General features: G+C 57.7%; 122 protein-coding genes (2 of these 122 only partly in view). 63 read left to right on the top strand and 59 right to left on the bottom strand.

What is annotated here, in order from left to right; all coding sequences use genetic code 11:
* From tsaB to AC2FJ5_RS06055, 8 genes are all read left to right on the top strand, one after another.
* A protein-coding gene (gene tsaB, locus AC2FJ5_RS06020) for a tRNA (adenosine(37)-N6)-threonylcarbamoyltransferase complex dimerization subunit type 1 TsaB (RefSeq protein WP_496785940.1) crosses the window boundary here: on the top strand, nucleotides 1-277 show its 3' portion. 311 nt of this gene lie to the left of the window's left edge; only the last 277 of its 588 coding nucleotides appear in the window; its start codon lies off the left edge, out of view; the stop codon is at nucleotides 275-277.
* A complete protein-coding gene (locus AC2FJ5_RS06025) occupies nucleotides 274-687 on the top strand; it encodes a GNAT family N-acetyltransferase (RefSeq protein ID WP_496792794.1) in 414 nt (137 codons plus the stop codon). Before tsaB ends, AC2FJ5_RS06025 begins: the two co-directional genes overlap by 4 nt.
* Nucleotides 688-847: 160 nt before the next feature.
* Entirely contained in the window at nucleotides 848-1,846 is a 999-nt protein-coding gene (locus tag AC2FJ5_RS06030; protein WP_142635539.1) for a BMP family lipoprotein, read from the top strand.
* A 92-nt stretch (nucleotides 1,847-1,938) separates the two neighbouring features.
* On the top strand, nucleotides 1,939-3,468 hold the full coding sequence (locus AC2FJ5_RS06035) for an ABC transporter ATP-binding protein (protein ID WP_496792795.1): 1,530 nt from the start codon (nucleotides 1,939-1,941) through the stop codon (nucleotides 3,466-3,468).
* Between the two features lies 1 nt (nucleotide 3,469).
* The gene (locus AC2FJ5_RS06040) at nucleotides 3,470-4,561 is read left to right on the top strand and encodes an ABC transporter permease (RefSeq protein WP_142635535.1); all 1,092 of its coding nucleotides are present in this window, start codon (nucleotides 3,470-3,472) and stop codon (nucleotides 4,559-4,561) included.
* 3 nt (nucleotides 4,562-4,564) lie between these two features.
* Nucleotides 4,565-5,533, top strand: coding sequence for an ABC transporter permease (locus AC2FJ5_RS06045; protein WP_142635533.1), 969 nt, complete (start codon nucleotides 4,565-4,567; stop codon nucleotides 5,531-5,533).
* Between the two features lie 356 nt (nucleotides 5,534-5,889).
* Nucleotides 5,890-6,810 (top strand): sulfite exporter TauE/SafE family protein, encoded by a 921-nt coding sequence (locus AC2FJ5_RS06050; protein WP_142635531.1) that lies wholly within the window; start codon nucleotides 5,890-5,892, stop codon nucleotides 6,808-6,810.
* 2 nt (nucleotides 6,811-6,812) lie between these two features.
* On the top strand, nucleotides 6,813-7,580 hold the full coding sequence (locus AC2FJ5_RS06055) for a TIGR02186 family protein (protein WP_142635529.1): 768 nt from the start codon (nucleotides 6,813-6,815) through the stop codon (nucleotides 7,578-7,580).
* Between the two features lie 4 nt (nucleotides 7,581-7,584).
* Here the strand turns inward: AC2FJ5_RS06055 and AC2FJ5_RS06060 are convergent, their stop codons facing one another.
* The 6 genes from AC2FJ5_RS06060 to AC2FJ5_RS06085 form a co-directional block, all read right to left on the bottom strand.
* The gene (locus AC2FJ5_RS06060; RefSeq protein WP_282021633.1) at nucleotides 7,585-8,313 is read right to left on the bottom strand and encodes an SDR family oxidoreductase; all 729 of its coding nucleotides are present in this window, start codon (nucleotides 8,311-8,313) and stop codon (nucleotides 7,585-7,587) included.
* The gene (locus AC2FJ5_RS06065; protein WP_496706225.1) at nucleotides 8,310-9,842 is read right to left on the bottom strand and encodes an ATP-dependent DNA helicase; all 1,533 of its coding nucleotides are present in this window, start codon (nucleotides 9,840-9,842) and stop codon (nucleotides 8,310-8,312) included. Before AC2FJ5_RS06065 ends, AC2FJ5_RS06060 begins: the two co-directional genes overlap by 4 nt.
* 61 nt (nucleotides 9,843-9,903) lie before the next feature.
* Complete coding sequence (locus AC2FJ5_RS06070; RefSeq protein WP_282021634.1) at nucleotides 9,904-10,542, bottom strand: acyl-homoserine-lactone synthase; 639 nt, start codon at nucleotides 10,540-10,542, stop codon at nucleotides 9,904-9,906.
* A gap of 82 nt (nucleotides 10,543-10,624) precedes the next feature.
* Nucleotides 10,625-11,344, bottom strand: coding sequence for a helix-turn-helix transcriptional regulator (locus tag AC2FJ5_RS06075; protein ID WP_496691781.1), 720 nt, complete (start codon nucleotides 11,342-11,344; stop codon nucleotides 10,625-10,627).
* 364 nt (nucleotides 11,345-11,708) lie between these two features.
* Nucleotides 11,709-12,995 carry a crotonyl-CoA carboxylase/reductase gene (gene ccrA / locus AC2FJ5_RS06080; protein ID WP_142635517.1) on the bottom strand — a complete coding sequence of 429 codons (1,287 nt, stop codon included), beginning with the start codon at nucleotides 12,993-12,995 and terminating at the stop codon, nucleotides 11,709-11,711.
* Between the two features lie 115 nt (nucleotides 12,996-13,110).
* Nucleotides 13,111-14,496 carry a 1-acyl-sn-glycerol-3-phosphate acyltransferase gene (locus AC2FJ5_RS06085; RefSeq protein WP_496696416.1) on the bottom strand — a complete coding sequence of 462 codons (1,386 nt, stop codon included), beginning with the start codon at nucleotides 14,494-14,496 and terminating at the stop codon, nucleotides 13,111-13,113.
* 129 nt (nucleotides 14,497-14,625) lie between these two features.
* Between AC2FJ5_RS06085 and AC2FJ5_RS06090 the strand changes: the two genes are divergently transcribed.
* The 3 genes from AC2FJ5_RS06090 to deoD all read left to right on the top strand — a co-directional run bounded on the left by AC2FJ5_RS06090 (nucleotide 14,626) and on the right by deoD (nucleotide 17,779).
* Nucleotides 14,626-16,608, top strand: a complete 1,983-nt coding sequence (locus AC2FJ5_RS06090; RefSeq protein ID WP_496750128.1) for a protein meaA — start codon at nucleotides 14,626-14,628, stop codon at nucleotides 16,606-16,608.
* A 125-nt stretch (nucleotides 16,609-16,733) separates the two neighbouring features.
* Nucleotides 16,734-17,051 (top strand): H-NS histone family protein, encoded by a 318-nt coding sequence (locus tag AC2FJ5_RS06095; RefSeq protein ID WP_281995213.1) that lies wholly within the window; start codon nucleotides 16,734-16,736, stop codon nucleotides 17,049-17,051.
* A 17-nt stretch (nucleotides 17,052-17,068) separates the two neighbouring features.
* Nucleotides 17,069-17,779 carry a purine-nucleoside phosphorylase gene (gene deoD, locus AC2FJ5_RS06100; RefSeq protein ID WP_496691783.1) on the top strand — a complete coding sequence of 237 codons (711 nt, stop codon included), beginning with the start codon at nucleotides 17,069-17,071 and terminating at the stop codon, nucleotides 17,777-17,779.
* Nucleotides 17,780-18,066: 287 nt separating this feature from the next.
* Here deoD and AC2FJ5_RS06105 read toward each other — a convergent pair whose 3' ends face one another.
* Complete coding sequence (locus AC2FJ5_RS06105) at nucleotides 18,067-18,207, bottom strand: hypothetical protein (protein ID WP_185956642.1); 141 nt, start codon at nucleotides 18,205-18,207, stop codon at nucleotides 18,067-18,069.
* A gap of 136 nt (nucleotides 18,208-18,343) precedes the next feature.
* Nucleotides 18,344-19,123 carry a succinate dehydrogenase iron-sulfur subunit gene (locus tag AC2FJ5_RS06110; protein WP_142635506.1) on the bottom strand — a complete coding sequence of 260 codons (780 nt, stop codon included), beginning with the start codon at nucleotides 19,121-19,123 and terminating at the stop codon, nucleotides 18,344-18,346.
* A 255-nt stretch (nucleotides 19,124-19,378) separates the two neighbouring features.
* On the opposite strand from AC2FJ5_RS06110, the gene AC2FJ5_RS06115 reads away from it, so the two are divergent.
* Both AC2FJ5_RS06115 and AC2FJ5_RS06120 read left to right on the top strand, forming a co-directional pair.
* Nucleotides 19,379-20,350: a glycosyltransferase family 4 protein gene (locus tag AC2FJ5_RS06115; RefSeq protein ID WP_496792796.1), complete on the top strand. Its 972-nt coding sequence runs from the start codon at nucleotides 19,379-19,381 to the stop codon at nucleotides 20,348-20,350.
* Nucleotides 20,343-21,209 (top strand): FkbM family methyltransferase, encoded by an 867-nt coding sequence (locus tag AC2FJ5_RS06120; RefSeq protein ID WP_496792797.1) that lies wholly within the window; start codon nucleotides 20,343-20,345, stop codon nucleotides 21,207-21,209. The genes AC2FJ5_RS06115 and AC2FJ5_RS06120 overlap by 8 nt, the downstream gene beginning before the upstream one ends.
* A gap of 78 nt (nucleotides 21,210-21,287) precedes the next feature.
* Here AC2FJ5_RS06120 and sdhA read toward each other — a convergent pair whose 3' ends face one another.
* The 8 genes from sdhA to AC2FJ5_RS06160 all read right to left on the bottom strand — a co-directional run bounded on the left by sdhA (nucleotide 21,288) and on the right by AC2FJ5_RS06160 (nucleotide 27,466).
* The gene (gene sdhA, locus AC2FJ5_RS06125; protein WP_496706213.1) at nucleotides 21,288-23,096 is read right to left on the bottom strand and encodes a succinate dehydrogenase flavoprotein subunit; all 1,809 of its coding nucleotides are present in this window, start codon (nucleotides 23,094-23,096) and stop codon (nucleotides 21,288-21,290) included.
* A gap of 25 nt (nucleotides 23,097-23,121) precedes the next feature.
* Nucleotides 23,122-23,493, bottom strand: coding sequence for a succinate dehydrogenase, hydrophobic membrane anchor protein (locus AC2FJ5_RS06130; RefSeq protein WP_496792798.1), 372 nt, complete (start codon nucleotides 23,491-23,493; stop codon nucleotides 23,122-23,124).
* Between the two features lie 11 nt (nucleotides 23,494-23,504).
* Nucleotides 23,505-23,888, bottom strand: coding sequence for a succinate dehydrogenase, cytochrome b556 subunit (sdhC, locus tag AC2FJ5_RS06135; RefSeq protein ID WP_142635496.1), 384 nt, complete (start codon nucleotides 23,886-23,888; stop codon nucleotides 23,505-23,507).
* Between the two features lie 199 nt (nucleotides 23,889-24,087).
* Nucleotides 24,088-24,750 (bottom strand): DUF1194 domain-containing protein, encoded by a 663-nt coding sequence (locus AC2FJ5_RS06140; RefSeq protein WP_496750014.1) that lies wholly within the window; start codon nucleotides 24,748-24,750, stop codon nucleotides 24,088-24,090.
* A gap of 50 nt (nucleotides 24,751-24,800) precedes the next feature.
* The gene (locus AC2FJ5_RS06145; RefSeq protein WP_496792800.1) at nucleotides 24,801-25,829 is read right to left on the bottom strand and encodes a MaoC family dehydratase; all 1,029 of its coding nucleotides are present in this window, start codon (nucleotides 25,827-25,829) and stop codon (nucleotides 24,801-24,803) included.
* Entirely contained in the window at nucleotides 25,829-26,035 is a 207-nt protein-coding gene (locus tag AC2FJ5_RS06150; RefSeq protein ID WP_142635490.1) for a DUF1737 domain-containing protein, read from the bottom strand. The genes AC2FJ5_RS06145 and AC2FJ5_RS06150 overlap by 1 nt, the downstream gene beginning before the upstream one ends.
* A 12-nt stretch (nucleotides 26,036-26,047) precedes the next feature.
* On the bottom strand, nucleotides 26,048-26,602 hold the full coding sequence (locus tag AC2FJ5_RS06155) for an NnrU family protein (RefSeq protein WP_496688977.1): 555 nt from the start codon (nucleotides 26,600-26,602) through the stop codon (nucleotides 26,048-26,050).
* A 6-nt stretch (nucleotides 26,603-26,608) separates the two neighbouring features.
* Entirely contained in the window at nucleotides 26,609-27,466 is an 858-nt protein-coding gene (locus AC2FJ5_RS06160) for an HpcH/HpaI aldolase/citrate lyase family protein (protein WP_496789409.1), read from the bottom strand.
* Nucleotides 27,467-27,637: 171 nt separating this feature from the next.
* On the opposite strand from AC2FJ5_RS06160, the gene AC2FJ5_RS06165 reads away from it, so the two are divergent.
* Nucleotides 27,638-27,937, top strand: coding sequence for a hypothetical protein (locus AC2FJ5_RS06165; RefSeq protein WP_271948426.1), 300 nt, complete (start codon nucleotides 27,638-27,640; stop codon nucleotides 27,935-27,937).
* Here the strand turns inward: AC2FJ5_RS06165 and AC2FJ5_RS06170 are convergent.
* Nucleotides 27,934-28,689, bottom strand: coding sequence for a sulfite exporter TauE/SafE family protein (locus AC2FJ5_RS06170; protein WP_496700902.1), 756 nt, complete (start codon nucleotides 28,687-28,689; stop codon nucleotides 27,934-27,936). The two genes, AC2FJ5_RS06165 and AC2FJ5_RS06170, sit on opposite strands and share 4 nt — an antisense overlap.
* Nucleotides 28,690-28,850: 161 nt before the next feature.
* Here AC2FJ5_RS06170 and mdh point away from each other — a divergent pair, with 161 nt between their 5' ends.
* The 12 genes from mdh (at nucleotide 28,851) to lpdA (ending at nucleotide 41,881) form a co-directional block, all read left to right on the top strand.
* Complete coding sequence (gene mdh / locus AC2FJ5_RS06175; protein ID WP_142635480.1) at nucleotides 28,851-29,813, top strand: malate dehydrogenase; 963 nt, start codon at nucleotides 28,851-28,853, stop codon at nucleotides 29,811-29,813.
* A gap of 69 nt (nucleotides 29,814-29,882) precedes the next feature.
* Entirely contained in the window at nucleotides 29,883-30,731 is an 849-nt protein-coding gene (locus AC2FJ5_RS06180; protein WP_496691796.1) for a putative nucleotide-diphospho-sugar transferase, read from the top strand.
* A 216-nt stretch (nucleotides 30,732-30,947) separates the two neighbouring features.
* Complete coding sequence (sucC, locus tag AC2FJ5_RS06185) at nucleotides 30,948-32,141, top strand: ADP-forming succinate--CoA ligase subunit beta (protein ID WP_496696438.1); 1,194 nt, start codon at nucleotides 30,948-30,950, stop codon at nucleotides 32,139-32,141.
* A 5-nt stretch (nucleotides 32,142-32,146) separates the two neighbouring features.
* Nucleotides 32,147-32,557, top strand: a complete 411-nt coding sequence (locus tag AC2FJ5_RS06190; protein ID WP_496792801.1) for a hypothetical protein — start codon at nucleotides 32,147-32,149, stop codon at nucleotides 32,555-32,557.
* Between the two features lie 14 nt (nucleotides 32,558-32,571).
* The gene (sucD, locus tag AC2FJ5_RS06195) at nucleotides 32,572-33,453 is read left to right on the top strand and encodes a succinate--CoA ligase subunit alpha (RefSeq protein WP_496691799.1); all 882 of its coding nucleotides are present in this window, start codon (nucleotides 32,572-32,574) and stop codon (nucleotides 33,451-33,453) included.
* 451 nt (nucleotides 33,454-33,904) lie between these two features.
* Nucleotides 33,905-34,447, top strand: coding sequence for a DUF805 domain-containing protein (locus AC2FJ5_RS06200; protein ID WP_142635955.1), 543 nt, complete (start codon nucleotides 33,905-33,907; stop codon nucleotides 34,445-34,447).
* Nucleotides 34,448-34,504: 57 nt separating this feature from the next.
* Entirely contained in the window at nucleotides 34,505-35,203 is a 699-nt protein-coding gene (locus AC2FJ5_RS06205) for a sulfotransferase family 2 domain-containing protein (RefSeq protein WP_496792802.1), read from the top strand.
* A 37-nt stretch (nucleotides 35,204-35,240) separates the two neighbouring features.
* Nucleotides 35,241-38,198 carry a 2-oxoglutarate dehydrogenase E1 component gene (locus tag AC2FJ5_RS06210; RefSeq protein WP_496700908.1) on the top strand — a complete coding sequence of 986 codons (2,958 nt, stop codon included), beginning with the start codon at nucleotides 35,241-35,243 and terminating at the stop codon, nucleotides 38,196-38,198.
* Nucleotides 38,199-38,200: 2 nt separating this feature from the next.
* A complete protein-coding gene (odhB, locus tag AC2FJ5_RS06215) occupies nucleotides 38,201-39,703 on the top strand; it encodes a 2-oxoglutarate dehydrogenase complex dihydrolipoyllysine-residue succinyltransferase (RefSeq protein WP_496696446.1) in 1,503 nt (500 codons plus the stop codon).
* 2 nt (nucleotides 39,704-39,705) lie between these two features.
* Nucleotides 39,706-39,975 (top strand): hypothetical protein, encoded by a 270-nt coding sequence (locus tag AC2FJ5_RS06220; RefSeq protein WP_142635953.1) that lies wholly within the window; start codon nucleotides 39,706-39,708, stop codon nucleotides 39,973-39,975.
* Nucleotides 39,976-40,018: 43 nt separating this feature from the next.
* On the top strand, nucleotides 40,019-40,408 hold the full coding sequence (locus AC2FJ5_RS06225; RefSeq protein ID WP_496691803.1) for an MAPEG family protein: 390 nt from the start codon (nucleotides 40,019-40,021) through the stop codon (nucleotides 40,406-40,408).
* 84 nt (nucleotides 40,409-40,492) lie between these two features.
* The gene (gene lpdA, locus AC2FJ5_RS06230) at nucleotides 40,493-41,881 is read left to right on the top strand and encodes a dihydrolipoyl dehydrogenase (RefSeq protein ID WP_496691804.1); all 1,389 of its coding nucleotides are present in this window, start codon (nucleotides 40,493-40,495) and stop codon (nucleotides 41,879-41,881) included.
* 17 nt (nucleotides 41,882-41,898) lie between these two features.
* Here lpdA and AC2FJ5_RS06235 read toward each other — a convergent pair whose 3' ends face one another.
* A complete protein-coding gene (locus tag AC2FJ5_RS06235) occupies nucleotides 41,899-42,477 on the bottom strand; it encodes a TetR/AcrR family transcriptional regulator (RefSeq protein WP_142635458.1) in 579 nt (192 codons plus the stop codon).
* Nucleotides 42,478-42,576: 99 nt separating this feature from the next.
* Between AC2FJ5_RS06235 and AC2FJ5_RS06240 the strand changes: the two genes are divergently transcribed.
* Nucleotides 42,577-43,170 carry an NAD(P)H-dependent oxidoreductase gene (locus tag AC2FJ5_RS06240; RefSeq protein WP_142635456.1) on the top strand — a complete coding sequence of 198 codons (594 nt, stop codon included), beginning with the start codon at nucleotides 42,577-42,579 and terminating at the stop codon, nucleotides 43,168-43,170.
* Between the two features lie 102 nt (nucleotides 43,171-43,272).
* On the opposite strand, the gene AC2FJ5_RS06245 is transcribed toward AC2FJ5_RS06240, so the two are convergent.
* The 5 genes from AC2FJ5_RS06245 to AC2FJ5_RS06265 form a co-directional block, all read right to left on the bottom strand.
* Entirely contained in the window at nucleotides 43,273-44,325 is a 1,053-nt protein-coding gene (locus AC2FJ5_RS06245; protein WP_496792804.1) for a sterol desaturase family protein, read from the bottom strand.
* A 91-nt stretch (nucleotides 44,326-44,416) separates the two neighbouring features.
* Nucleotides 44,417-45,022, bottom strand: coding sequence for a pyridoxamine 5'-phosphate oxidase family protein (locus AC2FJ5_RS06250; RefSeq protein ID WP_496792805.1), 606 nt, complete (start codon nucleotides 45,020-45,022; stop codon nucleotides 44,417-44,419).
* Nucleotides 45,009-45,749, bottom strand: a complete 741-nt coding sequence (locus tag AC2FJ5_RS06255) for a lysophospholipid acyltransferase family protein (protein ID WP_496700918.1) — start codon at nucleotides 45,747-45,749, stop codon at nucleotides 45,009-45,011. The genes AC2FJ5_RS06250 and AC2FJ5_RS06255 overlap by 14 nt, the downstream gene beginning before the upstream one ends.
* Entirely contained in the window at nucleotides 45,749-46,651 is a 903-nt protein-coding gene (locus AC2FJ5_RS06260; protein WP_496792806.1) for a cell division protein FtsX, read from the bottom strand. Before AC2FJ5_RS06260 ends, AC2FJ5_RS06255 begins: the two co-directional genes overlap by 1 nt.
* Nucleotides 46,648-47,325, bottom strand: a complete 678-nt coding sequence (locus AC2FJ5_RS06265) for a cell division ATP-binding protein FtsE (protein WP_496696455.1) — start codon at nucleotides 47,323-47,325, stop codon at nucleotides 46,648-46,650. Before AC2FJ5_RS06265 ends, AC2FJ5_RS06260 begins: the two co-directional genes overlap by 4 nt.
* A 182-nt stretch (nucleotides 47,326-47,507) precedes the next feature.
* Between AC2FJ5_RS06265 and AC2FJ5_RS06270 the strand changes: the two genes are divergently transcribed.
* Complete coding sequence (locus AC2FJ5_RS06270; RefSeq protein ID WP_496792808.1) at nucleotides 47,508-48,242, top strand: zinc-ribbon domain-containing protein; 735 nt, start codon at nucleotides 47,508-47,510, stop codon at nucleotides 48,240-48,242.
* Here the strand turns inward: AC2FJ5_RS06270 and AC2FJ5_RS06275 are convergent, their stop codons facing one another.
* The 5 genes from AC2FJ5_RS06275 to argH form a co-directional block, all read right to left on the bottom strand.
* Entirely contained in the window at nucleotides 48,243-50,780 is a 2,538-nt protein-coding gene (locus tag AC2FJ5_RS06275; protein WP_496750594.1) for a TIGR02302 family protein, read from the bottom strand.
* A gap of 37 nt (nucleotides 50,781-50,817) precedes the next feature.
* Entirely contained in the window at nucleotides 50,818-52,083 is a 1,266-nt protein-coding gene (lysA, locus tag AC2FJ5_RS06280) for a diaminopimelate decarboxylase (RefSeq protein WP_496689007.1), read from the bottom strand.
* Nucleotides 52,084-52,148: 65 nt separating this feature from the next.
* Nucleotides 52,149-52,298: a hypothetical protein gene (locus AC2FJ5_RS06285; protein WP_496710398.1), complete on the bottom strand. Its 150-nt coding sequence runs from the start codon at nucleotides 52,296-52,298 to the stop codon at nucleotides 52,149-52,151.
* Between the two features lie 88 nt (nucleotides 52,299-52,386).
* Entirely contained in the window at nucleotides 52,387-52,569 is a 183-nt protein-coding gene (locus AC2FJ5_RS06290; protein WP_496700927.1) for an argininosuccinate lyase, read from the bottom strand.
* Nucleotides 52,569-53,957, bottom strand: a complete 1,389-nt coding sequence (argH, locus tag AC2FJ5_RS06295) for an argininosuccinate lyase (RefSeq protein WP_496792809.1) — start codon at nucleotides 53,955-53,957, stop codon at nucleotides 52,569-52,571. The genes AC2FJ5_RS06290 and argH overlap by 1 nt, the downstream gene beginning before the upstream one ends.
* A gap of 21 nt (nucleotides 53,958-53,978) precedes the next feature.
* Between argH and AC2FJ5_RS06300 the strand changes: the two genes are divergently transcribed.
* The 11 genes from AC2FJ5_RS06300 to yddG all read left to right on the top strand — a co-directional run bounded on the left by AC2FJ5_RS06300 (nucleotide 53,979) and on the right by yddG (nucleotide 62,341).
* Nucleotides 53,979-54,545 carry a TlpA disulfide reductase family protein gene (locus tag AC2FJ5_RS06300; RefSeq protein WP_271948463.1) on the top strand — a complete coding sequence of 189 codons (567 nt, stop codon included), beginning with the start codon at nucleotides 53,979-53,981 and terminating at the stop codon, nucleotides 54,543-54,545.
* A 66-nt stretch (nucleotides 54,546-54,611) separates the two neighbouring features.
* A complete protein-coding gene (locus AC2FJ5_RS06305; protein ID WP_496792810.1) occupies nucleotides 54,612-54,977 on the top strand; it encodes a hypothetical protein in 366 nt (121 codons plus the stop codon).
* A gap of 117 nt (nucleotides 54,978-55,094) precedes the next feature.
* The gene (locus tag AC2FJ5_RS06310; RefSeq protein ID WP_496792811.1) at nucleotides 55,095-55,481 is read left to right on the top strand and encodes a hypothetical protein; all 387 of its coding nucleotides are present in this window, start codon (nucleotides 55,095-55,097) and stop codon (nucleotides 55,479-55,481) included.
* Nucleotides 55,478-56,449: a sterol desaturase family protein gene (locus tag AC2FJ5_RS06315; protein WP_271948469.1), complete on the top strand. Its 972-nt coding sequence runs from the start codon at nucleotides 55,478-55,480 to the stop codon at nucleotides 56,447-56,449. Before AC2FJ5_RS06310 ends, AC2FJ5_RS06315 begins: the two co-directional genes overlap by 4 nt.
* Nucleotides 56,450-56,537: 88 nt before the next feature.
* Nucleotides 56,538-56,726, top strand: coding sequence for a hypothetical protein (locus AC2FJ5_RS06320; RefSeq protein ID WP_496691815.1), 189 nt, complete (start codon nucleotides 56,538-56,540; stop codon nucleotides 56,724-56,726).
* 85 nt (nucleotides 56,727-56,811) lie between these two features.
* Nucleotides 56,812-57,645 carry an EAL domain-containing protein gene (locus tag AC2FJ5_RS06325; RefSeq protein WP_496792813.1) on the top strand — a complete coding sequence of 278 codons (834 nt, stop codon included), beginning with the start codon at nucleotides 56,812-56,814 and terminating at the stop codon, nucleotides 57,643-57,645.
* A 179-nt stretch (nucleotides 57,646-57,824) separates the two neighbouring features.
* Entirely contained in the window at nucleotides 57,825-59,000 is a 1,176-nt protein-coding gene (locus AC2FJ5_RS06330; protein ID WP_142635424.1) for an acetyl-CoA C-acetyltransferase, read from the top strand.
* 7 nt (nucleotides 59,001-59,007) lie between these two features.
* Nucleotides 59,008-59,394 (top strand): hypothetical protein, encoded by a 387-nt coding sequence (locus AC2FJ5_RS06335; RefSeq protein WP_496792814.1) that lies wholly within the window; start codon nucleotides 59,008-59,010, stop codon nucleotides 59,392-59,394.
* A gap of 113 nt (nucleotides 59,395-59,507) precedes the next feature.
* On the top strand, nucleotides 59,508-60,230 hold the full coding sequence (gene phbB / locus AC2FJ5_RS06340; protein ID WP_271948478.1) for an acetoacetyl-CoA reductase: 723 nt from the start codon (nucleotides 59,508-59,510) through the stop codon (nucleotides 60,228-60,230).
* Between the two features lie 301 nt (nucleotides 60,231-60,531).
* The gene (locus AC2FJ5_RS06345; protein WP_496792815.1) at nucleotides 60,532-61,482 is read left to right on the top strand and encodes a transcriptional regulator GcvA; all 951 of its coding nucleotides are present in this window, start codon (nucleotides 60,532-60,534) and stop codon (nucleotides 61,480-61,482) included.
* The gene (yddG, locus tag AC2FJ5_RS06350; protein WP_496792816.1) at nucleotides 61,475-62,341 is read left to right on the top strand and encodes an aromatic amino acid exporter YddG; all 867 of its coding nucleotides are present in this window, start codon (nucleotides 61,475-61,477) and stop codon (nucleotides 62,339-62,341) included. The genes AC2FJ5_RS06345 and yddG overlap by 8 nt, the downstream gene beginning before the upstream one ends.
* Here yddG and AC2FJ5_RS06355 read toward each other — a convergent pair.
* The 3 genes from AC2FJ5_RS06355 to AC2FJ5_RS06365 form a co-directional block, all read right to left on the bottom strand.
* On the bottom strand, nucleotides 62,338-62,502 hold the full coding sequence (locus AC2FJ5_RS06355; RefSeq protein ID WP_142635414.1) for a YdcH family protein: 165 nt from the start codon (nucleotides 62,500-62,502) through the stop codon (nucleotides 62,338-62,340). The genes yddG and AC2FJ5_RS06355 overlap by 4 nt on opposite strands.
* Nucleotides 62,503-62,623: 121 nt before the next feature.
* Nucleotides 62,624-63,397, bottom strand: coding sequence for a tRNA1(Val) (adenine(37)-N6)-methyltransferase (locus AC2FJ5_RS06360; protein ID WP_496676620.1), 774 nt, complete (start codon nucleotides 63,395-63,397; stop codon nucleotides 62,624-62,626).
* A complete protein-coding gene (locus AC2FJ5_RS06365; protein ID WP_496676622.1) occupies nucleotides 63,394-63,609 on the bottom strand; it encodes a putative signal transducing protein in 216 nt (71 codons plus the stop codon). The genes AC2FJ5_RS06360 and AC2FJ5_RS06365 overlap by 4 nt, the downstream gene beginning before the upstream one ends.
* A gap of 56 nt (nucleotides 63,610-63,665) precedes the next feature.
* Here AC2FJ5_RS06365 and AC2FJ5_RS06370 point away from each other — a divergent pair, with 56 nt between their 5' ends.
* The gene (locus AC2FJ5_RS06370) at nucleotides 63,666-64,664 is read left to right on the top strand and encodes a polyprenyl synthetase family protein (RefSeq protein WP_496792817.1); all 999 of its coding nucleotides are present in this window, start codon (nucleotides 63,666-63,668) and stop codon (nucleotides 64,662-64,664) included.
* On the opposite strand, the gene AC2FJ5_RS06375 is transcribed toward AC2FJ5_RS06370, so the two are convergent.
* The 4 genes from AC2FJ5_RS06375 to soxR form a co-directional block, all read right to left on the bottom strand.
* On the bottom strand, nucleotides 64,657-65,478 hold the full coding sequence (locus tag AC2FJ5_RS06375; protein ID WP_496792819.1) for a 4-(cytidine 5'-diphospho)-2-C-methyl-D-erythritol kinase: 822 nt from the start codon (nucleotides 65,476-65,478) through the stop codon (nucleotides 64,657-64,659). The two genes, AC2FJ5_RS06370 and AC2FJ5_RS06375, sit on opposite strands and share 8 nt — an antisense overlap.
* Complete coding sequence (locus AC2FJ5_RS06380) at nucleotides 65,468-67,276, bottom strand: tetratricopeptide repeat protein (RefSeq protein WP_496792820.1); 1,809 nt, start codon at nucleotides 67,274-67,276, stop codon at nucleotides 65,468-65,470. The genes AC2FJ5_RS06375 and AC2FJ5_RS06380 overlap by 11 nt, the downstream gene beginning before the upstream one ends.
* 7 nt (nucleotides 67,277-67,283) lie before the next feature.
* On the bottom strand, nucleotides 67,284-68,930 hold the full coding sequence (locus AC2FJ5_RS06385) for an electron transfer flavoprotein-ubiquinone oxidoreductase (RefSeq protein ID WP_271948491.1): 1,647 nt from the start codon (nucleotides 68,928-68,930) through the stop codon (nucleotides 67,284-67,286).
* A 136-nt stretch (nucleotides 68,931-69,066) separates the two neighbouring features.
* Nucleotides 69,067-69,522 carry a redox-sensitive transcriptional activator SoxR gene (soxR, locus tag AC2FJ5_RS06390; RefSeq protein WP_142635400.1) on the bottom strand — a complete coding sequence of 152 codons (456 nt, stop codon included), beginning with the start codon at nucleotides 69,520-69,522 and terminating at the stop codon, nucleotides 69,067-69,069.
* Between the two features lie 86 nt (nucleotides 69,523-69,608).
* Between soxR and AC2FJ5_RS06395 the strand changes: the two genes are divergently transcribed.
* From AC2FJ5_RS06395 to AC2FJ5_RS06405, 3 genes are all read left to right on the top strand, one after another.
* Complete coding sequence (locus AC2FJ5_RS06395; RefSeq protein ID WP_496709220.1) at nucleotides 69,609-69,989, top strand: VOC family protein; 381 nt, start codon at nucleotides 69,609-69,611, stop codon at nucleotides 69,987-69,989.
* Nucleotides 69,990-70,227: 238 nt separating this feature from the next.
* Nucleotides 70,228-70,698, top strand: coding sequence for a transcription elongation factor GreA (gene greA, locus AC2FJ5_RS06400; RefSeq protein ID WP_142635396.1), 471 nt, complete (start codon nucleotides 70,228-70,230; stop codon nucleotides 70,696-70,698).
* Nucleotides 70,699-70,715: 17 nt separating this feature from the next.
* Nucleotides 70,716-71,708: a hypothetical protein gene (locus tag AC2FJ5_RS06405; protein WP_142635394.1), complete on the top strand. Its 993-nt coding sequence runs from the start codon at nucleotides 70,716-70,718 to the stop codon at nucleotides 71,706-71,708.
* Here AC2FJ5_RS06405 and AC2FJ5_RS06410 read toward each other — a convergent pair.
* Genes AC2FJ5_RS06410 through AC2FJ5_RS06430 form a run of 5 tightly spaced genes read right to left on the bottom strand, consistent with a single transcriptional unit; the run spans nucleotide 71,705 to nucleotide 75,516 of the window.
* Complete coding sequence (locus tag AC2FJ5_RS06410; protein WP_496701782.1) at nucleotides 71,705-72,970, bottom strand: molybdenum cofactor synthesis domain-containing protein; 1,266 nt, start codon at nucleotides 72,968-72,970, stop codon at nucleotides 71,705-71,707. The two genes, AC2FJ5_RS06405 and AC2FJ5_RS06410, sit on opposite strands and share 4 nt — an antisense overlap.
* The gene (gene mobB, locus AC2FJ5_RS06415; RefSeq protein ID WP_142635390.1) at nucleotides 72,967-73,458 is read right to left on the bottom strand and encodes a molybdopterin-guanine dinucleotide biosynthesis protein B; all 492 of its coding nucleotides are present in this window, start codon (nucleotides 73,456-73,458) and stop codon (nucleotides 72,967-72,969) included. The genes AC2FJ5_RS06410 and mobB overlap by 4 nt, the downstream gene beginning before the upstream one ends.
* Nucleotides 73,455-74,099, bottom strand: coding sequence for a molybdenum cofactor guanylyltransferase MobA (gene mobA, locus AC2FJ5_RS06420; RefSeq protein WP_496706179.1), 645 nt, complete (start codon nucleotides 74,097-74,099; stop codon nucleotides 73,455-73,457). Before mobA ends, mobB begins: the two co-directional genes overlap by 4 nt.
* On the bottom strand, nucleotides 74,096-74,632 hold the full coding sequence (locus AC2FJ5_RS06425) for a hypothetical protein (RefSeq protein WP_496792821.1): 537 nt from the start codon (nucleotides 74,630-74,632) through the stop codon (nucleotides 74,096-74,098). Before AC2FJ5_RS06425 ends, mobA begins: the two co-directional genes overlap by 4 nt.
* The gene (locus tag AC2FJ5_RS06430; RefSeq protein ID WP_496792877.1) at nucleotides 74,629-75,516 is read right to left on the bottom strand and encodes a formate dehydrogenase accessory sulfurtransferase FdhD; all 888 of its coding nucleotides are present in this window, start codon (nucleotides 75,514-75,516) and stop codon (nucleotides 74,629-74,631) included. The genes AC2FJ5_RS06425 and AC2FJ5_RS06430 overlap by 4 nt, the downstream gene beginning before the upstream one ends.
* Before the next feature lie 49 nt (nucleotides 75,517-75,565).
* Here AC2FJ5_RS06430 and AC2FJ5_RS06435 point away from each other — a divergent pair, with 49 nt between their 5' ends.
* A complete protein-coding gene (locus tag AC2FJ5_RS06435) occupies nucleotides 75,566-76,276 on the top strand; it encodes an AzlC family ABC transporter permease (protein WP_496792822.1) in 711 nt (236 codons plus the stop codon).
* Entirely contained in the window at nucleotides 76,273-76,605 is a 333-nt protein-coding gene (locus tag AC2FJ5_RS06440) for an AzlD domain-containing protein (RefSeq protein WP_142635382.1), read from the top strand. The genes AC2FJ5_RS06435 and AC2FJ5_RS06440 overlap by 4 nt, the downstream gene beginning before the upstream one ends.
* On the opposite strand, the gene AC2FJ5_RS06445 is transcribed toward AC2FJ5_RS06440, so the two are convergent.
* From AC2FJ5_RS06445 to AC2FJ5_RS06475, 7 genes are all read right to left on the bottom strand, one after another.
* Entirely contained in the window at nucleotides 76,594-77,226 is a 633-nt protein-coding gene (locus AC2FJ5_RS06445) for a hypothetical protein (protein ID WP_271948503.1), read from the bottom strand. The two genes, AC2FJ5_RS06440 and AC2FJ5_RS06445, sit on opposite strands and share 12 nt — an antisense overlap.
* Before the next feature lie 21 nt (nucleotides 77,227-77,247).
* Nucleotides 77,248-77,382 carry an aa3-type cytochrome c oxidase subunit IV gene (locus AC2FJ5_RS06450; protein WP_142635378.1) on the bottom strand — a complete coding sequence of 45 codons (135 nt, stop codon included), beginning with the start codon at nucleotides 77,380-77,382 and terminating at the stop codon, nucleotides 77,248-77,250.
* 68 nt (nucleotides 77,383-77,450) lie between these two features.
* Nucleotides 77,451-78,011, bottom strand: coding sequence for a hypothetical protein (locus AC2FJ5_RS06455; protein WP_496792823.1), 561 nt, complete (start codon nucleotides 78,009-78,011; stop codon nucleotides 77,451-77,453).
* Nucleotides 77,998-79,836, bottom strand: a complete 1,839-nt coding sequence (locus AC2FJ5_RS06460) for a glycerophosphodiester phosphodiesterase family protein (protein ID WP_496792824.1) — start codon at nucleotides 79,834-79,836, stop codon at nucleotides 77,998-78,000. Before AC2FJ5_RS06460 ends, AC2FJ5_RS06455 begins: the two co-directional genes overlap by 14 nt.
* Before the next feature lie 63 nt (nucleotides 79,837-79,899).
* Nucleotides 79,900-80,349: a DUF6173 family protein gene (locus AC2FJ5_RS06465; RefSeq protein WP_142635374.1), complete on the bottom strand. Its 450-nt coding sequence runs from the start codon at nucleotides 80,347-80,349 to the stop codon at nucleotides 79,900-79,902.
* Nucleotides 80,350-80,354: 5 nt separating this feature from the next.
* Nucleotides 80,355-81,401: an MBL fold metallo-hydrolase gene (locus AC2FJ5_RS06470; RefSeq protein ID WP_496792825.1), complete on the bottom strand. Its 1,047-nt coding sequence runs from the start codon at nucleotides 81,399-81,401 to the stop codon at nucleotides 80,355-80,357.
* Complete coding sequence (locus tag AC2FJ5_RS06475) at nucleotides 81,401-83,107, bottom strand: acyl-CoA dehydrogenase (protein ID WP_496792826.1); 1,707 nt, start codon at nucleotides 83,105-83,107, stop codon at nucleotides 81,401-81,403. Before AC2FJ5_RS06475 ends, AC2FJ5_RS06470 begins: the two co-directional genes overlap by 1 nt.
* Before the next feature lie 138 nt (nucleotides 83,108-83,245).
* Here AC2FJ5_RS06475 and AC2FJ5_RS06480 point away from each other — a divergent pair, with 138 nt between their 5' ends.
* Nucleotides 83,246-84,196 carry an L-threonylcarbamoyladenylate synthase gene (locus tag AC2FJ5_RS06480; protein WP_496701792.1) on the top strand — a complete coding sequence of 317 codons (951 nt, stop codon included), beginning with the start codon at nucleotides 83,246-83,248 and terminating at the stop codon, nucleotides 84,194-84,196.
* Here AC2FJ5_RS06480 and AC2FJ5_RS06485 read toward each other — a convergent pair whose 3' ends face one another.
* Nucleotides 84,197-84,751: a YqgE/AlgH family protein gene (locus AC2FJ5_RS06485; protein WP_142635367.1), complete on the bottom strand. Its 555-nt coding sequence runs from the start codon at nucleotides 84,749-84,751 to the stop codon at nucleotides 84,197-84,199. It abuts the gene before it with no gap.
* 145 nt (nucleotides 84,752-84,896) lie between these two features.
* Here AC2FJ5_RS06485 and AC2FJ5_RS06490 point away from each other — a divergent pair, with 145 nt between their 5' ends.
* Both AC2FJ5_RS06490 and AC2FJ5_RS06495 read left to right on the top strand, forming a co-directional pair.
* On the top strand, nucleotides 84,897-85,709 hold the full coding sequence (locus AC2FJ5_RS06490; protein ID WP_281972581.1) for a protein-disulfide reductase DsbD domain-containing protein: 813 nt from the start codon (nucleotides 84,897-84,899) through the stop codon (nucleotides 85,707-85,709).
* A 7-nt stretch (nucleotides 85,710-85,716) separates the two neighbouring features.
* Nucleotides 85,717-86,133, top strand: coding sequence for an NUDIX hydrolase (locus tag AC2FJ5_RS06495; RefSeq protein ID WP_496689045.1), 417 nt, complete (start codon nucleotides 85,717-85,719; stop codon nucleotides 86,131-86,133).
* Here the strand turns inward: AC2FJ5_RS06495 and AC2FJ5_RS06500 are convergent.
* From AC2FJ5_RS06500 to AC2FJ5_RS06525, 6 genes are all read right to left on the bottom strand, one after another.
* Entirely contained in the window at nucleotides 86,130-89,528 is a 3,399-nt protein-coding gene (locus AC2FJ5_RS06500) for an efflux RND transporter permease subunit (protein WP_496792827.1), read from the bottom strand. The two genes, AC2FJ5_RS06495 and AC2FJ5_RS06500, sit on opposite strands and share 4 nt — an antisense overlap.
* Nucleotides 89,529-89,533: 5 nt before the next feature.
* On the bottom strand, nucleotides 89,534-90,988 hold the full coding sequence (locus AC2FJ5_RS06505) for an efflux RND transporter periplasmic adaptor subunit (RefSeq protein WP_496792828.1): 1,455 nt from the start codon (nucleotides 90,986-90,988) through the stop codon (nucleotides 89,534-89,536).
* 104 nt (nucleotides 90,989-91,092) lie between these two features.
* Complete coding sequence (gene moaB / locus AC2FJ5_RS06510; RefSeq protein WP_496696503.1) at nucleotides 91,093-91,635, bottom strand: molybdenum cofactor biosynthesis protein B; 543 nt, start codon at nucleotides 91,633-91,635, stop codon at nucleotides 91,093-91,095.
* Nucleotides 91,636-91,641: 6 nt separating this feature from the next.
* Nucleotides 91,642-92,262 carry a LysE family translocator gene (locus AC2FJ5_RS06515; protein ID WP_496792830.1) on the bottom strand — a complete coding sequence of 207 codons (621 nt, stop codon included), beginning with the start codon at nucleotides 92,260-92,262 and terminating at the stop codon, nucleotides 91,642-91,644.
* The gene (locus AC2FJ5_RS06520) at nucleotides 92,262-92,858 is read right to left on the bottom strand and encodes a metallophosphoesterase family protein (protein WP_271948518.1); all 597 of its coding nucleotides are present in this window, start codon (nucleotides 92,856-92,858) and stop codon (nucleotides 92,262-92,264) included. The genes AC2FJ5_RS06515 and AC2FJ5_RS06520 overlap by 1 nt, the downstream gene beginning before the upstream one ends.
* Complete coding sequence (locus AC2FJ5_RS06525; RefSeq protein ID WP_496693552.1) at nucleotides 92,858-93,622, bottom strand: uracil-DNA glycosylase; 765 nt, start codon at nucleotides 93,620-93,622, stop codon at nucleotides 92,858-92,860. Before AC2FJ5_RS06525 ends, AC2FJ5_RS06520 begins: the two co-directional genes overlap by 1 nt.
* Before the next feature lie 40 nt (nucleotides 93,623-93,662).
* Between AC2FJ5_RS06525 and AC2FJ5_RS06530 the strand changes: the two genes are divergently transcribed.
* The 10 genes from AC2FJ5_RS06530 to AC2FJ5_RS06575 all read left to right on the top strand — a co-directional run bounded on the left by AC2FJ5_RS06530 (nucleotide 93,663) and on the right by AC2FJ5_RS06575 (nucleotide 101,117).
* Complete coding sequence (locus AC2FJ5_RS06530) at nucleotides 93,663-94,322, top strand: scavenger receptor class F, member 2 (protein WP_496792831.1); 660 nt, start codon at nucleotides 93,663-93,665, stop codon at nucleotides 94,320-94,322.
* Nucleotides 94,323-94,396: 74 nt separating this feature from the next.
* Complete coding sequence (locus AC2FJ5_RS06535) at nucleotides 94,397-95,332, top strand: aspartate carbamoyltransferase catalytic subunit (protein WP_142635354.1); 936 nt, start codon at nucleotides 94,397-94,399, stop codon at nucleotides 95,330-95,332.
* Complete coding sequence (locus tag AC2FJ5_RS06540) at nucleotides 95,329-95,847, top strand: hypothetical protein (RefSeq protein ID WP_496701805.1); 519 nt, start codon at nucleotides 95,329-95,331, stop codon at nucleotides 95,845-95,847. Before AC2FJ5_RS06535 ends, AC2FJ5_RS06540 begins: the two co-directional genes overlap by 4 nt.
* Nucleotides 95,832-96,218 (top strand): hypothetical protein, encoded by a 387-nt coding sequence (locus AC2FJ5_RS06545; protein ID WP_496792832.1) that lies wholly within the window; start codon nucleotides 95,832-95,834, stop codon nucleotides 96,216-96,218. Before AC2FJ5_RS06540 ends, AC2FJ5_RS06545 begins: the two co-directional genes overlap by 16 nt.
* The gene (gene pyrC, locus AC2FJ5_RS06550) at nucleotides 96,215-97,495 is read left to right on the top strand and encodes a dihydroorotase (RefSeq protein WP_496792833.1); all 1,281 of its coding nucleotides are present in this window, start codon (nucleotides 96,215-96,217) and stop codon (nucleotides 97,493-97,495) included. Before AC2FJ5_RS06545 ends, pyrC begins: the two co-directional genes overlap by 4 nt.
* Entirely contained in the window at nucleotides 97,495-98,103 is a 609-nt protein-coding gene (gene plsY / locus AC2FJ5_RS06555) for a glycerol-3-phosphate 1-O-acyltransferase PlsY (protein ID WP_142635346.1), read from the top strand. Before pyrC ends, plsY begins: the two co-directional genes overlap by 1 nt.
* Nucleotides 98,104-98,184: 81 nt before the next feature.
* Nucleotides 98,185-98,727 (top strand): GbsR/MarR family transcriptional regulator, encoded by a 543-nt coding sequence (locus tag AC2FJ5_RS06560; protein WP_496792834.1) that lies wholly within the window; start codon nucleotides 98,185-98,187, stop codon nucleotides 98,725-98,727.
* A gap of 65 nt (nucleotides 98,728-98,792) precedes the next feature.
* Nucleotides 98,793-99,629 (top strand): fatty acid desaturase, encoded by an 837-nt coding sequence (locus AC2FJ5_RS06565; RefSeq protein WP_496792836.1) that lies wholly within the window; start codon nucleotides 98,793-98,795, stop codon nucleotides 99,627-99,629.
* 216 nt (nucleotides 99,630-99,845) lie between these two features.
* Nucleotides 99,846-100,322: a YHS domain-containing (seleno)protein gene (locus AC2FJ5_RS06570; RefSeq protein ID WP_496693544.1), complete on the top strand. Its 477-nt coding sequence runs from the start codon at nucleotides 99,846-99,848 to the stop codon at nucleotides 100,320-100,322.
* A gap of 261 nt (nucleotides 100,323-100,583) precedes the next feature.
* Nucleotides 100,584-101,117, top strand: coding sequence for an outer membrane protein (locus tag AC2FJ5_RS06575; protein ID WP_271948532.1), 534 nt, complete (start codon nucleotides 100,584-100,586; stop codon nucleotides 101,115-101,117).
* A gap of 44 nt (nucleotides 101,118-101,161) precedes the next feature.
* On the opposite strand, the gene AC2FJ5_RS06580 is transcribed toward AC2FJ5_RS06575, so the two are convergent.
* Nucleotides 101,162-102,145: a quinone oxidoreductase family protein gene (locus tag AC2FJ5_RS06580; protein ID WP_271948533.1), complete on the bottom strand. Its 984-nt coding sequence runs from the start codon at nucleotides 102,143-102,145 to the stop codon at nucleotides 101,162-101,164.
* A 195-nt stretch (nucleotides 102,146-102,340) separates the two neighbouring features.
* Here AC2FJ5_RS06580 and AC2FJ5_RS06585 point away from each other — a divergent pair, with 195 nt between their 5' ends.
* Entirely contained in the window at nucleotides 102,341-103,198 is an 858-nt protein-coding gene (locus tag AC2FJ5_RS06585) for a DUF2189 domain-containing protein (RefSeq protein ID WP_496707992.1), read from the top strand.
* A 9-nt stretch (nucleotides 103,199-103,207) separates the two neighbouring features.
* On the opposite strand, the gene AC2FJ5_RS06590 is transcribed toward AC2FJ5_RS06585, so the two are convergent.
* Nucleotides 103,208-104,194, bottom strand: a complete 987-nt coding sequence (locus AC2FJ5_RS06590; RefSeq protein WP_496691843.1) for an NAD(P)H-quinone oxidoreductase — start codon at nucleotides 104,192-104,194, stop codon at nucleotides 103,208-103,210.
* Between the two features lie 62 nt (nucleotides 104,195-104,256).
* Nucleotides 104,257-104,949, bottom strand: coding sequence for a COQ9 family protein (locus tag AC2FJ5_RS06595; protein WP_496785860.1), 693 nt, complete (start codon nucleotides 104,947-104,949; stop codon nucleotides 104,257-104,259).
* Between the two features lie 111 nt (nucleotides 104,950-105,060).
* Here AC2FJ5_RS06595 and rpsU point away from each other — a divergent pair, with 111 nt between their 5' ends.
* Both rpsU and AC2FJ5_RS06605 read left to right on the top strand, forming a co-directional pair.
* Nucleotides 105,061-105,267: a 30S ribosomal protein S21 gene (gene rpsU / locus AC2FJ5_RS06600; protein WP_005614280.1), complete on the top strand. Its 207-nt coding sequence runs from the start codon at nucleotides 105,061-105,063 to the stop codon at nucleotides 105,265-105,267.
* Nucleotides 105,268-105,561: 294 nt separating this feature from the next.
* Nucleotides 105,562-106,500, top strand: coding sequence for a CAP domain-containing protein (locus tag AC2FJ5_RS06605; RefSeq protein WP_496792837.1), 939 nt, complete (start codon nucleotides 105,562-105,564; stop codon nucleotides 106,498-106,500).
* A gap of 50 nt (nucleotides 106,501-106,550) precedes the next feature.
* Here the strand turns inward: AC2FJ5_RS06605 and ppk2 are convergent, their stop codons facing one another.
* Nucleotides 106,551-107,468, bottom strand: a complete 918-nt coding sequence (gene ppk2 / locus AC2FJ5_RS06610) for a polyphosphate kinase 2 (protein WP_496689073.1) — start codon at nucleotides 107,466-107,468, stop codon at nucleotides 106,551-106,553.
* A gap of 276 nt (nucleotides 107,469-107,744) precedes the next feature.
* Here ppk2 and AC2FJ5_RS06615 point away from each other — a divergent pair, with 276 nt between their 5' ends.
* A complete protein-coding gene (locus tag AC2FJ5_RS06615; RefSeq protein WP_496792838.1) occupies nucleotides 107,745-108,584 on the top strand; it encodes a CPBP family intramembrane glutamic endopeptidase in 840 nt (279 codons plus the stop codon).
* Nucleotide 108,585: 1 nt separating this feature from the next.
* Here AC2FJ5_RS06615 and AC2FJ5_RS06620 read toward each other — a convergent pair whose 3' ends face one another.
* Entirely contained in the window at nucleotides 108,586-109,044 is a 459-nt protein-coding gene (locus tag AC2FJ5_RS06620; RefSeq protein ID WP_142635322.1) for an Lrp/AsnC family transcriptional regulator, read from the bottom strand.
* 136 nt (nucleotides 109,045-109,180) lie between these two features.
* Between AC2FJ5_RS06620 and ald the strand changes: the two genes are divergently transcribed.
* On the top strand, nucleotides 109,181-109,568 hold the beginning of the coding sequence (gene ald, locus AC2FJ5_RS06625) for an alanine dehydrogenase (protein ID WP_271948547.1). Its footprint extends 731 nt past the window's final position; 388 of the gene's 1,119 nt are visible here — the first part of the coding sequence; its start codon is at nucleotides 109,181-109,183; its stop codon lies off the right edge, out of view.

Here is a 109,568-nt window from a genome sequence, read left to right on the forward strand (position 1 = left end):
CACCCTGGACGGCGAGGCGTTGCCCGCAATTCGCGCGCCGAGAGATCAGGTCTATGTTTCGCAGCCTGATATGGAACCAGCACTGATCCAGCTTGATCAGGCAAAATCGCTGGGCACACTGATGTTCAACGACAACCCCAGCGCTCAGGTCTGCGCTATTGCCCGAGTGGCTGCACAAAGAAGGCTGACCAAGGCCGAGGCTCCCGCCCCTCTTTACATACGCCCCGCTGATGCGGCGCCCTCCAAGGACCAACCGCCGATGTTGCTGGACGGATGACTCCCGAAGAACTGGCAAATACTCACGCCGCAGCATTCACACAATCGCGCCCCTGGACCGCCACAGAGTTTGCAGAGCTGCTGCAGAATCGTTTTACCCATATCGTCGGCGACACCCAGTCCTTTGCCCTTTTTCGGGCAATCGCTGACGATGCCGAACTGCTGACGATTGCCACCCATCCCACAGTTCAGCGTCAGGGACTGGCTAGGAAACGTATGGTCGAATGGCACGCGGCTGCCAAAAAACTGGGCGCTATCCGGGCGATTCTGGATGTTTCCATCGCCAACCAGCCCGCGATTACACTTTACAAGCATTGCGGGTATCATGTGTGCGGCACGCGCAAGAATTACTATACGGTTGAAAATAATCAGAAAATTGATGCCATCGTCATGGAATGCAATTTAACCTGAGACAGGCCGCGAATTTTCTTGGACCAAATGGTCAAAAATCTGTTGACCGCGGCGGTTGCAAACGGCCTTAATTCCCGCCATCACAACGGTTATGCTCGCTAACAGTGGGTAAACGGGGCTATCTTGGCTCCAACCGAAAAAAAACAAACGGGAGTAACAAATGACCCTGATGAAATCCTTGATGGGCGCCGCAGCGGCGGTTGCACTGACAGCGGGTGCCGCACTGGCCGAACCGGCACTGATCTTTGATCTGGGCGGCAAGTTCGACAAATCGTTCAACGAAGCCGCGCATAACGGCGCCTCACGCTGGGCGGAAGAAACGGGCGGCACCTACCGCGAGATCGAAATGCAGTCCGAAGCGCAACGCGAACAGGCCCTGCGCCGCTTTGCCGAAGCAGGCTCGAACCCGATCATCACCATGGGTTTCGGTATGGCTGACCCGCTCAGCGCGGTTGTTGCCGACTATCCGGACACGAAATTCGTTGTTGTCGACGTAACCTGGCTGGACGCGCCCAACCTGCGTCAGGTTGGTTTCGCTGAACACGAAGGCTCGTATCTGGTTGGTATGATGGCTGCGATGGCGTCCGAATCCGGTACCGTTGGCTTCATCGGCGGCATGGATGTTCCGCTGATCCGTCACTTTGGCTGCGGCTATGCTCAGGGTGCCAAGGCGGTGAACCCCGATATCAACGTGGTTGCCAACATGACCGGCACAACGCCTGCGGCATGGAACGACCCGGTTAAGGGCTCGGAACTGACAAAGGCACAAATCAGCCAGGGTGCCGACGTGGTCTATGCCGCAGCTGGCGGCACCGGTGTTGGTGTTCTGCAAACCGCTGCTGACGAAGGCATCCTGTCAATCGGTGTCGACAGCAACCAGAACCACCTGCACCCGGGCAAAGTTCTGACCTCGATGCTGAAGCGCGTGGACGTCGCTGTTTATGAGGCGATGAGCGCAGGCGAGAACGTTGAGACCGGCGTATATATCATGGGTCTGGCCGAAGACGGCGTTGGCTATGCGATCGACGACAACAACGCTCCGCTGGTTTCGGATGATATGAAAGCAGCAGTCGACAAAGCCCGTCAGGACATCATCGACGGCAATGTTTCAGTTGTCAGCTATTACGAGAACGACAGCTGCCCAGCACTGCAGTTCTGATATCGCGCGGGTCGGGGGTGATGCTCCCGGCCCGATTCCACTTTGCTGCACCGGGATGACCGGGCAGTCCTTTCGGCAACTGAGGACAAGACATGACCGTCCCCGCCATTGAGCTCAAAGGGATATCCAAATCCTTTGGGCCGGTTCAGGCCAACAAAGACATTTCCATCAGCGTCGCCCCCGGTACGATCCATGGGATCATCGGTGAAAACGGTGCGGGCAAATCCACGCTGATGAGCATTCTCTACGGCTTTTACAAAGCCGACAAAGGTGAAATCTGGATCAATGGTCAAAAGACCGAAATCCCTGACAGCCAGGCCGCGATCGCCTCGGGCATCGGGATGGTGTTTCAGCATTTCAAACTGGTCGAGAATTTCACCGTTCTGGAAAACATCGTGCTGGGCGCCGAGGATGGCGGGCTATTGGCCCCGTCCCTGACCAAGGCCCGCAAAGAGTTGAAAGAGCTGGAAGAAGAATACGAACTGTTCGTTGACCCCGACAAGCGTATCGACGAAATCGGTGTGGGGATGCAGCAGCGGGTCGAGATCCTCAAGGCGCTGTATCGCAAGGCCGAGATCCTGATTCTGGACGAACCGACGGGTGTTCTAACCCCCTCCGAGGCGGATCAGCTATTCCGCATCCTCGACCGGCTGCGGGCCGAGGGGAAGACGATCATCGTGATCACCCACAAGCTGCGCGAGATCATGGAAAACACCGACACCGTGTCGGTCATGCGCCGCGGGCAAATGACGGCCACCGTGAAAACCGCCGAGACCAGCCCCGAAGAACTGGCCGAGCTGATGGTGGGCCGCAAGGTTCTGCTGCAGGTCGACAAGGTTCCGGCGCAGCCCGGTAAGCCCATCCTCGAGATTGAAAACCTGCGTGTTTTCGACAGCGCGGGCGTCGAGCGTGTCAAAGGCATCGACTTGAACGTGCGCGCTGGTGAGATCGTGGGCATCGCAGGCGTCGCCGGCAATGGCCAATCCGAACTGCTAGAGGTTCTGGGCGGGATGCGCCCGGGCCAGGGCCAGATCAAACTGAACGGCACGCCGCTTGCGCTCAGCGGGGTGGGGTCAGATGGCCAGGCGCGGCGCGCGCAGCACATTGCGCATGTGCCCGAAGACCGCCAGCGCGAAGGCCTGATCATGGATTTCCACGCCTGGGAGAACGTGGCCTTCGGATATCACCGTGACCCGGCCTATCAACGCGGCATCTTCATGGATAATGCGGCGCTGCGCGCTGATACCGAAGCCAAGATCGAAAAATTCGATGTGCGCCCGCCGAACCCCTGGCTGTCGGCTAAAAGCTTTTCGGGCGGCAATCAGCAGAAGATCGTCGTCGCGCGTGAAATCGAACGTAACCCAGACCTGCTGTTGGTCGGTCAGCCGACCCGAGGCGTGGATATCGGGGCGATCGAATTCATTCACAAACAGATCGTCGACCTGCGCGACCAGGGCAAGGCGATCCTGCTGGTCTCGGTCGAGCTGGAAGAGATATTCTCGCTGTCGGATCGGATCGCGGTCATGTTTGACGGACATATCATGGGCGAACGCCTGCCCCATGAAACTGATGAAAAAGAACTTGGCCTGTTGATGGCCGGTGTTGCGGGAGAGGCAGCGTAACATGGAAAAAATGCCCAAATGGGCCGATGTCGTTCTGATCCCGGTGATCAGTCTGCTTCTGGCCGCAATCCTGTCGGCGCTGGTCATCCTCGCCATTGGCGAAAACCCGATCGAAGCGGTGAACCTGATGGTCACCGGCGCGCTGGGATCGACCTATGGCTGGGGCTATACGCTATATTACGCCACGAATTTCATGTTCACCGGACTGGCCGTGGCGGTCGCCTTTCATGCCCGGCTGTTCAATATCGGTGGCGAAGGTCAGGCGATGCTGGGCGGGCTTGGCGTGGCCGTCGTGTGCCTTTACATCGACTGGCCGCATTGGAGCATCGCCTTGCTGGCCGCCTGTGCCGCATCGATGGTGTTCGGGGCCGCTTGGGCGGCCATTCCGGCCTATCTGCAGGCCAAACGCGGCAGCCATATCGTGATCACCACGATCATGTTCAACTTCATCGCTGCTGCCTTGCTGAACTATATGCTGGTCAACGTCATGCGCCCGCAGGGCTCGCAAGACCCGGCAACTGCACGCTTCCCCGAGGCGGTGCATCTGCCGACGTTCCAGTCGATGTTCTCGACCGCTGAAAACGTCGTATTCCGTGGCGCACCCGCCAATATCTCATTCTTTGTTGCAGTCCTGGCCTGTGTGATCGTCTGGGCGCTGATCTGGCGCACCCGGCTGGGCTATGAGATCCGCGCCTATGGGCATTCGGAAACCGGTGCCGTCTATGCCGGTATTTCTCCGGTACGGATCACCATCATCGCCATGCTGATCTCGGGCGCGCTGGCTGGTCTGATGGCCACGAACAACGTGATGGGTGAGGCAGAGCGGCTGGTTCTGAACTCGACCGAGGGCGCTGGCTTTATCGGTATCGCCGTGGCGCTGATGGGCCGGTCCCATCCGTTTGGCGTTTTCCTTGCGGCGCTGCTGTTTGGTTTCCTCTATCAGGGCGGGGCCGAGCTGGCGCTATGGACGTCTATCCCGCGCGAGCTGATCGTAGTCATTCAGGCCCTGGTGATCCTGTTCACCGGCGCGCTTGACAACATGGTCCGCATGCCGCTCGAGAAGCTGTTCCTGGCCATGCGGAAGGAGGGCTAAGCGATGGATACTTTCGTTACCCTCATCCAGGTCCTCGATTCGACCGTCCGCTTGGCCACGCCGCTGTTGCTGGCATGTCTGGCCGGTCTGTATTCCGAACGCGCCGGTATTTTCGACATCGGGCTTGAGGGCAAGATGCTGATCGCGGCGTTCTTTTCTGCCGCCGTCGCCGCCGTGACCGGATCGGTCTGGCTGGGATTGCTGGCCGGAATCGCGGCCTCGCTTGTTCTGTCCGCATTGCATGGGGTGGCCTCGATTACCTTTCGGGGCAACCAGCTGATTTCGGGCGTCGCCATCAACTTTCTGGCCTCGGGGCTGACGGTCCTGATCGCGCAAAGCTGGTTCAAGCAGGGCGGGCGTACCCCCTCGCTGTTTGGCGGAGGGCGCTTTGAACCGATCACTTTCCCTTTTGCGGATGCCGTGAGCGATGTCCCTTTCCTTGGGCCAATCTATTCCGAGCTGCTGTCCGGCCATTCAATCCTTGTCTATGTATCATTCCTCCTGGTCCCGACAACCTGGTGGGTTTTGTACCGCACCCGCTTTGGCCTGCGCCTGCGCGCGGTGGGTGAAAACCCAGCCGCTGTGGATACGGCCGGGGTTTCTGTCGTTGGGCTGAGATTTGCGGCTGTCGCGATCTGTGGCGTGCTGTGCGGCATTGCGGGTGCCTATCTGGCCACGGCCCTGCAAGCTGGATTCGTCAAGGAAATGACTGCCGGTCGCGGGTTCATCGCCCTGGCGGCGCTGATCTTTGCAAAATGGCGGCCATGGCACGCGATGTGGGCTTGCCTGCTGTTCGGACTGTTGCAAGCCGTTGCGTTGCGGTTCCAAAATATTGACCTGGGTGGCGTGGTGATTCCTGTGCAGGTCATGGATGCGCTGCCATATATCCTGACCGTCGTCATTTTGGCCGGCTTTGTCGGCAAGGCCGTTCCACCGAAAGCCGGTGGCGAACCCTATGTAAAAGAGCGGTAATAGGTCCAGTTTGAAACACACGTCAGTCCTGTTCGCTGCATGGCGGCATGTAGAGTTGATTTTACATGCCGCAACGGCTCTAAAGGGGCATGGATGTGTTTCCAGTGACAGCTGATTTGAGAGAGTTTCTCGCCGGGGTGCCGGATGCTAGGTCTTGCGCTTGGTCTAAGGGGATACTCCCTGTCAAAACGCCTTCTGCGGATGCACAGTTTCAGACTGGTCCAAGCCGCCAGCCCTGCTCTACCCTGCCTCGCCAAGGGCGTGATTCTGCGCGTCAGATACGAACCCTTTCACAAATTCCAGAAGTCGAATGTGTCACATTGCGCGACGCAGCTGGCCCTAATTACTAGTACCTCATGCAAATTTACCTTCCTATCGCTGAAGTTTCCGTAAACGCCTTTCTGCTGCTGGGGTTGGGCGGCATGGTCGGCATCCTGTCAGGGATGTTCGGGGTCGGCGGCGGGTTTCTGATGACCCCGCTGTTGTTTTTCATTGGCATCCCACCAGCAGTTGCCGTAGCCACCGAAGCGAACCAGATTGTCGCCTCGTCCTTTTCTGGTGTTCTGGCCCATTTCCGCCGAAAGACGGTCGACCTGAAGATGGGCACGGTATTGCTGGTCGGGGGACTGATCGGTGCTGCGTTCGGGGTGGTGATCTTCAATTATCTCAAAAGCCTCGGACAAGTCGATTTGCTCGTAACCCTATGTTACGTGGTCTTTCTGGGCGTCGTCGGTAGCTTGATGTTCATCGAAAGCCTGAACGCGCTGCGTAAATCCAAAAAGGGCACCGCCGCCCCTGTTGCACGTCGTCAGCGCGGCTGGATTCACGCGATGCCGTTCAAAATGCGGTTCCGTACATCGGGCCTCTATATCTCGGTCATCCCCCCCGTCCTGGTCGGGCTTAGCGTAGGTATCCTTTCTGCGATCATGGGTGTCGGAGGCGGCTTTATCATGGTTCCTGCCATGATTTACCTGCTGGGAATGCCCACCAAAGTCGTTGTCGGCACCTCCCTGTTCCAGATTATTTTCGTAACAGCGTTCACCACGATGCTGCACGCGACAACCAACTACACAGTCGACATTGTTCTGGCTGTGTTGTTGCTGGTCGGCGGCGTGATCGGGGCGCAGATCGGAACGGTGATCGGCGCACGAATGCCTGCCGAGCAGCTGCGCGTATTGCTGGCTGCACTGGTCTTGGTGGTTTGTGGCAAACTGGCGCTGGATCTGCTTCTGGAACCCTCCGAGCTCTATTCGCTTGGCGTCGCAGGAGGGCACTGATCATGCTGAGACGGTTGATCCTGCTACTCGCCCTCTGTGTCACCCCGGCCATCGCCGAGGAGGAACAGGTCGTGCTTGGCCTAAGCCAAGACCGGGTTGCCATCACGGCGAATTTCGATGGCTCGGAAATTCTTATTTTCGGTGCCGTGAAACGTGAAACGCCGATCCCTTCCGGCCCACCGCTTCAAGTTATCGTGGCCGTTGCAGGCCCCTCGAGCCCAGTGACGGTCCGGCGAAAAGAACGCAGGCTGGGTATCTGGGTCAACACCGACAGCGTCCTGGTCGACCTTGCGCCCAGTTTTTATGCGGTTGCCACCAGCGCTCCGCTTACAGAAATCCTGTCAGATACAGAAGACTTGCGGTACAGGATCTCGATTGAACGGGCCATTCGGTCAGTGGGTGCCGCGATGAATATCCGGGGCGCGCAGAATTTTGCCGAGGCCGTCGTTCGCATCCGTGAGGATGAGGGCCTGTATTCTATCCGCGAAAATACGGTTGCGGTGGACGAGCAGACATTGTTCCGAACCTCAATCGACATGCCAGCCGATTTGACCGAAGGCGCCTATTTCGCGCGCATATACCTGACCCGCGGCCGAGAGGTTGTTTCCCAGTTCGAGACCACAATCGACGTGCGGAAGGTCGGGCTGGAACGGTTCCTCTACAACATGTCCCGTCAGCAGCCGGTCTGGTATGGCCTGATGTCTTTGGTCATTGCCATCGCGGCGGGTTGGGGAGCGTCCACAGCCTTCCGACTATTGCGCGAGAACTAAAGCCCTATCCACGCCCGATATAGGGCATCGTAGTGGCCATGACGGTCATGAACTGGACGTTTGCCTCTGCAGGCAAAGACGCCATGTGCAGTACAGAACGTGCGGCATCGTCAACAGCCATCGTCGGGTCGGGCTGCTGCCCTCCCGCGATGGCGTTTTCAACCAGGTTTTGCACCATCTGTGTTCGCGCGTTGCCAATATCGATTTGACCACATGCGATACCAAAGGCGCGCCCGTCCAGTGATAGGCTGCGTGTCAGGCCTGTTATCGCGTGTTTCGTAGCGGTGTAATGGACCGAATTCGGACGCGGTACATGCGCGGCGATCGAACCGTTATTGATGATCCTTCCCCCTTGAGGGGCCTGATGCCGCATAATGCGAAAGGCTTCGCGCGCGCTTAGGAACATCCCGTTCAGGTTCACGCTGACGCTCTGGTACCAATCCTCCAACTGGATTTCGTCTATCGTGCCGCCGGGGGCAAAGATTCCGGCATTATTGAATAATACGTCAAGACGTCCCGCCTCATTCTGGAATGTCTCGAAAGCACCCGAAACAGCGGTGGGGTCGGTAACATCGGTCACCAGGGGGATCGCATTCTTGTGCCTTTCAGCCAATTCGTTCAGCACATCCGCGCTGCGCGCCAGCAGCCCAACCGCCCAGCCCTCGGCCAAAAACAGCTCGGCAGTTGCCCGTCCGATGCCTGAACTGGCGCCTGTGATGATGATGGATTTCATATCTCTTCCGCCTCCAGGGTCAGCGTCGCCGCCGGAGCCGCGCGCAAATCATCCACGCGCAGCGGATAAGTGGGCTTGGCCAGCCTGTTGCGCACCACCCAAATCAACCTTTCTTGCGCCCGCGTGATCGCAACATAAGCCAGACGTTTCCACAAAGGTTGCCCAGCCTCGGTTCGCCCCATCCGGGCAGCCGCATATATATCCGGCGCAAACACCTGTACCGTGTCCCACTGCGACCCCTGCGCCTTGTGAATGGTCACTGCTGCGCCATGCAAAAAGGTTGCCCCCATACGCGCAGCAAATGGAATAAACGGTTCTTCCTCATCAGGCATTTCGATTTTGACAATCGACGCTGCGCTGACCTGCGGATCCTCGGCCCCCATCACATGCAGGCGCGAAAACCCCGGTTTTCGTCCTGGCCCCAGATAGATGACCTGAGCACCCTTGATTAGCCCGCGCGCCTCAAGATCCAGCCTTTTCTTGCGGTGCTTCAGCGGCAGTTCGATTCCATCGCAAATCAGCGGCTCTCCCGCCAGAAGCTCGGTGTCGGGTGCCGCGTGAACATTGCGGAAGGCCTGAATCAAGCGAATTCGGGTGGCATTTCGCCAGACCAGAACCGGGCTGCGGGCCATCAGGTCAACTTCAACACGCTGCCCCCAAACAACACGGTGATCCTGTCGGGCGGTCTGTTCGACGAGCCGTTCAAAATCCTCAAACCCCATCTGAGGGTCGGCCAGCGCATGCGCGAGGTCCAGGATCGGGTTGTCTGCCGTCTGCCTGTGGACCCTGTGCAATACCTGCTTTCGCGGCTCGGGCAGCGTCTCAAATACCATGCTGCCGGACTGATTGACCGGGGCGAGCTGCGCCGGATCGCCAAAAAGCAACAGGGTCGGAAAGATCTCTTTCAGGTCTTCGAACTGCCGGTCATCCAGCATCGAGGCCTCATCTACAAAGCCTATGTCCAGCGGCTCCTCCCGACGTTTCCAGCCGGTGATAAAGTCGGACCCACGAAGGCCCGCAGCGGCCAGCGCGCCGGGGATCGACTTGTTGTTCTGATAAAAAGCGGCCGCCCGGTCCAGGGCTTCGTCAGTCAACCCTTCAACCTCGGGGCGCTCACCGTTGCCCGCCAGCCATTCGGCAATGCGTTCATATTCCGGGTCATATACCGGCGTATAGAGGATGCGGTGGATCGTGGTCGCAGGCACACCCCGCAGGCGCAAAACACTAGCGGCCTTGTTCGTTGGCGCAAGAATGGCCAAGCTGCGTTTCTCGCGCGCTTTGCGGCTTTCGAAATCACCGGAAACAATCTGAAGACCCGCGTCAGCCAATGCTTTGTAAAGCTCTGCCAGCAGTAGCGTTTTCCCTGAACCCGCCTTGCCGATCACGGCCATCACCCCGGATTCGCCATTGCCGGGCATTTTCAGCAGGGCATCATCATCCAGGTCCACACCAGCAGATTTCAGCATCTCGGAAATGCTGTCATAGGCGGCGGCTTGATCGTCAGAAAAGGTTACTGTGGGTATAGACATGGCGCGACCCTACAGGGCCACGCCAGCTATCGCCAGATATGGAATTGGCTTTCAGACCCCGTCAGGCGGACAGGGCAAACCGGTGTTGCCGGACAGTGCCAAACGCGGCTTTGAACCACATCCTGGACAGCTCACGTGGGATGCCCGCCCGTTCAGCCACCCGATTGCAATCCTCGGCCGAATAGGGCCAGAGCCCAACCGAAATCTGATCACGCCCTTTCCCTTGCGACCCCAGAACGACTGGAGACGATCCGATCAGACGGTAGATCCGAATCATGCGCGCATCAAAGACGCCAGCTATATGGGTCAGCCCGAACCCTTCCATGATTTCGCCGCCGCTCAGCATGATGGCACCGGCAGTATGGGCACTGGCCGTTCGTGACAGGCAGAACCGCGTCACCTCCCAGATCAGCGGGCTGTGGACAGGCTTACCTCCTGTCAGATGCCCAAACACCTCATTCACCATGACAGGTCCTGTCGTCGGCAAAACCCGCATTGACCCCCCATGACTGCCATCCTCTTCTTCCCAGATGACATAGAGCGGATTCAGGTCATCATACTGATCCCGCTCTTCTCCTTTTTCGTCCACGTGAACATCCCAGCCCAGCCGCGTTTTGAACTGATCCGCTCGATCCCGGAACATCCCTTGGGCCAAATTCGGAAACTTATGTAGTTCGTCGGCAAACAAATAGCGCAACATGACTTTTCCCCTTGTCGTCCTGTGCAGGAACGAAGGGGGTACAAAGTCGTGGTTAATTTCCCGTTTTTGGCGCGCGCGCTTGTTAAACCACTATTAATCCACGGCTGAGTGCTGTTGCGATGGCATGGGTTGTGTTCTGCGCCCCAAGCTTGGCACGCGCACTTTCAATATAGACACGCAGCGTATGTTCCGAGATTGACAGTGAGTGCGCGACTTGTGCCCGGCTGTATCCAAGCGCCAGCAAGGTCATGGCATCCGTCTCACGAGGCGACAGGCCCCGGGTCGTATCCGGCTGCCTGTCGGTTTCGAACTCCAGAGCCTTTCGGTTAAAGTAATGCGCGATCAAAATCAGCTCGCGGCCATGGGCCTCGATGAAGGACTTCCATTTCTCATCATCACATGAGTGATTCACTGTGAATAAGGCAAACTGGCCGTTCGGCCCCCGGATGGGGATCGAATAACCCTGATTGCCAACTCCATGTTCAAGGGCATCTTGCAAAAAGGCTTTCGCCACTTTTCCAGACCAGTCCAGCAATTTCCAGTCAACCGGGTGGAACCGTTGGAAACACCCCAGGATCACCGGATCTATGCGGTGATAATTCCGCTCACGGTATCGCTCGGCCCAAGCGTCCGGGTAAGTTGTATAGCCGTATTGATCCCCGGCACCATCAACCCAATGATAGATAAGATGTTCAACCTGCAGCCGGTCGCGCAATCGAACGGCTACATCGCCCAACTCGTCAAGCGTGTTGGTGCTTTCCAAGTCCTCTAGGACCTGACTCATGTCGAGTTGTGTTCCCATTCGCGGGCGCCTGTGCCTTATCCTGCATGGACGCAATCTCGGCCGCTGCGATCAACTTGGTATCATCAAGCTGCTCGGCAAGTGCGGTCAAACCGTTTTCAACAGCGAAGGCGTTGAGGTCCGACAAAACGTCCAGTATCCACTCATTATGCGCCATCTAAAGTCTCTCCGAAACGGTTAACGAAGGGTTAACACAACCATAACATGTGAGATGCTTTTAAGCCTATTCACTGGTTTCTACTCCCCAAAACTAGCGGGTCACGATTTCGCAACCCACTGTAATTATTGCCTAATGCCTAGAAATAGATGCACCCGCGCTCGCTCGATGCAATTCGCGGGTGCTAATATTCTTTTTTTTGGGGGCTCAGCCTTTTGCGTCTAGAACCTCTTCAAGCGTGCGCAAGCCCGTCTGCGGCGCCTGAACCAGAACCGACATGTTGCCTGGTTTATGCTCATTCCGCATCATCTTCATATGCGCGTCGGGCAATTCACCCCAGGCAAACACTTCGGACATGCAGGGATCCAGACGGCGTTCGACCATCAGTTGGTTCGCGGCAGCAGCCTGCTTGAGATGCGCAAAATGCGAACCTTGCAGGCGTTTCTGATGCATCCACATATAGCGAACGTCGAAAGTCAGGTTATAGCCGGTGGTACCGGCGCAGATCACAACCATACCACCTTTTTTCACGACAAAGGTCGACACCGGAAATGTGCTTTCGCCGGGATGTTCAAACACCATGTCGACATTCTTGCCTTTCCCGGTGATTTCCCAGATCGCCTTGCCGAATTTGCGCGCCTCTTTGAACCAGTCCGCATATTCCGGTGTGTTTACTGTGGGCAACTGACCCCAGCAGTTAAAGTCTTTGCGATTCAGCACGCCCTTGGCGCCCAGCCCCATAACAAAGTCACGCTTGCTTTCGTCCGAGATCACGCCGATTGCGTTGGCGCCTGCGGTATTGATCAGCTGGATCGCATAAGAGCCCAGGCCGCCCGAGGCACCCCAGACCAGAACGTTCTGGCCCGGCTTCAGATCATGCGGCTCGTGCCCGAACAGCATCCGATACGCGGTCGCCAGCGTCAGAGTATAGCAAGCGCTTTCTTCCCAGGTCAGGTGCTTGGGGCGCGGCATCAACTGCTGGGCTTGAACGTTGGTGAACTGTGCAAAAGACCCATCCGGCGTTTCATAACCCCAGATCCGCTGGCTGTCCGAATACATCGGATCGCCACCATTACAATGTTCGTCGTCGCCATCGTCCTGGTTGCAGTGAATGACAACCTCGTCGCCCACTTTCCAGCGCGTTACTTTCGAACCCACGGCCCATACGATCCCCGAAGCGTCAGAACCGGCGATATGATACGGAGCCTTGTGGCCGTCAAAGGGCGAGATCGGCTTGCCCAGGGATGCCCAGACGCCGTTATAGTTAACGCCCGCCGCCATCACCAGAACCAACACCTCGTGGCTGTCCAGCTCTGGTACGTCCACGACTTCCTGGACCATCGCAGTATCCGGTTCCCCGTGGCGTTCCTTACGGATTGCCCATGCATACATTTTCTTAGGCACAAACCCCATCGGAGGGATTTCACCCATTTCATAGAGGTCTTTTTCCGGCGCGTCGTAAGTTGCGATACCGCTGTCGGTGTCCAGAGCCATGTTGGCCTCCTTATTTCTCATTCCTGTTTGCCGCGATGCAGAAGCGCTTGCGTTGGATGATGAGATATTGGCCTGAAGGAAATAATGCAATAGATTTTGCATCATTTTTGTAATTTTATGACCCAGCGCCTGCAGAAACTTCTTTCGCTGCCGCAGCATCAGGCCAGCCGTCGCCAATCGGGGCTGAGGCTGCATAGTAGTCGAGCAGATCAACCCTTTGCCCGGATTGAGATATTTTCCCACCTTCTCGTTTCAGAATTCTGCGTTCGACCAGCTGATCCAAGGCAGCTGAAACCGCAGACTCATCCTGATCACCCAAAGTTCCGTCACGTTGCAAAAACCCGGTGATCAAGCTTTTAAGCTCGTCTTCGGGCATTTCTCCTTTGGTGCGAACCAGCCAGCACGCTGCAGGAACAGGCGCCTGCGGAATCGCTTCTTTGATCCGTTGCATGAGTTCGCGCGCGAGATCAGTCATCACATCGTCATGGGCGGTGCGAAATTCCTTCAACGAGATAGGGTGACCATATCGCACCCCAGCAAATCCAAACCGCTGGTAGCGACCGGTTAGGCGCCTACCTATTTGTTTCAATATCCACCCAGTTATGACCCCGATCCGGGCACGAAATTGCCTTTGATTGCCAAGTGCGGCCTTGGTCAGGATCGTATCTTCAAGAACCCGGTCATAGTTTAGCGCAACGGGAACAAACACCACATCCGCCCCATCCGCGCTGGCACCATCGATTATGTATTTCAAAAGCCCCAGCTTGGGGCGTGCCATAGCCCCCGTCAGGCTCAGCCCGCCTTCGGGGAACATGGCCTGTGTGACACCGGCATCGGTGGCATGCCGGACATAGCAGGCCAATACCTGACGATAGAGTTCGCTGCCGGACTTGCGGCGAATAAAATAGGCCCCCATCGCACGAATCAACCGACTGAGCGGCCAAACACGCGCCCATTCGCCAACAGCATAAGACAAAGCCGATTGCTGGGCCGCCAGATAGGTGACCAGCACATAATCCATGTTGCTGCGGTGGTTCATCACAAAAACAACTGTCGCATTTGGATCAATATCTTTCAGGGCATCTTCATCCTGATAACTAAGCCGTACATCATAAAAGGCGTTGCTCAGAATCCGCGCCAACCGGATGGCGATACTGAAATAGGCAACGGCGGAAAAAGAAGGCACGATCTCGCGCGCATACCGCTGAGCCTGCTCAAAGGCGACCGCTTCGGGAATGCCTTCTTCACGTGCGTGCTGCTGCACGGCTTGCCCTACCTGAGGATCATAGATCAGGCGTTGAATCATATCGTGGCGTCGGGCCAGCTTGAACGGCTGTATCGGGCGCTGCAGGCGCGTGTTCAGGCGTTTGACTGCGCGCTCCAACCTACGGCGAAAAAACCAGCGCACAGACGGAAACAGAAAATGCGAGGCCAGTGTGACCGCGGCGAATACCAGGATCAACAAAAACAGCCAAAGCGGAAGTTCCACGGTCTGTGTCATAAATGCACCCTGCCACCAATCGCTGCATCCCACAATCGGCACAACCGGAAATGCCGCGACGCAGCGAATTGACATGTCCCGAAAATTGCGCTTTAGAACCCATGAACGCAATTTTCTTGCCCACCCGCAATACGAGGCCCAGCTATGACGCAGACGCAGAAAGATCGCCCCTGGCTCATCCGAACCTATGCCGGTCATTCCACCGCCAAAGCGTCCAACGCGCTGTATCGCGGGAATCTGGCCAAGGGTCAGACGGGTCTGTCAGTGGCCTTCGATCTGCCGACGCAAACCGGCTATGACAGCGATCACACGCTGGCACGCGGCGAGGTTGGTAAAGTGGGTGTACCGATCAGCCATCTGGGCGACATGCGGGTTTTGTTCGACCAGATCCCGTTGGAACAGATGAACACGTCGATGACGATAAACGCCACGGCTCCTTGGTTGCTGGCGCTCTATATAGCGGTTGCCGAGGAACAGGGCGCCGATGTCTCTAAACTGCAGGGCACAGTTCAGAACGATCTGATCAAGGAATACCTAAGCCGCGGCACTTATGTCTGCCCGCCGAAACCGTCGCTCAAGATGATCGCGGATGTGGCCGAGTATTGCTATTCCAATGTGCCGAAATGGAACCCGATGAACGTCTGTTCCTATCACCTGCAAGAGGCTGGCGCGACGCCCGAACAGGAACTGGCCTATGCGCTGGCTACCGCCATCGCCGTTCTTGACGAGTTGCGCCCGCGCGTCCCGGCCGAGGATTTCCCAGCATTGTGCGGACGGATTTCGTTCTTTGTGAATGCCGGCATCCGCTTTGTCACCGAGATGTGCAAAATGCGCGCCTTTGTGGATCTTTGGGATGAAATCTTGCAACAACGTTATGACGTAGAAAACCCGAAATTCCGCCGCTTCCGTTATGGGGTGCAGGTGAACTCACTGGGACTGACCGAGCAGCAGCCGGAAAACAACGTCTACCGTATCCTGATCGAAATGCTGGCGGTGACCTTGTCGAAAAAGGCCCGTGCCCGCGCGGTTCAGCTGCCCGCATGGAACGAGGCCCTTGGCCTGCCCCGCCCGTGGGATCAGCAGTGGTCGATGCGGATGCAACAGATTCTTGCCTATGAAACCGACCTGCTGGAATATGGCGATCTGTTCGACGGCAACCCGGCCGTAGACGCCAAAGTCGAAGAATTGAAACAGGGCGCGCGGGCCGAACTGGCGAACCTGGATTCGATGGGGGGTGCTGTCGCTTCGATCGAATACATGAAGTCCCGTTTGGTCGATTCCAACGCAGAGCGCCTCAACCGGATCGAGCGCAACGAGACCATTGTGGTCGGCGTGAACAAATGGACCGAGGGCGAGCCCTCACCCCTGGAAACCGAAGACGGCGGCATCATGGTCGTTGATCCGGCAGTAGAGCAGGAACAGATCAACCGCCTGAACGAATGGCGCACCGAACGGGATGGCGCGGCAGTTGCAGCAGCGCTGGCCGCTTTGCGTGAGGCCGCACAATCCGGTGCGAATGTAATGGAGCCGTCAATCGTCGCCGCCAAGGCTGGCGTCACCACCGGCGAATGGGCCGAAGAGATGCGCAAGGTCTATGGCACATATCGCGGCCCGACCGGCGTTTCCGGCTCGGTCTCGAACAAAACCGAAGGGCTGGAGGAGTTGCGTGCGGCGGTCGACGCGGTCAGTGACAAGCTGGGGCGTCGCCTGAAATTCCTGGTCGGGAAACCCGGTCTGGACGGCCATTCAAATGGCGCTGAACAGATCGCCTTCCGCGCCCGCGATTGCGGTATGGACATCAGCTATGACGGCATCCGTCTGACACCCGAGGAAATTGTGGCCGCCGCAATCGAGGACAAAGCCCATGTGATCGGCCTGTCGATTCTGTCCGGCAGTCACATACCGTTGGTTCAGGACGTTCTGAACCGTCTGCGCGAGGCGGGCCTGAACGATGTTCCTGTTGTTGTCGGTGGCATTATCCCTGATGACGATGCTGAAAAACTCAAAGCGATGGGTGTGGCCAAAATCTACACGCCAAAAAACTTCGAGTTGAATGCAATCATGGGCGACATAGTTTCCTTGGTTGATCCGCAAAACCTGGCCGCTGAATAACCGCCGATTTGCCACCCATTTTCCCCGTATCTATCGCCTTCTCAAAAGGGATAGATAATGGATGCTTTTAGAACTACGGTGACTCTTCGGGGACATTGTAATTCGGTAACATCAGGGGAATGTAAATGGGAATGAATCTCGAAAAGATGACGCGCAATGAACTGTTGGAATTGCGTGCCAATGTAGATGTGGCGCTGAAAGCAGCCGAAAGACGTGATAGGAAAGAGGCTTTGAAAGCCGCTCAGAAAGCCGCGGCGGAATTTGGGTTTTCCCTTTCCGAACTTTCTGATGGGTCCTCGAAATCTCTTAAGATATCGAAAACAAAAGCAAAATACCGAAATCCATCCAACCACGATCAAACCTGGTCGGGACGCGGTCGCAAGCCGCATTGGGTACACGAAGCTTTGAAAGCCGGAGCGGATATTTCGGATATGGAAATCTGAATGGAATTGATAACGAAATGACGATTCATATAGGCGCCGAAAAAGGCGAAATCGCTGAAACAGTTCTTTTACCCGGTGATCCTTACCGGGCAAAATGGGCGGCAGAAACTTTTCTGGATAACGCCAAACTGGTGAATGACGTGCGTGGCATGTTGGGCTTCACCGGAACCTGGAAAGGTAATCCGGTGACGATTCAAGGCAGCGGCATGGGAATGCCCTCGCTGTCAATTTACGTGAATGAATTGATCCGCGATTTTGGCGCCAGAACTTTGATCCGTATAGGGTCATGTGGCGGGATGCAGGACAGTGTGAACATACGTGATGTCATTTTGGCGATGACTTCGACCACGCTCAGCACTCCGTCTCGGGGGATCATGAAAGAGCTCAACTTTGCACCTTGCGCGGATTGGAGCCTGTTGCAGGCCGCCTTTCAGGCTGCGGCAAACAAAGGAACACCAACTCATGTTGGCGGGATTTATTCCTCGGATGTATTCTACGATGAACGTCCCGATCTGAACGAACAGATGGTGCGTCACGGCATTCTGGGCGTCGAAATGGAAGCCGCCGAACTTTACATCCTGGCCGCGCGCCACAAGTGCCGGGCCCTTGCCGTGCTGACCGTTTCCGACCACTTGCTGACAGGAGAAGCTCTGCCATCGTCCGAACGTGAAAGCAGCTTTGGCGACATGGTTGAGATCGCACTTCAGGCGGCGTTTCCAAAAGCTTAGCAAACGGGTTGGGTCAGGGTCGACCCTGTCCCGCATCGGCTATCTACCGGTCGATCCCTTTAAACACTGCTTGGGGCTTTCCGCCCCATCGGTCTGAGCACCGCAAAACGAACAGACCCATTGCCCTTCTTTTCGGTGCTGGCGCCAGCGGCATTCACGCGTCAGTGACGAAGTGCGGGCGCGCCACAGAAAATAGGCGAATACGGCGGCAGCAAGAAGCAGAAGAATAACAGGCATTCTCCTGCTTTGCTGATCAGTCGGTTGTTTTCAAGCCCTGCAATCGCAGGTCAGGCAGCATTTGCGTATTCGAACAGCTCTGGCATCCGCTCTGAAGTGGGGATTACCGTTTCTGGCGTATAATAGGCCCATGCCTGTTCCAGCAATTCCAGGGCTTCGGCGGCATCAGCGGAGTTGGTTTTGGTTCTCATCGGAGTGATCCCATTGTGACATAATCACTCCTCCCTGAGCCAAACATAGGACAGGCTGCAGGCGTTCACACCACATATTCTTGCAAATGGGAATTGCACCTGCCGCAACACAGCAGGCACATGGATCAAGTCCGCCTCACACCGTGCGTTCGACCATCATCTTTTTGATCTCGGCGATTGCCTTTGCAGGGTTCAGACCCTTCGGGCAGGTTTTGGCGCAGTTCATGATCGTGTGGCAACGATACAGCTTGAACGGATCTTCCAACTCATCCAGGCGCTCACCAGTTGCCTCATCTCGGCTGTCAATGATCCAACGATATGCATGCAGCAGAGCCGCCGGGCCAAGATAGCGGTCGCCATTCCACCAATAACTTGGGCACGAGGTCGAGCAGCTGGCGCACATCACACATTCATAAAGACCATCCAGCTTTTTGCGATCTTCAATGGATTGCTTCCACTCTTTCGCAGGCCGGTTGGTCTTGGTTTCTAGCCAGGGCATGATGCTTGCGTGCTGGGCATAGAAATGGGTCAGGTCCGGAATCAGGTCCTTGACCACAGGCATATGGGGCAAAGGATAGATTTTCACATCGCCCTTGATCTCATCCATGCCATAGATACAGGCCAGCGTGTTGATCCCGTCGATATTCATCGCACAGGACCCACAAATGCCCTCGCGGCAAGACCGGCGGAAGGTCAAGGTTGGGTCGATCTCATTCTTGATCTTGATCAGCGCATCCAAAATCATCGGACCGCAGCTGTCCATATCGACGAAATAGGTATCCACCCGGGGATTTTGACCGTCGTCAGGATTCCAGCGATAGATCTGGAACTTGCGCACATTCGTCGCGCCCTCTGGCTTGGGCCATGTCTTTCCGGTGGTAATCCGAGAATTTTTTGGCAGGGTGAGTTGTACCATTTCCGACCTCGCTAAATTCCCGTGTATAGATACACGCTGCAAGTGCGAAAGCCAACCATTTAGCCTTGAAAACAGTCAATAAAGATGGGTGATTTCACCTTTACATTGAGCTTATGTGCATGGATTCTGCACTCGAGAAAGCAAAAAGCTGAGTGCCGTATGCAGACACGAGTATTGAATATTCCCTACGGCACCAAAAACCCCTATCAAAACATGATGTACAGCGCATGCGAGCCAGAGTTTTCTCTAGCTGCAATGAAACAGCTGAACTTTGCAGAGATTGCGAAACCAGAATTTCAGACCGAACACGGAATCCTGCATATCCAATGGGATGACAGGCTGTTTCCGATCAAGGATGGTGAAGATTCCGCGAACAACGCCCTGTTTCAAGATGCCGTGTCGGGACTTGTGCTGTATAAATCAAACGGTGGTCGCGTCATCTGGACCATTCACAATCGCACCGCGCATTCAGCGCGTGAGGGCAACGATGGATTTCACGCGGCGCGACGCAAGTTGGCAGAGCTGGTCGATATGATCCATGTCCATACCCCAAATGCGCGACAACATATGATCGCCCAATATGACGCGGAGCCGAATAAGATTTGCCTGATCCCTCACCCAAGCTATCTAGGCGTTTATGAAAGCGCTGAAATCACGCTTGCGCGCCTGATGCAACCACGCGATCAGACTCACTTTTTGACCTTTGGCGCGATGCGCGGAAACCGCGAGTTGGACCGGCTTCATTTCGCCATCCGGAAGCTAACCAACAGGGGTTTCGACTTTCATATGTCAGTGGTAGGCCGAGTCTTTCGGCCCAGTCGGCGATTGGTACGACGGCTGGACGCCATTTCAAACGTAACCGTGATAGGCGAACGCGTAGAAGATGAGGCTATTCCGAGTGTTTTTTCCCAAGCTCACGCCTATGTTTTGCCATCTACACAAACCTTCACCTCTGGAACCGCAATGCTTGCCATGACCTTCGGCTTGCCAGTTGTCGCCCCGGACATTGAACCCCACCGCCAGACGACCCCAGAATCCTGTCATGATCTACTGTATCCGGCACAAAACCCTCGAGGACTGATCCGCATGATGATGAAGGTGATGGAAATGTCCGATTCAGAACTCGCTGAAAAACGTAGGGCGTGCTTCGAATTCGCTCAGGAACGCGCGCCAGAGCGGATCAGCCGCAAGTTGGCCGAAGCGCTTACGGTTCTAAGAAATGGATAATCTTTTCAACGCCCGCATTTCTGCTTTGTACGATCTTCTAGATTTGACCAGTATTGTACGCATTGCCGATATTGGCGCCAATCCAATGCGCCATGACGCCCCTTACCGAGACCTACTAAAGAACAAATTTTGCAATGTCGTCGGTTTCGAACCTCAGGAAAATACGATGAAAGAGGTCGTCCGCAATAAAGGTGAAAATGAAGAGTATTTCAACTTTGCAGTCGGAGACGGCAAACCGGCCTTGTTGAATATCTACAAGGGCTCGGGTTTGACATCCTTGCTGAAAATAAGGGAAAAAACACTTTTTTACCTGCGCGGCCTACGCAAAGCTGCAAGGCAAATTGGCAGTATGGAGATGCAAACCCAGCGGCTGGATGATATCGCAGGTTTGGGTCCAGTGGATTTTCTGAAAATTGACATTCAGGGCGCCGAACTTTCGGTGTTTACCTCGGCGGAAAACACGCTGAAAAATGTCGCCGCCATACAGACCGAAGTATCGTTTTTTCCATTGTACGAGAATCAGCCAGGTTTTGGCGAGGTTGACACATTTCTCAGAAAATTGGGGTTTTTGCCCCATAGTTTTGCGCATATCGAGAACAGGCTGGTCATATCGAAATGGTCAGGAGTTCTTTCGGACTTTGAATCGACACAAATGCTGGACGGGGACATTATCTATCTCAGAGACTTGTCTGATCCTGCAGAGCTGAACAGCCAGATACTAAAGCGACTGGCAATTCTAACCGAAGGTGTTTTTAGGTTCACAGATGTCAGCCTGAAAATTCTCGATATATTGGCACAGCGTCAGGAAATCTCTGAAGCCGATGTGAATGAGTACATTGAAACATTCATCTCGCCATAGCCGATTGGCTAAGTACAGATATTACTTACCCATAGAATTTGAGCAGTCCGGTGGTTGGTCGCGGACTGCCCAATCACATCAGAAAGTCCGCGCCTTGGGCGCGATTTTCTTCAGACTGATCCCGCCTTCCGCTTCGGTGCTCAGCGGATCAACGATCACCGGGCGATAGCTGAGGTTCACCTTATTACCGTCTACGCGGGACACCGTGTGAACGCGCCAGTTTTTGTCGTCGCGTTCGCTGAAATCCTCATGCGCATGGGCACCACGGCTTTCCTTGCGCGCTTCGGCACCGACGATGGTGGCCAGCGCACTTGGCATCAGGTTGGTCAGTTCCAGCGTTTCCATCAGATCGCTGTTCCAGACCAGCGAGCGGTCGGTGACTTTCAGGTCGTCCATTTTGGCGGCAATCGCCGTCATCTTGTCAACGCCTTCGGCCATGGTTTTGGCGGTGCGGAATACGGCCGCGTCAGCCTGCATGGTCTTTTGCATCTCAAGCCGCAGATCGGCAGTCGGGATCGCTCCGCTGGCGTTACGGACGTCGTCAAAACGATCAAAGGCTTTGTCGACCGACCCTTGGTTCAGAACCGGGTTGGCGCTATCGGCATCCACAACCTTGCCGGCCCGGATCGCCGCCGCGCGGCCAAAGACCACCAGATCGATCAGCGAGTTTGAGCCCAGACGGTTCGCCCCATGGACCGAGGCGCAGCCAGCCTCACCCACAGCCATCAGGCCCGGGACCACAGCGGTGGGGTCCTTGGCGGTGGGGTTCAGAACCTCACCCCAATAATTAGTCGGGATACCGCCCATGTTGTAATGCACGGTTGGCAGAACCGGGATCGGCTCTTTGGTCACGTCAACACCGGCAAAGATCTTGGCGCTTTCGGAAATACCGGGCAGACGTTCGGCCAATGCCTCGGCAGGCAAGTGGCTGAGGTTCAGGTGGATGTGGTCGCCCTCTGCACCCACACCACGTCCTTCGCGGATTTCCATGGTCATCGAGCGCGAGACATAGTCGCGCGGTGCCAGGTCTTTGTACTGAGGCGCATAGCGCTCCATGAACCGTTCGCCTTCGGAATTGGTCAGGTACCCGCCCTCACCCCGCGCACCTTCGGTGATCAGACAGCCCGAGCCGTAGATGCCGGTCGGGTGAAATTGAACGAACTCCATATCCTGCAGCGCAAGGCCCGCGCGGGCCACCATACCGCCACCGTCACCGGTGCAGGTATGGGCCGAAGTGGCGCTGAAATACGCCCGGCCATAGCCGCCAGTCGCCAGCACCACCATCTTGGCGTTGAACACATGCATGGTGCCATCGTCCAGCTTCCAGCAGACAACGCCCTGACATTGCCCGTCCTCGGACATGATCAGGTCGATGGCGAAATACTCGATGTAGAACTCAGCGTTGTTTTTCAGCGACTGACCATAGAGCGTATGCAGGATCGCGTGGCCAGTCCGGTCAGCGGCGGCACAGGTCCGCTGCACGGCGGGGCCTTCGCCAAATTCGGTGGTGTGGCCACCAAAGGGACGCTGATAAATCTTGCCTTCTTCGGTCCGGCTGAAGGGCACGCCGTAATGCTCCAGCTCGTACACCGCCTTTGGCGCTTCGCGGGCCAGATACTCCATCGCGTCGGTGTCGCCCAGCCAGTCCGAGCCCTTGACCGTGTCGTACATATGCCACTGCCAGTGGTCAGGACCCATATTCGACAGCGACGCCGCGATGCCGCCCTGTGCGGCAACCGTGTGCGAGCGGGTCGGGAACACCTTGGTAACACATGCCGTGCGCAGACCCTGTTCCGCCATACCCAGCGTTGCGCGAAGACCTGCACCACCTGCGCCTACGACAACAACGTCGTATTCGTGGGTTTCATATTCATATGCTGCTGTCATTGTACTTATTCCTTACCGCGCATCATCACAGGGCGAGTTTCACCAGGGCGAACAGCCCTGCAACCATCAGCGTGTAGCCAAACGCCCACATCGCAACCAGCGTCACTTTTTCGGCGACACCATGGATATAGTCTTCGATGGCCTCCTGCGCTTCGTACATCAGCTGCAACAGGGCAACGATCAGTGTCAGCGCGCATACGATCGCCGGGAAGGGGCGACTGAAATAAGCCAGAACCTCTTCGTAGGTTCCGCCCAGACCGGCACCAAATGTGACGATGAAGAGAGGAATCAGAACGGTCAGGATCATGGCCCGGACCATTGTGTTCCAATGTGTTTGGGTTCCGGATTTGCCCGCTCCCAGACCCTCGGCGCGTTTACGGTCAGTCAGGTATCGCATCGAACGTCTCCTTAAACCACAAGAACGGTGATGATGGTCAGGATCGTGGCACCAACAAACATGCCCCATCCCAGCTTTTCAGAGAGATCAACATCCAGGCAGTAGCCGAAATCCCAAAAGACATGACGCAACCGGCCCAATGTGTGGTACCACAAACCCCAGGCGGCTCCGGTCATGACAAGATCACCGAACCAGCTGCGCAGAAATCCGTCTATGCCTGCAAAGGCCGCCTCAGAGGTTGCCGCCGCCAACAGCCACCACACCACAAGTGCTGCGATTGCGAACACGGCCAATCCAGTCATCCGAACCATGATCGACGACAGAGACGTCATCTGTGGGCGGTAGATGCGGATATGCGGTGAGAGCGGGCGGTTGCCCCGATTTACATCGCTCATGGCGGCTCCTTTTCGGTTGGCTTCCGAAGGTTTTACTGGTTTTTGCGACACTGTCACGTGCTGCAGCTGCAAAAAAGCTCAGAATTCGCGCAAAATGACAGATTAAGCGATAAAGTGATCACACAAAATATTCTTGTGATCACAAATCAAATAAGACGAAACAGATGTTAGCGCCTGCAGCTCCGAATCCCTGCCACACTTATTTCAGACCGGCCGTTTGCTCGGTCACTTCCCGCAACAGTTTCTTTCGGATGCGGGCCGGATAATCCTCGAACCCGGCCGCCGAAACGACAAACGCTCCCTCACCTACAATGACGTTCTCAAAGAAATAGGCCGTCAAGTCGGGTTCGCTTTCCTCGATGGCGATGGCATTTACCGTGACACCTTTCCCACGCAACACATCGTGAATCTCGGACGGTTCAACCCCTTCGTTGGAAACCCCATCACCCGAGATATCAATCAGGTGCCGTTTGCATTCGGTTACCTCGCTGAAACTGGACATTGTGGTCTCAAGCGCCTCACCGATTGCAGTCGAAAAATTGCGCCAGACTCTAGCATCCGCAGCCACCTGTCTGGCGAAACTATCTATGGCTTCAAAGCTATCCATATGTGTCCAGGGGATCGTCACCTTCTGACGAGAGGCTCCGGTCCATTGGACCAGCATCAACCGCGCATTCCCGCGCACCAGCGCCTCGGAGACGATGGGGTCACGCAATCCAGCGGCCAGGCCGTCCATTTGTATGCGGTATTCGTTCGAATCCACCGATCCCGAGACATCAACGGCCAGAGCCAAAGCAAGATCACACGCCTCGGCGGTCGGGGCCAGAAAGAAACAGGCGACGAAAGAGCGAAGCAGAGACATGGTCGCAGCCTAGCACGAATATTGCAGGCTGCGTTCAAATGAATGTGGGGTCAGACTGGCATCAAAGCCCAGTAGTCGAGGTCCAACAGAACGTTGGGCAGATATCGGCCATCGTCATTTTTCAACTCGAATGGCTCTCCACCCTTCGTGGCGACCAGCCGCAACCGGACCGCCCCAACGCCGGGGATGCCGGTTTCGGCTTTGTCCAGCACCTCAGACCAGGCCTTAATGGTATCGCCTGAGAAGCAAGGGTTGGCATGGGCGCCACCGTTCAACCCGACGATCATCTGCGCATTTGCCAATCCATTGAACGACAGGGTCCGCGCCATCGAGATCACGTGCCCGCCATAGATAAGACGGCCTTCGGGGCGGAAGGTCAGATCGAAATGAACCTTGGCAGTGTTCTGCCAAAGCCGCGTGGCCAGCATATGCTCGGCTTCTTCCACGGTGACGCCGTCCACATGGTCAATCTTTTCACCAATCGCGTAATCGCCCCACCGATGCGCCTCACCGGCCTGAACAAATTCATAGGAGGAAAAGTTCAGCCCTTGTGGCACAACCAGATCCTGAGGCTCCAGCGCCTGTTTCAACTCGGGCACCACCGTGTCCGGGGCGGGCGCGTCAGGGTTCGATTTGCGCACCATCACCCAGCGGACATACTCAATAACCACCTCATCGCGCTGGTTCAGGCCACGGGTTCGCACCCACACCACACCGGTTTTTCCATTCGAGTTCTGCTTGACCCCAATCACTTCGGATTCCGACCGCAGCGTATCGCCGGGATAAACCGGCTTCAACCAACGCCCCTCAGCATAGCCCAGATTGGCCACTGCATTCAGCGATACATCAGGGACAGTCTTGCCAAACACCACGTGAAACGCCGCCAGATCATCGATCGGGCTTTGCGGCAGGCCACACTTCCGGGCGAACTCATCCGAGGAATACAGAGCATGACGCGCCGGATAGAGCGCATGATACAACGCCCGTTCGCCATCGGTCACGGTGCGAGGCACCGCGTGGTGCAGCACTTGCCCTACAGAATAATCCTCGAAGAAACGGCCCGGATTGGTTTTTGCCATTATTGCTGTCCCAGTTTCATTTCAGGGGAATAGTCGGTCGCAACCTCTTTGGTCACGGCCTGCGCACAACGCATCACGTTGTTTGCAGTGTCAAAGGCATAGGACGGGTCGCCATACAGCTCCCACCCTTTTGCCAGCGCGTCCGACACTTTGTGACAGAAGGCTGCGGTGTCTTCCTCGGTCAGCAGACGATAGAGTGTTGCCATGTTGTCAAACCTTTATGAACCAAACGGCGACGGGCCGACCAACCCGTGAATATAGCCGATAATGCCCAGCAGAACGATCGACGCGACAAAGAACATCGCATCCTTGCCGTAAGTGCCCGGCTCGCCCGGTGTCCAGTCCGGCTCGGATTTGTTGATCACGATCACTTCGACCACCGCCCAGGCCAGCAAGCCGCCGAACAGGACGATTGAGGCCAGATCACCATTGACCAGCAAATGCGCAAAGGCCCAGAGCTTCATGCCGCCCAGCATCGGGTGACGCAGCTTGTTCAGCAGACGACCCTTTTGGCCTGCGGGGCTCATCATATAGATAGCGATCAGCACCAGCAGGTTGTTGACGTGGATCAGAAAGGTCGGCGGCGACCAGATTGGGATGAAATCGGTCATGCGATAACCGAAGATCATCAACAGGATTGACGCCAGCAGTGCCAGCGCCACCGCGCCGGCACCGCCTTTGCCCATCGCCGCGCGCTGGTCCGGCATCACGCGTTTGAACAGATGTGCGGCCCACCAGAGCGCCACACCAAGAATCAGAAGAACAAAGCCCATGCTGGCTTACCCCGCTTGCAAAGCTGAAATCGCCTCTGCTTTTGCCAGAATTTCACGGGCGGTTGCAACGTGCAGGTTTTCCACGATCTTGCCATCGACGACCGCGACGCCCTGCCCTTGTGCTTCGGTCTCTTCAAACGCGGTGATCTGGCGGCGTGCCAGATCGATTTCCTCATCCGATGGGGCGAAGGCGTCGTTGGTGACATCGACCTGTGCGGGATGGATCAGGGTCTTGCCGTCAAAGCCCATATCGCGGCCCTGCGCGCATTCGGCCGCCAGGCCTTCGCTGTCCTTGAAGGCGTTATAGACGCCATCTACGATGATCAGCCCCTCGGCCTTGGCGGCTAACAGGCACAGGCCCAGCGACGTCTGCAACGGCAGGCGGTCTCGGCGGAACCGTGTCTGCAATTCCTTGGCCAGATCGTTGGTGCCCATGACGAAGCCCGCCATCTGCGGATGCGCGGCAATTTCGGCGGCGTTCAGCATCCCGCGCGGCGTCTCCATCATGGCCCATATCGGCAGATCACCGGTTATTGCAGCCAATGCATCCACATCTGCGGCAGAATTCACTTTGGGCAGCAGAACCACATCCACGTCCATGTCCCGCACGGCTTGGGCATCGGCCCGGCCCCATTCGGTATCTAGGCCATTGATTCGTACGATCTTGACCCGCGCCCCATAACCGCCAGCAGCCAAGGCAGCCCCGAGCGTTTCACGCGCGTTGTTTTTTTCGTCCGCCGTGACCGCATCTTCGAGGTCAAAAATAACCGCATCAACAGGCAGGTTGCGGGCCTTGTCCAACGCCCGGTCTTTGGAACCGGGAATGTACAATACGGAACGGTAGGGTCGCTGACGGGAGTCCATTGGCTTCGGCCTCTTGAAATAATGTTGCGCAGAATGGGGCATTTTCTGCAGGAAAGTTCAAGCGCAAACTTGCCGCACCGCAGCATTAACGACGCAACGTGCGTTCCTTTAACCGTATTTCGGTCTGCAACGGTCACCGTCTTGGCAGATCGCAATCAAAAGGGTTCACCGATGAGCAAGACGCTGTTCAATATGACAATGGGGCTGGGTATCATGGTTCTGGCCGCCCAGCAGGTGCAGGCTCAAAGCTGCGCCCCCCGCGACGAGGTCATAACTCGACTGGCCGAGACTTATGGCGAAACGCGTAAGAGCATTGGCATCGCCCGACAAGGTGCGGTGATGGAAGTCTTTGCCTCTGATCAAAGCGGAAGCTGGACTATTACGGTGACATTACCGGATGGAATGACCTGCCTTGTGGCTTCGGGCCAGTCCTACGAAGATATGGCCGAAGCACTGCCGCCCAATGTCTAGCTCAGGGCCTCCCAGATCAGTTTTGTTCCGGTCAGCATCAGCAAAACGTAGGCAATACCGAAGAACAAGCGTTCGGATATCATGAAATGCGCGCGCACACCCAGCCATGCACCAAGCACGGCAAATGGAGCCAGCAACAAGTCGGCCAGCGCAGTGTGCCATGTGAACAGACCCAGATAGGCATACGGAATGAATTTAGCGACATTGATGACCCAGAAGACCAGCACAGTGCTCGCCTGAAACTCGGTTTTAGACAGACGCTGCGAGATCAGATAGACGGCGGCGGGTGGGCCGCCCGCATGACTGACAAAGCTGGTGAACCCGGCGACCAACCCCGCAAAAATTCCCGCAAATGGCGGTAGACGATTGGCAAAGCCGCGGATCCAGCCCTTTCTCTGGGCCACATGCCAGATCACGAACCCCACTGAAATTCCTCCGATCAGCAGGCGCAGAAGGTCGTCATTCGTGGCGCGATACAGCCAGGCGCCCACTGCCACACCGGGTACTGCCCCCACGATCAGCAGGCGTGAATCCGGCCAGCTCCAGCGTTTCCAATAGGGGCCCAGCGTAGCGACGTCGATTACCATCAGAATTGGCAACATCAGTGCAAGCGCCTGTCCCGGTGTCAGGATCAGTGCCAGAATCGATGATGCGGCAAACGCCACCCCCGAGCCGAACCCACCCTTCGAGATGCCGGCGAAGATCACAGCAGGGATCGCCACGGCAAAAAACATCAGGTCCATCTCGAACATGCGGTGTCCCGTAAATATGCATGAGTCACAGGCGGTTTAGCGCAATCGGTAGGAGACATGCAAACGGTATGCGGTGGCATGCCGCGCCGCAGAAGGCTTGCGCAGCGCCGGTTTTAGGACTAGCAAAACCGCGATTTCAATACCGACCGGAGATTTTCCAAATGGCCAGACCCAAGATCGCGCTGATCGGCGCAGGTCAGATCGGCGGCACGCTCGCCCACCTCGCAGCAATGAAGGAACTCGGTGACGTCGTGCTGTTCGACATCGCCGAGGGCACTCCGGAAGGCAAGGCGCTGGATATCGCAGAATCCGGCCCTTCCGAAGGGTTCGACGCCAAGCTGAAAGGCACCCAGTCCTACGAGGACATCGCAGGCGCCGACGTTTGCATCGTCACCGCAGGTGTCCCACGCAAGCCAGGCATGAGCCGTGATGACCTGCTGGGCATCAACCTGAAAGTCATGAAGTCGGTCGGTGAAGGCATCGCCGCCAACGCGCCCGATGCTTTTGTCATCTGCATCACCAACCCGCTGGACGCGATGGTCTGGGCTCTACGTGAATTCTCGGGCATGCCGCACAACAAGGTCTGCGGCATGGCGGGCGTTCTGGACTCGGGCCGTTTTGCCCATTTCCTGTCGGAAGAATTCAACGTGTCCATGCGCGACGTCACTGCCTTTGTTCTGGGTGGCCACGGCGACACCATGGTTCCTTCGGTTCGTTATTCTACCGTTGCGGGCATCCCGCTTCCCGATCTGGTCGAGATGGGCTGGACCACACAAGAGAAACTGGACGCAATCGTGCAGCGCACCCGAGACGGCGGGGCTGAAATCGTTGGCCTGCTGAAAACAGGTTCGGCTTTCTATGCGCCTGCCACATCGGCAATCGAAATGGCCGAAGCCTATCTGAAAGACCAGAAACGCGTCCTGCCCTGCGCCGCTTATTGCGACGGAGAGCTGGGTGTCGAAGGCATGTATGTCGGCGTCCCCACCGTGATCGGCGCAGGCGGTATCGAGCGTATCGTCAACATCAAGCTCAACGAAGAAGAGCAGGCCGGTTTCGACAACTCGGTCAACGCCGTGAAGGGTTTGATCGAAGCATGTAAAGGCATCGACAGCTCTCTGGCCTGATCCGCCTAATACCGTTAAACAGTGCCCGGCTCACCTTTGGTGGGCCGGGTCATTTTTTGGAAGATTGCCATGTCGCCCCAGGGATTTGTGATTGCCGCAAGCGGTAAGGATTACATCGAAACAGCGGTGGCAGCGGCTCGGTCGTTAAAGGTCGCCATGCCGGATGTACCGGTCGATCTGTTCACCGACCTCGAAAACATCCCGGGAACAGAAGTGTTTGACCAAATCCACATGCTGGACAAAAGCTGGTTCCGACCCAAGTTCGAAAGCCTTGTGCGGTCCCGGTTCGAAAAGACGGTCTATTTGGATGCCGATGTGCGCTGTCTGGCAGATATGTCGGATATCTTCACCGTCCTGGAGCAGTTTGATATCGCGATGGTCCATGACCCTTTGCGCAACTCGGCCCATGCGCAACGTATTTGGAAAACTCCGCTGCCCAACGCATTTCCCCATCTCAATGGTGGGCTGGTTGGCATTCGCACTTCGGACGCAGTGCTGGATTTCCTGCGAGATGTACAAGAGACTATCATCTCGGAAAACCTGACCTCAGATCAGGCGCTGATCCGCGAAAAGCTGTTTGCCAGCGCGTTGCGACTGGCAGTTCTGCCACCCGAGTACAACTTCCTCGATTATCGTCAGGCCGAGATGTTTGGTTTTCTGCACAGCGCCCCGCGCCTGCTGCATCACTACAAATTTCACAGCCGTCATGACAAGCGGCTGGACAGCGCTAGAACTGTCGCCGGTTTGGTAGGGCCCGATCTCGAACGTCATATCAACAGCCTTATCGAAGCCGACGCACAGCTCACGCCCGGCGCGTCGAAAAAAGTCCGACCACTGGTCGACAAAGGCTTGTTGGGCAAACTGCGCAAACTGGTGATGTCTGTGAAAAAGGGTATCGTCCGCCTCAGACGCGGATAGGTTAGCGCTAGCTTGAAAACGTCATATTCTATTGGGTGAATTTCCCGACGAATCAACGCTCAATACCGACTCAAGTTTTGTGATCACACCCTGAAATGCTGTGATCACAAATAATGAAAATCTTCGTGAAAAACCTACTCAACATCAAAAAAGCCTTTAAACTTACCCCTTAGACACGCCTATATCGGTCAATCGTAGTCAGACGGGACAGTTTCGATGAATATTCACGAATATCAGGCCAAAGCGCTTCTTCGCAGCTATGGCGCCCCGGTTTCCGACGGTCGCGCGGTCCTGCGCGCCGAGGAAGCTAAAACCGCAGCCGGTGAGTTGGACGGACCTCTTTGGGTCGTCAAAGCGCAGATCCACGCGGGCGGCCGCGGCAAGGGGTCTTTCAAGGAATCCGATGCCGGTGAAAAGGGCGGTGTCCGTCTGACCAAGTCGGTTGAAGAGGCCGCCGAGGAAGCCAAAAAGATGCTAGGCCGCACACTGGTCACGCATCAGACCGGTCCCGCAGGCAAACAGGTCAACCGCATCTATATCGAAGCAGGGTCCGGCATCGAAACGGAATTGTACCTGGCCCTGTTGGTAGACCGCCAGACCAGCCGCATCTCATTCGTCTGCTCGACCGAAGGCGGCATGGATATCGAAGAGGTGGCCGCAGCCACGCCTGAGAAAATCTTGTCCTTCTCGGTTGACCCAGCCACCGGATATCAGGCCTATCACGGCCGCCGCATCGCATTCTCACTGGGTCTGCAGGGCGCACAGGTCAAACAATGCGTCAAACTGATGAGCCAGCTCTATGCCGCCTTCGTCGAGAAGGACATGGAAATGCTGGAGATCAACCCGCTGATCGTCTCCGACAGCGGCGACCTCAAGGTGCTGGACGCCAAGGTTAGTTTTGACGGCAACGCGATGTATCGCCACCCGGATATTTCAGAACTGCGCGACACGACCGAGGAAGACCCAAAGGAACTGGAAGCCAGCAAATACGACCTGAACTACATCGCGCTGGATGGTGAGATCGGCTGCATGGTCAACGGCGCCGGTCTGGCGATGGCGACGATGGACATCATCAAGCTCTATGGGGCCGAACCTGCCAACTTCCTCGACGTGGGCGGCGGTGCCACCAAAGAGAAAGTGACCGAAGCGTTCAAGATCATCACCAGCGATCCGCAGGTCAAAGGCATTCTGGTCAACATCTTCGGCGGCATCATGCGCTGTGATGTGATTGCCGAGGGCGTTGTTGCCGCGGTGAAAGAGGTCGGTCTGCAGGTTCCGCTGGTCGTGCGTCTGGAAGGCACGAACGTTGAGAAGGGCAAAGAGATCATCAACACCTCTGGCCTGGACGTAATCGCGGCGGACAACCTGAAAGACGGTGCCGAGAAGATCGTTAAGGCGGTTAAGGGGTAACTTGCGTGCCGTTTGTGATCAAATCGCACCCTAAACAAATTTCGTCGACGCGCACGCCGTCTGTCGAATTTGTCGAGTGGTCATACGAGAATGCCCAACCTGCTTTGGGTGATGATGCGATTTGGTTTACAGCGGAAACCAGCGGCGGCTTCGGTCTCTACGCTCTTGGTAGAATTACCAGCGGCGCAGCGGATGCTGGCAAGAACAACAAAGGTAATTCTTTAGTTTCTTTCGCCGCTGAGTTCTATGAATTCGAGCCGAGATACCCCCTTGGAAAAGCCGACTTTAAAAAGTTAGAGCGGATTGGCGTCGGCTCGCCAATCCAAAACCTAAACCGATGCTTGTGCATAAATTCACACGTAAAGGTTGCTGAAATAGACGACGAGACTTTTCAGTTTCTCGTTTCTCGCTTTTAAGGAGACTCCTCAAAATGGCAGTCCTCATCGACGAAAATACCAAAGTGATCTGTCAGGGCTTTACCGGCTCGCAGGGCACATTCCACTCTGAACAGGCCATCGCCTATGGCACCAAGATGGTCGGCGGTGTGACCCCCGGCAAAGGCGGGATGACCCACCTTGACCTGCCCGTGTTCAACTCGGTCCACGAGGCCAAGCATGTGACAGAGGCCAATGCCAGCGTGATCTATGTGCCGCCGCCCTTCGCGGCGGACTCGATCCTCGAAGCGATTGATGCCGAGATGGAAGTGATCGTCTGCATCACCGAAGGCATCCCGGTTCTGGACATGATGAAGGTCAAGCGCGCTCTGGAAGGCTCAAGCTCGCGCCTGATCGGGCCGAACTGCCCCGGTGTGATCACGCCCGACGCCTGCAAGATCGGCATCATGCCCGGCCACATTCACAAACGCGGGAGCGTGGGTGTCGTTTCCCGCTCGGGTACGCTTACTTATGAAGCTGTGAAACAGACAACAGACGTAGGCCTGGGCCAGTCCACCTGTGTGGGCATCGGCGGCGACCCGATCAAAGGGACCGAGCATATCGACGTGCTGGAATGGTTCCTGGCCGATGACGAAACCGAATCGATCATCATGATCGGTGAGATCGGTGGCTCGGCCGAGGAAGAAGCCGCGCAGTTCCTGGCGGATGAGGCCAAGAAGGGCCGCAAGAAGCCCACGGCGGGTTTCATCGCAGGCCGCACGGCCCCTCCGGGCCGCCGCATGGGCCACGCGGGCGCGATTGTCGCCGGCGGCAAAGGCGGAGCCGAGGACAAAATCGAAGCCATGCGCGCCGCCGGTATCGTCGTGGCCGAAAGCCCGGCGCAGCTGGGTGAGGCTGTGCTGGAAGCGATTGGGTAAGTGATTGCTCTCCGGGCATACGCTCTGAGGGCTACGCCCGAAAAGAGGGTGGGCGAAAAACGCCCGCCCTTCTCGCCTTTGGCGTATTTTTGGTCTCTGCTTTTAGCAGTAACTTTAGCATTCTCTGCATCAGAGCAAGCCGAAGCAAAAGTTTGTAGCGTTCTTATCGGCTGGACAAGCGAGGGACAATTCATCCGGGACGAGGCTTGCGAGACTCACTACGTCGCCAAAGAAAGAGGGTTTTCCGAACTCAAATTGTCCGGAAGCCAGAAGTACCAGTTTCGCTTTCGAGCAAGTAAAGACTCCACCAAGGATGTGATCGTGAAACGCGTTGGTTATGTTTGCGGATTGGTTGGCAGCGACAGCGCTGTTTTCACTGCCAATCGAGGTACGCGGAACGCTCTTATCGTATCTTTTTCCTGTAATGGAATAGTTGGGTGATTGACCAGATATGACCTTCTCCGACGCCATCCGCACCTGCTTCGCCAAGTTCTTCACCTTCTCGGGTCGCGCCTCGCGGTCTGAATATTGGTTCTTTTTCCTGTTCATCATGATCTGGAGCATCATCGCCGGGATTATCGACGCGCAGTTCTTCACGCAAGTCGCTGTGACTGAAACCGAGACGTCCAGATCCGTGTCCGTCACGTCTTCGCAGCCTGTGCAGGGTATTGTTGGTCTAATCGTGTTCTTCCCGCATCTGGCCGTCGCATGGCGGCGGATGCATGATACCGGGCGCAGCGGGCTGTATGCGCTGCTGCCAATCCTGCTGTTCTTTGGCGCCGGGGCCGTACTGGTTTTTGGCATCGGCCTCGCCTCGCATTTCCAACATGGTGGCAATCTGGACATCCTGTTCACCCGCGCCACTTTGCTGATCGTCATTCCGACATTTATCGTTCTGTTTGTGTCGCCCCTCCTGGTCCTATGGTGGCTGACCCGCCCCAGCCAGCCAGGCACCAACCAATACGGTCCCAATCCTTCAGAGGTCCCTCAATGAACCTGCTGAGCGTAAACTCTCTACAAGCGGCCCCTGTAGCCAGAGGGGCCATCTGACATGGTTTTGGTTTGCCATGAGCATAAGTTTGTCTACCTCAAGACGACAAAGACAGCGGGAACCTCTACCGAGATAGCGCTTCAGCCTTTATGCGAAGAACCCGGTCTTCCGCGGCTTGAAAATGGGCAAATCCGCGTATCGAAATACGGTATTGTCGGTGCTCGTGGGAAAACTGCAAGTTTGGTCCGGCCGAAATGGCAGTTCTGGCGCAAATACGCATGGCGCAACCATATGCCTGCGAAACAGGTTCGAGCCAATCTTGGTGCAAAGACCTTTGATTCCTATACAAAGATCGCCAACGTACGAAATCCTTTCGATCGTGCTGTATCCGACTACCACTTTCGGAAGCATCAGCAAGGATTGCCCTCGGAAGACCCGCAGACCGAAATTGCTCAGTTCAAAGAGTTCATCCGGTCAAAGGCCTGGGGCAATAACTGGGACATAGTCTCGATCAACAACAAGCTGATCGTGGACAAGTTCGTCCGCAAGGAAAACCTGCAGTCAGATCTGAAAGAGATTTATCGCTCCTTTGGGCTGCCGGAAGACAGCTTTGAATTGCCGCACGAAAAGTCGATGGCCGAACGACGAAAAGGCATTCCGGTGCCCGATTATTTCGACGCAGATACGATAGATATCGTTCGACGAAGAATGACCTGGGTATTCGAGGCCGGAAACTACCCCGAAGATCCGCAAAACTAAATCCTACCAAATCCGAAATCGCATTTGAGGTCCTACAATGACCGAACATTCGCCCAACTCTGCCTTCCACGCCTCAAGCTTTATGCAGGGGCATAACGCCGAATATCTGGAGCAGCTCTACGCCCAGTATTCCAAGAACCCCGGCGCGGTGGATGCCGCCTGGGCCGAGTTCTTCAAGGCCATGGGCGACGCCTCGCCTGATGTCCAGCGCGAGGCCGAGGGGCCTTCGTGGGCGCGGTCCGACTGGCCGCCGATGCCGACGGATGATCTGACCGGTGCGTTGACTGGCGAATGGGCCGAGATCGACGCCAAGGCGGCGGGTAAGAAGATCAAGGAAAAAGCCGCCGACAAAGGTGTTGCCGTCAGCGAAGACCAGATTAAGCGCGCTGTTCTGGACAGTCTGCGGGCGCTGATGCTGATCCGGGCCTATCGTATTCGGGGTCATCTGGCCGCCGATCTGGACCCGTTGGGCATGCGGGCTGCCAGCACGCATCCGGAATTGGACCCCAAGACTTATGGGTTTACCGATGCCGATATGGATCGCCCGATCTTTATCGACAACGTGCTGGGCCTGCAGATGGCCAGCATGCGCCAGATCGTCGAGATCGTGAAACGCACCTATTGCGGCACCTTCGCGCTGCAATACATGCATATTTCGAACCCGGAAGAGGCCGCCTGGCTGAAAGAACGGATCGAAGGCTATGGCAAGGAAATCGCGTTCACCAAAGAGGGCCGCAAGGCCATCCTGAACAAGATGGTCGAGGCCGAAGGGTTCGAAAAGTTCCTGCACGTGAAATACATGGGCACCAAGCGCTTTGGTCTGGACGGCGGCGAAGCACTGATCCCCGCGATGGAACAGATCATCAAACGCGGCGGGGCCCTAGGCCTGAGCGATATTGTCATCGGCATGCCACACCGCGGACGTCTGAACATTCTAGCGAATGTAATGGCCAAGCCATACCGCGCCATCTTTAACGAATTCCAAGGGGGCAGCTTCAAGCCTGAGGACGTGGATGGCTCGGGCGATGTAAAATACCACCTGGGCGCCTCAAGCGACCGCGAATTTGACGGCAACAGCGTACACCTGTCGTTGACCGCTAACCCAAGCCACCTTGAGGCGGTGAACCCTGTTGTTCTGGGCAAGGTCCGCGCCAAGCAGGATCAGTTGAACGACACCGACCGGACCAGAGTCATGGCCATTCTACTGCATGGCGATGCGGCCTTTGCCGGTCAGGGTGTCGTTGCCGAAGGATTCGGCCTGTCCGGCCTGCGCGGTCACAGGACCGGCGGCACCATGCATATCGTGGTGAACAACCAGATCGGCTTTACAACCGCACCGCATTTCTCGCGCTCCAGCCCTTATCCCACGGATATCGCACTGATGGTTGAAGCCCCGATCTTCCACGTGAATGGCGACGACCCCGAGGCAGTGGTACACGCAGCCAAGGTTGCGACCGAGTTTCGCCAGAAGTTCCACAAGGACGTGGTTCTGGATATATTCTGCTATCGCCGGTTCGGGCATAACGAGGGCGACGAGCCCATGTTCACCAATCCGATCATGTACAAGAAGATCAAGACCCATAAGACCACGCTGTCACTATACACGGAACGGCTGGTCAAGGACGGGTTGATCCCCGAAGGCGAGATCGAAGATATGAAAGCCGCCTTCCAGGCCCATCTAAATGATGAGTTCGAAGCCGGCAAAGACTATAAGCCCAACAAGGCCGACTGGCTGGACGGGCGTTGGGCGCATCTGGATAAGAACAAAGACGAATATGTTCGCGGCGATACTGCGATTGCACCAGAAACCCTGGCCGAGGTTGGTGCATCGCTAACCCGGGCCCCCGAAGGATTTGCGCTCCATAAAACTGTCGGCCGCCTGCTGGATCACAAAAAGCAAATGTTCGAAAGCGGCAAAGGCTTTGACTGGGCCACGGGTGAGGCACTGGCCTTTGGATCATTGCTGACCGAAGGCTATCCAGTTCGCCTGTCGGGACAGGACGCGACGCGCGGTACGTTCAGCCAGCGTCATTCCGGCTTTATCAATCAGGAAACTGAAGAGCGGTACTATCCACTGAACAACATCCGGGCTGGTCAATCACAATATGAGGTGATCGACTCGATGCTGTCGGAATACGCGGTTCTGGGCTTTGAATACGGCTTTTCCCTGGCTGAACCCAACGCTCTGACCCTGTGGGAGGCGCAGTTCGGCGATTTCGCCAACGGTGCGCAGATCATGTTCGATCAGTTCATCAGCTCGGGCGAAAGCAAATGGCTGCGCATGTCCGGTCTGGTGACCCTGCTGCCGCACGGGTTCGAAGGGCAAGGGCCTGAACACTCTTCCTCGCGTCTGGAACGCTTTCTGCAGATGTGTGGTCAGGACAACTGGATCGTGGCCAACTGCACGACGCCTGCGAACTACTTCCACATCCTGCGCCGTCAGTTGCACAGAACCTTCCGCAAGCCTCTGATCCTGGTGACACCGAAATCGCTGCTGCGCCACAAGCTGGCGATCAGCACGGCCGAGGATTTCACCACCGGCTCCAGCTTCCACCGGGTGCTGTGGGACGACGCGCAAAAGGGTAACTCGGACACAACCCTGGTCAAGGATGACAAAATCAAGCGGGTCGTGATGTGTTCCGGCAAGGTCTATTTCGACCTGCTGGAAGAGCGTGACGCGCGCGGCATCGACGATGTCTATCTGATGCGGATCGAACAGTACTATCCGTTCCCCGCGCATTCGCTGATCAATGAACTGGAACGGTTCAAGGGAGCCGAAATCATCTGGTGTCAGGAAGAGCCCAAGAACCAGGGTGCATGGTCTTTTATCGAACCCAATATCGAATGGGTCCTGACCCGGATCGGCGCCAAACATACCCGCCCGGTCTATGTCGGCCGCGCCACCTCGGCCTCACCTGCGACAGGTCTGGCCAGCCAACATAAAGCCCAACAAGAAGCGCTGGTGAACGAAGCGCTGAGCATTGAAGGAAAGTAATGATGTCCATTGAAGTTCGTGTTCCCACGCTGGGCGAATCCGTTACCGAAGCCACCGTCGCCACCTGGTTCAAGAAACCCGGTGATGCAGTCGCGGTCGATGAAATGCTGTGCGAGCTTGAAACCGACAAGGTCACGGTCGAGGTCCCCTCGCCCGCCGCTGGCGTGATGGGTGAGGTTGTCGCCGCCGAAGGCGAAACCGTTGGTGTTGATGCCCTGCTGGCGACAATCGTCGCCGGAGAAGGTGCCGCCCCGGCCCCAGCCGCCGCACCTGCGCCTGCCGCAGCACCGGCAGCCTCGGGCGGCAGCGTTGATGTGATGGTGCCCACGCTGGGCGAATCCGTGACCGAAGCGACGGTCTCGACCTGGTTCAAACAGGTCGGTGACAGCGTCGCACAGGACGAGATGCTGTGTGAGCTGGAAACCGACAAGGTCTCGGTCGAGGTTCCCGCCCCTGCGGCGGGTGTTCTGGCAGAAATCGTTGCCCCTGAAGGCGCAACCGTAGATGCCGCAGCCAAGCTGGCGGTGATCTCGGGTTCAGCAGCAGGGGCAGTAGCCGCTCCGGCAGCGGTTGCACCTGCAAGCGGAAGTGATTCCGTTGGCGGCAAAGATGTGGCCAATGCACCCTCGGCCGAAAAAGCCATGGCCCAGGCTGGCCTGTCCGCCGATCAGGTCACGGGAACTGGACGCGACGGACGTATCATGAAGGAAGATGTGGCCAAGGCAGTCGCGGCCCCAGCGCCCGCTGTCGCGGCACCCGCACCTGCGACCCAGGCACCACGCGCACCCGTTGCTGCACAGGATGCCAGCCGCGAGGAACGTGTGCGCATGACACGCCTGCGCCAGACCATCGCCAAACGCCTGAAAGACAGCCAGAACACCGCCGCCATGCTGACCACCTATAACGAGGTGGACATGACCGAGGTGATGGCCCTGCGCAACCAGTACAAAGACCAGTTCGAGAAGAAGCACGGCGTCCGTCTGGGCTTTATGTCCTTCTTCACCAAGGCCTGCTGTCATGCACTGAAAGAAGTGCCCGAAGTGAATGCCGAGATTGATGGCACCGACATTGTCTATAAGAACTTTGTGCATATGGGTGTCGCCGCAGGCACGCCGACCGGTCTTGTTGTTCCGGTCATCCGTGATGCGGATTCGATGTCATTTGCCGCGATCGAAAAGGCCATCGCCGAAAAGGGCAGGCGCGCCCGTGACGGCAAGCTGAGCATGGAAGAGATGCAGGGCGGCACCTTCACCATCTCGAACGGCGGCGTCTATGGCTCGCTGATGTCCTCGCCGATCCTGAACCCGCCGCAGTCGGGTATTCTTGGTATGCACAAGATTCAGGACCGTCCGATGGCCATCAACGGTGAGGTCAAGATCCGCCCGATGATGTATCTGGCTCTGTCCTATGACCACCGGATCGTGGACGGCAAAGGTGCTGTTACCTTCCTAGTGCGCGTGAAAGAGGCGCTGGAAGACCCACGTCGTCTGCTGATGGATCTATGACCATGGCAACTCATGTACTCTGGCAGGCTGACGTTGCCGATTTCGATGTCTGGCTGAAAGTGTTTCGCGAAGACAAGCCAATGCGAGAGGCCGCGGGTATCCGCGACCTCCACATCTGGAAAGACCCCGATCAACGTGATCATGCGGTTGCAATGTTTGAGGTGGTTGATCTTGAAAAGGCCCTGAGTTTCTTTGATTCCGAGGAATTGGCCATGCATCACGAACGCGGCGGGATCGCGCATATTCAGGTGAAGCTTCTGACGCCAGTTTAAACCGATTTATCGCATCCGTTCCTAGTGCGAGGAAACAAGCTGAATGACCACGGAATTGACCGTCTTGTCGCTGGCAGCCCTTCTTTGGGTCGCTCAATTTGTCGCCTATTTGATCTCTGGCCACGGCAAGGTCGATGTGCTGCACGCGTTGGGGCCACGTGATACCCCGTTTGACAAACCTGCTGCAATGGGACGATTGCACCGGGCGCTTAGCAACCATTCCGAAGGGTTGGTTTTATTCGCTATCGCATCTTTGGTCATTACGACCTCGGGGCAATCCAGCGCTTTTACTGCCGCCTGTAGCTGGGTCTACCTGATCGCACGCGCTTCCTATGTTCCGGCCTATGCATTTGGCTGGACACCGTGGCGTACGGTGATCTGGATGATCGGGCTGCTGGCGACCACTGCAATGCTGTTGGCAGCTGTGTTTTGATTCGAGCTGCCGCATAGATTATTCAATGGGGGTGCATTGCGCAGACAAGCGCATCCGACCCCACCAAATACAAGGACCGGACAAATGGCAAACTATGACGTCATCGTAATCGGAGCAGGCCCCGGCGGCTATGTCTGCGCCATCCGCTGCGCGCAGCTGGGGTTGAAAACCGCCGTGGTCGAAGGGCGTGAGACGCTGGGCGGCACTTGCCTCAACGTGGGCTGCATTCCGTCCAAGGCGCTGTTGCATGCCAGCCATCAGCTGCACGAGGCCGAGCATAACTTTGCCAAGATGGGCCTCAAGGGCAAAAGCCCGTCGGTCGATTGGAAGCAGATGCAGGCCTATAAGGACGAAGTCATTGACGGCAACACCAAGGGCATCGAGTTTCTGTTCAAGAAGAACAAGATCGACTGGCTGAAAGGCTGGGGCTCGATCCCTGCTGCCGGTCAGGTCAAGGTCGGTGATGAGGTTCACGAGGCCAAGAACATCATCATCGCGTCCGGGTCCGAGCCTTCCGCGCTGCCTGGTGTCGAAGTGGATGAAAAGGTCGTCGTGACCTCAACCGGCGCGCTGGCCCTGGGCAAGATTCCGAAAAAGATGGTCGTCATCGGCGCAGGTGTGATCGGGCTTGAACTGGGCTCGGTCTACAGCCGTCTGGGTTCCGAAGTCACGGTGATCGAATTCCTCAAGGAAATCACCCCGGGCATGGACCCTGAGGTTCAGAAAACCTTCCAGCGCATCCTCAAGAAACAGGGCCTGAACTTTGTCATGGGTGCTGCGGTGCAAAAGACCGAAGCCACCAAGACCAAGGCCAAGGTGACTTATAAGCTGCTGAAGGATGACAGCGAGCATGTGATTGACGCCGATACCGTCCTTGTCGCTACTGGGCGCAAACCGTTCTCGGATGGTTTGGGGCTGGACGCTTTGGGTGTTGAAATGACACCCCGCGGTCAGATCAAGGTAGGCGCCGATTGGCAGACTAACGTGCCGGGCGTCTATGCCATCGGCGACGTGACTGAAGGCCCGATGCTGGCGCATAAGGCCGAAGACGAGGGCATGGCCGCCGCCGAACAGGTTGCGGGCAAGCATGGGCATGTGAACTATGGCGTCATTCCGGGCGTGATCTACACCTGGCCCGAGGTCGCCAATGTCGGCGAGACCGAGGCGACGCTCAAGGAACAGGGCCGTGCCTATAAGGTCGGAAAGTTCATGTTCATGGGCAATGGCCGCGCCAAGGCGAACTTTGCCTCGGATGGTTTCGTCAAGATTCTGGCAGACAAGGAAACCGACCGCATTCTGGGCGCGCATATCATTGGCCCGGCTGCGGGTGATTTGATTCACGAGGTCTGCGTGGCGATGGAATTCGGCGCCTCGGCCGAAGATCTGGCGCTGACCTGTCACGCGCATCCGACATATTCCGAAGCGGTGCGTGAGGCGGCCCTGGCCTGCGGTGACGGGCCAATTCACAGCTAACAAAAGGACCCCGGTGACTAGGTCGCCGGGGTCAACCATGCATCCAGATAGACCCTCAACCGGTCGGTAAAACCGGTCGAGGCGTGCAAGGCGCAGAACTTCAGGGACATGGCCTGAATGGCAAAGGCCTGAACACCTTCGGCCAACAGCTCGGTCGGAATGTCCTGTCGGACATCCGCAGCGTCAAGCCACATCATCACCACACGAAAGTAGCGCTCAAAGCAATATGCGATCGGTCCGATATCGGCGATAGCCGTCGCCCCCGAATATCTTATCAACAAGTCAAAGACATACCGTTCGGATGTCATGAAGCTGTGAACCGGCTGCAGGGCGGTCATGATATCATTCACCGATTTGGGCGCGGTCCCAGCCTCGGCCTGATCGAGGCAGGCATTCAGCCGATCTGCGATCAGAAGCTCCATCAAGGCATCCTTGTCGCGAAAATGCGCGAAGAACGTCCCTTTGGCGACGCCAGCGCTCTGGACGACCTCTTCTACCCTCAGCGCTTCGTATCCGCTGTTTTCAATGAGCGCCTCGGCAGCCGCCAAAAGCCGGGCCCGAGTTTTGAGAGTTCGTTTCTGGGGTGGTTTTTGCATATGGTTAGTTCGCATGTTTTTTGACCATGGTCAAATTTTTATTGACCGCGGTCACTTTCTGATTCTATAAGTGACCACGGTCATTTTCAGGAGAGCCCCATGCAACCGAAGAAAATACTTGTCCTCGACGGACACCCCGCCGATAGTAGCCTGTCGCGGACCTTTGCCGAAACTTATGCCGACGCCGCCCGAGGCAAGGGACATGACGTGCGTCTGGTCCATCTGAGTGAGATGCAATTCGACTTTGATTTTGGTCAGGGCAACTATCACGATTTCAAACCGCTAGAACCGGTTCTTGAGCAGGTATTGCAAGATTTCGAATGGAGCGAGCACCTGGTCTTGACCACGCCAATGTGGTGGGGCGGATTGCCCGCAAAGCTCAAAGGTCTGATCGACCGGATGTTCATCCCCGGACGCACCTTTGACACGCGAAACACCACCAAGATTGGATTGCCCGCCCCAATGCTGAGCGGACGCACCGCGCGCGTCATTCTGACATCAGATACGCCGGGTTGGTTCATGCGCCTGATCTATCGCCAAGCCCTGATCCGCCAGGTACGCGATCAGATATTGGGATTTGTTGGCTTCAAGCCGACCCGGTTCACCTATTTTGCCGGGGCAAGTTATCCCAAACCGGGTCACGTGGACCGCTGGGTCAGCAAGATCGCCAAGATCGGAGCCGCCGCGGCTTGAGGGCGTTTGCGTCACTATGCCCAGCCGAAACCACCGCCAAGGCGTTGCCGGGCACAGGCGATCAGCGGATCACGTCAGGCCGGCAACCACCGCAGATGCTCGCTATTTGACCGAATGGCGACTGGCGGCATCTGCATCGGGCGCTTGGTAAGACGATGGCCGCCGTTTCTTGTTCAGAATACGCCACGCATCTCTGAACGGCAGGAAATAGAGCTTCATGCAGGTGTCCATCTCGTGACCCTTGTCCTTCTCGGTCACGCCGAATTTCACGTTTCTGTTATCCTCGGGCATGATGTAGGTGCCGAACAACACATCCCAGAACGGAAACATGAAGGCGAAGTTTTTGTCCAGATGGTCCGGGTGGCAACTGTGATGCACGTGGTGATGCGCAGGCGAGGGAAAAACTTTCGACCACACACCCGGCCAACGCAACCAGATATGGGAATGTCGCAGATTATAACCTCCGACATTGAACAAGAACATCAGCACCGGCACGCCCAGCAATGCCGGCATGTTCGGCTGGTACCCTAACAGTCGAAACGCAAACCCGGTTACTGCGCCGGCACCAAACCCAATCGCAACATTGTAGAGGATATTGTCTATCGGATGTTCGCGAAAATTCGACAACGGGTGCATCACCTCGGCGCTGTGATGAACTTTGTGAAATTGCCACAACAGCGGGACCTTGTGCTGCAGGTAATGGGCTGCGTAGCCGATGAAATCCATAATCAGGAATAGAATGAGCATGTAGGTGAAGGTAGCCAAAGCCCCCAACCAGCCAACCAAGGGCTCTGCCCGGGGTGAGTTATTGGGGTCAAGCCCACCGCTTGCCCATTGATAGGACAAGGCAGCTGATCCGGCGAGCAGACCCAATATCAGGAAATGCCCGATCAGTTTGTGGAAAAAGAAATAGCGGATATCGAGCCATGCCGAAGGGTGGTCCCAGACCTTGCGGGGAAACAGAAACCCGAGAAAGCTACTCTCTCCGTCTACATGTGACGCGTTTCTGCGCTTCACGGCATAGATGGCGAAGGCAATCAGCAGAGAACTGCCGACATAGACATAGAAAATCCGGTTCGTGGGATCCAAAGGAGACGTAAATACATAGCGGGCGTGGTTCAGGAAAGAATCCCAAACTGAACTAAGCTGCTCCATTGACGGCTCCTGTAACCTGTATTTGCCTCACGGTTCTCTACTTACCTACCCGTGTGACGATTCTTTGACCAAACCTTGATAAGTAAACAGGCTACCACATCGTTTTTGCGGCGCGTTGCCCCCAGGCCTCATCATATTGCGTGCCACCTTCCTCGCCGTCTGACGCTTCGGCCAGGATTTCACCCATTGTCGGCAATATGGCGGCTTCGTCCCCGCTGCTCCAAGTCCGCGCACGCAGCAGCGCACGGGCGCACTGTGTGTAGACCTCGGTAATGTCGATGACGATCACGGTGGCCGGAAGCCTGCCTTGTTTTTCGAACCGGGTTCGAAGGTCTTGGTCCGCTGTCAGTCGGGCCGACCCGTTGACGCGCACAACATTGTTCGACCCTGGGACCATGAACATCAAGGACACACGCGGATCGCGCACGATATTGCGCAAGCTGTCCAGCCGGTTGTTTCCGCGCCAGTCGGGCATCGCCAATGTCTTTGGATCCAGTTCCAGAACCACCGAACCATCATCGCCACGTGGGCTGCCATCGACCCCTTCGGGCCCAACCGTACTGAGTACGCATAGCCGCGAAGCCATGACCCATTGCCGGTACAGAGGCGTCAACCGGTGCGCTACTTTACGCAATGATGGGGCGCCCGGTGCGCCGTAATGTCCCTCGAGCGTTTCGATATCGTCAATGAACTGCATCAGGATCAAACCCCACTTCTGTCATCAAAGCGTTCGAGCGCGTCTCGATCACATCTTCCAATCGGTCCAGAAAGCGCGCACGTTCGACGCCGGGTTCTATCGGATCAAGGAAGTCGACGATCGCAAGGCCGGGTTTGCGCATCACGCCGCTTCGGGGCCAGAACACTCCGGCATTTGTTGCAACAGGTACGCAAGGGATTCCCAAGCCTTCGTACAGGACGGCAGTTCCAACCTTATACGGTTTGTGAACGCCTGGCGCGACACGGGTGCCCTGCGGATAGATCACCAACTGGCCAGGTTCTGTAAATTCCTTTGCCACATCCTGGACCATCTTGGCCACAGCAGCGCCCTTCTTGCCGCGATTGACCGGGATGCACCCCAGGCGGCTGGCGTAAAGCCCAATGACTGGCGTCCACAGTAATTCGCGCTTCATAATGAACTTGCCATGAGGAATCGCGCTAAAGATCATGATGATATCGAGGAAAGACTGGTGTTTGGCCCCGATGACCACCTCGTCCACTGGCACAGTCCCGCGAACTTCGCATCGAATACCAACCATCCAACGCGCCAGCCACATGGTTGTGCGCGCATAGGTCTTGCATGCATGTAACGCTCCGCGCTTTGCAAACATGGCGTAAGGAGCAAACACGAGGCCAAGGACCAGCATCCACATGTAGATCACGATCATGAAGACCAGTGAGCGGACCCATTGAATTGGAGTGGCCATTACGAAAGCTCCTTCAATTTGCGGTTTGCCGCAGTCCATGTGGCTAGAAAGGCCACCGCAGCACCCAGTACCGGGATGAGGGCTGGCAACAGCCACCCTGCCCCCTGAAAGCCCAGGCCGGTCAGAAAGCCGCCCTCGTCCGACGATGCCTCGGGCAGCAACAACACACCTGTCATTCCGAACAGCACACCAACCATCGCGCCAAAAAATGCGCGGTAGGTGAAGCGGCGAACAAACGCATTGGCAATAAATCGATCCCGGGCCCCGACAAGACGCAGCACCTCGATAATCTGCGCGTTGGCTGCCAGCGACGCATTGGCCGCCAATGTGATCATGGCGGCGGTCGCTCCGCCAATCAGAAGGATTGAGACCCAGCCAAGCCTCCGGAGCGAGCGGGCCGCATCAACCAAAGGTTCGCGCCAGCGCGAGTGGTCGTCCAGAACGGCTCCGGGCACCTCGGCTCCAAGACGCAGGCGCAATCCTGCTGCATCCAGACCTGGCTCACCTTCTACAATTTCGATCAACTGCGGCACGGGCAGCGTGTCCAGTGGCAAATCCGGGCCAAACCAGGGCGACAACAGCGCAATCTGCTCCTCGATGGTCAACGCCCGGGCAGAGGCGACACCGGGTGTTTGCGACAACACCGTCAGCGCGGTTTCAGTCTGGGCGGCCATCTGGTCGGCCGGGGCATTGATCCGCACCGTGGCAGCGCCGGCAAGTTCGCTTGCCCAGCGGTCTGCCACTCGCCCCGACGCCAATGACAGAGCCAGCGCGAACACCGCAAGAAAGCCCATCGCACCGGACACGAACAGTGTGAGATGTGCAGTATAGCCAGTGGGCGGAACAACTCGGTCGGCACGACCATCACGTTTCAACAGGTTGTGGAAAGTTTCCACGTTCATAGATCCGCCCCCGCCAGTTGAATTTGGCGCTGCGAAATGCGCAAAACACGCGCCTGCACCTGGCTTTTCGCCGCACGGATCAGGCTAAGATCATGGGTCGCAATCAAGACTGTCTTGCCCATCTTGTTCAATTCGACCAGCAGGCGCAAAAGGCGCTGAGACATTTCCCAATCCACATTGCCCGTCGGCTCATCGGCCAGCACGACATCCGGCGACAGCATCACCGCACGGGCCAGCGCCGCACGCTGGCGTTCACCGCCTGACAGCTCTGGTGGCAGCGCGTCAAGACGCGCACCCAGCCCGACCCAGTTTAACAGATCTGACAGATCTGTTTGCTCGGCAATTTCCGCCTTACCGGATACCATCAACGGCAAAGCGACATTCTCGGCCAAAGTCATGTGATCCAGAAACCGGCAATCCTGATGCACCACACCTATCCGGCGGCGCATCAGGGCCATCTGATCGCGGTCAAGGCGGGCGATATCCTGATCGAACACGCTCAGCCTTCCCGATGTGGGCAGCAATGCGCCATAGCAGAGCTTTAACAGGGTTGTTTTGCCAGCACCGGACGGCCCGGTCAGGAAATGAAACGACCCCGGTTGAAGCTTAAGCGATACGTCGCTCAGCAATTCACCTCCACCATAGGTGTAGCTGACATGGTCCAGCTCGATCACGGGGGCCCCCAATTTTTGTGCCGCTCTTCTTGCCCCAGCGCGGTTCAGGTTTCAATGCCCGTACCGGGTCCAAATGGTGACACTTGGCCCGCGAAACCGAAAACGCGCTTTGCTGTTTGGTTCTAACGGAATATCATTCTTAAAAAAACTATTATCAGGCCAACCCCCGGCCCGGAGGCAGCATGCGTCTTACTTGTCCCAACTGCAGTGCCCAATACGAGGTGCCAGACGAGGTCATTCCAGAGGAAGGCCGCGATGTTCAGTGTTCGAATTGCGAGAAAACGTGGTTCCAGGCCAAACATCCGGCGGATCCAACCGTTGAGCAACCTGCAGATGAAACGACTGCCGAGGATAAGGCTGTTCCACCGGCGGAGCCAGAAACCGCCGACCAGACCGAGCCCGAGCCCGAAGCCCCACCAAAGGATGGTGCGCCGGTCAGCAATGTGGATCCTTCGGTCGCCGATATTCTGAAGGAAGAAGCCGCACGCGAAGCCGAATTGCGGGCCCAGGAAGGCAGCAGTCTTGAAAGCCAGCCTGATCTTGCTCTTGATCCACCTTCCGAGCCGGAACCAGACCCCGAACAGGCGGTCAAGGAACTGACAGCTACAGAAACCGCTAAAGATTCCGGGCAAGGTGACGCCCTGCCCGATGTCGAAACGATCAATTCCGGATTCCGCGGCGACGCCTCTGCAGATGCGCCTGAGGCATCAGCGCCTGCGCCCCCCAAATCCGGCGGCTTTCTGCGTGGGTTCGCTCTGATCTTGATACTTGGTGTGATCCTGTTCCTGATCTACGGCAATGCTCCGCAAATCAGTGAGGCTGTTCCTCAGGCGGATGCAGTTCTCAAACCTTATGTGTCTTTGGTGGATCAAGCCCGGCTTTGGCTGGATACCCAGGCTGGCGCTTCCCAGAACTGATCAGAACCGTTCAAGCAGGCGCTTGAGATATTCCAATTCAATCTCGGGACGTTCGGATTCACCGGTCCGGCGGCGAATTTCGTCCAGCAACTCGCGCGCACGGCGATAAACGTCCTCACCCTGCAGCAGGCTCTCATCGGTTGACATCGACCCGTTTGCCCCAGGGTTGCGGCCCAGCGGATCGCGGTTGTTGGCCTGCATATCACCTTCCTGGCTGCCTTGACCTGGTTGATTCTGCTGGTTCTGGGCCAAGGCCTCACCTAACGAGCGCATCCCTTCCCGCAGCGCATCCATCGCTTCGGACTGGTTGTCGATAGCATCAGCCAGCTCGTCATTCCGCAGAGCCTGCTCAGCCTCATTCATGGCACGGCCAGCGCGCCCAAGCGCATCACGGGCGGCTTCGCCTTCCGGAGTACCGGCACCGGGCAGGTTTTGTTGCTGGCGGCCCAGCTCATCGCGCAGGGCCTGTTGACGATCGGCCAGCGAACCCTGACCCTGCTGACCTTCATCAGCCTGGTCCGAACCCTGCCCCTGTCCGCCCTGGCCTTCGTGGCTCTGACCACGGCCCTGACCGCCATTGCGGCCCTGATTGCCCTGGTTATCACCAGTCTGCGCACCGGGATTGAACTGCTCTTGCAGATCGCGGAAAGCCTGATCGCTCAGCCCCTGTTGATCGCGCAATGTCTCTGCCAAACCCTCCATCGCCTGTTGGCCTTCGGATTGCTGACCTTGACCCTGACCTTGCGTGACGCGCATGTTCTCCATCATCTGCTGGAATTCCTCCAGCGCCTGCTGCGCCTCGGCCATACGGCCCTGCTCCATCAGATCCTGAATTCGATCCATCATCCGTTGCAGATCATCCTGCGTCATCTGCAAGGATTCTCCGTCTTGCCCCTGCTGACCTTCTTCGCCGTTCTGCTCTGCCAACCGCTGTAACTGTTGCAGATAGTCCTGGGTGGCCTCGCGCAGCTCTTGCATCAGCTCAGCGATCTCTTCGTCGCTTGCCCCGTTCTGCATCGCCTCCGTCAGGCGCTCCTGCGCCCGGCGCATCCGCTCAAGAGCGTCGGCAAGCGTACCGTCCTCGATCAATACGGCCAGCTTCCATAGTGAGGCCGCGATTTCTTCCTGCTGCGTCGGCTTCAACCCGTATTCGGTAAATGTCTCAAGCCGCCGAAGTGTCACCCGCAGGCGTAAATAGGCCGTATCCGAGCGGAACAGGTCCTCGGGCAGATACGATACCGCCCGCAGAATCTGAGATACCCGTTTCGCGTTGTCCCGTGACCACAGCAGATCGCGCCGCTGTTCAACGATCGCAGCCGCCAGCGGATCAAAGAACCGACGCGCCGGAAGTGCTGTTGTATAGGGTTCAGACTGCCCTTGCTGATCGGCAGCATCACGCGCCATCAAAGTGATCTTTACTGGCAGATGCGCCCAGGGATGTTGTGAGAAATCCTCGATCAGATTCTCGGTGAAATCGGCCCGGTCGCCTGTAATGGGCATCGGTAACTCAACCTCGATCACCTCACGCGGTTCTGGAATCGCCATCAGACCATAGCGACGATCAATTGCATCCAGATCCAGTTCGATCAGGGCAGAGCCTGTTATCACACCGTAATCATCTTTGGCCGCAAAGGGCAGTTTCATCTGGCCGCCTGCTTCGGATTTGGCAACGTCCGACACGGTGATCTGCGGAGACGTATCTGCGATCACTTCCAACGCCCAATCGCGCCCGGAAGGCCCGTCTATCGTCATTTGGCCCGAACGTTCGACAACAAATTCCTGTTCAGGGTCGGTGACCGCTTCCGTGCCCAGCGGTGTCGAGGTTTCGGTCAAGCTGTGCGCACCGACCTCGCCGTAGAATCGCAATGTGATGCGGCTGCCTTGCGGGACCGAAAGTGTCGGGTCGGATTGATCCGCCAGATAGAGCGTTGGCAAGCCGGTATAGCGTGGCGGCTCGACCCAGCCTTCCCAACTTGGTCCCTGACCGGCAACGGCTGCACCCGGTGTCATCTCTGTCACGGATCCTATGCGCCAGAAAGAGCCGAAAAGCACTGCAATCACCAGCGCCAGCAAAGCTATGAACCGCAGAGCATAGGGGTCGCGGTCGGCCAGTCGGAGATCGGGCTTTACCGGCGCAGCCTGTGCGGCACGTTCCGCCATACGCGCCTGATGAGCCCGCCACAGGGCCACAGAATCAGCATCCATCGCGCCGATGGCCTGTTCATCCATCAGAGCCTGGATAGGACGCCCTGGCAGGGTCTCATCCATCCGGATCAACGCTTCGTTTCGTGTCGGGATACGGAACCGCCGCGCGCCGTGGATCAGTGCAACCAACAGCCCAAACAACGCCGCCGACCCCGCGACCCAAACGGTTTCCACCCCGACATGGTCCTGCAGTCCGAGCATCAGCGCGGCCAACAGCGCCATGGAAATTGAGAAAAACGGCCAGAAAGACCGCCAAACCTGCTCGCTTAGCATCCCCACCTGCGTTAGCAGCAAAGACAATCTGGGGATCGGCAAGGTTTCTCTTGCGGTCAAGTCGGGCCTCCGTTCACCGGCCCGCGCGTCTATTGCGTCAGAGCCACTCGGGTATGGTATCGCGGTTTATGATTTCGTCAAAGCTCGGACGTTCACGAATTACGGCAAATTGATCTCCGTGCACCAGAACTTCAGGTATCAGGGGCCGCGTGTTGTATTCGCTGGACATGACCGCGCCATAGGCCCCTGCGCTGCGAAAGGCGACCAGATCACCAGCACCCAGTGGCGGCATCTGCCGTTGCTTGGCAAATGTATCGCCGCTTTCGCAAACCGGACCGACGATATCATAGGGTTGCTGTTCCGTGCCCGGCACGGGTTCGATCACCGGTACGATATCGTGATAGGCTTCGTACATGGCCGGGCGGATCAGGTCGTTCATGGCACCGTCGAGGATCAGGAAATCCCGGCCCTCGCCGGATTTCACATAAATCACTTTGCTGACCATCAAACCAGCATTACCGGCAATCAGGCGGCCCGGCTCTATTTCGATTTCGCATCCCAGATGACCCAGAGTGTCTTTGATCAGCGCACCGTATTCCAAAGGCAGCGGCGGCGCGTCGTTCGAGCGCGCATAGGGAATGCCCAGCCCCCCACCCAGATCAAGGCGGCGAATATTGTGACCCTCATTGCGCAGCGTCTCAGTCAGCTCAGCAACCTTCTGATAGGCCAATGCAAAAGGCTCCAGCTCGGTCAGTTGCGAGCCGATATGGACGTCGATGCCAATGACCTCCAGCCCGGGCAGGCTGGCAGCGTGGGCATAGACTTCTGACGCACGGGCGATCGGAATGCCGAATTTATTCTCGGATTTTCCGGTGGCGATTTTGGCATGGGTCTTGGCGTCCACATCCGGATTTACCCTAACGGTGATCGGAGCAACGACGCCCAAATCAAGCGCAACGGCGTTGATCACCTCCATCTCGGGTTCGGATTCCACGTTGAACTGACGAATGCCACCGGTCAGAGCAGTGCGAATTTCTTCGGCTGTTTTGCCAACGCCCGAAAACACGATCTTATCGCCGGGCACTCCGGCAGCTTTGGCCCGCAGGTATTCCCCACCCGAAACAACGTCCATCCCCGCGCCTGCCTCGGCCAGCGTCTTCAGGATGGCCTGATTGCTGGCGGCCTTCATCGCATAACATACGAGGTGGTCGGTCCCGTCCAACGCCTCATCGAACAGCTGGAAATGACGCAGCAGCGTCGCCGTCGAATAGACGTAAAAGGGTGTCCCAACCGCAGCTGCGATTTCGGAGATCGGGACATCCTCGGCGTAAAGCGCGCCGTCGCGGTAAAGAAAGTGATCCATAAAGACGCGCTTAGACCAAAATGCCCCGGCGGATCAATGGATTCTACGCAAACAGGGGTGTCGCGTCATTCAATATGCGAAACGCCGACCCGCCCATAACCGGATATCGAAATTCCAGATCCGCCGGATTGGGGTTCGGGATCGGGTCGCGGTTTATAGGATGGGTCGCAAGCCGCAAGAATGGCGAGGCCAAAGAACAGGCCTAGAATCTTCATATTCTTTTCTTTTTCCAAGGTTTACGGCCGAGCGTCATTGATCGGCCTGAAATGGGAACTGAGTGCTGAAACTGCAACTCGGGAAACACTACCGCCCGAGAAAAACGCTCAGGGGGCCGCGTTGCAGGCCAACGCCGCCCCCGACATAGGCGCCGCTGGTGCCGACGCCGATATTGGCGCTCATCGTTGGTTGGATCGGTTCGCCATCCGCACCGCATCCGGCCAGGGTTACCCCTGCCAGCACAAACAGAGCCGCAGTCAGAATTCGCATTACACCAACGCCTTCCATCGCTTGACCTGAGCCCGCACCTGATCCGGTGCCGTGCCGCCGTAAGACTGGCGCGAGTTTACCGAATTTTGCACCGTAAGGACAGAAAAGACGTCATCGGTGATCTCCGCATGCACTGTTTGCATATCCGCAAGCGTCAGGTCCGGCAGATCGCAGCCCTTGCTCTCGGCCATCGCAACCAGCGATCCGGTGACGTGATGGGCATCGCGGAACGGCAGGCCCAGAACGCGCACCAGCCAGTCGGCCAGATCAGTCGCGGTCGAAAAACCCGACCCTGCAGCCGCAGCCAGGCTTTCGCGGTTGGCGGTCATATCCTTGACCATGCCTTCCATCGCTGCCAGCGCCAGCATCCAGTTATCGGCAGCGTCAAAAACCTGTTCCTTGTCTTCCTGCATGTCCTTGGAATAGGCCAGCGGCAAGCCCTTCATCACCATCATCAGCGCGGTGTTGGCGCCATAAATGCGCCCGACCTTGGCACGGATCAGTTCTGCCGCATCCGGGTTCTTCTTTTGCGGCATGATAGACGAGCCAGTCGAAAAACGGTCAGACAGGGTGACAAAGCGGAACTGGGCAGAAGACCAGATCACCAGTTCTTCGGCAAAGCGCGACAGGTGCATTGCGCAGATCGAAGCAGTTGACAGAAATTCCAGCGCAAAATCGCGGTCACTGACGGCGTCCAGCGAATTGGCAGCGGGACGGTCAAAGCCCAGCGCCTCGGCGGTCATGACCCGATCAATAGGGAACGAGGTTCCAGCCAGCGCGGCAGCCCCCAGTGGGGATTCGTTCATCCGCGCGCGGGCATCGCGGACGCGGGACAGATCTCGCCCGAACATTTCGACATAAGCCATCATGTGATGACCCCAGGTCACAGGCTGGGCGGTTTGCAGATGCGTAAAGCCCGGCATGACCCAGTCCGCCCCGGCCTCTGCCTGCGCCAAAAGCGCGCGGATTAGGGCCAGCAGACCGGCATCGGCGGCATCAAACTGATCGCGGACCCAAAGTTTGAAATCGGTCGCCACCTGGTCATTGCGCGACCGGCCTGTGTGCAAACGGCCTGCGGGTTCGCCAATCACCTCTTTCAGGCGCGCCTCGACATTCATGTGGATGTCTTCCAACGCGGTCGAGAACTGAAACGCGCCGTTCTGGATTTCTGACAATACGGTGAGCAGCCCTTCCCGAATAGCTTCAGCATCACTATCAGTTATAACGCCTGTGGCAGCCAACATGGCGGCATGGGCGCGCGAGCCTGCAATGTCCTGGGCTGCCATCCGCTGATCGAACCCGATCGAGGCATTGATTGCCTCCATGATCGCGTCTGGACCGGCGGCAAAGCGGCCGCCCCACATCTGGTTCGAAGATTGATCGGTCATGTAAGAAAACCCGGAGTTGATATGCGCCTATTTCGTCTGATCCCCCTTTATATGGCCCTTGCGCTAGGTGCAAACGCGGCTTTGGCCACAGATGCGGAAACTCTGGGTCCGCTGCGCGAAGGCACCCTGAAGCGGTTGATCCTGCACAAAGAGCCCAAACCGCACACCTTGGTCGAATTTCAGTTGGAAGATGACGGTGGCACCGCAACGCTTGCCGACTATCAGGGCAAATACGTTCTGCTGAACTTTTGGGCCACATGGTGCGCACCGTGCCGCAAGGAAATGCCTCAGATCGCCGAGTTGCAGGCGGAATTCGGGGGTGACAAATTCGAAGTCCTGACATTGGCCACCGGGCGCAACTCACCCGCGGGGATCAAGAAGTTTTTCGAGGAAAACAACATCGAGAACCTGCCGCGCCATCAAGATCCGGGCTCGGCTGTGGCACGTGAGTTCGGTGTCATTGCCCTGCCAATCACGGTCATTCTTGACCCCGATGGCAATGAAGTCGCCCGCCTGATCGGGGATGCCGAGTGGAATTCAGACAGTGCCAAGGCGATCATTGCGGCACTGGTCGCGGAAGAAAGCTAAGGTCGTTTTCCCGAAGTCTTGAATTTATGATAGCTTCCCCGTCGTTGTAACGAGGAGGCTTTCTTTATGAAGAACGTATTCACTCTGGCCATTGCTGCCTGTCTGATTTTGGGCTCGGCATTGGTCGCCGAGGCCAAAGACATCAAGAAAGAACAAGATTTTCTGAATGCTGTCGCCGGTAAGAAACTGGTGGATGGCGGCACCTGGGTGCTTATTTCACCCGACGGGAAGATTTCCGGGCAAACCAGCGACAAGGTCAAATTCTCGGGCGCATGGGCCTGGAACAAAAGGTTTTGGTGCCGAGCGCTTGTTGTTGGCGGAAATCAGATCCCGCAGGATTGCCAGAAAGTAACGATTGAAGGGAACCAGGTGACCTTTACCCGCAACAAGGGCAAGGGTGATTCCGGGGGGACCTATACGATTACCAACTGACCTCTTTACAAGGGCGCCGTGATTCCCAACCGGTGCCACAGGTCCAATTCCAGCTTACGCGACGCCACCTTTGACAGCCGCGCATCTGCTTTGCAGTTTGTCGGTCAGGAGGATGTCATGCCGCTGGAGATATTGTTGGTTCTGGTCGTTGGGGGGATCGGCGGAATTACTATTCTGCTGCATCTGACGGGCCGTTCGCGGCAGTTCGCCCTGACGCCTGATCTGGCGCGCGCGCAATGGTCGCGCCATTTCCCAGATGACGTGATCGCAGATGTAACCGTAGCGCATGACCAACGTTCCGCGCTGATCCGAACCACAACCGGTTCGGGCCTTTTGTGGTCGTTCGGCGCGGATACCGTGGCCCGCCACCTGAAGGATTATGACTGGATCGAGCATCCGGACGGATTCGAAGTTCAGTTTCATGATTTCGGAACTCCCTCAACCCGCATCCACCTCGATGACATCGAACGCGCCCACTGGCGACACCTGATGGAGCCCGCATGACCGACCAGATTTCTTTTCCCGATGCCGTGCAATGGGCAGTCCCGTTCTTTATCGCCGCAATTCTGGCCGAGTTCGTCTGGATCGCTTTCAAAGGCCGGGGCGGGCGCTATGAAACGCGGGATGCGGTCACCTCGCTGATCATGGGCGCGGGCAATATTGCCTCGGGGTTTCTGCTCGGTTTCATCGCCTACGGGTTCTTTATGTGGTTGTGGCAGATTACTCCGCTGAACCTGGGCACCTCGATCCCGGTGATTATCCTGTGCTTTTTGCTGGACGATTTGCGTTACTATTGGGTGCATCGGTTCGGGCATCGCATCCGTTGGGTCTGGGCCAGCCATGTGAACCATCATAGCTCTCAGCATTACAACCTGACCACGGCGTTGCGTCAGACCTGGACTTATACATTCACCTTCATGATGGTCGTGCGCGCGCCGCTGATCCTGCTGGGGTTTCATCCGGCAATGGTTCTGTTTGTCGGCGGTCTGAACCTGATCTATCAGTTCTGGATTCACACCGAGGCCATCGGCAAGATGCCCCGCTGGTTCGAGGCGGTTATGAACACCCCCAGCCACCACCGCGCCCATCATGGCCGCAACGCGCGCTATCTGGATTGCAACTATGCCGGCGTGTTCATCATCTGGGACAAGATGTTCGGCACCTTTGTGCCAGAGCAGATCGATGACAAAGTCGACTATGGGTTGGTTCACAATATCGGAACCTTCAACCCGTTGCGCGTCGCCTTTCACGAATGGGTCGGAATCTGGCAGGATGCCACGCAATCGGGGCTAACTTTGCGCCAGCGGTTGGCCTATTGCTTTGCCCCACCCGGTTACAGCCATGACGGCAGCCGGGATAGCTCGGAGCAGATCAAAGCCAAGCATATCTCGCGCAATCCCAGGGATCGAGGGACGCCCGGATTTGAGCATTTTGAGACCGAAACGCACAAATCCGAGGCAAAACAAGCTTGAATCCGCCGGTCACGTGCTGATTTTCTTGAAAATTAGCTCAGCCTGCACATATCCAAACGATGTGCATTACGAGTGACCGGAGATTATCATGACCCGTTGGACAACATTTTCCACAGTTTTAGGACTGATAGGACTGCTTCTCGCAATGCTGACAGCGCTGGCCGCCGGGACCGCAACGCTGATCGCATTTGGACTGGCCATGATGGTGCTGGGATTTACAGGCGCAGTTATTGGTGCCGCTAGATCTCTAGGACGTGTTCTGGACGCAGCCCGCTGACATTTTCATTTCCATTAACCGCAGATTCACATCTTTGCCCTGAAATTGGATCCTGACCGACGACGGTAGGGAAGCGATTTCGATCATGCGGGACAGGAAACTGGCAGATTTACCCGAAGGATCAGACAGCCCGTTAAACGCGGCCGTGCTGTCGCGCGACAACTCAACGATCCAGATGGCTACGGATGCTGTCAAACACAAACAGTGCAAACTGGCCTTTCAACCGGTCATGCAGGCTAACGCGCCACATGGTATCGCCTTCTACGAGGGCTTCATCCGGGTGCTGGATGAAACCGGTCGTGTCATCCCGGCACGCGAATTTATGCCTCAGCTTGAAAACACCCCGATTGGCCGCGAATTGGACTGCATCGCGCTTGAGATGGGCCTGCGCACATTGGCGCGCACCCCGGACATCCGCATGTCGATCAATATGTCCGCACGGTCGATCGGATATGGACGTTGGTCGCGTGTTCTTGACCGGTTCATGAAAAAAGATGCCAGTATCGGTGAAAGGCTGATCCTTGAAATTTCCGAAAGTTCGGCCATGACCGTGCCGGAACTCGTGGTCGATTTCATGGACCGGTTGCAACCACGTGGCGTTGCATTTGCGCTGGATGATTTTGGTGCCAGCAATTTCTGCTTCCGCCATTTCCGCGAGTTTCTTTTTGATGCCGTCAAGATTGATGGCCAGTTCATCCGCGGCATCAGTGAAAACCCGGATAATCAGGCGCTGGTTCGTGCCCTGATCGCAGTTGCAAGGGAATTTGAGATTCTGGTCACGGCCGAATCGGTCGAAACCAAAGCGGATGCTGAGTTTTTGGTGGCCAATGGTGTCGATTGTCTGCAAGGATTTCTGTTCGGCGCACCTACGGTTTCTGCGCCCTGGAAAACGGAAAACGAACAGAAATCGGCGGGTTAACCCCAAAAAACCAGGGACCTTGGGTCCTGAGACAAGCTGCCCGTTGCTGCAAATGCAGCATTGCGCTATTGCAGTGATACTTGAGCGGGGGATTACGGGGCGCTCTTGTTGCGGGGGGAACCTCTCGACCTGCGCCGTCAGACATTCCGCCGGACCATGTCGGTAAAGGACTGATCATAATGACCAATGTAGTTATCGCATCCGCCGCACGTACAGGCGTCGGCAGCTTTGGTGGTTCGTTCGCGAACACCGCAGCCCATGATTTGGGCACAGCCGTTCTTGAAGCCGTAGTCGAACGCGCCGGAATCGAAAAAGGCGAAGTCAGCGAGACAATTTTGGGTCAGGTTCTGACCGCAGCCCAGGGTCAGAACCCGGCGCGTCAGGCGCATATCAACGCCGGTCTGCCGCAGGAAAGCGCGGCCTGGGGCATCAACCAGGTCTGCGGATCCGGCCTGCGCGCCGTGGCACTGGGCGCACAGCATATCCAACTGGGCGATGCTGATATCGTCGCTGCTGGCGGGCAAGAGAACATGACCCTGTCGCCCCATGCCGCCGCTCTGCGCGCCGGCCAAAAGATGGGCGACATGAAGTATATCGACACAATGATCCGCGATGGACTGTGGGATGCGTTCAACGGGTATCACATGGGTCAAACCGCCGAAAACGTTGCTGAAAAGTGGCAGATCAGCCGCGATATGCAGGATGAATTCGCCGTCGCAAGCCAGAACAAGGCCGAAGCTGCGCAGAAGGCAGGCAAATTCGCCGATGAGATCACCCCCTTTACCATCAAGACCCGCAAGGGTGACATCGTGATGGACAAAGACGAATACATCCGCCACGGCGCAACCATGGAAGCCATGGCCAAACTGCGCCCGGCTTTTGCTAAGGACGGATCGGTCACCGCCGCCAATGCCTCGGGCCTGAACGACGGCGCGGCTGCGACCCTGCTGATGTCGGCGGCAAATGCCGAAAAGCGCGGGATTGAGCCTCTGGCGCGGATTGCATCTTATGCTACCGCTGGTCTGGACCCGTCGATCATGGGCGTCGGCCCGATCTATGCCTCGCGCAAGGCGCTGGAAAAGGCGGGCTGGTCGGTTGACGATCTGGATCTGATCGAAGCCAACGAAGCCTTTGCCGCACAAGCTTGTGCCGTGAACAAAGACATGGGCTGGGACCCGTCCATCGTGAACGTCAATGGCGGCGCCATTGCCATCGGTCACCCGATCGGCGCTTCGGGCTGCCGCGTTCTGAACACTCTGTTGTTCGAAATGAAGCGGCGGGACGCGAAAAAAGGTCTGGCGACTCTGTGCATCGGTGGCGGCATGGGCGTTGCCCTATGTGTCGAGCGCGACTGATCTAACAATGCCTTCTCGGCCCACTCTTATTTCGGCCCTTGTGATTTGCTTTGCAGGGGCCGCAGACGCACAGAACCGTCAACCGCTTTCGACCAGCCTGACGGAGTGCAGCATCATCTTTACAGAGCTGGCCGAGCTGAGAGCACGCCGGAACAAGGACCAAACAACCACAGACGCCGCGCTTGCCAGCGCGGCGTTATTCGTTGTGGAAGCTCGTGATCAGGCCGCAATGGAAGGCATTAAGAACCCCTACAAACACATCCAGTCCGCGCAGGTTCGATTGTCCGAGACATGGCACGTTCGCTTTGGCAATTTGGCTCTGCTGAACGAAAATAAGGACTGGATCGACTATTGCCGTGCATTGGGTAAAGATCGTGGCCTCACACTACCCTGAGGCGAAACCAAAAACCCCAGCGCTGCGGCAACTTGCCTGCGCAATATTGTTGCGCTGGTTGGTTCGGAATAGTAACAGCATTACCAAGACGACTTAAATTGGAGGATTCCTAAATGGCACGAACAGCACTCGTCACCGGCGGTTCCCGCGGCATTGGCGCAGCAATTTCCAAGGCGCTTAAGGCCGAAGGGTACAATGTTGCAGCCACCTACGCGGGGAACGACGAAGCCGCCGCGAATTTCACCGACGAGACCGGAATCGCCACCTACAAATGGAACGTTGCGGATTATGACGAATCCAAAGCGGGCATCGAAAAGGTCGAAGCCGAGATTGGCCCGATCGACATCGTTGTTGCCAATGCCGGCATCACCAAGGACGCCCCATTCCACAAAATGACACCCGAGCAGTGGCATCAGGTGATCGACACCAACCTGACCGGCGTATTCAACACCGTTCACCCGGTTTGGCCTGGCATGCGTGAGCGCAAGTTTGGCCGTGTCATCGTCATCAGCTCGATCAACGGTCAAAAGGGTCAGTTCGCTCAGGTGAACTATGCCGCAACCAAGGCGGGCGATCTGGGAATCGTGAAGTCGCTGGCGCAGGAAGGCGCGCGCGCGGGCATCACCGCCAACGCTATCTGCCCTGGCTATATCGCAACCGAAATGGTCATGGCTGTCCCCGAGAAGGTTCGTGATTCCATTATCAGCCAGATTCCGGCGGGCCGACTGGGCGAACCGGAAGAGATCGCACGCTGCGTTGCTTTCCTGGCCTCTGAAGACTCGCAATTCATCAACGGATCGACCATCTCGGCCAATGGTGCTCAGTTCTTCGCCTAAGTTGGCTGCCAAAATGCAAGCGGGCCGGTTCTAAGCAGAACCGGCCCTTCTTTTATCCCGTAAGACCGCGCGCGCTGCGATCAGCGGGAACCGAAAATCCACTTCAACACATTCAGAACCGCTTTGCCCCGCGCCTCATGCGCGCGCAGAATCGCCGATTGTGCAGCTGGATTTGTTGTCATCTCAATCATGGCAGCCTCTCAGTTCAAAACAGTTTTCCTTGACTTATGAGCAATATGAACTCTAGTTGGCAAAGCCGCAAACGAGCTTTTTTGAACATTCAGTTAAGAATTTCTATACTATGAGCGACTACCTGCCGCCCTTGACCGCTTTGCGTGCCTTTGATGCCGCCGCCCGGCACATGTCTTTTGCCAAAGCCGCGGCAGAGCTGCATGTAACGCCTGCGGCCCTGTCCTTTCAGATCAAATCCCTTGAGGAGCATTTGGGCCGCCCTCTGTTTCACCGCCTGAACCGCGCGGTGGAGCTGACAGAGGCTGGGCAAAAGCTCGCACCAGGAGCCGCCGAAGGGTTTAGCACTTTGCTAGCTGCATGGAGTGCGACACGCAGACTTCAGGATGAAACCACGCTTACCGTTGCGGCAGGGCCGGCCCTGACAGCGAAATGGCTTGCCCCGAGACTCTATGATTTCGCCAAGGCTTATCCTGAGATTAATCTGCGCATCTCAACATCGCTCCAGATGGTTGATCTGCACCGTAATGAGGCCGACGTCGCGATCCGTTTCGGCTATGGAGAATATGATGACCTATATGCTGTTCATGCGCGCAAGGAATGGCTGACCCCTGCAATGACCCCCGGCCTTGCCGAGCAGTTTCCCACCCCTGAGAGCCTTGTCGATGCCCCGCTGGTCATCAATGAATATGACAGCTTTCTGCAACCACCTTGTGATTGGCCCGCTTGGTTCAAGGCCGTTGGAATCACTGGGTTCGAACCACATGGCATGCAATTTTCGAATGTAGAGCATTCGATAGACGCGGCCTGCGCCGGGATTGGTGTTCTTCTTGGGCGACGACCGCTGCTCATCAAAGATGTGCTTGAGGGCAGGCTCGTAACCCCGTTCAAGATTGCAATCGAAACCGATGCCCGGTTTTCGTTTGTGTGCCTGCCGGGTCGGGAAAACCTTGCGCAGGTCGCCGCATTTCGGGATTGGTATTTGGCAGAGATCGAAAAAACTTCGAATATCTGGGGTGAGTTCCAAATTATCCCCGTTAAAGAGGTGACCGTTAATGACTAAGATGACTGCGACAGCAATCGGTTTTGTCGCCGTTTTGCTTTGGTCCCTTCTGGCCCTGTTCACCGTCGGCTCAGCACCGGTTCCTGCGCTTTTGCTGAATACGATCTGTTTCTCGATCGGGGGGACGCTGGGGCTGATCTGGACCTGGGCCAATGGCGGTTTGGGGCAGTTGCAGACCGTGCCTTGGACCACCTATCTGTTCGGCACCATCGGCTTGTTTGGCTATCACGCGCTCTATTTCTCGGCCCTGCGCATGGCCCCTGCGGCAGAGGCCGGGCTGATCGCCTATCTCTGGCCGCTGTTGATTGTGCTGTTCTCCGGCCTTTTGCCGGGCGAGAATCTGCGCGCCGGGCATCTGATCGGGGCCTGTCTGGGCTTTGTCGGGGCCGCAGTGATCATCACCGGGGGTGGTGGCGCAGGGTTTCAGGCCAGCCATCTGCCCGGCTACGGGCTGGCGCTGCTGTGTGCTCTGACCTGGTCGGGCTATTCCGTTTTGTCCCGCCGCCTGGGGGACACCCCCACAAGCTCGGTCGCCGTGTTCTGCATCTTTACCGCTATCGCGTCGGGCGGCCTGCATCTGGCCATCGAAGAGACCGTTTGGCCGGATACAGCCTTTGGCTGGGCCTCAATCGCGGCACTGGGGCTGGGGCCGGTCGGGTTGGCGTTCTATGTCTGGGATATCGGCGTCAAACAGGGCGACATTCAGATCCTTGGCACCGCCTCTTATGCAGCGCCCCTGTTGTCTACCGTCGTTTTGGTGGTTGCCGGGATCGCAGCCCCATCCTGGGGTCTGGCAATCGCAGCCATCCTGGTCACCGGCGGCGCGGCCATAGCCGCGCGCGCCAGCCTTAAAAGTTAACTGGAAAGTCGCTCTATCTCTTCCTTAAGCCTTAGCTTCTGTTTCTTGAGTTGAGCGATATGGAGATCGTCGATGCCTGGCGCGCGCTGGGCTTGTTCTACTTCGAGACCGAGAGTTTCGTGCTTCTTCTTCAGTTCCGTCAGATGTGCGCTCACGCTCATGGCGATACTCCTTCATTGGTGTCTCTGAATAACGTAGGAAGTTGAGCACATCGTTTCCAGCCTGTCACGCTGCAGACGCACAGATTCTATAATAAATCTGACAAATTCGGCTGGTTGGCGCCTATTGATCCGAAAACCCGTTCAGCGCAGCACCGTCGCGCAAAACGGACGATATCTGAGAGGTATAGCTTTCGCCGTCTTTTTCGTGACGCACACCCTTGTGCAAAATCAGCGGGGCATGCAGTTGAAACGCAGACCGACCGCCTTTTCTGGCCCTAAGGACCACCAATTCAGCCTTCCGACCTGCCCGCGCGGCCAGAGGCAGAACCTCGACTGAGCCAAGCCGCCCCGCACAGGCTGACAGCATGTCTGGCAACCGATCGGCCTTTTGGATCATGTGCAGATAGCCCCGAGGTGCAAGGCGCTTTGCCGCACAATCGAACCAATCGCGCAACGGTGTATCCTCGCCCAAGGCAATTCCGCGACCCGAGTCCGCCGCAGGGCTGTGGGCACCGGCCAAGTAATAGGGCGGATTCGCAATCACATGATCGAACTGCTGTTGTTTCAGCTCAGTTGGCAGTTTGCTCAGATCGGCCTGCACCACTGTCAGCGCCTGCGCATTCTGATCCGCGTTGCGGGTGGCCAGATCGGCATAGGGCGATTGCAGCTCAACACCCGTAGCGTTCAATCCCGGCACGCGCGCCATCAGGCACAAGATGGCGGCACCAGCGCCACATCCCAGCTCCAGCACGGATTGCCCAGCCTTGGCCGGTACCGCTGCCGCCAGCAAGACAGGATCGACCCCGGCGCGATAGCCGGACAGGGGCTGCCAAAGCCGAACGCGCCCATTCAGAAAGTCGTTCAAACTTAGCTCTGGGTCAGTGAATTGCGTCATCGGCCCAGCGGGATCTCGTTGTCGCGCATCACCCGTTCAGCGCGGATCAAATCATCTGCCCGCACCATAAGGCGACGCGGGAAAATACCGATGCCGCCTTCTAGGATGCTCATATTTACGTCCATCTGAAAGCAGTCTATATCCTCGCCCTGAAGTAGGGCGGATGCAAAGGCCAGGATCGTCGGATCAGTGCTGCGCAAAAGTTCTTTCATGGGGATGGATGTAAGGGCAAGGTGAGGCGGAAGTCGAGCCTTGTATCAGGAGTGTGATGAACATCAACACAGTCTCAAAACCGCATGAGCGGCTGGCCGAGATTCTTTCGGGTGAAATGGACGCGGTCAATGACCTGATACGCACTCGCATGGCCTCAGAACACGCGCCTCGCATTCCCGAAGTCACCGCACATTTGGTCGAAGCGGGTGGCAAGCGCCTGCGTCCGATGCTGACACTGGCCGCGGCGCGGCTGTTCGACTATGCCGGGGACCATCATTTGCGTCTGGCGGCAACGGTTGAGTTCATCCACACCGCGACCCTTTTGCATGACGATGTTGTTGACGAAAGCGCACAAAGGCGCGGACGGCCAACAGCGAATCTGCTTTGGGACAACAAATCCAGCGTTCTGGTTGGGGATTACCTGTTCTCACGCAGCTTCCAGCTTATGGTCGAGACCGGGTCTCTTAGGGTTCTGGACATCCTTGCCAATGCGTCTGCAACAATCGCCGAGGGCGAAGTGCTACAGATGACTGCTGCAACCGATCTGGGCACGGATGAGGCCATCTATCTTCAGGTTGTGCGCGGCAAGACCGCAGCCTTGTTCTCAGCCGCAACCGAGGTGGGCGGGGTCATCGCCCAAGCGTCAGAGGCCCAGGTCAAGGCGCTCTTCGATTATGGCGATGCGCTGGGGATTGCCTTCCAGATCGCTGATGACCTGCTGGATTATCAGGGTGACAGCAAAGCGACCGGCAAGAATGTCGGCGACGACTTTCGCGAGCGTAAGCTGACGCTGCCAGTGATCAAGGCGGTGGCGCAGGCCACCCCCGAAGAACGCGCCTTCTGGCAGCGCACCATCGGTAAGGGTCGTCAGGAAAGCGGTGATCTCGAAACCGCTCTTGGCCTTATGGGCAAATACGGCACGCTTGCGGCGACGCGAAAAGATGCGCTTGGCTGGGCCAACAAGGCTAAGGCGTCGCTAGGCATCCTGCCCGACCATGAGATCCGCACCCTGCTGAGCGATTTGGCAGACTTCGTTGTCGCGCGCCTTAGTTAAGCTGAACCGCACGGCACCACCAGTCGGGATGGGCTGCTCCAATCTCATAGGCGGCGAAATGGGCGGCTTTCATCGTCGGATACAGCGCGAAACAGGTCGATCCTGACCCCGACATGCGCGCCAACAACGCCGCTTTTGTATCGCTCAGCGCGTCCAGCACCTGCGCGACGTCGGGAGCCAGAGAAGTGGTTGGACCTTCCAGGTCGTTTCGCTGTTTCCCCAGCCATTCGGCACAATCCTGAGGCCCCTCAAATACGGGTATTTCCTCTGCCATAGGCGGGTTTTCCCTGCATTGCAAAGCCGCGAAAATAGCAGGGGTTGGAACCTCTACGCCAGGGTTGACCAACAAGGCCGGTAGATGCGGGAGCGTGACTGGGTCCAAACGTTCTCCGATGCCGCGCATACGGCTGGGACTGGCCGCCGCGCAAACAGGAACATCCGCCCCTAGGCGCAGCGCAGTTCCCGGCGGGATAGCTCCACCCTCATCTTCTATCATCCGCAAAGTTGCGGCGGCATCGGAAGAACCGCCACCGATCCCGCCCCCATGCGGCAGCACTTTGTTCAGGTCAATATGCCCAGTCCAGCCTGCAGCCTCGGCGGCTTTCCACACCAGATTGCGACTATCGCTTGGCACACCCGCCGCATGTTCGCCGGTGACAGAGATCGACAGCGCCTCACCCGCGGTGAAATGCAGCGTATCGCCTAGATCGGCAAACACCACGAGCGAATCCAACAGGTGATAGCCGTCCACGCGCTGGCCGGTGACGTGCAAGGTAAGGTTGATCTTGGCGGGCGCGAAAGCCTTAGCCTTCATTGGCGACCTTCAGCGGCGCGGCACCTTCTTCGATCAGAACCTCGTCCAGCCCGACCTCGATCTTGCGACGAATACGCTCGGGGTCGGCCTCACCATCGGCGTCTTCGAGGTCAATGAAAGACAATGCCCGCTTCCACTGGAACTCGGCTTCGCGTGCGCGGCCCACGGCCCAGTAAACGTCACCCAGGTGATCATTCACCACTGGGTCTACCGGCATCAGCTCGACGGCACGCTCCATATGCTCGACCGCCTCTTCATAGCGGCCCAGTCGAAACAGAACCCATCCCAAGCTGTCGACGATATAGCCGCTACCAGGGCGCGCGGCGACGGCGCGTTCGATCATGCCAAGCGCTTCGTCCAGATTTTCGCGCCGTTCTACAAGCGAATAACCCAGATAATTCAGGACCTGCGGTTGGTCGGGGTTAAGTTCTAGCGCACGGCGGAAATCGGCCTCAGCATTGTCCCACTGCTTTAGTCGCTCGTACGAGATACCACGGGCGTAGTGCAGGAACCAGTTGCCGCCACCATCAGCATCAATCAATTCAATCGCTGTGCCATAGGTTTCGACAGCCGCAGCATAGTTTTCTTCACGTCTTTGCAAATCAGCCAGCGCCACGTGAACACTTGGCAGATCCGGTCTCTGCGTCGCAAGGGTCTGCAAGACTTCTTCCGCCGCATCGGTTTTGCCTGCCGTGACAAGCACCTCGGCCCGGCCCAGTTCAGCAGCGTGATAGTCACTGCTGCTCGCGGGCACTTTGCGATAGGCCTCGACGGCAAGATCGTATTGCTCCAACTCGTCCAAAAGTTCGGCACTCAACAAGATTGCGTCCACGTGATCCGGGCGCAGAAAGGCTGCGACCTGCGCATAAAGCAGGACGTAATTCTCAGCCGCCTCGCTGCTGAGCGCGGCTCCCACGGAAAAGAACACTTCTGCGATACCGTCCTGCGATGTGCGGACATGAGTAAAGGGCAGCGTTTCGCCAGCGCTCAGACGCGCTTCGTACCCTTCAATCGAGGGATCAGAGCCGGACTCGAACACGTCATCCAGAAACTGCAGCGCATCCTCATTGCGGTCCAGCTGCGACAGAACCTCGGTCCGTGCCAGCGCTGCGCGGCGGGTAAATCGCGCCACAACACCATTATCGGCCGCAAAGACTGCCTCGGCGCCTTCAAAGTCTCCGACCGAGGCCAGTGCCAAAGCTTTGTGGTAAAGCGCGAACTCGCGCAGACCTTCCTGCGCTGCAACTTGGTCAAACTGCTCCAGCGCGCTGGTCATCGCACCCTGGCCCATATGGGCCCAGCCCAATATTAACCCGTCAACCAGCGGCCCGACGCCTTGCGTTTCGGGGTCGCGGGCCAGCAGTTCATCCAGCTTGCCTTCAGCCACCAGATTAGCGGCAATCGCCATTTTCGCGGGCTGGTTGGGCAGGCCTAACTCTTCGATGGTTTGGGCAATCGGCAAAGCGCGCTTAACCTCGCCCAGCGACAAGCGCGCAACGACGACATTCTCCAGCAACCGGTCGTTTTGAGGATCTGCGCGCAATGCTTGCGCAAAGTATTTCTCAGCCGCCGTATAGTCGTCCTGAAAAATCGCCTGACGCCCGGCAAGATACGCACCGAACCCAGTGTCGGCATAAGCCGGAATGGCGAATGACGTGGTAAACAGCACAGCTAGCGCTGTGCGACGAATGAGAAAAGTCACCAAATTCCTGCCTTGCGATTGCCGGTTGCGCAATAAGCTAGGGCTTTGACCAGAAAGAGGCAATGGCAGAGCCTTCACGACGCCGCCATTGCCCATTTTTCGCTTACATATTGGGATAGTTCGGACCATCCCCTCCCTGCGGCGTGGTCCAGGTGATATTCTGGCTGGGATCTTTGATGTCGCAGGTCTTGCAGTGAACGCAGTTCTGAAAGTTGATCACGAATCGCGGACCATTTTCATCCTCAACCATCTCATACACCCCCGCCGGGCAATAGCGCTGCGCAGGTTCGTCGAATTCGGGCAGATTGACACTGACCGGAATCGCCGGGTCCGAGAGTTTTAGATGGCAAGGCTGACTTTCCTCGTGGTTCGTCATCGCGAACGAGACGTTGGTCAGGCGGTCGAAGGACAGCGTGCCATCCGGCTTTGGATAGTCGATCGGTTTATGTTTACTGGCTTCTTCAGTCGATTCCGCGTCGTTCTTGCCGTGGCCCAGAGTGCCAAACAGCGAAAAGCCCAGAGTGTTTGTCCACATGTCCAAACCGCCCAGCGCCAGCGAGGGCATCAGACCCCACTTCGACCACATCGGTTTGACGTTGCGCACTTTCTTGAGGTCTTTTCCGATGGCACCTTCGCGAACATCTGCTTCATAGACAGTCAATTCATCGCCCGAACGCTCGGCTTTGATGGCATCAAATGCCGCCTCGGCCGCAGCTTTGCCAGACAGCATCGCGTTGTGGTTGCCCTTGATGCGCGGCACATTGACCATGCCCGCCGAACAGCCCAGCAGCGCCACGCCTGGCGCGACCAGCTTGGGCATCGATTGATATCCACCCTCAGTAATCGCACGAGCGCCATAAGCCACGCGCTTGCCGCCTTTCAGCAGCTCGGCCACCATCGGATGATGCTTAAAGCGCTGGAATTCCATATAGGGGTACAGGTGCGGGTTCTTGTAATTCAGGTGAACCACAAACCCGACATAGACCTGATTGTTTTCCAGGTGATAGATGAACGACCCGCCGCCCGCGTTGCTGCCCAGGGGCCAGCCCATCGTATGGGTGACGGTGCCTTCCTTGTGCTTGGCCGGGTCGATCTCCCAGATCTCTTTCATGCCGACGCCGTATTTCTGGACTTCTTTTCCGGCTTGCAGATCGTATTTCGCGATCACTTCCTTGGACAGCGACCCGCGCACACCTTCGGACAAGAAGACATATTTGCCGTGCAGCTCCATGCCCGGCTCGGTGTTCGGGCCGTAGGAGCCATCGGCCTCAAGGCCGAAGACACCGGCAACAACGCCTTTGACTTCGCCATTGTCGCCATAGACCAGCTCGGAACAGGCCATGCCGGGGAAGATTTCCACGCCCAGCTCTTCGGCCTGTTCAGCCATCCAGCGGCAGACATTGCCCATCGAAACGATATAGTTGCCGTGGTTGTTCATCAGCGGCGGCATCGGGAAGTTCGGAATGCGGATTTTTCCGGCCTCACCTAGCATATAGAAGTTATCTTCGGTGACCGGCGTGTTCAGCGGTGCACCTTTTTCCTTCCAGTCCGGTATCAGCGCATCCAGGCCGCACGGGTCCAGCACCGCACCTGACAAGATATGCGCACCCACCTCTGAGCCCTTTTCCAGAACGACGACGTTCAGATCGGCATCCAGCTGTTTCAGACGGATGGCCGCCGACAGTCCCGCGGGGCCGGCGCCCACGATCACCACGTCATATTCCATCGCTTCGCGTTCAATCTCGGCCATTGCGGGCTCCTTCGCTAACTTTCCGAATTGGCGCATCTAACGCACGGTCGGCGCAATTTTGTTTCACGGCTGATTACATGCTGGGAAAGCCACAGGTCAATCGAAACACGGCGTAACTATGCCGCTATGCGGCAGATCACGTGTCCGGAGTGTCACCCATCAGGTATCTGGGGCCACTTCCCTTGGATTTGGCACGGTCATCAGGATTGTAAAGAGCACATTTGGGCAAACTAAGGCACCCACAGCCAATGCATCCGTCCAGATTGTCACGCAGGCGCATCAACGTATCGATTCGCTGATCCAGATGCGACCGCAGATCCTTGCTGATGTTTTTCCAATCCTGCGGCGTTGGTGTACGATTTCCGGGCAAGCCGGACAGGACTTCTCGGATTTCGGGCAGGGTTAGTCCGAATTGCTGCGCTATCATCACAAAACTCAACCGTCTTATGTCGGCGCGCTGATATCGCCGCTGCCCACCCGCATTGCGCCATGGGGCAATCAGACCCTGCGCCTCGTAATATCGGATCGCTGAAACCGCCAGCCCGGTGCGCTGGGCCAAAGCGCCTATTGCCAGCCCCTCTGAAATCGCCATCTCGCCCTCAAAAAGTTCCTTGACCTAAAGTTAGGTTTAGAAATTACGGTGAGTCGGGACAAGCCTCAAATTGAATAGGAGATCCCATGATGGCGACACTTGAACACACCAATTTCACCGTCCGCGACCCGCAGGCTTCGGCAAAATGGATGCAGGACGTCTTCGGTTGGAAAACCCGCTGGGAAGGCCCTGCAATCGCGGGTGGCTATACCGTGCATGTCGGTAGCGCACATACCTACCTGGCGCTTTATGCACCCAGCGATCCCAGACCATCGGGTGAAAGCAGCTATGACATCATCGGGGGGCTGAATCATGTCGGCGTTCTGGTCGAAGACATCGACGCAACCGAAGACAAGGTGGTCAAAGCAGGTTTCACCCCCAAGTCGCATGCAGATTACGAGCCCGGCAGGCGGTTCTATTTCGATGATGAGAACGGCATCGAGTTTGAGGTGGTGCAATATGCTTGAAACACTCTGGATGGCCTCAACCACCTGGAAATGGCAGCGCGGTCAGCTGTTTGGACAGCGTAACAGGTGCCCACGGCGCCCAATTCAACGGCGTTAAGTCGCAAATCCAGCTTGCTGTCTTCTTTGACCTCTTGCATTTCACGCATCATTTGGGTCAGGTATTTGCCAACCCATCAAATCGCCCCGACGCTGGTTCCATGCGGCGGGGCGTTACAATTTCAGCGTGGACGACAAGAATATGGAAAAAATTCCCATGACGCCTGCGGGCAATGCTGCGCTTCAGGCCGAACTCAAGAACCTAAAATCCGTCGAGCGGCCAGCTATTATCGAAGCCATCGCCTCGGCCAGGGAACTGGGTGACCTGAAAGAAAACGCCGAATATCATTCGGCCCGGGAAAAGCAGGGTTTTATCGAAGGCCGCATCAAAGAGTTGGAAGGCATCCTTTCACTGACCGATGTGATCGACCCTGCCAAACTGTCCGGTGCTATCAAATTTGGCGCCAAGGTCACGCTTGTTGACGAAGACACTGACGAGGAAAAGACCTGGCAGATTGTAGGGGAATATGAGGCCAATATCGAAGCCGGCCTGCTGAACATCAAATCCCCTATTGCCCGCGCCCTGATTGGAAAGGACGAAGGCGACAGTGTCGAAGTACGCACACCTGGCGGTGTACGTTCTTATGAAGTCCTGAGTATCACTTACGCCTGAGCCCCGGAGCGTTCCCAATGTCCGAGCCCACGCCAGAGCAGGAAGCCAATCGGCCAACCTCACTGGGCATATATGATAGGCCAACCAAGCCTTCGATAACCGAGATCGAAATTGCAGCCGTCGCCCTCAGCGTGATCTGGCTGATCGTCTCGGTTGTTTTTCTGGTGCTGCCCGACGAGGTCGACGGCGGAGGCTTTGTCGTGACCTTGCTGGCGGTCTTCATGCCGGTAGCGATGATCTGGGTCGCAGCAATGGCCATGCGCGCCAGCCGGATCATGCGCGAGGAAAGCGCACGACTACAAACCTCGATTGACGCCATCCGAAACGCATATATCGCTCAGCAACAGCGATCTTCCAGCACCTATGAGCCAGCCGTATCCAAAAAGCTGGATCAGATCGCGGAAACGGCCAAGAAAGCCGAAAGCGCGCTGGCCACGTTTTCAACCAAGCGCAGGGAACCCGCACAGCAACCGACAGCAGTGGGGAACGGCGATCAGACTTCGCTGGAACTGGGTACACAAGCTGGGGATATCGTGCCCCCGCTTGGCACCGACATCTTTATCCGTGCGCTGAATTTTCCGGAAACACAGGAAGATACCGAAGGCTTTGATGCCCTACGGCTGGCGCTCAAGGACCGCAAGACAGCCAAGCTTGTACAGGCCTCTCAGGACGTGCTGACCCTGCTCAGCCAAGAGGGCATCTATATGGATGACCTGCGCCCTGACATGGCCCGCCCCGAGATCTGGCGGCAATTTGCGCAGGGTGGGCGCGGACGGGCTGTCGCGGCCTTGGGCGGCATTCGCGACCGCTCCTCGCTGGCGCTGACTTCGGCCCGGATGAAGCAGGATCCCATTTTCCGGGACGCCGCCCATCACTTTCTACGCCGGTTCGATCACATGATCATCGAGTTTGAACCCCGTGCCAGCGATGCAGAGCTGACCGCTTTGGGGGATACAAGAACCGCGCGGGCCTTCATGTTGCTGGGGCGTGTGGCCGGAACCTTCGACTAGATTCCGAAACTTCCATAGGGGATGAACCGGACAAGATCACCCGGTTGGATGTGGCGCGCGCCGTCTTCGATCTCGACCAGCCCTTCGGCCCAGCTTAGCCCGCTGATCCGCCCGGACCCTTCCGAGTTGAAAACTTCGGCTTTTCCGTCTCGGATACGGGCCCGCAGATATTCCCGCCGCCCGGGTTTCTTGCGCTTATCAAAGGCGGCAGGCAGATCGAACCCCCGCGGGTCCCGCCAGCCCTCGCCAGCCATCAGGCCCAGCGCCGGGCGGGCAAAGATTAGGGTGCAGACCAATGCCGCTACTGGATTGCCGGGCAGTCCGAAAACCGGCACTCCATCCCAAATCCCCAAAGCCAGAGGTCGCCCCGGTTTCAGGGCAATACGCCATTCCTGCATCGCTCCGGCCTGCCGCAACAGAGCGGAGACATGATCTTCGTCCCCTGCCGACGCGCCGCCGCTAGTCAGAACAACATCCGCCTCTTTCGCAGCTTCGTTCAGCCGCTCGCGCAGGGTTTCACGATCATCGGCAACGCGGCCCATATCCAGTGGCTGGAATCCCATCCGCTGGATCAGAGCCAGCAACATTGGGCGATTGGCATCGTAGATTTGCCTTGGCTCAGCAACCTCGCCGGCCTCGACCAGCTCATCCCCCGTTGACAGGACGGCCACCCGCAGAGCTTTGCGAACCAGCAGATCACCAGCACCCGTCGCGGAGAGAAGGGCCAGATCGGCAGGTGTCAACCGGCGTCCAGCGGGCAAAGCCAGATCACCTCCAACCACATCTTCGCCCGCATTGCGGGTATTGGCACCCTGTTTCAGGGGGCCGCGAAAGGCGATATACCCATCCTGAACTGTCACGTCCTCTTCCAGAATAACGGTGTCCACCCCATCGGGCAGGGCCGCACCAGTCAGAATCCGTATGGCGTGGCCGGGCGCAAGCTGACCATCAAAGGGAACACCAGCCGCCGCACGCCCGTCTTGCAGCGGCATCACCTGCGGCCCATCCGGAACCGGACCGGCAAAGCCATAGCCATCTACCGCCGTATTTGCCTGCGGCGGGTTCGATCGTTGGGCATATACATCGGCGGCCAAAATCCGACCTGCGGCTTGTGCCAACGGAACGGTTTCAGCCCCCATCACGACCGAAAGGCGGTCGCGCAGCAGGGCCAACGCCTCGTCAACCGGCGTCCAGCTCACGCCCGCAGGCAAGGCAAAACAATCGTTGCGCAGGGGCGGTGGGGCAATGTCCGGTTTGCTCATAATCCTACCTCTTGCAGAATGAACCCTGCGATGGCTGCGGTGTCGTCCAGATCAAAAACCGGACGGTCGAAGTTCAGCTCTGTGTCACTGGCAACCGCGCGCACAGTTTCGTTCTCGGCCGCAATCAACGGATTTCCTGCGGCCACCCGATACGCCTCGACCTTGGGGTGGGCTTCGCGTTTGAACCCCTCGATCAGCACAAGATCAACCGGAGCCAAGCGTGCCAGCAGATCAGAGAGAGGCGGCTCGGGTGCGCCGCGCAGTTCCTGCATCATCGCAATGCGCTTGCCGGACGCCAACAGCACCTCGGACGCACCGGCTTCTCGATGGCGAAAACTGTCCGTGCCGGGCTGGTCGACATCGGCGGCGTGATGGGCATGTTTGACGGTCGAAACCGAAAAGCCGCGCGCGGTGATCTCGGCCACCAAACGCTCCATCAGGCCGGTCTTGCCCGCGTTTTTCCAGCCGGTGACGCCATAGACCTTCATGCCTGCTCCAGCAGCTTTTGCGCCCGCGCCAGATCGTCGGGCGTGTTGACATTGAAGAAGGGATCAAACGGCTCCGCCGGAAACAACGCCTCACGCCCATCATGTTTATCGGTCCACAGCACAACCTTGCGCAGCCCGTCATTCAAGGCGTCCCGCAAATCATCTCGCAACGCGACAGGCCAGAGGCCAAATGTCGGATGCCGGTTGACCCGTTTGCCGCCGCCGGATTTCAGTGCTTCATCCCCGGTTCGAGGCGTAGTCGCCAGCACCAGCGGATGGGTTTGCCCTTGAGCAGCATCCGTTAGGCGCGCCACAAGATCGCGCGGAAAAAACGGCGTGTCGGCAGCGGCGGTGACGATACTGTCGGCCCCCTGTTCTGCTGCCCAATCGAGCCCCGCCAGCACACCCGCCAGAGGCCCGGCGAAACCTTCAATCGTGTCGGGAAGAACCGGCAGGTTGAGGTCGGCGAACCGTTCAGGATCACCATTGGCATTCAGCGCCAGACCGACCACCTGCGGGCCAAACCGGTCAATGACATGAGACAGCAGGCTCTGCCCACCGACTGTCAGCAAGCCTTTGTCGCCACCACCCATCCGAGTGGCAAGGCCTCCTGCGAGGATGATGCCGAGAGGGCGGGTCATTTGATCTCCTCAAGCGCGGGCCATTTCCTGAATTTCTGGGTGGGCAGGAAAAGCAATGGACAGACGGCCAATCCGAATGCTGTAAACCAAATAATTGCAGGCCACCCCGTCAATTCGGCCGCCTTGTAACTCAGGCTATAGTGGGCTGGCAAAAACACTAAGACCGCCCCAACAGCAAAGATAAGACCAAAACAGCACCGATACGTGCGCACCGCCTTTCTGACCTCATCTGGTATCCCGGCAAACTCAGGCAGACCGTGCATCAAAACCCGCTGAAGCACGAGTGCTTGTTTTTGAGACAACTCCCCCCATGCCTGCCAACCAAGCCGAAAGGGGGCGGCGATGTTCCAAATGCTGATATATTCCTCTGGCGCCCACCCCAGACGGTTACGCAGGTTGACGTCCAATTGCGCCATACCCTCAATGATCGTGCGTTTCGACCGCTCAAGGAGCCAGAACACATAGACCATCAATGGCAGCAAGCCCAATGTCGCGACGAATAAAATAAATAAACCAAAGACTTCCAAAATCATTCCGCACTTTTCCGTCTATGCTTTTTATCTTCGACCGCCACTGTTGACGGGTCGACGTCGCGCACCAACCGGTCCTCGCCCGCAAGACACACGAACCGCTGCCCCCGCATGCGGCCGATCAGGGTCAGGCCAACCTCACGCGCGATTTCGACACCCCAGGCGGTGAAGCCTGACCGTGACGCCAGCACCGGGATGCCCATCATCGCGGTCTTGATCACCATTTCCGAGGTCAAACGACCTGTGGTGTAGAGGATCTTATCTTCGGCCCCTACACTTTCGGACAGCATCCAGCCTGCAATCTTGTCGACCGCGTTGTGGCGGCCCACGTCCTCCATATAGACCAACGGCCGGTTTTCCCGACACAGGACCGTGCCGTGAATTGCACCAGCCTCAAGATACAATGAAGGGGTTCGGTTGATTTTGGCTGCCAGATCATACAGCCATGAGGTGCGGACCTGAACCTGCGGCAGGCGCACGTCCTCCAGCCCTTCCATCATGTCACCAAACACAGTGCCGACCGCGCAGCCGCTGGTTCGGGTCTTTTTCTTCAGCTTGTCCTCATATGAGGTTTCGCGCGCGGTGCGCACCACCACGGTTTCCAGATCGTCATCGTAATCCACGCCGGTAATGTCATCATCGGCCAACAGCATCCCCTGATTGCGCAGGAACCCCAGCGCCAGATATTCAGGGTAATCGCCGATTGTCATTGCAGTCACGATTTCCTGCGCGTTGAGGAAAATCGTCAGGGGGCGTTCCTCAACGACCGAGATCCGGCTGACCGCGCCATTCTGGTCGATGCCTTCAACCGCACGGGTCAGGCGAACCGCGCCGGGATCAGGGGCGATGATGTAGTCGGTGGCATCCGGTTTCGTGGCCAATTGCAACCCTTTCCCAAGATCGCTACTGCTGTTGGCGATACCATAGGAATTTGCCATGGCTTACACCACATCCAAGTCATACTTCTGGAAGGGTTTTCGTGATGGAGCGCCGTTTATCTTTGTGGCAATTCCGTTCGGCACACTTTTCGGCGTATTTGCGACCGAGGCTGGGCTGGATATTGTCCAGACAATCGCCTTTTCGGCGGCTGTCTTTGCCGGGGCGGCCCAGTTCACCGCCCTGCAGCTGTTGCAGGACAACACACCCAGCCTGATCGTTCTGGCATCGGCCCTGGCGGTTAACCTACGCGTGGCAATGTATTCGGCCTCACTGACACCTTATCTTGGGGCGGCCCCCCTGTGGCAACGGGCCTGCGCCGCCTATCTGACGGTCGATCAGTCCTATGCCTGCTCCATTGTACAGTTCGAAAAAAAGCCCGATATGACCGTGCCGCAGCGCATGGCCTATTTCTTTGGCTCGGTCACGCCGATCACGCCGCTTTGGATTTTGGCAACTTATCTTGGCGCAGTTTTGGGCGCACAGATTCCAGAAAGCTGGGCGCTGGATTTTGCACTTCCGATCACATTCCTGGCAATGATCGGGCCGATGATGAGGACGCTTGCCCATGTCATCGCCGCCTTAGTCGCCATAACCGTTGCTCTGTTGACCGTAGGCGTGCCGTTCAACCTGGGCCTGCTGATCGCCGGGACCGCCGGGATGATCGCAGGGGCGCAGGCCGAATTGATGTTAGAGCGGAATAGGCCATGACACAGATTGATCCGGTGACCATGTGGAGCATTATCGTTGGCTTGGCGATTGGCAGCTTTGCCCTACGCTTTACCTTTATCGGCATCGTCGGAGACCGCCCGATGCCACCCTGGTTGTTACGCCACCTGCGCTATACCGCCGTTGCCATCGTCCCGGCCCTGATTGCGCCGCTGGTGGTCTGGCCAACCGCAACGGATGGTCAGCCCGACGTGCCGCGCATGGCCGCCGCAGCGGTTGCTTTGGCGGTTGGTGTCATCACAAAAAACGTGGTCATTGCCATCTTTGCCGGGGCGGGCACGCTCTATGGCTTGCTATACCTATTGGGTTGAGGCCGCTTCCAACTGGTTCAGGCGCGCATTGTTCGAGGCCAAACCGGCCTGCAGGTCAGCATCGTCATTCTCGCGGTATTCGGTGGTCACGACGCCGGGGAGTTCACCGAACTGATCGGACAGCTTGACCGGGTAGAAGGTCGTATTGATCTGCTCGAAACCCGGCACCTGCTGCAATAGCTGCGAGGTTGAGTTGGCGCAAAACGCTTCGGATACAGGGCCCATCTGCTTGGCCAGTTGCAGGGCAATTTCGGCCTGCTGTGGTGTCACCTGAATCGTCTGGATACGCGCATAATGCGTTTCGCGCGCGTGGCTGCTGCGATAAGCGCGTTCGACATTCGGCGTGATGCCATACAGAACATCGTTTCGGATCGGCACTACATCGGCGCGAAACGAGCCTGCGGGGTCGAAGATCACCCTCTCGCTGCCGCTTATCATCAGCGAGGTATGCGCCCCCGAACCGGTCCGGGTGCTGATCATGGTATAGAGCGTCAGTGTTGATGGTCCCGGATCACGATAGGAACGGGCCACAACTTCGGTCTGATCGGCCTGCGGACGCTGCGAACCGGCACAGCCAGCCACTGTTGCTGCCAGCAGGCAGGCAATCACAAATCTGATCACGGCGGTCAGCCTCGCCCGGGATTAAGCGGCGAAAACCGCCAGAAACAGGCAAAGGAAAGCAATCGCCACCACGCACCATGTGGTCGCTTTTACGAAACCGTTGAAGGTTTTGGTTTGAACGGTGATGTCCATTTCGCCGTGCTTATGTTCAGCCATGATTTTCAGAATCCTAATTCGCGTGTTTGATACGTTGGATAATCGAAAATCCCGGGCCTGTCACCACGTCATTCGGGCGCAGGTGACACGGAATTAAAGACCGAACACCCGCGATATCCGAACCCCCACCGCCAGGGCAGGCCCGAACAGGGCGCCCCGCCCAATCGCACCGCGCCATACATGGCCTCGGCGGTTATGGCATGGGCGGATTGTATCTGATCCGAAGTCATGTCATAGCGTTCGGCGTAAATTTCGGCGTTCTCATCCCCGTGTTGCCGCACGCAGGCTCTCAGGCTGTCATCGGCTGACAGGCGCGCGTCATAACTGTCTTCGGGGCGCAGGCCTCCGCCCGCGTGGTGATAGGCCCGGTCATGGCTGACACAGCAACTCTCCCATGGGGGATGCGCCTCGAACAGGGCCTGAAAGCTGGGAAACGTGTCGGCCACAAAGCGCCAACTGGCTGACAACCCGCCCGAGCAGCCATCCGTTTCAAATGGCGTCAATTCCGCAGCGCCCCGCTGTGCGATCAGCGCGCGATGGGCGGGCATCTCAAGACTGCGCATAAAGTCCTGCGCGCCGACTGGCGCCGCGATCAGCGCCAGAGAAACGGCCAGATTACGGGCTTTCATCGCGCATCGCATCGGTATCAACGGCCATGCCGAGCACCGTTGCCAGCCACAGCATCAGACGTTCAGCCGGCCCCATTTCAGCGCGGATACGCAAGACTTCTTTGGCCATTGCCGGTCGGTCCGTGATCAGCCCATCCACCCCCATCGAGGCCATGGCCGACATCTGCAACGGGTCATTCACCGTCCAGACATAGATATCCTTGCCCGCGGCCTGCACCGAACGTACCAGCCCCGGCGTGGCCATAGCGGCGTTGACAGCCACAAAATCCCCTTCGAGACCCGACAGATCGCCCACGGCGGTTGCCGCCAAAACCCCCGCTCGCCATTCAGGGCGCAGTGCCTGCATCTTTTGCACAGCTGGATATTTCAACGACATGGTGGCGATGTCATCCTCCATGCCGAATTCCTCGACCAAGGCCGCAACGCGGTTTTCCAGATCGACGTCATGACCGTAATATTTCAACTCGATGATCACCTTGGCCCTGTCTTTGGCCGCAGCCAGCACGTCGCGCAGCGTTGGCGTGCGTTCATCGGCATATTCCGGGCCATACCAACTGCCGATATCGATCTCGGCCACGTCTTCCATCGTGGCATCCCAGACCTTCAGGTTCACCCCGGCCAGCTTCATGAAATCGCTATCATGGGCGACGATTATCTCATCATCCGCCGTTTCCTGCACGTCGATTTCAACCCAGTCCGCCCCGTCCTCAATCGCCTTCAGAACCGAAGCCATGGTGTTTTCCGGCCGTAACGCAGCGGCACCACGGTGGCCGATCACCTCGGCCCTGTCAGGGGCCTGAACGCGTTCCAGCAGGGATTGACCGAACCAGAGCCCGACCAATACCGCCACCGCCGCAATGCCAACAGCACTCAGCAGACCAATGCGCAGATTGCCTGGCGCGGGATGTGGTGGTTCAGAGGTCCGGATCTCGAAAAAACCGTCCAGCAAAACCGCCAGTGCTCCCAGCGCGGTGGCTGCCAAAACCAGCCCGGCCAACGACCAGAGCCCGGCGACCAGAAGGCTGTAAACTAGCGCCAGCCGCAGATGCTCTGCCCCCTGCAGGGGCACCAACGCGAATAATGATCCCGCGCCCCAAGCGATCAGCGCGGCAAGAACTGCCCTCAGCCCCAGCCAATACACCAGTGCGATCTTGAGCCGCCCGCGCTTGCCCTCCATCCGATCCGCGCTGACCTGGAAAGCATCAGCCGGTGGCAGGTTTTCGAACAGAACCAGATGCAGTCCCAGCGCCCATGCGGACAGCTTGCGAATCAGCACCCATGCCATGACCAGCACCACAGCTCCGATCAGCGCAACGGCGATCCAGAAAGACGGCGGATGGAAGGTCAGGTAATAGTTGATGTCATACTCGGTCAGCGTCCACCAGGCGATCAGAGCAGCGATAGCGGCGAAAGGCAGGATCAACAGGATGATCCGCAGAACCAGGCGTGCAGCAAATCCAAACAGCGCAGGCAGGCGCGACAGGATCAACTTGATCGCCGCGCTCCCCGCGCGCCACGGATCGCTTTCGCCCATCCTCAGCGACCCGGCCATGACCGAGAAGACAAAGACCTCGGCCAGCAGGAACAGGCTGAGCATTGCGATTGCGACCGCAAACCCCAGCGGAGACAGGATGAACGCGGCAATATCCTGATCCGTCAGGGCGGTCTGGCTGGAGAGCGAAACTGCTAGGTTCACCGCAATCGCCACGCCCGGCGCAATCAGCGCAATCAGCAACAGGCGCACGGCGACATAGATCGGCACAAAGACCCGGCGGCGTGCCCACGCGCCCTTGTATGCTTTTGTAACGGCAGAAAAAGTGGCCACGTTGCGCCCCCCAAATGATTGATTCATTCAAGGCTGCGCAGACGTGAATTGCAAGTCAGGCTATCAGTTTTCTTCCAGATCAGCCGCCAGTCGGAATCCGATGCGATTGGCGGGCTTATCCTCGACCGACTTGGGCAGCGCTCGCAGCATTACATTCAACTGGCTGACATGCTGCACGAGCTGGGTTCGCGCCCCGGACCCATCTGCGCCATAAAAAGTGATGATATCAGGGTCGAAATAGCCCATCCCTTCGATCCGCATTACCCCGGCATCACCCCCAGTAAATCCCATGGCGACCTCATGATCCGCATCCAGCGTATTCTCGAAATTCTGGATATACAGGATCAACCGTTCATAGGCCCATTGTGCCGAACTTTTGGTGGCTACGGGCTTTTGCAACTGGCCGGGCAGGTCCTTGGCGCCGGATTTCGCATCCGGGTTGGCATGCACCTCGTAACATCGGGGCAATGCTGCTGATTCCGCTGCCTCGGCTGAGGTTTCGATCTTGTCCATGCCTTCTACCCTTTGCGCTGAAACTCCCACGCCCCGTCCGCGCGCCGCGTTCGGGTAACAGCACCAATGTGGTAGAGATGGTTCAGATGTGCAACTGCTTCGACCAGAGCAAGCCCATACTCTCCTTCACCGATCTGGCGTTTGAACAAGGGCACAAAGCACTCAGCAGCGGTTTTGGGCTGGTCCAGATAATTCTGCAGACGGTCCAGCGCGCTGTGGTGGTTGTCGATCAACTGCTTCATCCTGACCGGCAGGCCGGTAAAGGGCAGTTTATGCCCGCCCAGCGCCATATGATCCGGGCGCGCCAGGTCTTGCAGGCGCTCGCAGGCTTCCATCCACTCCGCCACTGGATCCGCCATGGGCTCGGTAACATAGACGCCCAGATTGGGGCTGATCGAGCTGAGAACCTGGTCGCCCGTGATCACCAGATTATCGTCACGGCTCCAAAAAGTTGCATGTTCGGGGGCGTGGCCATTGCCCATATGAACATCCCAGTCGCGCCCGCCCATACGAATGACGCTGCCCTGCTTGATCCGGGTAAAGCCCAGCGGCATCGGATAGACCGTGTCGCAGAAATTGAAGGGCCGTTCTGTCATCCTTTTGGCAAGGAAATCGGCATCCATCCCGGCGCTTCGGTAGTAATCCAGTGTTTCCTGCGGCCAGTTTTCCTGCACATCCAGCGTCAGCATCCGTGCAAACAGCCATGCGGTACGCGACGTGACCAGCTCGGCCCCGTGTTCAGATTGAAACCAACCAGCATTGCCAACGTGATCGGGGTGGTGATGTGTCACCACCACGCGCGTCACGGGTTTGCCCCCCAGCGGTCCCGCCATCAGGTCCGCCCAAATACGGCGCGTCTTGTTCGAGGACATGCCAGTGTCGATCACCGTCCATCCGTCGCCATCATCCAGCGCATAGATATTGACGTGATCCAGCGCCATAGGCAGCGGCAACCGCATCCAAAGCACGCCTTCGGCAATTTCAACGGCCTCGCCCAGGGCCGGAGCCTCGGGCCAAGGATAGCGGATCGTCAAATGTGTATCACCGTCCATCAGGCAGCTACCATTTCCTCGGCGCTGAGAGCAAAGACGTCATCTGCACCGTTCTGCGCCTGAACCAAAAGCCCCGAAAACTCAGGCAACAGCGCATTGATATAAAAGCGTGCCAGCTTGAAACGGGTGCCGTTTGGCTCGGCCAGGGCCGCCTTGAGGTGATAGTGACCGCCCAAAACGCGGGCGAATGCCTTCAGATAGGGCACGGCGCCGGCAAATCGCGTGTTCATGTCGGACTGCGATATCAACCACTCGGTCGTTTCACGCAGGCTTTCCGTGGCCTCCCAGACAGGACCCGCCAGTTCCGGCATCGACCCACGCGCGCGTTCAGCGTGATCCTCGATTTCGTCCAGCAAACGGGACGCCGCTTCGCCGCCATCCATCATCTTGCGTGCGACAAGGTCCATGGCCTGAATGCCGTTGGTGCCCTCGTAAATCGCGGTCACACGGACGTCGCGATAGAACTGTGCCGCGCCGGTCTCCTCGATAAAGCCCATACCGCCATGGACCTGCACGCCTTCTTCCGAAACCCGCATACCGGTTTCGGTACCGAAGGCCTTGTTTATCGGCGTCAACAAGGCCGCGCGCGAAACCCAGTCCGCGTCGCCTGTTGCATTGGCCATATCAATCGCGGCTGCGTTTGCAAGCATGATCGCGCGCGCAGCAAAAGTATCCGCACGCATGCTCATCAGCATCCGGCGTACATCGGCGTGATCGAGGATTGTGCCCGAAGGTGTCTTGCCTTGTTTCCGCTCAAGCGCATATTCCAGGGCCTGCTGATAGGCGCCTTCGGCGGCACCGATACCCTGTCCGCCGACGCCCAGTCGCGCGTTGTTCATCATGGTGAACATCGCAGCCATTCCGCCATGTTCCTTACCCACAAGCCAACCTTTGGCGCCATCATACTGCATCACGCAAGTTGGCGAACCATGCAGGCCCATCTTGTGCTCGAGCGAAACCACTTTCAGGTCATTTGCCACACCTGGATTGCCATTCTCGTCCGGCAGGAACTTGGGCACCAGAAACAGCGATATTCCCTTGGTTCCGGGAACTGCATCGGGCAGGCGTGCCAACACCAGATGGCACACGTTTTCAGCAAAATCGTTGTCACCCCAGGAAATGAAGATCTTCTGACCAGACACCGAATAGGTGCCATCTCCATTCGATTCTGCCTTCGACGTCAGCGCACCCACATCCGATCCCGCCTGCGGCTCGGTCAGGTTCATCGTGCCCGACCATTCACCAGCGATCATTTTGGGCAGGTACAGGTTCTTCAGCTCATCACTTGCGTGGTGCTCCAGTGCTTCGATCTGGCCCTGCGTCATGAGCGGCGCCAGTTGCAGTGACAGGCAGGCCGCAGACATCATCTCGTTGACGGCAGTGGTCAAGGTCATCGGCAGCCCCATACCGCCATACTCGGGATCGGCGCTCATGCCGATCCAGCCCCCCTCCGCAATAGCGTTCCAACCGTCGCTAAATCCTGGCGAGGTACGCAACACGCCGTTTTCCAGACGCGCGGGCTCCAGGTCTCCGTTTCGCTGAAGCGGCGCCATAACCTCTTCGCAGAGTTTTCCAGCCTCGGTCAGGATCGCGCTTACGACGTCTTCGCTTGCTTCCGCGAACTTGTCGGTCGCTGCAATACGATCAAAATCAACCGCATGACGGAACAGAAATTCGTAATCTGCAACTGGTGCGCGATAGGGCATAATATTACCTCGGGGCTGTCTTGAACGGTCCGCGACGCCGGGGTTGGAAATCCGCTGACTCGCCGTTATTCATCTGGGTTTGAACGATTACGTACCCATCCTTATGCTACAAGCAATCAAAACGCGGCGTCACTCACAATGATCTCTAACGGTACACTCGAACTGTCAGCCGACCCGGCGGGAATTGCTCAGGCTGCGGATCTTTTGAGGCAGGGACAGCTGGTCGCTTTCCCGACTGAAACGGTCTATGGGCTGGGTGGGGATGCCCGCAACGGAGAGGCTGTCGCCAGCATCTATGCCGCCAAGGGCCGGCCCAGTTTCAACCCTCTGATTGCGCATGTCGCATCGGTAGAGTCCGCGCGCAGGTTTGTTGAATGGTCAGATCAGGCCGAGGCTTTGGCACAGGCGTTCTGGCCCGGCCCGCTGACTCTGGTTCTGCCGCTGCGGGAAGGGCACGGTGTATCGTCGCTTGTCACTGCCGGGCTGGATACATTGGCGGTTCGGGTGCCTGCGCATCCTTCTGCCCGGGCTATTCTCGAGATGTTCGACGGGCCGGTCGCTGCGCCCTCGGCCAACCCTTCGGGACAGATCAGCCCGACAACAGCCGCGCATGTCCGCGCCGGTCTGGACGGGCGCATCGCTGCCATTCTGGATGACGGTCCCTGTGGTGTCGGGCTGGAATCCACCATTGTCGGCCTCGCTGGAGAACCTGCTCTGCTACGCCCCGGAGGGGTGGCTTTGGACCAGATCGAGGCAGCTCTCGGCTCGGCATTGCATCTACACCAATCGGGCGACACGCTAACAGCACCCGGACAGATGCTGTCGCATTACGCCCCGGACGTGGCGGTCCGGTTGCACGCGCAGACTACACATGGTGACGAGATTCTCTTGGGATTTGGGCCGGTCGAATGCGACCTGAACCTGTCCGCTGATGGCAACCTGACCGAGGCGGCGGCCAATCTGTTTGCGGCTTTGCACAAGCTCAACAGCACCGGACGCCCGATTGCCGTGTCGCCTATTCCGGACCACGGATTGGGTGCCGCTATCAACGACCGGTTGCGCCGGGCCGCAGCGCCACGTGACAGTTGATTAGGCGCGCCCTGCGCTGGCCGACAAAGTCAGAGGATCGACGCCCAGCGTTGCCAGCGCCGCCTCCCATTTCTGATCATCGGGGACATCGAACACCAGCTTCGAATCCGCCTCGGTTGTGAGCCATCCGTTCATCGCGATCTCATCCTCAAGCTGCCCGGGTCCCCAGCCTGAATACCCTAGCGTCAGCATAGAATTCAGCGGCCCTTGCCCCGAGGCCAGGTCTTCAAGCACGTCCAACGTTGCAGTCATGCTGAAATCGTCCGAAATCTGCAGGGAATGGAGGTTCGCGTCATAATCGGCGCTGTGCAGGACGAATCCGCGCGACATCTCGACCGGGCCGCCGAAATGCACCAGACGCTCACCCACGATCGGGATACGGCAAGCGATATTCAACTGACCCAGCAGCGTCTTTATGCGTAAATCCGAAGGTTTGTTGATGATCAGACCCATCGCGCCATCGTCGCCATGGCTGCAAATATAGACAACCGAATGATCGAAACGCGGATCGCCCATCCCAGGCATCGCAATCAACAGTTTACCGGTCAGATCCATAAGACGACATCTCTTGCTGAGCTCCCATCAACAATGCCCCCGCAGTCCCGGTATTGGCAAGGGACGAGCGGCGATTTCGCTAGATTTCATTCGAGTGACCCGAACGTGACTTGGAATTCGCCTCGAGACCACGCATTTATAGGGTATGAACATTCACAAGACATTTCTGGCAGCCGCCCTTGCCGTGACCGTTGGCGCGATTGGACCGGCATCTGCACAAGTGGTCGGCTCGGTGGCCGAATTGGATATCCTGGACGGCGGGCGCACAGCAAATGGAGCCTATCTTGGGGCGCTGCGGGTGACCCTGCAGGACGGCTGGAAGACCTATTGGCGGGCGCCGGGCGATGCGGGTATTCCGCCACAGTTCGACTGGAAAAGATCAACCAATGTCGGCAGCGTGTCGATCACATGGCCCGCGCCGGATGTCTTTGACCAGAATGGCCTGCAGTCGATTGGATACGAAAATCAAATGGTCCTGCCGGTCGAGATTTCGCCGAAGAACCCGGCCAAACCCGTGCGGCTGAAAGGCACGGTGGATCTGGGGGTCTGCAAAGACGTCTGCATCCCGGAACGTTTGGGCTTCGATCATACCCTGAACGCCGAAGCAGAGCGCAACCCGACGATCGCGGCGGCACTGGCCAAGCGTCCCTATTCCGCCAAAGAAGCCCGGGTCGCCAACGCGCGGTGCCACCTGACCCCGACGTCTGACGGAATGCAGATCGAGGCGCGCGTCACCATGCCATCCGCAGGTGGCCGCGAGATCGCCGTGATCGAACCCGGCAACCCCGAGCTGTGGGCCTCGCAAACCGACGCCAAACGGCAGGGCGGTACTCTGGTCGCCACATCCGAGGTGATCAACGCCTCGGGCGGTCCGTTTGCGCTGGATCGCTCAAAGATCCGGATCACTGTTCTGGGTGCCAATCACGCGGTGGACATTCTGGGGTGCAGCGCTGGCTGACCCCATGATGCAAACTCCGAAAATCGGTGCGCTTGCGGTCGTCATTCATGACGGGCACGTCCTTCTGGTTCAGCGCAGCAAGCAACCGGATAAGGGGCTATGGGGCTTTCCCGGCGGCCATGTGGAATGGGGCGAAACCGTCCTGCAGGCAGCACAGCGGGAACTGCGCGAAGAAACCTCGGTGATTGCCGAGCCGTTGCGGTATCTGGACAATCTGGACCTGTTGCGCCGCGACGCTCATGGCGCGGTTCTGTCTCATTACCTGTTGGTTGGCGTGGCCTGCCAGTATCAGACCGGGCTACCGGTTGCGGGGGATGACGCAATGGATGCACGCTGGTTCCCACTGGACTTGATCCGACAAGGCGCACTGCCCATGAGCGACCGAGTCTCAAACCTGTTGGAAACCGCCCTGCGTCAGGGCTAGGCAGTGCGTCCTTTGAGACGGGCGTACAACAGGCCCGACAAAACAATGCTCACCACCAGAATCACCGTGGCGCCGGCAGTAAAAGCTCCAAACCCCATCCGCAGGATTGAGGGGCCCTCTGGCCCGGCATAAAGCCCCGAAACAAGGCCCGGTGGAGACCCGGTCACCGCAGGCCAGATCATCGTCAACGCAAACCAGAGCATCAAGGCAAACCCGGTGACAACAAGCGCCCCCTGCACCACACGATCCGGCGCCCGAATTGCGCGACGCATGGCCGTCATTGGCCGCGACAGATCGTTCAGGATCCCCAGCAGGGCAGGAACGAGCAGCAATACCAGCACCATCCCAAACGCCAACCCATAGACCAGCGTGATCACGGTCGGTTTGAGGAACTGTGCCTGCTGCGATCCTTCGTACAACAGTGGGGTCAGGCCCAGAACCGTGGTCAGCGTCGTCAGCATTACTGGCCGCAATCTGTCCGATGTCCCCTCGACGATGGAGGGCATCAGCCCACGAGTCTGCTGATACTCGTCAATCGTCGTCACCAGAACAATCGAGTCGTTGATGATGATTCCGGTCATCCCAAGCAGGCCAACAACCGTGAACATGCTGAGCGGGACCTCCCAGATATAATGGCCCCAAATGGTTCCGACCAAACCAAACGGAATGATCGCCATCACCACCAATGGTCGGGTCCAACTGGCAAAGACCCAGGCCAGCACCAGATAGATGCCCGTCAGGCACAGGATCAGACCGGTACGGGCTTCGGACAGAAACTCTTCTTCCTGCTCGCTCAGACCTGCCATGGTCCACTCGACCTGACGTGTGGCTGCGATATTGGGCAGAATTTCCTCGCTCATCGCACGGGCGATCTCGGCCGCGCGTGTTGGATCATCCTCGGAGATATCGCCATAGACCGAAATCACCCGCAGTCCGTTTTCACGCCGCACGGTCGAGAATCCGGATTTACGCTGAACCGAAACGATATCGGCCAACGGGACATAGACTCCATCGGGCGTGCGCATCAGTGTGCGTTCCAGGAAATCGGCGGTCAGTTCTCCTTCAGGCAATTCAACCCGGATCTCGGCACTGCGCGGGCCATCCGGGAAGGTCGCGGCCTCGATCCCGTTCAGACGGTCCCGCAGCACCCGGCCCAATGTTTCGATCCGAAAGCCCAGCGCCTGTCCCTGCGCGGTCAGATCCAAAATGTATTCTTCCTTGTCATAGGCCAGATTGTCTTCCAGCGCTGAAACCTCAGGGTATTTCGAAAGCGCGACCTGCAAGTCCTCGGAAGCCGTTTTAAGCGTGTTCACATCGGCGCCGTAGAGCTGCACGTCAATCGCATCTCCTCCCGGACCAGACCGCCAGCCCCTGAAGCTGAGCAGCTCAAGTTTGGGATGGCTTGGCGCCATTTCCTGCAACTCTCCGACAAACTCGAAGCTCGAATAGGGGCGCAGGTCGGCATCTATCAACTCGATCGAAATCCCGCCCAGCAAATCCGTGTCCTTGCCATCCGCTGCCGAAAGTGCACGGCCCGCGGATCCCCCGATCTCGGCCAGCACGTAATCAATGGGGTTGCGCCCGTGCCGCTCTTCATAGCGTTGGCCAAGCGCCTCTACCGAGGCCTGCAGTTGGTGCATCATGGCCAACGTATCCGCGCGGCCTGCGCCCTCGGCCATGATAAAATTGCCTGTAACCGATCCACGCTCGGGCGCATTGAAGAACCGCCAGTTCACGTCCCCGCGTATGAACAGGGAAATCTGGCTGGCCAGAATGACGATCATCGCCGACACCACCACATAGCGTGCCCAGATTACCCAGGCGATCAGCGGTCGGAACAGCGTATCGCGCACCCAGCGAAACCCCTTGTTAACCACACGGTTCGGCAGATCATACCAATGTTCCTTGGCAGAGTGCGCAATCGCGTGGGCCATATGGTTGGGCAGGATCAGAAAGCATTCGATCAGCGAGGCGATCAATACCGCTATCACCGTGAAGGGGATATCGCGGATTAACTCTCCGAAACGTCCACCAATCGCAGTCAGGCCAAAAAAGGCAATAACCGTGGTCAGCGTCGCAGCAAAGACCGGCATCGCCATGCGACGTGCGGCGCGTTCGGCGGCCACCATTGGTGGCTCACCCAGCCGTCGCGCGCGAAAATCGGCATGTTCACCCACAACGATGGCGTCATCCACGACGATACCCAGAGTGATAATCAAGCCGAACAACGACACCATGTTGATCGACAGGCCGCCAATATACATGAACGCAATCGCCGCCGACATTGCCACCGGAATACCCGCGGCAACCCAAAAGGCAATCCGCGCATTCAGAAACAGAAACAGCAGGCAGACCACAAGACCCAGCCCAACCAGCCCGTTATCGACCAGAATATCCAGCCGGTCGGTGATCGCTTGCGCCCGTGTCCGGATCAGTTCGGCCTTTACGCCCTCGGGCAGGCTGGCTTGCATCTGCGAGACGACATCTTCGACCGTGTGTTGAATTTCAATCGCGTCCCCCAGATTTGACCGGTCCACACGGACGGACATTGCAGGGTTCTTGCCAACAAAATAGCTGCGGTTTCGGGTAACCCCCTCGATCCGGATCTGCGCCACATCACCGATCAGCAGTTTTGAGCCATCTGCGAAATTGCGCAGCGTGATCCCTTCGATCTCTTCCGGGCTGCGCTTTTCGGTGCCGGTGCGAATGCGCGCATTGGCCCCTGTCACATCCCCTGCCGGATTGGCGTTGACCTCGGCAGCGATGGCTATGGCGATCTCGGATAGGGTGATGTCGTTGGCGATCAGCTGTGCTGTGGGCACCTCGACTACAACGCGCGGCGCGGCGAGGCCCCGGATCGTGGTGCGGGTCACGCCAACAGCGAACAAACGGTTGATCAGCTCATCGGTGAACTTGGCCAGCTGTTCAGGATCGACAGGGCCGGTGACGACAACATCCGTGACGCGATCGCGCCAGGCGCCGCGTCGGATGGTCGGCTCATCAGCGTCGTCTGGCAGGTTGGTGACACTGTCGACCGCTGTTCTGACCTCTTCGACCGCGCGAGACATATCCCAGTTCGGCTCGAACTCCATCCGGATCTGGGCTGTGCCCTCGCGCGAAGTCGAAGAGGTGCTGGACACGCCTTCAACGGCCAGAAGGGCCGGCTCCAACAACTGAACGATGCCATTATCGACATCTTCAGGGCCAGCTCCATCCCAGCTAACGCTGACATCCACCCGTTCAAGGATCACATCGGGAAAGAACTGCGCCCGCATATTCGGGATGGCCGCCGCGCCCAGCACCAGCATAACTAGCAGCAGCAGGTTGGCGACCGTCCTGTGGCGCGTGAAATAGCTGAGTATCCCCCCAGCCGCGCCGGGAATTTCGCGCATCATCGCGCCTAACCTCCGGCTCGGTTTTCAATGCTGCGCACCAACGACGCGGGAACCTTGGCTTCGCCCAGTTGGCCCAGCACGCGGGCTTTGACATCTTGAGGCAATGCATCACTGGCTTCGACCTGCGCCACCAGCTGGGCACGCTGTTCCTCGGACAGCTCGACCATATCCGTCTGGCCCCCTGCGCTGGCCTCATCCCGCAGCGGCCTGACCCGGACACCGGCCCCAAGCAGAGGCGTTCGACCAATGACAACCTCGCGACTTTCCAACCCCCGCCCGCGCAGCAGCACCTCATCACCCTGACGGCGGATCAACTGCACTGGTAGAACCTCAAGCCGGTCATCCTTGCCCAGAATCAGAACCGTCCCTGCTGAATCCAGAACCGAGGACGGCAGGCGCACCACGTTCTCAAGCGGCTGTTCCTGAACCGAGACTGTCACGAAATCACCGGGCTTGAATCCCGAAGTATCCTCGAGCAAGGCATAAAGCAGGCGACCGGTTTGCCCTTCTCCGGCCGAGCCGCTATCGCGGCTTATGCGGCCCTGTGCCGCAAGATCTGCTCCTGTGACCTCTAGCGATACAGTGACCGGGGAATTGATCAGATCCCCTTCAGCATCCAGCAGGCGCACGAATTGCGCGGTCGAGACGCGAAAGGCCACCTCAAGTGCTTTAGGATCAACCAATTCGGCCAGTTTTTCGTTGGCTGACACCAGGCGACCCTCAACCAAAGTCACGTCGGTCAATGTTCCCCCAAACCGAGCGTGGATAGTCATGTCTTCCAAATCACGTTCGGCAGCGGCAAGCGCGATACGGGCGCGGGCCAGCAAAGTCGTTGCCTGATCGACGCGCGATTCCGCCTGTGCCAGCGCGATCCTCCGGGCCAAAACAGATTGCTGTGCCGATGCCTCGGCCAGTTCCGCCTCTTCCACGGATGCCGCCGCGCCCACTCCCCGGCTTTTCAAGTCTTTTTGACGCTGCAGGGCACGGCCCCGCAATTCGGCCTGCGCCTCGGCCGAGTTCAGCTCATCCTGCGCCAGCAGCAGCGACCGTTCGGCATCGCGTTCCTCAAACTGAGCATCCAGCAGGTCCGACTTGGCGCGGTCCAGCGCCGATTGTGCATCCGCCGGATCAAGCTCGACCAGAACCTCTCCTGCAGTGACAGCACCGCCATCTTCAAAATCTTCGGACAAGGAAATCACACGGCCACCAAGCGCTGCACGCAGTTCCAGGCGGCGGCGGCTTTGCACCTCGCCAAATGCTTCAAGATAAGGCGTTACGGTTTCCACTTCGGCATTCCGGACAGTAACCGCAAAAATGCGCTCCCGCGCCTGCGGAGCGGCATCCTCGCGCGTCAGAACATCCTGCACTGCACCCGCGATCATCTGAACCGCCACAAACAAGAGTGCCAACGTCAAGGACGTCAGGAAAACTCCGGCAAGGCTCTGCCTCAGAAAGCGCATTTACTATCACCCCGTTCGCATCAGGCTGGCATTTCAGAAGGTAGCTTTGCCCCGAAAAATGCCAAGCCACAAAGCGGTAATACACATTTGAACGTGTAACCAGCTTACTTCCGTCGCAGATGTTCGTCCAATCTGGGCATAATTTCCACGAAATTGCAGGGCCGGTGACGATAATCGAACTGTTTTAGCAATATTCCATCCCAGGCATCCTTGCAGGCACCGGGGCTGCCGGGCAATGCAAACAGATAGGTGCCCCCGGCGACGCCACCTGTGGCGCGCGACTGGACGGCAGAGGTGCCGATCTTTTGCATCGACAGGATTGTAAAAACCGTGCCGAATGCGTCGATTTCCTTCTCGTAGACATCCCGATGCGCCTCGACTGTAACGTCGCGCCCTGTCAGGCCGGTACCCCCGGTCGAGATGACGGCATCTATTTCAGGATCTGCGATCCACACGCGCAGCTGTTCTGCAATCTGGGCGCGCTCATCCGGAAGGATCTTGCGGTCCGCGACCAAATGGCCCGCCGCCTGAATCCGATCCACCAAAGTCTGTCCCGATCTGTCCTCGGGCAGCGTCCGCGTATCCGAGACAGTGAGGACGGCGATCCGAACTGGAATGAATTCTTTGCTTTCGTCGATGCGTGACATATGACGTCAGGCCCTTTCCATAATCGCAAGCCGAATGGCGAGCGCCGTAAAAATCCCTCCGGTCACCCAGCCCATGAAACGCGACGCACGCGGGTTCGAGACCAAGACTCGGCCCGTGCCACCGGCAAACATGCCGACCATCCCGTTCACCACAAAGCCGCCCAGCGCGATGATAAGGCCAAGGGTCAGGAACTGCGGCAAGATTGGCCCAAAGGCCGGGTCCACAAATTGCGGGATGAAGGCCAGCACGAACAGGATGACCTTTGGATTGGTGAGATTGACCAGCAGCCCATCACGAAACGCAAGTTTCCCGCTATGTGCCGGTGCCTCGGTCGGCGCAGCACCGTTTTTGATCGAACGCCAGGCCAGATACAGCAGATAGGCCACCCCCACCCAACGGATCACATCAAACAGCCAGGGCAGCGTGGATACCGCCGCGCCAAACCCAAGCCCAGCCAGCAGGACATGCACCATCGACCCTGCAGAAATACCGGCGCTGGCCGCGAGCGCGGGCCGTGCGCCTTTGCGCAGGCCCTGCCCAAAGCAGAACATCATATCAGCTCCGGGTGTGAGGTTCAGAGCGAGCGCAGCCGGGATAAACGCCAGAAGGGTTACAGTTTCGATCATCAATGCAGCTCAAACCAATTTGGTCTGGGCCCCAGATTGGCCACTTGGGTGCGCCCGATTGCCCCGCGATACCCCCAGCTGTCATGGATATGGCCATGCAGAGAAAGCTGCGGCTGCACCCGCTCGATCGCGTCGCGCACCGCGACCGAACCGACGGCGCCGCCCATCGACGTGACATCGCCATGCCCTTTGGGCGGAGAATGCGTAATCAGAATATCGGCAGCGTCGCACCGATCCAGCAACTCGGCGGCCTCGGCCTCGGTCAGATCGCAGGACCAACCGCCAAAAGGCGTCACGGGCACACCATATCCCAGACCAAACAGGCGCACCCCGTCCACAGTCATCCCGGTACCGTGCAGCACGTGGACACCTTCGGGCACAGCCGCTGTCAGCTCTTGGACGCTTTCGGCATTGCCGGGGGTTAGGACCAGAGGGGCCGAAATGCCCGCAAGCATCTCCATCGCCTGATCCAGCCCTTGCCGCATATTGCAGAAATCACCAGCACCGATCACCAGATCCGCCTCGGCGCTGGCGGCAACCAATTCTACCGCCCGACTGCGCGCCATATGCAGGTCGGAAAAGGCCAGGATGCGCATCACTTGCCCTCCAGCCGGGCCTTCAACTCCAACAGATCTGCCCAGGCCTGCCGTTTCATTGGCGGTTGCCGCAGCAAGTAAGCAGGGTGAAACATCGGGATGACCGGCAGCCCCCAAGCCTGATCCCACTGGCCGCGCAACCGAGTTATACCGCGTTTGCCCAGCACCGCCTGACAGCTGATATTGCCCATCACGACCAGAACCTCGGGCTTGGCCAATGCGACGTGGCGCTCCAGAAACGGCTTCATCATGCCGATCTCTTCGGGCTTGGGATCCCGGTTCTGCGGGGGCCGCCAGGGCAGAACATTGGTGATATAGACGTTTTCGGCACGGTTCAGCTCAATCGCGGACAACATCCTGTCCAGCAACTGCCCGGCCCGGCCAACAAAAGGCTTGCCCTCACGGTCTTCATCCCGGCCCGGAGCCTCGCCGATGATCATCACCCGGGCGCCCGGCGTCCCGTCGGCAAACACCAACTGGCGCGCGCCACGTTTCAAATCGCAATGATCAAACGCATCCATCGCAGCGCGCAACTGGTCCAGCGATCCAGCAGTCTTGGCGACTGAATCGGCAATCGCCAACGCATCGACCGGCTTGGGCTTTTCCGGCGCCGTTTGTACCGCTGTGGGCTTTTTGGATTTGGGCGCAGTGTCGGGCAACGCATAGCGGTCCACCGGGGCATCCCCGATCGCATCCGTCGCGCCGAGTTCAATCTGCCAATCCAGCAGAGCCCGCGCTGTGTGATAATCCAAAGCCGATTCCATAGACCTCAATCTAACCTCCTTTTGACCGAGGGAAAGCGAATTGGCCTTGATTGCGCGCTCGGTCGCACCGACCATTGGGGCAATCATGCTGATCCTGTTTCGAATCCTCTCAATTTGGGCGCTGTTGGCCATGGCCAGCGGGCCTGTTTCGGCGCAGCTGTTTGACCGTAACGACCAGTGCCGCGCGGGGCAGTTCGCCTGTGGCAGTCGGTGCTGTTCCGGTGGGCAAAGATGCAGTTTCGACAATCATTGCATCCCGCTGGGCGGCACCTATTGCGGCGGCGGCCGCAGCTGCGGGCCGTTCGAGCGCTGCGTGGCAGGCGGGTTGCGCTGCGCACCCAAAGGGGCCAACGCATGCACCACGCGTCTGGACTGCCCCGGCGACAGCTTTTGCAACGCGCGCGGGGAATGCCAGCGAAACACCCCCGAATTCGACCCGGATTCAGCCACCAGCGGCAGCCCCATCACCTGTGACGACGGCTTGACCTGTGCGGCCGGATCATCCTGCCTGCCAGCCGGAGGATGCGCGCAGCCCGGTTGGTTCTTGTGCGAGAAAACCGGATCACAATGCCGCCCCGGATTCAAATGTTCGAACCATCAAGGATGTGTGCCGGTTAAGGCGATCGACTGCGGCTATGGCAAATGGTGCAAACCCGGCGAACTGTGCTTGCCCGAAGGCGGGTGCGAGAAACTGCACTAACGCCTTGATCCCAAGGTTGCCTTGCGCGGCGCGGCTTTCTATAAGCGGGCCGATTGTCAGACAGGAGTCCGCCCATGCGTTTCGCCCATCGTCACCTTCTTGGCATCGAGCACCTGTCCCAATCCGATATTACCGCCATTCTTGATCTGGCCGAGACCTATGTCGAGATGAACCGGCAACCGAACAAGCACTCGGATGTGCTGGCGGGGCTGACGCAAATCAACATGTTCTTTGAAAACTCGACCCGCACGCAGGCCAGTTTCGAACTGGCAGGCAAGCGGCTGGGTGCGGATGTGATGAATATGGCAATGCAGGCCAGCTCGATCAAAAAGGGTGAGACGCTGATCGACACGGCGATGACGCTGAACGCAATGCATCCCGACCTTCTGGTGGTGCGGCACCCGCATTCCGGCGCGGTTGATCTGTTGGCGCAGAAGGTGAATTGCGCCGTACTGAACGCAGGCGACGGGCGGCATGAGCACCCGACACAGGCGCTGCTGGATGCGTTGACCATTCGCCGCGCCAAGGGTCGCCTGCACCGGTTGAACATCGCGATCTGCGGCGACGTCGCCCATTCCCGCGTGGCGCGGTCGAACTTGATCCTGCTCGGCAAGATGGAAAACCGCATTCGCCTGATCGGCCCGCCAACGCTGGTCCCCAGCCAATTTGCCGAGTTTGGAGCCGAGATCTATGACGATATGAACGAAGGCCTTCAAGACGTCGATGTCGTGATGATGCTGCGCCTTCAGAGAGAGCGGATGGATGGCGGGTTCATCCCCTCGGAACGTGAATACTATCATCGCTACGGGCTGGATGCCGCCAAACTGGCGCAGGCCAAACCCGATGCCATTGTAATGCATCCCGGCCCAATGAACCGCGGGGTCGAGATTGACGGAACGCTAGCTGATGATATCAACCGCTCGGTCATTCAGGAGCAGGTTGAGATGGGTGTCGCCGTCCGCATGGCTGCGATGGAACTGCTGGCCCGCAATCTGCGCGAGGCCGCATGAGCGATCTGGTCGTCACATCCCATGAACACGGCGTTATCCGCCTGTTCGCACTCGACATGCGCCCGGAAGAGGCCAAGTTTCTGCGCGAACCCGGAGCCGCCGATCAGATTCTAGGGGTAGCGGGGCTGGATCCCGAACAGGTTGACGTCTTTCCCGTCTCGGACCTCGAAGACCTTGGCCTCTATGGCTATCTGACCGTGGGCTGCGACGTGTCCGCAGATCAGCTGGACCACACAGCGCTGGATGCGATTGACGGCTGGGTTCTGGTGGTCCGCAGCGCCGCATTTCGCGGTCGTGCAGCCGCTTTGCGCCCCGACCGCAGGCTGCGCCTGATCGGCCTCTACACCGAAGAAGCAACAAGCTGGGCAGGTGGCCGGATTGAGACGGAAAGCGCGAAACCGTATTCGGCGCCGCAATCCGCACCGCAAAATGACAGACCGCGTCGCATGGGCTCTGCGGTTCTGGTGCTGCTGATCCTTCTGGTTATCGGAGGTGCCCTATGGCTGATCCTGTGACTTTTCCACCCGACAAAGGGGCCTATATCCGCTCCAACACGTGGATGGCAGCCGCGGCTATGGCAGGGGCCATGATCATCCTTTGGCTGATCGGTAATCCCTATGTGTGGACCGGCGCGCCTGCGGGCCTTGCTGCAATCGGCATTCGTGCGTGGTATCTGGCCTCAGAAGAGCTGACGGCCGCATGGGAAATGACAGACACTACTCTGACCGGCCCTGGCCCGCGCAAAGTGGCGCTGAACCAGATCGAGGCTGTCAAAACCATGGGTAGCTTTGTTCAAATCGTTACAAAAGGCGGGGACAAGCACCTGATCAAGTATCAGGCAGATCCCGCCGCTACCAAAACCGCTATTGAAAGGGCCATGGCATGAGCAATCTGATCTTCACCAACGCCCGCCTGATCGACCCCGAAACTGGCGCGGACGCACCGGGATGGGTGCATGTGGCTGATGGCCGTATCGTGGCCAAGGGCGAAGGTGCGGCCCCGTCGATTGACGCGCAGGTCATCGACTGCGGCGGGCATTGCCTGGCACCGGGCATCGTCGATCTCGGCGTCAAGGTTTGCGAGCCGGGCGAGCGGCACAAGGAAAGCTATAAATCCGCAGGCCTGGCGGCGGCGGCAGGGGGTGTGACCACGATCGTGACGCGCCCCGATACCTTACCCGCCGTGGACACGCCGGAAACGCTGGAATTTGCGACCCGGCGCGCACAGGCGGATGCCCCGGTCAACGTGCTGCCCATGGCGGCCCTGACCAAAGGGCGCGAGGGGCGCGAGATGACCGAGATCGGATTTCTGCTGGATGCCGGTGCCGTCGCCTTTACCGACTGTGATCATGTCATTGCAGATACCAAAGTGTTCACCCGCGCGCTGACCTATGCGAAATCCTGCGGTGCGCTGGTGATCGCCCACCCTCAGGAACCGGGGCTGAGCGCTGGCGCCGCCGCCACCAGCGGCAAATTCGCCGCCTTGCGCGGGTTGCCCGCCGTTTCCCCAATGGCCGAGCGTATGGGGCTGGACCGCGACATTGCGTTGCTGGAAATGACCGGTGCGGCCTATCACGCCGATCAGATTACCACCGCCCGCGCCCTGCCCGCGCTGGAACGGGCCAAGCGGAACGGGCTGGACATCACTGCTGGCACCTCGATCCACCATCTGACGCTGAATGAGCTGGACGTGGCCGACTATCGCACCTTCTTCAAGGTCAAACCTCCGCTGCGGTCGGAAGATGACCGGCGGGCTGTCATCGAAGCGGTGCGGGCAGGTCTGATCGACACGATCAGTTCCATGCACACGCCACAGGACGAAGAAAGCAAACGCCTCCCGTTTGAAGAGGCGGCCTCGGGCGCGGTGGCGCTGGAGACGTTGCTGCCTGCGGCTTTGCGCCTGTACCATTCTGATCAACTGGACTTGCCGACTCTGTTCTGCGCGATGGCTCTGAACCCAGCTAAACGACTGGGTCTGGACAGCGGTCGCTTGTCTGAGGGCGCGCCGGCCGACCTGGTTCTGTTCGACCCGGATGTGCCCTTTGTGCTGGACCGGTTCACGCTTAGATCCAAATCGCAGAATACGCCATTTGACGGCCAGAGGATGCAAGGTAAGGTCACCGCAACCTTTGTGGCAGGCCAAGAAGTATACCGGAGACCCTGATGCCCCTGATCGACAGTACGATGACCCAGCTGATCCTCTGGGCCGCGATTGGATACCTGATGGGGTCGATCCCCTTTGGCATGATCATCGCCAAGGTGATGGGACTGGGAAATCTGCGCGATATCGGGTCGGGCAATATTGGGGCGACCAATGTACTTCGCACCGGCAACAAGGCCGCCGCCGCGCTGACTCTGATCTTTGACGCCGGGAAAGGGGCCGCTGCCGTCTTGCTCGCCCGTGCCATGGCCGGGGAAGACGCCGTACAGGTCGCCGCATTGGCCGCGTTTCTGGGCCACTGTTTTCCAGTCTGGTTGGGCTTCAAAGGTGGCAAGGGTGTCGCGACCTTTCTGGGCCTCTGGCTAGCGCTTGACTGGGGCGTGGGCATTGCCTGCTGCATAACTTGGCTGGTGGCCGCTGCCATCTGGCGGATTTCGTCGCTTGGGGCCCTTGCAGCAGCGTCCCTGTCTACAACCTGGGTCATGGTTTTGAGTGACGGGTCGACGTTTATTCTGGGAATCGTCCTGACATTGCTTGTGTACTGGCGCCATGCCGCCAATATCTCGCGCATCAAAGCTGGCACCGAACCCAGGATCGGGTCCAAGACCTGATATCCGCCTGAGTTAATTGGCTCTTGATCGAATCATTTCCATCTGTAATTTCTGTCATTACAGAAATTACTGGATACAATCATGCACCTTACTGAATCCATGCGCGGCTTTATCCTCCATTGGGGGGAAATGGGTACCAAGTGGGGTGTGAGCCGCTCGGTCGCGCAAATCCACGCGCTATTGCACATCTCGCCCGAACCGATGACTGCAGATGAGATCTGTGAAACGCTCGGGCTGGCCCGCTCGAACGTCTCGACCGGGCTGAAGGAACTGCAAGGCTGGAAGCTAATCAAAGCCAGCCGAAACCTGGGTGACCGGCGCGATCACTTTCATTCGATCCGGGACATGTTTGACCTGACCAAAGCTGTGGTCGAAGGCCGCCGCGAACGTGAATATGCGCCCACCTTGGCCGCGCTGCGTATCGTTGCCCAAGAGGCTCAGAATGACGACACCTCGCCCAAAGTGCGCCAGCGGATTGATGAGACGTTAGAGACCATGCAAATGTTCGACGACTGGTATGTCGATGTGAACCGTCTACCTCGCCGCGTTCAACTGGCAATCGTCAAACTTGGTGGACGCATCGCCCGGCTGCTGCCAAAGGGACAAGGAGACAAGTCGCCCTAAAAATTTTGCCTCCAAATTTCTCTCGATACAGAAATCTCAGAATATGATGTAAGAAGGAGCATGACATGATCCAGCCCAAACGCCCGCCCGAACGCGCCCCGAAAGGCATCCAATGGGCCGACCTGGTTCCCCTGAACCGCTGGGGCAAGATCAAGGAACTGATGCTGCCGCTGCCCTGGCTGCTGCTTTCTCTGACGCTCTACAGTACTGCCCTCTGGCCACTTGGTGCTATGGCCAGCTTTCTGTTCTTTCTGTGCGCCCTGCGCCTGAACCACGAAGCGATCCATGGCAATCTCGGGCTGTCGCGGCGGCAGGATTCCTTGGTGATGCATGTGCTCAGCGCGCTTATGTTGGGTTCTAACCACGCTTTCTGCCAATGCCACCTGCTGCATCACAAACACGCCATGGGTCCGGGCGATTGCGAGGGGAATTGCGGGTACATGACCCTGGCGCAGGTCTTGGTATACGGACCCCGGTTTCCCTTCGACATCAACCGTGCGGCCTGGCGGGTCGCCAACGTCAAGGCCCGTCGCCGCATCCTGATCGACTGGGGGCTGGTGCTTGCCGTGATCGCCACTGCTGTACTGAGCGGATCGCAAACCCTGCTGCTGCACGTGGCTGCGATGAGCACAGCCCAATGCCTTGCCGCCCTGTTTGCGGTCTGGATAACCCATCAGGGCACGCATGACAGTGGCGTTGCCGCGCGCAGTCAACGCGGGGTGCTGGCGCGGCTGGCCTATCTGATGTTCTACCACCGCGAACACCATCTGTTCCCGAAGGTTCCTGTCAGCCGGTTGCCCGTTCTTGCGGATCGGCTGGAACGTTCGGTTGCAGGATATGCCGCAAGTCGCAAGCCGGTCATCGGCTGGCTGGAACCCCGCCGGTTCCGGGTTGAACCCTAATCCTTGCTGATACGCGCACCCAAGGATCCTGAGCGGAAACGCACAGGATCCGTTTGCCAGCACACAATCACCTTTAGTTGTTTTGAACGTGATCAATACGCTGCCCACTTCGGGGTCGTGGCGGCCAATTACCGACCGCACGGAACAAAACAATCAGGGTTGCCCAGACTCAATTACAGAATCCCCCGGCAGTCCGATTCACGAAAGGTGAAAACAATGAACAAGATCAAATCCCTTATCGGCGGCGTCGCGCTGTCTGTTGCCATCGCAAGCTCAACCCTCGCTGCAGGCGTCGAACTGAACGCAAGTTCGACCGGTCTGGCGCTGCAGGGCTATGACCCGGTCGCTTACTTCACCGCTGGCGAAGCCACCAAGGGCGATTACCGCATCACTGCGCTGCACAATGAAGCCTTGTACCGCTTTGCCTCGGAAGAAAACAAAGTCGCGTTTGAAGAAAACCCCGAAGCCTACCTGCCCGCCTATGGTGGCTATTGCGCATTCGGCACCGCGATGGGCTTCAAGTTTGACGGCGACCCGAACTACTGGAGAATCGTCGACAACAAGCTGTACCTGAATCTGTCCGCAGATATTCAGGAACGCTGGGAAGGCGACATCCCCGGCTTTAACAAGAGCGCCGACACCAACTGGAAAGATATCGCCGACAAGAGCCCGGCCGAGTTGCAGGCGCAATAATCCGCCTAAGAAAAACACCGGATCGGCGGCAGTTCACCCTGCCGCCGATTGTCATTTGAAACCGCCATTTTTCACCCTAGTTGTTCAAGCAGGAACGAGCCCAAAAAACGTGGGCCAGTGCCCCGAAGCGGCGGCACAGAAATCAGGTACGGAAACAGCCAAAAGACAGCGATCCGGTCGTCAGACCGGGCCCTGGCAATACCACGTACAAATGAGCAGCACAGGTTTGCTGAAGACCAATTCGAAAGAAAGGTTAACAGAATGACAGGTAGATTTTTTATTGCGGCCTTTATCGCCTCTATTGCGGCCGGAGGCGCCTCGGCGCAATCCTCGGGCAACTGGACGGGCTTTTACGGCGGCCTTCAGGTCGGCTATGCCGATATCGACACCAATGTTTCGGGCGTCGACGGTGATGGCGCGATTGGCGGTATCGTGTTGGGATATGATTATGATCTGGGGGATTGGGTTGTCGGTGGCGGCTTTGACTATGACTGGACCAGCATTGAACTGACCCCCGGCGTCGAGGTCGAAGACGTTTGGCGCCTGAAAGCACGCGCCGGATACAAAGTGACTCCGGTGGGGCTGCTATATGGTATCGGGGGCTATGCCGAGGCGAGTACGGACAATCTTGGCAGTGACGATGGTTGGTTCATCGGCGCTGGGTATGAACAGATTGTCGCCCCCAATGTCAGCGTTGGAGGCGAAATCCTGTATCACGAATTCAACGATTTCGATTCGACCGGAATTGATGTGGACGCGACCACAATCCAGGCCCGTGCAACCTACCGGTTCTAAGGAAACAGTGACGGAACCCGGCACAAACGCCGGGTTCCTTTCATTTACAGTTCAAGAACTGTGCTGCCTGTGGTTTGGCGCGCCTCAAGTGCGCGATGGGCCTCGGCCACCTGATCCAGCGGGAACCTCTGATCAATGTGGATTTTGACCTCGCCGCCTTCGACCTTGTTGAACAGGCGCCGCGCCATGGCCTGACAGACCGCGTGGTCCGAAATATGTGTGAAGAGCGTTGGCCGCGTTATCTTGAGCGATCCTTTCTTGGCCAGAATGCCAATGTCGATCAAAGGCACCGGGCCAGAAGCATTGCCGAACGAGATCATCATGCCCAGCGGTTTCAGGCTGTCGAGCGACCCGTCAAACGTGTCCGACCCGATGGAATCCATCACCGCGTCTACGCCTTTGCCTTTGGTGATCTGCGCGACGCGCTCGGCAAAGTTCTCGGTCCGGTAATTGATGCAATGCGCGGCACCGTTGAACTGCGCCAGACTGCATTTTTCATCGGTTCCGGCAGTACCGATCAACGTGATCCCCTCGGATTTGGCCCATTGGCAGGCAATCAAGCCAACACCCCCGGCAGCTGCATGAAACAGCACGGTATCCCCGCGTTTCAGCGGTGTGGTTCGATGAAACAGATATTCGACTGTCATCCCCTTGAGCATCATCGCCGCCGCCGCATCAAAAGAAATTCCATCCGGAAGCGGGCACACCTGTGCGGCGGGCATGACCCGTGCCTCGCAATAGGCACCGGGCGGAGAGGCAGCATAGGCCGCGCGCTGCCCGGGTTCCAGATGCGTTACACCTTCCCCGACGGCATCGATCACGCCAGCGGCCTCCATGCCCAAAGCCTGAGGCAGATCCAGCGGATACAGCCCAGTGCGCTGATATACATCAATGAAATTCAGCCCGCAGGCATGATGACGAATACGAACCTCACCGGGGCCGGGTTCACCAAGTGGGCGATCTTCGATCTTCAGAACCTCCGGGCCGCCGTGTTCATGGATGACGACGGTTCGTGCCGTTTTCTGCATGTTGTCCTCCTCTAGCCTCAGGCCAAGCTAACATGCCTGTGACGCAGGGCAATCGACACGATTACGCGAGGCGCAACCCAAACGCGAAAAATTGTGCTATACTATGCCCAAGGCGTTGCTGGCTGGTCCGGCCAAAAGCAACAAGTCGCCGGATTGACCCCGCTGCGCAACATCGCAAAGCAGGAGGGGACGGCAATGGACAAAACGATTGGCAATCCGATCACCTGGGCGGCACGGAACATAGGTGCAACCGGGGATCACCTAGCTGAAAATATCAGCCATATCGGCAGCGCGGATACACGGCACCTGCCAGTGGTTCGTACGCTGACGATGGATGATCTTTGGGCCTGCCTGAGGGCAGGATACAGCGATTTTCTGGATACAAGGGCCGATGCGATATTCGTGGTGCTCATCTATCCGATCGCAGGTTTTCTGATGTTCGGAATTGGGCTGAACACAAACATGGTTCCACTGCTGGCACCGCTGGTTGGTGGTTTTGCGCTTGTGGGTCCGGTAGCCGCCCTTGGCCTGTACGAAATCAGCCGCAAACGAGAACAAGGTGGCGAGGCTGGATGGCTGGATGCGTTTGGCGTGTTCCGGTCCCCTTCCCTGGGTGCAATTCTGGCTTTGGCGTTTTACATGGTCATGCTGTTTCTGGTCTGGCTGATGGTCGCGCAGAGCATCTATGTTCAGACACTCGGCCCTGACCTGCCCGCGTCGCTGGGTGCCTTTCTAACCCAAGTGTTCACCACCGCCGCTGGATGGACCATGATCTTGTTCGGGAACGCTGTTGGGTTTCTGTTTGCCCTCGTCGCTCTGGCAATCAGCGTCGTCAGCTTTCCGCTGCTGCTGGACCGCAAAGTGGGCGTTCCGGTCGCCGTGGTGACATCCGTACGGGTGTTGCGTCGCAATCCGGGCGTCATCCTGAGCTGGGGATTCATCGTTGCCGCGCTGCTGGTCATCGGAGCGATCCCGATGTTGCTGGGCCTGATCGTCGTGATGCCGGTACTGGGCCACGCCACCTGGCATCTCTATCGGCGCGCTGTGGCCTGAAACACAGCTTTATCCCGCAACTTTCAGAACAATCTTGCCAATATGGCCAGAGCTTTCCATGCGGGCATGGGCCGCCGCCGCATCAGCCAGATCAAACTCACTATCCATGACAGGGGCAACTTTTCCCGCCTCGAGCAATGGCCAGACTGCTTCGTGCAGATCCGAAGCGATTTTTGCCTTGGCCAGATCGCTTTGCGGGCGCAGGGTACTGCCAGTCAAGGTCAGCCGTTTGACCATCATAAGCGCAAAATTCAGCTCGACCACGGGCCCCTGAAGGAAGGCTATCTGCACCAGCCGCCCATCCTCGGCCAGCGCCTTGACGTTGCGTGGGATATAGTCGCCGCCCACCATGTCCAGTATCAGATTCGCCCCGCCCTCGGCCCGCATCGCGGCTACGAAATCCGCGTCACGGTAGTTGATCGCCTGTTCGGCACCCAGCTTTTCACAGGCCTCACATTTTTCAGCCGAGCCTGCAGTAGCAAAAACCCGCGCTCCAAAGGCGTTCGCCAGCTGAATCGCCGTTGTGCCGATACCACTGGAACCACCATGCACCAGAAACCGCTCACCGGCCTTCAGGCTGCCGCGCATAAAGACGTTGGACCAGACGGTAAAGAAGGTCTCGGGCAGGCAGGCGGCTTCTTTCAGGCCCATCCCCGCTGGCACCGGCAAACAATGTGCCGCAGGTGTGGCCACATATTCGGCATAGCCGCCGCCCGGCAGCAAAGCACAGACCTGATCGCCAACGGATAGGTCTTCGACCCCCGTCCCGACGGCCACGACCTCACCCGCGGCCTCAAGACCCGGCAGATCACTGGCACCCGGAGGTGGATTATAGGCACCGGCGCGCTGCAGAGCATCCGGGCGGTTCACCCCCGCATAGGCGACTTTGAGGACCACTTGACCGGCCAAAGCTTGGGGCATCGGGCGTTCTGTCAGTTGCAGAACATCCGGACCGCCGGGTTCGGTGATTTCAACGGCGCGCATCATCTGAGTCATGGGTAGATCTCCTTTGGCCAATGCCTAGCAGGCTGAAACGTCAAGGCCCAGTAGCAAGAGGACTACTTGCGCGGTGTCAGGAATCCGGGAAGCGTGCCGTGGGTTTTAGTCGGAGCCTTCACCTGCCCGGCCAGCCAATTCGGAACAGCAAGAAACGGTCTGAACAGAGGATTGTCCCTCACCTGCCCCTTAAGCTTTTCGAACTGCATGACATTGTCGATACGACGGTCCAGAAACTCCCACGTTTTCTGATTCCCGGGCGAATCGTCCCCCAACCAGAACAACAGGGTCGAGGAATAGACCCCCGACAATGTCGCCCGCTTGGTGTACCAGTTCACGTCGTCGGACGTATCCCCCAGCGTGTCCCAGATCAGATCACAGGTTTGCCATACTGCCCTTGCGCCATCAGCCGCGTGGCTTGGCAGCGAAAACATGGTCATACCTCGGCGCACGAGTTCCTTATCCGGCACGGCCTGCAGCCGGAAGCGGACGGCAGCAGCGATCCGGTCACGGAATTTGATATCGCCCAAATCCTCAGTTTTAAGGCGATCTGCCATCACTGCGTCCCCGCGCGCATGAAATGCCAACGCCAGGTCAACGGCACCACGCGGACAAATCGCTCGCACCAGAACGTCATCCATTCCACATTCTTCAATCGCCGCGCGAAAGCTGGTTTCCGACCAGCCATCGAAGGGAACATGTGTCAGCATCGCATCCAAAAGCTGCTGCTTGGCGTCTTCATAGGTGGTTGTCATGGCGGTTCTCCGGTTATCAGGACCAGTACTAGACAAGATAGAGGCGCTTTGCTATACGGCCAATTCCTGCAATTTCCTTGCAACTCTATCTAGAAAGGTGGTGACAACCACATGCAGGTTAGTGTTCGCGACAATAACGTCGATCAGGCGCTTCGTGCCCTGAAGAAAAAGCTGCAGCGCGAAGGCGTGTTCCGCGAAATGAAGCTTAAGCAACATTTCGAGAAACCGTCCGAGAAAAAAGCGCGCGAGAAAGCTGAAGCGATCCGCCGTGCCCGTAAACTGGCACGTAAGAAAGCACAGCGCGAAGGTTTGCTCTAAGCACCTTCCTCGTCCAGTTTTGGATGACACTATTTGACGACCCCCGAGGCATCGCCCGGGGGTTTGTCGTTTTCAGGGTCGGTAACAGTTCGCTGACTCGTCCGTCAGGTATGCGGCAAGCTGCCATTTCACCTCAAGCGGGATTTTGCCCGGCATATTGCAGCGCAGCGAATCCTGTTGACCCAGCGCCAAGACGCCGAATTTTTTCCATGTTTTCAAGCCTCCTATCCGAGGCAGGCTATTCGCCTCTAAGTGGCAATGTCCAACCGGACATAACCAAAAACGGAGGCAAACATGTCAACTGCAAATGCATTCGAGCGCGAAATGCTGGATCTAATCAACCAGGAACGCACATCCCGCGGACTGAACCCCTTACAACTTGAAACCAGTCTGAACGAGTCGTCCGAGGACCACAGCACCTGGATGCTGAACACAGATACGTTCAGCCACACAGGGTCCGGTGGTTCGTCCGCAACCAACCGAATGGAAAGCGCCGGATTCGACTTGTCTGGAAGCTGGCGCACCGGCGAAAACATTGCTTGGCAATCCGAGCGGGGCGACCCCGGTATCAGCGATGATGTCGCACAGCTTCACGACAACCTGATGAACAGCCCCGGTCACCGTGCCAATATTCTGAACCCGGACTTCGAATACATCGGGATCGGCATCGAATCCGGAGATATGCAAGGATTCGATGCGGTAATGGTCACTCAGAACTTTGCATCCACGGACGGCAGTGTGGTTCTTGATGATGGAGCTGCTCCTCAGACCCCGGTCACACCGGATGATGTTATTGCCGACCCCGTGGACCCTGATATTCCGGATACCGATGCCCCGGACACGGATGTTACCGATACGCCCGCCACCGACACGCCTGACACCGATGCTCCGGATTCAGACGTAACCGACACAGACGAGCCGGTCAGTGATAACCCGGACATTGAAATCGTAGAGGAGGGGATTCCTTCATGGTGTTTCGACCTCACTGCTTTCCTCGACGAAATTGCAACCTTTGTTGAAGACCTCCAGTCACAGCTGGATCAGTTCACTTGGAACAACGATTTCATGCCCGACGCGGATGCGACAATGGACGAATTTGATATTAGCCTGGCTAGCAATAACGATCCCGCTGATATTAACCCTGCGACGCCGGACGATATGCCCGAAATCGGGACCTGCGACATGTTCACGTTCAACTATTTTGACATGAATTGCATGGCCGACGCAGCTTGATCAGACCAAGCGGTGCGAGGCATAATGGCCTCGCACTTTTCGAACTGTGATCAGTAAATCTTGGGCACGTACAGCTCGTCCGGCAAAACACGCCGTTCGTATTCCGGATTATATTTGCGATCCGGGAGGTCGACTTTTTCCTGCGGTACATCCGTATAGGGGATCTTGGTCAGAAGATGCTCAATACAGTTCAGGCGCTCACGCTTTTTGTCGTTGCCTTCGACGATGTACCAGGGCGCCTCTCGGATGTTGGTACGGAACAGCATGTCCTCTTTGGCTTTGGTATAGGCCTCCCAGCGGATACGGGATTCCAGATCCATGGGGGACAGTTTCCACTGTTTCATAGGATCGTGAATCCGCATAAGGAATCGCAGCTGCTGTTCCTCATCCGTGATCGAGAACCAGTATTTCAGCAAGATGATCCCGGATCGAACCAACATCCGTTCGAATTCCGGAACGTCCTGAAAGAACTGATCAACCTGATCTTTGCTGGCAAACCCCATCACCCTTTCGACCCCGGCACGGTTATACCAGGACCGATCGAACAGAACGATCTCACCGGCGGCGGGCAGATGCGGGACGTAACGCTGGAAATACCACTGGCTCTGCTCACGACGGCTGGGCGCCGGCAGAGCAACCACCCGGGCAACACGCGGATTCAGACGCTGCGTAATCCGCTTAATCACCCCACCCTTGCCAGCACTGTCCCGGCCTTCAAACAGGATACAGACCTTGGCACCGGTATGTTGCACCCAGTCCTGCACCTTGATCAGTTCAGCCTGAAGTCGCAGCAAGTTACGGAAATAGACCTTGCGATCCAGCATGTCGGGATGCTGATCCTTGTAGATCTTCCGCACTTCCACCGACAGCATGGGCTCGCTGAATTCGATCTCAAAATCTTCGTCCAGCGCGTCTTCCAACTCGGCTTCGAGCCAGTCTTTTGGTGCATGGTTAAACTCGTCGGTCAAGGTCTGCTCCTTATCAATTCTCGGGTCAGGACCCTATCAGGCGCGTGTAACCGCCTGATGTCATCACAGAGGTAGATGAAAGCCTTTTTCTAAGCTTATCTGCCGGGGTCAGCAAGATCACTGCCCCAGGAAATCGGAAACTTGGCATTTCCCCTCGGCTGGATCATTCAATCGCCAGAACCACCCCTACTTCAGTTTGTATGAAGCCTGTTAACACGACTTGCCAGCCCGAGTGTTCTGAGGGCATCAAAGCACAGGTCATTTCAGAGAGGGGCCGTGGCGCATTTCATATCTGTTCTGCCGGTTGTTTGGCCCTGGTTTATCCTGATCGCCGCGCAGATATGCGCTGTTTCGGGGAAATGGTCTTTGGGGTTCGTTCTGCTGACCTGTTTTGGCCTGATTGCCCTGACCTTGGGTCTGGTCACGCCCTTTGCCGCAGCTATTTCGTCAGCAGGTCTTGCCGGGGCGTTGATGCTACGCGGTTTGAACGGTGCGTTTTCCTTTGTTGGACATATCGCCTTGATCCTGTGGTGCTTGGCCATGGGCGCACATCTGGTTCCGGGCTTTCATAACCTTCTGGTACTGGACCGGGTTCATTCCGGTCCGGGCAGCACCGATTTCACGATGTACCTGAACCTGGACAAGCCTCTGATCCTGTTCGCCGTCCTTCTGGCCTGGCCACGCATGAATGATGGGGTAGCGTATATACGCAAATCGCCGCTGGCGGTCGGGCTGGTCGCATTGCCGGCCCTGTTTCTACTGGGCCTCTCAGTTGGTGCCATCCGGCCAGAGTTCACCCTTCCCCATTGGTGGATGATCTTTGCACTTTCCAACCTGTTTCTTACCTGCCTCACGGAAGAGGCCTTTTTCCGTGGCTATCTGCAATCAGCACTTTCCAAACACCTGGGGGCTGCTGCGGGGATTGCTGCGGCCAGCCTGCTTTTCGGGCTTGCACATTTTGCAGGTGGACCTGCGTTGGTTTTCTTTGCAGCCCTTCTTGGCGCGGCATGTGGCCTGGGATATTACGCGACAGGACGTCTTTGGGTTCCGGTTCTGATGCATTTCGCCTTTAACGCGGCGCATCTGGTGATTTTCACCTATCCCGGCCCAGCCTAGGTTAAACCGGCAACGCCGTCGTCTTGAACACAGTCCGAAGCGCGAATGAACTTTGCATCTGCGCCACGCCTGGAAGTCGAGACAGATATTGGCGGTGGATGCGGGCGAAATCCTCGGTGTTTTCGGCAACGACCTTCAGGATGTAGTCCGCAGTTCCTGCCATCAGGTGGCATTCCAAAACATCCGGGATCCGCGCAACGGCTTTCTCAAAAGCCTCCAGTACTTCCTCGGCCTGACCCTGCAAGGTGATCTCGACAAACACCGTTGTTGGCACATTCATCTTGCGTGCGTCCAACAAGGCAACGTAGTTGCGGATATAGCCATCGGCCTCAAGCCTCTGTACCCGCCTGTGGCAGGCCGAAGGCGACAAATTCACCTGCTCGGACAATTCGGCATTCGACATTCGACCATTCCGCTGCAAGGCAGCCAGAATCTTTCTATCTGTCGTATCAAGGCTCATCCACGCAATTCCTTTGCGGGTTTTACCCATTGTAGCGAAGATTTTCCCGAAGAAAAGCCGGAATGCGGGCAGAGTTTCACAGAAATTGCACTCGAAACCGCCCATTATTTAGGCAGTTTAGGAACGGAGAGACCTAATGAAAATCGGTTGCCCCAAAGAAATCAAGCCGCAGGAATTCCGTGTCGGCATGACGCCCAACGCCGCACAAGAGGCGGTGTCTCGTGGCCATGACGTGATAATCGAAAACGGAGCTGGCATTGGCGCCGGGTTTGATAACGATGATTACGTCGCCGCAGGTGCCCGCATCGTGGACAGTGCGGAAGAAGTTTTTGCCACCGCAGAGATGATTGTCAAAGTCAAAGAACCCCAGGCGGGCGAACGCAAGATGCTGCGTGAAGGGCAGCTTTTGTTCACCTACCTGCATCTGGCCCCGGATCCGGATCAGACCCATGACCTGCTGGAATCGGGCTGTACGGCTATCGCCTATGAGACAGTGACCGATGCAAATGGAGGTCTGCCCCTGC

This window comes from Ruegeria sp. CDSA221, assembly GCF_059611825.1.

Coding starts and splice junctions, on each gene's coding strand:
- AC2FJ5_RS06410 (WP_496701782.1), bottom strand. CDS start 72,970: ATGAGCAAACCGGACATTGCCCCACCGCCCCTGCGCAACGATTGTTTT.
- AC2FJ5_RS06085 (WP_496696416.1), bottom strand. CDS start 14,496: ATGACACAGACCGTGGAACTTCCGCTTTGGCTGTTTTTGTTGATCCTG.
- AC2FJ5_RS06495 (WP_496689045.1), top strand. CDS start 85,717: ATGCAAACTCCGAAAATCGGTGCGCTTGCGGTCGTCATTCATGACGGG.
- AC2FJ5_RS06440 (WP_142635382.1), top strand. CDS start 76,273: ATGACACAGATTGATCCGGTGACCATGTGGAGCATTATCGTTGGCTTG.
- mobB (WP_142635390.1), bottom strand. CDS start 73,458: ATGAAGGTCTATGGCGTCACCGGCTGGAAAAACGCGGGCAAGACCGGC.
- AC2FJ5_RS06335 (WP_496792814.1), top strand. CDS start 59,008: ATGCCTTCTCGGCCCACTCTTATTTCGGCCCTTGTGATTTGCTTTGCA.
- AC2FJ5_RS06165 (WP_271948426.1), top strand. CDS start 27,638: ATGAGCAAGACGCTGTTCAATATGACAATGGGGCTGGGTATCATGGTT.
- AC2FJ5_RS06300 (WP_271948463.1), top strand. CDS start 53,979: ATGCGCCTATTTCGTCTGATCCCCCTTTATATGGCCCTTGCGCTAGGT.
- sdhC (WP_142635496.1), bottom strand. CDS start 23,888: ATGAGCGATGTAAATCGGGGCAACCGCCCGCTCTCACCGCATATCCGC.
- AC2FJ5_RS06595 (WP_496785860.1), bottom strand. CDS start 104,949: ATGACAACCACCTATGAAGACGCCAAGCAGCAGCTTTTGGATGCGATG.
- phbB (WP_271948478.1), top strand. CDS start 59,508: ATGGCACGAACAGCACTCGTCACCGGCGGTTCCCGCGGCATTGGCGCA.
- AC2FJ5_RS06250 (WP_496792805.1), bottom strand. CDS start 45,022: ATGCAGTTCATTGACGATATCGAAACGCTCGAGGGACATTACGGCGCA.
- mdh (WP_142635480.1), top strand. CDS start 28,851: ATGGCCAGACCCAAGATCGCGCTGATCGGCGCAGGTCAGATCGGCGGC.
- deoD (WP_496691783.1), top strand. CDS start 17,069: ATGACGATTCATATAGGCGCCGAAAAAGGCGAAATCGCTGAAACAGTT.
- AC2FJ5_RS06155 (WP_496688977.1), bottom strand. CDS start 26,602: ATGGGCTTTGTTCTTCTGATTCTTGGTGTGGCGCTCTGGTGGGCCGCA.
- AC2FJ5_RS06110 (WP_142635506.1), bottom strand. CDS start 19,123: ATGGTACAACTCACCCTGCCAAAAAATTCTCGGATTACCACCGGAAAG.
- AC2FJ5_RS06225 (WP_496691803.1), top strand. CDS start 40,019: ATGACCACGGAATTGACCGTCTTGTCGCTGGCAGCCCTTCTTTGGGTC.
- AC2FJ5_RS06570 (WP_496693544.1), top strand. CDS start 99,846: ATGAACAAGATCAAATCCCTTATCGGCGGCGTCGCGCTGTCTGTTGCC.
- AC2FJ5_RS06490 (WP_281972581.1), top strand. CDS start 84,897: ATGAACATTCACAAGACATTTCTGGCAGCCGCCCTTGCCGTGACCGTT.
- sucC (WP_496696438.1), top strand. CDS start 30,948: ATGAATATTCACGAATATCAGGCCAAAGCGCTTCTTCGCAGCTATGGC.
- mobA (WP_496706179.1), bottom strand. CDS start 74,099: ATGACCCGCCCTCTCGGCATCATCCTCGCAGGAGGCCTTGCCACTCGG.
- AC2FJ5_RS06255 (WP_496700918.1), bottom strand. CDS start 45,749: ATGGCCACTCCAATTCAATGGGTCCGCTCACTGGTCTTCATGATCGTG.
- AC2FJ5_RS06395 (WP_496709220.1), top strand. CDS start 69,609: ATGATGGCGACACTTGAACACACCAATTTCACCGTCCGCGACCCGCAG.
- AC2FJ5_RS06160 (WP_496789409.1), bottom strand. CDS start 27,466: ATGGACTCCCGTCAGCGACCCTACCGTTCCGTATTGTACATTCCCGGT.
- AC2FJ5_RS06040 (WP_142635535.1), top strand. CDS start 3,470: ATGGAAAAAATGCCCAAATGGGCCGATGTCGTTCTGATCCCGGTGATC.
- AC2FJ5_RS06305 (WP_496792810.1), top strand. CDS start 54,612: ATGAAGAACGTATTCACTCTGGCCATTGCTGCCTGTCTGATTTTGGGC.
- AC2FJ5_RS06620 (WP_142635322.1), bottom strand. CDS start 109,044: ATGAGCCTTGATACGACAGATAGAAAGATTCTGGCTGCCTTGCAGCGG.
- AC2FJ5_RS06290 (WP_496700927.1), bottom strand. CDS start 52,569: ATGCGAATTCTGACTGCGGCTCTGTTTGTGCTGGCAGGGGTAACCCTG.
- AC2FJ5_RS06455 (WP_496792823.1), bottom strand. CDS start 78,011: ATGAAAGCCCGTAATCTGGCCGTTTCTCTGGCGCTGATCGCGGCGCCA.
- AC2FJ5_RS06515 (WP_496792830.1), bottom strand. CDS start 92,262: ATGATCGAAACTGTAACCCTTCTGGCGTTTATCCCGGCTGCGCTCGCT.
- AC2FJ5_RS06565 (WP_496792836.1), top strand. CDS start 98,793: ATGATCCAGCCCAAACGCCCGCCCGAACGCGCCCCGAAAGGCATCCAA.
- AC2FJ5_RS06095 (WP_281995213.1), top strand. CDS start 16,734: ATGGGAATGAATCTCGAAAAGATGACGCGCAATGAACTGTTGGAATTG.
- AC2FJ5_RS06320 (WP_496691815.1), top strand. CDS start 56,538: ATGACCCGTTGGACAACATTTTCCACAGTTTTAGGACTGATAGGACTG.
- AC2FJ5_RS06200 (WP_142635955.1), top strand. CDS start 33,905: ATGACCTTCTCCGACGCCATCCGCACCTGCTTCGCCAAGTTCTTCACC.
- sdhA (WP_496706213.1), bottom strand. CDS start 23,096: ATGACAGCAGCATATGAATATGAAACCCACGAATACGACGTTGTTGTC.
- sucD (WP_496691799.1), top strand. CDS start 32,572: ATGGCAGTCCTCATCGACGAAAATACCAAAGTGATCTGTCAGGGCTTT.
- AC2FJ5_RS06580 (WP_271948533.1), bottom strand. CDS start 102,145: ATGCAGAAAACGGCACGAACCGTCGTCATCCATGAACACGGCGGCCCG.
- AC2FJ5_RS06060 (WP_282021633.1), bottom strand. CDS start 8,313: ATGAAATCCATCATCATCACAGGCGCCAGTTCAGGCATCGGACGGGCA.
- AC2FJ5_RS06260 (WP_496792806.1), bottom strand. CDS start 46,651: ATGAACGTGGAAACTTTCCACAACCTGTTGAAACGTGATGGTCGTGCC.
- AC2FJ5_RS06330 (WP_142635424.1), top strand. CDS start 57,825: ATGACCAATGTAGTTATCGCATCCGCCGCACGTACAGGCGTCGGCAGC.
- AC2FJ5_RS06170 (WP_496700902.1), bottom strand. CDS start 28,689: ATGTTCGAGATGGACCTGATGTTTTTTGCCGTGGCGATCCCTGCTGTG.
- AC2FJ5_RS06075 (WP_496691781.1), bottom strand. CDS start 11,344: ATGGGAACACAACTCGACATGAGTCAGGTCCTAGAGGACTTGGAAAGC.
- lysA (WP_496689007.1), bottom strand. CDS start 52,083: ATGGATCACTTTCTTTACCGCGACGGCGCGCTTTACGCCGAGGATGTC.
- AC2FJ5_RS06150 (WP_142635490.1), bottom strand. CDS start 26,035: ATGGCAACACTCTATCGTCTGCTGACCGAGGAAGACACCGCAGCCTTC.
- AC2FJ5_RS06525 (WP_496693552.1), bottom strand. CDS start 93,622: ATGGAATCGGCTTTGGATTATCACACAGCGCGGGCTCTGCTGGATTGG.
- AC2FJ5_RS06560 (WP_496792834.1), top strand. CDS start 98,185: ATGCACCTTACTGAATCCATGCGCGGCTTTATCCTCCATTGGGGGGAA.
- AC2FJ5_RS06245 (WP_496792804.1), bottom strand. CDS start 44,325: ATGGAGCAGCTTAGTTCAGTTTGGGATTCTTTCCTGAACCACGCCCGC.
- AC2FJ5_RS06145 (WP_496792800.1), bottom strand. CDS start 25,829: ATGGCAAAAACCAATCCGGGCCGTTTCTTCGAGGATTATTCTGTAGGG.
- AC2FJ5_RS06360 (WP_496676620.1), bottom strand. CDS start 63,397: ATGACGCAATTCACTGACCCAGAGCTAAGTTTGAACGACTTTCTGAAT.
- AC2FJ5_RS06310 (WP_496792811.1), top strand. CDS start 55,095: ATGCCGCTGGAGATATTGTTGGTTCTGGTCGTTGGGGGGATCGGCGGA.
- AC2FJ5_RS06055 (WP_142635529.1), top strand. CDS start 6,813: ATGCTGAGACGGTTGATCCTGCTACTCGCCCTCTGTGTCACCCCGGCC.
- plsY (WP_142635346.1), top strand. CDS start 97,495: ATGCCCCTGATCGACAGTACGATGACCCAGCTGATCCTCTGGGCCGCG.
- AC2FJ5_RS06590 (WP_496691843.1), bottom strand. CDS start 104,194: ATGACTCAGATGATGCGCGCCGTTGAAATCACCGAACCCGGCGGTCCG.
- AC2FJ5_RS06065 (WP_496706225.1), bottom strand. CDS start 9,842: ATGTCTATACCCACAGTAACCTTTTCTGACGATCAAGCCGCCGCCTAT.
- AC2FJ5_RS06025 (WP_496792794.1), top strand. CDS start 274: ATGACTCCCGAAGAACTGGCAAATACTCACGCCGCAGCATTCACACAA.
- AC2FJ5_RS06045 (WP_142635533.1), top strand. CDS start 4,565: ATGGATACTTTCGTTACCCTCATCCAGGTCCTCGATTCGACCGTCCGC.
- argH (WP_496792809.1), bottom strand. CDS start 53,957: ATGACCGATCAATCTTCGAACCAGATGTGGGGCGGCCGCTTTGCCGCC.
- AC2FJ5_RS06545 (WP_496792832.1), top strand. CDS start 95,832: ATGGCTGATCCTGTGACTTTTCCACCCGACAAAGGGGCCTATATCCGC.
- AC2FJ5_RS06485 (WP_142635367.1), bottom strand. CDS start 84,751: ATGGATCTGACCGGTAAACTGTTGATTGCGATGCCTGGGATGGGCGAT.
- ccrA (WP_142635517.1), bottom strand. CDS start 12,995: ATGGCTCTGGACACCGACAGCGGTATCGCAACTTACGACGCGCCGGAA.
- AC2FJ5_RS06220 (WP_142635953.1), top strand. CDS start 39,706: ATGGCAACTCATGTACTCTGGCAGGCTGACGTTGCCGATTTCGATGTC.
- AC2FJ5_RS06375 (WP_496792819.1), bottom strand. CDS start 65,478: ATGAAGGCTAAGGCTTTCGCGCCCGCCAAGATCAACCTTACCTTGCAC.
- AC2FJ5_RS06450 (WP_142635378.1), bottom strand. CDS start 77,382: ATGGCTGAACATAAGCACGGCGAAATGGACATCACCGTTCAAACCAAA.
- AC2FJ5_RS06235 (WP_142635458.1), bottom strand. CDS start 42,477: ATGCAAAAACCACCCCAGAAACGAACTCTCAAAACTCGGGCCCGGCTT.
- greA (WP_142635396.1), top strand. CDS start 70,228: ATGGAAAAAATTCCCATGACGCCTGCGGGCAATGCTGCGCTTCAGGCC.
- AC2FJ5_RS06605 (WP_496792837.1), top strand. CDS start 105,562: ATGTCAACTGCAAATGCATTCGAGCGCGAAATGCTGGATCTAATCAAC.
- AC2FJ5_RS06355 (WP_142635414.1), bottom strand. CDS start 62,502: ATGAGCGTGAGCGCACATCTGACGGAACTGAAGAAGAAGCACGAAACT.
- moaB (WP_496696503.1), bottom strand. CDS start 91,635: ATGTCACGCATCGACGAAAGCAAAGAATTCATTCCAGTTCGGATCGCC.
- AC2FJ5_RS06480 (WP_496701792.1), top strand. CDS start 83,246: ATGATCTCTAACGGTACACTCGAACTGTCAGCCGACCCGGCGGGAATT.
- AC2FJ5_RS06520 (WP_271948518.1), bottom strand. CDS start 92,858: ATGCGCATCCTGGCCTTTTCCGACCTGCATATGGCGCGCAGTCGGGCG.
- AC2FJ5_RS06115 (WP_496792796.1), top strand. CDS start 19,379: ATGAAACAGCTGAACTTTGCAGAGATTGCGAAACCAGAATTTCAGACC.
- yddG (WP_496792816.1), top strand. CDS start 61,475: ATGACTAAGATGACTGCGACAGCAATCGGTTTTGTCGCCGTTTTGCTT.
- AC2FJ5_RS06240 (WP_142635456.1), top strand. CDS start 42,577: ATGCAACCGAAGAAAATACTTGTCCTCGACGGACACCCCGCCGATAGT.
- AC2FJ5_RS06435 (WP_496792822.1), top strand. CDS start 75,566: ATGGCTTACACCACATCCAAGTCATACTTCTGGAAGGGTTTTCGTGAT.
- lpdA (WP_496691804.1), top strand. CDS start 40,493: ATGGCAAACTATGACGTCATCGTAATCGGAGCAGGCCCCGGCGGCTAT.
- odhB (WP_496696446.1), top strand. CDS start 38,201: ATGTCCATTGAAGTTCGTGTTCCCACGCTGGGCGAATCCGTTACCGAA.
- AC2FJ5_RS06475 (WP_496792826.1), bottom strand. CDS start 83,107: ATGCCCTATCGCGCACCAGTTGCAGATTACGAATTTCTGTTCCGTCAT.
- AC2FJ5_RS06465 (WP_142635374.1), bottom strand. CDS start 80,349: ATGGACAAGATCGAAACCTCAGCCGAGGCAGCGGAATCAGCAGCATTG.
- AC2FJ5_RS06505 (WP_496792828.1), bottom strand. CDS start 90,988: ATGCGCTTTCTGAGGCAGAGCCTTGCCGGAGTTTTCCTGACGTCCTTG.
- AC2FJ5_RS06030 (WP_142635539.1), top strand. CDS start 848: ATGACCCTGATGAAATCCTTGATGGGCGCCGCAGCGGCGGTTGCACTG.
- AC2FJ5_RS06370 (WP_496792817.1), top strand. CDS start 63,666: ATGAACATCAACACAGTCTCAAAACCGCATGAGCGGCTGGCCGAGATT.
- AC2FJ5_RS06540 (WP_496701805.1), top strand. CDS start 95,329: ATGAGCGATCTGGTCGTCACATCCCATGAACACGGCGTTATCCGCCTG.
- AC2FJ5_RS06140 (WP_496750014.1), bottom strand. CDS start 24,750: ATGTCTCTGCTTCGCTCTTTCGTCGCCTGTTTCTTTCTGGCCCCGACC.
- AC2FJ5_RS06535 (WP_142635354.1), top strand. CDS start 94,397: ATGCGTTTCGCCCATCGTCACCTTCTTGGCATCGAGCACCTGTCCCAA.
- AC2FJ5_RS06210 (WP_496700908.1), top strand. CDS start 35,241: ATGACCGAACATTCGCCCAACTCTGCCTTCCACGCCTCAAGCTTTATG.
- AC2FJ5_RS06585 (WP_496707992.1), top strand. CDS start 102,341: ATGGACAAAACGATTGGCAATCCGATCACCTGGGCGGCACGGAACATA.
- AC2FJ5_RS06575 (WP_271948532.1), top strand. CDS start 100,584: ATGACAGGTAGATTTTTTATTGCGGCCTTTATCGCCTCTATTGCGGCC.
- AC2FJ5_RS06050 (WP_142635531.1), top strand. CDS start 5,890: ATGCAAATTTACCTTCCTATCGCTGAAGTTTCCGTAAACGCCTTTCTG.
- pyrC (WP_496792833.1), top strand. CDS start 96,215: ATGAGCAATCTGATCTTCACCAACGCCCGCCTGATCGACCCCGAAACT.
- AC2FJ5_RS06205 (WP_496792802.1), top strand. CDS start 34,505: ATGGTTTTGGTTTGCCATGAGCATAAGTTTGTCTACCTCAAGACGACA.
- AC2FJ5_RS06365 (WP_496676622.1), bottom strand. CDS start 63,609: ATGAAAGAACTTTTGCGCAGCACTGATCCGACGATCCTGGCCTTTGCA.
- AC2FJ5_RS06180 (WP_496691796.1), top strand. CDS start 29,883: ATGTCGCCCCAGGGATTTGTGATTGCCGCAAGCGGTAAGGATTACATC.
- AC2FJ5_RS06035 (WP_496792795.1), top strand. CDS start 1,939: ATGACCGTCCCCGCCATTGAGCTCAAAGGGATATCCAAATCCTTTGGG.
- AC2FJ5_RS06105 (WP_185956642.1), bottom strand. CDS start 18,207: ATGAGAACCAAAACCAACTCCGCTGATGCCGCCGAAGCCCTGGAATTG.
- AC2FJ5_RS06315 (WP_271948469.1), top strand. CDS start 55,478: ATGACCGACCAGATTTCTTTTCCCGATGCCGTGCAATGGGCAGTCCCG.
- soxR (WP_142635400.1), bottom strand. CDS start 69,522: ATGGCGATTTCAGAGGGGCTGGCAATAGGCGCTTTGGCCCAGCGCACC.
- AC2FJ5_RS06380 (WP_496792820.1), bottom strand. CDS start 67,276: ATGGGCAATGGCGGCGTCGTGAAGGCTCTGCCATTGCCTCTTTCTGGT.
- AC2FJ5_RS06345 (WP_496792815.1), top strand. CDS start 60,532: ATGAGCGACTACCTGCCGCCCTTGACCGCTTTGCGTGCCTTTGATGCC.
- AC2FJ5_RS06425 (WP_496792821.1), bottom strand. CDS start 74,632: ATGATTTTGGAAGTCTTTGGTTTATTTATTTTATTCGTCGCGACATTG.
- rpsU (WP_005614280.1), top strand. CDS start 105,061: ATGCAGGTTAGTGTTCGCGACAATAACGTCGATCAGGCGCTTCGTGCC.
- AC2FJ5_RS06385 (WP_271948491.1), bottom strand. CDS start 68,930: ATGGCCGAGATTGAACGCGAAGCGATGGAATATGACGTGGTGATCGTG.
- AC2FJ5_RS06070 (WP_282021634.1), bottom strand. CDS start 10,542: ATGTTGCGCTATTTGTTTGCCGACGAACTACATAAGTTTCCGAATTTG.
- AC2FJ5_RS06325 (WP_496792813.1), top strand. CDS start 56,812: ATGCGGGACAGGAAACTGGCAGATTTACCCGAAGGATCAGACAGCCCG.
- AC2FJ5_RS06405 (WP_142635394.1), top strand. CDS start 70,716: ATGTCCGAGCCCACGCCAGAGCAGGAAGCCAATCGGCCAACCTCACTG.
- AC2FJ5_RS06130 (WP_496792798.1), bottom strand. CDS start 23,493: ATGCGATACCTGACTGACCGTAAACGCGCCGAGGGTCTGGGAGCGGGC.
- AC2FJ5_RS06470 (WP_496792825.1), bottom strand. CDS start 81,401: ATGGACGGTGATACACATTTGACGATCCGCTATCCTTGGCCCGAGGCT.
- AC2FJ5_RS06500 (WP_496792827.1), bottom strand. CDS start 89,528: ATGATGCGCGAAATTCCCGGCGCGGCTGGGGGGATACTCAGCTATTTC.
- AC2FJ5_RS06270 (WP_496792808.1), top strand. CDS start 47,508: ATGCGTCTTACTTGTCCCAACTGCAGTGCCCAATACGAGGTGCCAGAC.
- AC2FJ5_RS06285 (WP_496710398.1), bottom strand. CDS start 52,298: ATGAAGATTCTAGGCCTGTTCTTTGGCCTCGCCATTCTTGCGGCTTGC.
- AC2FJ5_RS06120 (WP_496792797.1), top strand. CDS start 20,343: ATGGATAATCTTTTCAACGCCCGCATTTCTGCTTTGTACGATCTTCTA.